The following is a 95,830-nucleotide window of genomic DNA, read 5'->3' as shown; positions in this document are numbered from 1 at the left end:
CGGGGGTGGCTGGGGTGGTGGGGGTGGGCAGCAGGGGCGGGACTGCTGGCGACCGTGCTCCCGTACGGGGGCGGCGCGTCGTACGGCGCCGGGTGGGCGTCCGCTGCGGCGTCGAGGTCGCCGGTCGTGTCGACGCGTCCGCCGTCGGGATCGACGGGCGGTGTGGTGTCGCCTTCGTCTTCGCCTTCGCCAGTCGTATCGATGCGGTCCTCGGCGGGATCGACGCGGTCCTCGGCCGGGTCGACGCGCCCGGCCGAACGGACGCCTGGGGCCGGGGCGCCGCCTGGGGCGGGATCGACCCCGGGGGCGGGGCCGACAGCTGTGGCCGGGGCGCGGTCCGCCTCGGCCCACGCCTCCGCTTCTGCTGGGCCGAGGTCCGCGGCGGGGTCGACGTACGCCGCCTCGTCGTACGGGCCCGTCTCGGCGTCGGTCTCCCCCTCCTCGTCTCCCTCCGCCGCCGGCCGCCGCGCCGGGAGCCGGGCCGGGGAGGGGCGGGTGCGGCCCGGGCGGAGCGAGCTGAGGGTCGGCGGGGAGGACGGCGAGGACCCCGTGGAGGAACCGGTGGAGGAGACCAGTGCCGGGGACGACCCGCAGGAGGCCGGACTCGTGCCCTCCGCCTCCGCTCGGGCCGTGGCCGCCGACGAGCGGCCCGTCGGCCGCATGCTGCGGATCCTGCCCCTCGGCAGCGGCCTGGTCCTCATCGGCCTCGGCCTGGGCCTCGCCTTCCTCGGCCTGCGGCTGCGGCGCGGCTGAGGAGACCGGCAGACCTACGGGGTGACCAGGAGGACCTTGCCGATGTGGCCGCTGTCCTCGATGACCCGGTGGGCGGTGGCCGCGTCGGTCATCGGGATCCGGCGGTCGACGACGGGCCGGACATGACCGGCGGAGAGCAGGGGCCAGACGTGCTCGCGCACGGCCGCGACGATCGCCGCCTTCTCGCCGAGGGGCCGCGCCCGCAGCGTCGTCGCGCTGATCGCGGCCCGCTTGGCGAGGAGCGCGCCGATGTTCAGCTCGCCCTTGACGCCTCCCTGCATGCCGATGATCGCGAGGCGCCCGTTGACGGCGAGGCTGTGGACGTTGCGCTCCAGGTACTTGGCGCCCATGTTGTCGAGGATGACATCCGCGCCGGCACCGTCCGTCGCCTGCTTCAGCTCGGCGACGAAGTCCTGCTCGCGGTAGTTGATCAGGACGTCCGCGCCCAGCTCGGCGCACCGCCGCAGCTTCTCCTCACTGCCCGCCGTCACGGCGACCTTCGCGCCGACGGCCTTCGCCAGCTGGATCGCCATGGTGCCGATGCCGCTGGAACCGCCGTGCACGAGGAGCGTCTCGCCGGGGCGCAGGTGGGCGATCATGAAGACGTTCGACCAGACCGTGCAGGTCACCTCGGGCAGCGCCGCGGCCTGCACGATGTCGATCCCCTTCGGGACGGGCAGCAGCTGGCCGGCCGGAACGGCGACCTTCTCGGCGTAACCGCCACCGGCCAGTAGGGCACACACCTCGTCACCGACGGCCCAGCCGGAGACCCCCGGGCCGAGCGCGGCGACACGGCCGGAGCACTCCAGGCCGGGGTAGGGCGACGTGCCCGGCGGCGGGTCGTAGAAGCCCTGCCGTTGCAGCAGGTCGGCACGGTTGACGGCGCTGGCCGCCACCTCGACCAGGACCTCGCCCTCGCCGGGTACGGGATCGGGGACCTCGTCCCACACCAGCGCCTCGGGACCACCAGGTTCGGGAATCGTGATCGCATGCATGGGAGGGACGCTACTCCTCGGTCCCGGGTCGCACTCGCGTACGTCATTGGACCGGTCCTTCGGGAAATCCCTGTGCGGGACCGATGAGTTTGCGCGACGGTGAAGGTCTCCCCATGCGTAACCCAAGTGCGTGGAAGGACTCCCCATGAGCCAGCACACCCCCGGCTTGGCCATCGAGACCGCGGGTCTGGTCAAGACGTTCGGCGAGACCAGGGCGGTGGACGGCGTCGACCTGGCCGTCCCGACCGGCACGGTCTACGGCGTCCTCGGCCCCAACGGCGCCGGCAAGACCACCACCGTGAAGATGCTCGCCACGCTTCTGCGGCCCGACGGCGGCGAAGCCCATGTCTTCGGCCACGACGTGGTGCGCGAGGCCGACGAGGTGCGCGGCCGGGTCAGTCTCACCGGCCAGTACGCGTCCGTGGACGAAGACCTCACCGGCACCGAGAACCTGGTGCTGCTGGGCCGGCTCCTCGGACACGCCAAGAGGGCCGCGCGGGAGCGCTCCGGGCAGCTGCTGGAGGCGTTCGGGCTCACCGACGCGGCCGGAAAACAGGTCAAGCACTACTCGGGCGGCATGCGGCGCCGCATCGACATCGCCGCGTCCATCCTCAGCACGCCCGACCTGCTCTTCCTCGACGAGCCGACGACCGGCCTCGACCCGCGCAGCCGCAACCAGGTGTGGGACATCGTGCGGGCGGTGGTCGCGCAGGGCACCACCGTGCTGCTGACCACGCAGTACCTGGACGAGGCCGACCAGCTGGCGTCGCGGATCGCCGTCATCGACCGCGGCAAGGTGATCGCCGAGGGCACGAAGGGCGAGCTGAAGGCGTCCGTCGGCGCCGGCACCGTCCATCTGCGGCTGCGGGACGCCGCCCAGCGGTCGGAGGCGGCCGAGGTGCTGCGCAGGATGCTGGACGCGCGTGTGCAGCCCGAACCGGACCCGGTGGCGCTCACGGCACGGCTTGCCGCGGCGGCGAGCGACACGGCCGCCGAGCAGGCCGCGCGGGCCCTCGGTGAGCTGGCCCGGGCGGGCATCACCGTCGACAACTTCTCGCTGGGGCAGCCCAGCCTGGACGAGGTGTTCCTCGCCCTCACCGGACACGACACCCACGAAGCGGCCGACGACGTGAAGAACGAGGTGGCGGCATGAGCACCGCGACGACCAACGACGCCCAGGAACTCGCCCCCGTCAGCGCCGACTCCCTCGCCGCGCTGCTCGTGTCGAAGGAACGGCCGCCGCGCCCGAGCGCCTGGTCGGCCTCGCTCACCTTCGGCTGGCGGGCCATCCTGAAGATCAAACACGTGCCGGAGCAGCTCTTCGACGTCACGGCGTTCCCGATCATGATGGTGTTGATGTACACGTACCTGTTCGGTGGCGCCCTGGCCGGGTCGCCGAAGGAGTACATCCAGTTCCTGCTGCCGGGCATCCTGGTGATGTCGGTCGTGATGATCACCATGTACACGGGTGTCTCGGTGAACACCGACATCGAGAAGGGCGTCTTCGACCGCTTCCGGTCACTGCCGATCTGGCGGCCGTCCACGATGGTCGGCTACCTCCTCGGTGACGCGCTGCGCTACACCATCGCCTCCGTGGTGATGCTGACCGTCGGCATGATCCTCGGCTACCGGCCGGACGGCGGGGTCGTCGGCGTGGCCGCCGGGATCGCCCTGCTGATCGTCTTCTCGTTCGCGTTCTCGTGGATCTGGACGATGTTCGGGCTGCTGCTGCGCACCGAGAAGTCGGTGATGGGCGTCAGCATGATGGTGATCTTCCCGCTGACCTTCCTGTCCAACGTGTTCGTCGACCCGAAGACCATGCCGGGCTGGCTCCAGGCGTTCGTCAACAACAGCCCGGTCACCCATCTGTCCTCCGCGGTGCGCGGGCTGATGGCGGGTGACTGGCCGACCGCCGAGATCGCCTGGTCGCTGGGGTGGGCGGGCCTGTTCGTGCTGGTTTTCGGGCCGGTGACGATGCGGCTGTACAACCGCAAGTAGGCGCCTGGCGCAAGTAGACCGTGGGTCAGAGGCGGGGTGCCGTCGGAGGCGGCGGCGGCACACGCACGATCGTGACCAACCGGTCCGTCAGCTCCAGGACACCGACGGCCGGGTCGTCGTAGGCGAGGACCCGGTGACCGCGGACGACGCTCACCACCAGGTCCTCCGTCTCACGCGGCGTGCGCCCCGCCTCGGCCTTGGTGACCGGGCGTTCGACGATGTCGAGGCCGCTGCCCTGATGCATCAGGTTCTCCATGACCCGGCCGGCCGCGGGGCTGAGCACCGACAGGCCCAGCAGCCGCCCGGCCGCTCCAGCGCTGGTCACGACCTCGTCGGCGCCGGACTGCCGCAGCAGCGGCGCGTTCTCCTCCTCCCGGACCGCGGCCACGATCTTCGCGCGGGGATTGAGCTGGCGGGCCGTCAGCGCCACCAGGACGGCCGTGTCGTCGCGCTCGGTCGCGATGATGATCCGTCCCGCCCGTTGCACCTCGGCCCGCCGCAGCACGTCACCGCGCGTCCCGTCCCCGAGCACGGCCTCGTACCCCTCGGCCTTCGCCGCGTCGACCATCTTCGAACCAGGGTCGATCACGACGACCTGTTCTTTCCGCAGGCCAGACGCACAGACGGTCCGAATCGCGGACCGCCCCTTCGTGCCGAAGCCGACGACGACAGTGTGGTCGCGCAAGGGGGACCTCCGGGATGCTGAGCGAAACCTGTGTGCGGGCACGTGTTGCTTGCTGACGGGTGAGAGCCCGCCCGCGACCATGGTGCCCATCGACCGGATCACCGCCACAGGGGGGCACGCGATGCGCGAACAGGAACGACAGCCCGAGCCGGGCAGGGCTTCTCTTCTGAGGTTGCTCTGGCGCCGCTCGCGCACCGAGGCCCGCGACGACGCCGAAGCGGGCCGCGCCATCACCATGCCACTGCAGAGCGGCCTCCCGCCGCTCCAGCAGGTGCTGCGCCGCCTCGCCATGGGCCTGCTCGTCCTCGCCCTCACCACATTGATCGTCTACGCCGACCACGAGGGCTACAACGACAATTCCGACGGCTCCCTCGACTTCCTCGACGCCGCCTACTACGCCACCGTCACCCTCTCCACCACCGGATACGGCGACATCACGCCCGTCAGCGACGCGGCCCGACTCGTCAACATCCTGGTCATCACCCCGCTGCGGGTGCTGTTCCTGATCATCCTGGTCGGCACGACCCTCGAAGTGCTCACCGAGCGCACCCGGCAACAGGTCCGTGTCCACCGCTGGCGCACCCGCACCCATGACCACGTCGTGGTCGTCGGATACGGCACGAAGGGCCGCCACGCCATCGAGACGCTCATCGGCCAGGGCATTCCCAAGGAACGCATCGTCGTGGTGGACTCCCAGAGCAAGGCCGCGCAGGCCGCCGGAGACGACGGGCTGGTGTCGGTGACCGGGGACGCCACCCGCTCCGAGACACTCCTCAAGGCCGAGGCCCAGCGCGCCTCCCGGGTGATCGTCGCCCCGCAGCGCGACGACACTTCCGCCCTGGTCACACTCACCGCCCGTCAGCTGAACCGGCGCGCCACGATCGTCGTCGCAGCCCGCGAGGACGAGAACGTGCCGCTGCTCAAGCAGAGCGGCGCGGACACCGTGATCACCAGCTCCAGCTCCGCCGGCCGTCTGCTCGGAGTCTCCATGGTCAGCCCGACCGTGGGCCGGACCCTGGAGGACCTCATGACCCTCGGCAGCGGGCTGGAGCTCATCGAACGCCCCATCACCGAGGACGAGGTGGGGAAGTCGCCACGCGCCTGCCCTGACCTGGTCCTGGCCGTCCTCCGAGGCAGGGACCTGCTGGAGTTCGCCGACCCCCGGCTGCAGAACCTCAAGCTGGGGGATCACGTCATCACGGTGAGCCGGGCCGCGACCAGCGAGCAGGTCTGAAAAGACCTGAGGACGTTTCACGTGAAACCGATGAGAGGAGCCATCCGGGTGTTTCACGTGAAACACGGCTCGGACGGCCCACTCTGGATGTTTCACGTGAAACAGGACTCGACCCCGGCAGCTGCCCACGGCAAGTCCAGCATCTCCGTCTCCTGACCCGACCGCGCACCACCCGGCGGTACGACGGCGAGGGCGTCCGCCGCCGCGATGCCCCGCAGCATCGCCGGGCCGTTGTAGTGCAGCGGCACGGCATGGTCACCCCGCAGGACGACGGGGACGAGCCGGGTGTCCTGCGGATGCCCGTGAATCGCGTCCCGCAGGGGCAGCGCGTACGGCTCCGGCGCAGGGCGGGCGGCGAGGGCTCGCAGCAGGGGCTCGGCCAGCGTCAGTAGTCCGGAGACGGCCGCGAGGGGGTTGCCGGGCAGCCCGACGAGGTGCTGGTCGTCCCTGATGCGGGCGAGGAGCATCGGGTGGCCGGGGCGCACCTTGACACCGTCGACGAGGAGGTCGGCCCCGATACGGCGCAGGACGGGGTGCACATGGTCGACCGGTCCGGCGGCCGTGCCGCCGGTGGTGACGATCAGGTCGGCCTCAGAGGTCGTCAGGGCCTGGTGCAGGGCCTCCGCGTCGTCACCGAGGCGGCGCAGGGCCACGACCTCGGCCCCCAGCGCCCGCAGCCAGGGGGGCAGCATCGGGCCGAGGGCGTCCCGGATCAGGCCGTCGTGGGGTCGGCCCTCGGTGAGCAGTTCGTCGCCCAGGACGAGCAGCTCGACCCGGGGCCGGGGGACGGCGGCCAGCGTGTCGTATCCGGCGGCCGCGGCGAGCCCGAGCACCGCCGGAGTCACCACGGCCCCGGTGGGCAGCAGGAGGTCGCCGCTGCGGCACTCCTGGCCGCGCGGCCGGATGTCCTGGCCGTGCTGGATCTCGCGGGTCGGATGCAGCCGGTTCTTCTCGTCGGTACGGCCGTGTTCGCTGCGCAGGACGGCCGTGGTGTCCGGGGGGATTCGGGCGCCGGTGGCGATCCGGACGGCCTCGCCGTCGATGAGGGGCGCGGGCTCGGCGTGCCCGGCGAGGACACCCTCGTCCCGTACGGCCCAGGGGCCTGGACCGGCGACCGCCCAGCCGTCCATCGCGGAGGTGTCGAAGGAGGGCAGGTCGGTGAGGGCGGTGAGAGGGGCGGCGAGGGTGAGCCCGAGGGCGTCGCCGAGGGTGACGGAGACGGGGGTGCGGCGGGTCGCGGAGCGTGCGGCGCGGGCGGCGATCGTCCGCGCCTCGGCCCACGGGGTGGCGTGGTGGCGGGCCTTGTGGGCGTGCGGGGGGTGGGCGTCGTGGTGCTCGCCGGGCGCGGGTGACGCGGCGGGCGCGGGGGAACCGCCGCCGGCCGGGCGGGTGGGGCCGTTGTCGTCCTTCACGAGGGCGAGCACCTCCTCGACGTCGAGGTCCTCGACGTCTTGGCCGTCCCGGATGCCGGGGGCGGTCATCCGGCGTCCGGGCGGGTGTCGGGGGTGGCGTCGGGGGCCACGTCGGGCTGCTGGGTGCCGGGGGCGCTGCCCGGGCCGGGCGCCGCGGTGCCGTCGGCTTCGGCGGCCCAGCGCGCCGCGAGGGCGACGGCCTTGCGGGTGGCCTCGGCGACGGCCTCGGGGCCGCCCTGGGCCCGGGCGGCCGCGTAGCCGACCAGGAAGGTGGTCAGCGGGGCCGCGGGCCGGGCCACTCCGTGGGCGGCGTCACGGGCGAGGTCGAGGAGGGCGCCGGTGTCGACGTCGAGGTCGATGCCCAGCTCGTCCTTGACTGCGGAAATCCATTCATCCAACACGTGGCCATGCTCCCTGATACGTGCCCTGGCGGTGGCGATGTCGTCCCAGGTGTCGCAGTCGAAGGACGCGACGGGGTCGGGGACGCGGGTGAGGTGGAGGCCGGCGGTCAGCCGGCGCAGGGGCAGCCCGGTGAGGCCGTCGGGTCCGGCGCCGAGCAGCGCCAGTCCATGGCGCAGGGCTGCGGTGCGGTACGCGGCGACGAGCGGCTGGTCGCGGCCGTCGGCGTCGGTGAGCAGCGCGCCGTCGGCTCCGCTGGTGCGCAGGGCGGTCAGCAGCCGCCGTACGGTGTCCGCCGCGAGGAAGGGCAGGTCGGCGGAGAGGACGAGGACGACGTCCTCGGTGGTGTGGGCGAGGCCGGCGCCGAGAGCGGCGAGGGGTCCCGCTCCGGGCGGGTCCTCGCGCGCCCACCGCACGGGCCGGGCGGTGGGCCGGGGATCGGCGACCACGACGGTCGTGCGGGCGTCGGCGCAGGCGCCCAGCACCCGGTCGAGCAGCGCTCGCCCGCCCACCCGGACGCCGGGCTTGTCGGCGCCGCCGAGCCGCCGGGCTCCGCCGCCGGCGAGCACGACGGCGTCATGGGCGCCGAAGCCGCTGCGGGCGGCGGCTTCGGCGGCCTGCCGGGGCTCGCTGCGGGCGGCTTCGGCGGCCTGCCCGGGCTCGTTCGAGGTCACCCCCCGAGTATGCGCGGCGCCCGCGTCACGGGGAACGCGGGAGCGGCCGCGCGATCACAGGGTGCGCAGCAGCACCGCCGGCTGTTCCACGCAGTCCGCGACGTCCCGCAGGAAGCCGCCCGCCGTGCCGCCGTCGCACACCCGGTGGTCGAAGGTGAGGGAGAGCTGCACGACCTGGCGCACCGCCAGCTCTCCCTCGTGCACCCACGGCTTGGGGACGATACGGCCGACACCGAGCATGGCGGCCTCGGGGTGGTTGATGATCGGCGTGGAGCCGTCGACGCCGAACACGCCGTAGTTGTTCAGAGTGAACGTCCCGCCGGTCAGGTCGCTCGGGGTGAGGGTGCCGGCGCGGGCCGCCTCGGTGAGCCGGGCGAACTCCGCGCAGAGGCCCTCGGTGTCCCGGGCGTGCGCGTCGCGGACGACGGGGACGACGAGCCCCCGCTCCGTCTGCGCGGCGAAGCCGAGGTGGACGTGGTCGAAGCGGACGACCTCCCGGGCCTCCTGGTCGACGGTGGAGTTCAGCTCCGGGAAGCGGGCCAGGGCCGCGGTGCAGATGCGGGCCAGCAGTGCGAGGACGGAGATCTTCGGTCCCCCGGCCGCGTTCATGGCCGCGCGGGCGCGCATCAGCTCCGTCGCGTCGGCGTCCACCCAGCAGGTCGCGTCGGGGATCTCGCGCCGGCTGCGGGAGAGCTTGTCGGCGACGGCGCCCCGGATGCCCTTGAGCGGGATGCGGGTGCCGGCGGAGGCGGGGGCGAGTGCGGGGGCCGGAGGCAGGGCCGCCTCCTGCGGGCCGGTGAGGGCGGCGGCGGGCGCCGGTGCCATGGCCTCCTGCGGCCGGGCGGGTGCGGGGGCGCGGCCCTGGGCGGCGGCGGCCCGCAGCGCGTACTCGACGTCGGCCCGCAGGATCAGCCCGTCGGGTCCGGAGCCGGTCAGCTCCCTGAGGTCGAGGCCGTTCTCGCGGGCGAGCCTGCGCACGAGGGGCGAGATGACGGGCACCGGCCCGTCCGCCACGTCGGTCGTGGAGGCCTGCCCGTTCGCCGTCGCGGGCGCCTGGGACACGGCGGGCGCCGGCCGTGCCGGGCGTACCCGGCGGCGGCGCGCGGGCGCCTCCGACGTGCCGTATCCGACGAGCACGTTGCCCGAGCCCTGGGTCTGCGCGCCGTCCTGGGCGGCATCCGTGGCCGGCGCGCCGACCGCGACCGTGATCAGCGGGGCGCCGACGGGCAGTTCCGTGCCCTCCTCGCCGAAGCGGGCGGTGACCACGCCGCCGTAGGGGCAGGGCACCTCGACCATCGCCTTCGCGGTCTCCACCTCGACGACCGGCTGGTCGACGGCGACCACATCGCCGACCTGGACCAGCCAGCGCACGATCTCCGCCTCGGTGAGCCCCTCCCCGAGGTCGGGCAGCTTGAACTCCAGCACCTGTGCCATCAGCTCTCGGCCTCCCACTGCAGACGCGCCACGGCGTCCAGGATGCGGTCGACGCCGGGCAGATGGTGGCGCTCCAGCATCGGCGGCGGGTAGGGGATGTCGAATCCGGCCACGCGCAGCACAGGTGCCTCCAGGTGGTGGAAGCAGCGCTCCGTGACACGGGCCGCGATCTCCCCGCCCGGGCCTGCGAAGGAGCCCGATTCGTGGACGACGACCGCGCGTCCGGTCCGCCGTACGGAGGCGGAGACCGTCTCGTCGTCGAACGGCACCAGGGAGCGCAGGTCGACGACTTCGAGGTCCCAGCCCTCGGCCCGTGCCGCCTCGGCGGCTTCGAGGCAGACGGGCACCGACGGCCCGTACGTGATGAGGGTGGCGCTCCGGCCCGAGCGCCGCACCACCGCGCGGCCGATGGGTTCAACGGTCTGTGGGTCCTCGGGGTTCCAGGCGTCCTTGGACCAGTACAGGCGCTTGGGTTCGAGGACGACGACCGGGTCGTCGGAGGCGATGGCGGCGCGCAGCAGGCCGTAGGCGTCGGCGACGGTGGCGGGCGTGACGACGTGCAGGCCGGGGGTGGCCATGTAGTACGCCTCGGAGGAGTCGCTGTGGTGCTCGACGCCGCCGATGCCGCCGCCGTAGGGGACGCGGATCGTGATCGGCAGGGGCATGCGGCCGCGGGTGCGGTTGCGCATGCGGGCCACATGGCTGACGAGCTGCTCGAACGCCGGGTAGGCGAAGGCGTCGAACTGCATCTCCACGACCGGGCGCAGGCCGTACATGGCCATGCCGACGGCCGTGCCGAGGATGCCGGCCTCGGCGAGCGGGGTGTCGGTGCAGCGGTCCTCGCCGAACTCCTTGGCGAGTCCGTCGGTGACCCGGAAGACGCCGCCGAGGGTGCCTACGTCCTCGCCCAGGACGTGCACGGACGGGTCCGCGGCCATCGCGTCGCGCAGCGCGCGTGTGAGGGCCTGCGCCATGGTGGCGGGCTTCACGGCGACGGTGGTCATCAGTGCGTCCCTTCCTTTTCCGCGTCCAGCTCGGCCCGCAGCTGGGCGCGCTGCTCGCGCAGTTGGGGCGTGGGTTCGGCGTAGACGTGGTCGAACAGGTCCATGGGGTCGAGCGTCGCGTCCTGGTTCATGCGGGCCCGCAGGTCGGCGGCGAGGGTCTCGGCGTCGTCCCGCGCGGCCTGCCGCGTCTCGTCGTCGAGCAGCCCGCGCGCGGTCATCTCGCGCTCCAGCAGCAGGATCGGGTCGTGCTCGCGCCAGGTCTCGACCTCGGCGTCGACGCGGTAGCGGGTCGCGTCGTCGGCGTTGGTGTGGGCCTCGACGCGGTAGGTGACGGCCTCCACGAGCGTCGGGCCGCCGCCCGCGCGCGCGTGCCGTACCGCCTCGCTCAGCACCTGGTGGACGGCCGCCGCGTCGTTGCCGTCGACCAGGCGGCCCGGCATGCCGTACCCGACGGCCTTGTGGGCCAGGGAGGGCGCGGCGGTCTGCTTGGCGAGCGGGACGGAGATCGCGAAGCCGTTGTTCTGGACGAGGAAGACGACCGGTGCCTGCCAGACGGCGGCGAAGTTCAGCGCCTCGTGGAAGTCGCCCTCGCTGGTGCCGCCGTCGCCGACCATGGCGAGCGCGACCACGTCGTCGCCCTTGAGACGCGCCGCGTGGGCGAGGCCGACGGCGTGCGGCAGCTGGGTGGCGAGAGGCGTGCACAGCGGGGCCACGCGGTGCTCGTACGGGTCGTAGCCGGTGTGCCAGTCGCCGCGCAGCAGGGTCAGCGCCTCGACGGGGTCCACTCCGCGCGCGACGACCGCGAGGGTGTCGCGATAGCTGGGGAAGAGCCAGTCGCGCTCCTCGAGCACCAGCGCGGCGGCGACCTCGCAGGCCTCCTGGCCGGTGCTGGAGGGGTAGACGGCCAGACGGCCCTGCTTGGTGAGGGCGGTGGCCTGCGCGTTGTAGCGGCGGCCACGCACCAGCTGGGCGTAGAGCCGGCGCAGCAGCTCGGGGTCGGCCTGCGCGGCGGCCTCGGTGCCGAGGACGCGGTACGGCTCCGCGTCGGGCAGCAGCGGCGCGGGGTCGGTTCGGGGCTGCCAGGCGGGCGGCGGTGTCGGCCGGTACGCGCCCCGCTGCTCCATGACCGTCATGACGGCACCTCCTCATGGGAGTGGCTACAGGAGACCCGCCGGCTGTGACGCGCCTCACCTACCGATTGTTCGGTCGTCGGCACATTTTGGCTACAGGCACCCTCAGGCTGTGGACAAACGGTTCTGCACAGCCTGTGATGGACGCAGGACGTCCACGGCGGAAAGGTGGGGGGACATGACGGCTGAACAAATGGCCGAAGGATCCGACGGCGACAGCCGGCTTCCCCCGCCCCGCCCCCTGGACGCCATCGATCAGGACATCCTCCAGATGCTCCAGGCGGACGGCCGGGCCTCGATACGGTCCGTCGCCGAACGGGTGCACGTCTCCCGCGCCAACGCCTACGCGCGGATCAACCGGCTGGTCGAGGACGGCGTCATCCGTGGCTTCGGCGCCCGCGTCGACCATGAGCGCGCGGGACACGGCACGTCCGCCTACATCACCCTGAAGATCGTGCAGAACTCCTGGCGGACGGTGCGCGAGCAGCTCAGACGGCTGCCCGGCGCCTCCCACATCGCCCTCGTCGGGGGCGATTTCGATGTCCTGCTCCTGGTGCACACCCCTGACAACAGGGCACTGCGCGAGCTGGTGCTCACCCGTCTCCAGGCGATCCCCGAGGTGCTCAGCACCCGCACCCTGCTGGTGTTCGAGGAGGAGGACCTGGAACCGCAGGGCTGAGGTCAGCTCTCGTAGCGCAGCCCGGTGAAGACCAGCCGCACCACGGCGTCCGCCACTTCCCGCTCGCCCATCCCCCGGCCGTCCGGGCGGTACCACTCGACGATCGAGTTGATCATCCCGAAGACCAGCCTGGTCGCCAGGCGCGGCTCCATGTCGCAGCGCAGGCTGCCGTCGGCGACGGCCGCCTTGAGCAGGGCGGCGACCCGGTGGTCGAAGTCCCGGCGCCGCTCCAGGGCCCACCGCTCGGTGTCGGTGTTGCCCCGCACGCGCAGCAGCAGCGTCACATAGGGCAGCTCGGCTATGAGCACCTCGACCATGCGCCGGACGACGTACTCCAGGCGGTCGGCGGGGTGGTCCGCGCGCGCGGGCTCCTCGTCGAGGATCCCGAACAGGCCGTCCAGCGCCCGGCTGACCGCGCGGCGCAGCAGCTCCTCCTTGCCGGCCACGTGGTGGTATATCGACGACTTGGAGATACCGGCCGCCTTGGACAGGTGCTCCATGGAGGTGCCGTCGTAGCCGCGCTCGTTGAAGACCTGCACGGCGACCGCCAGCAGCGTCTCCGGGGTGTAGGTGTCGCGCTTGGCGGTGGTCACGAGGCGCCCTCCCGCTTCTCGGTGGCGTAGGAGTGCTTGTAGAGCGCGAGGGACGGCGCGTAGCGGCCGGAGGGGTCTCGCTGGTGCAGGTCGTCCAGGAGCGCGCAGGCCCAGCTGCGGCCCAGGCGGCGGCTCCACTCGAAGGGCCCCAGGGGGTAGTTCACGCCGAGGCGCATCGCGGTGTCGATGTCCTCCTCGGTGGCCACGCCCTTGGCGACGGCGTCGTGCGCGAGGTCGACGATCCGCGCGACCGTACGGGCCACGATCATGCCGGGGACGTCACCGATGACGCTGACCTCCTTGCCGAGCGCCTGGAACAGACCGATGGCCTCGGACAGGGCCTGCGCGGAGGTTTCCTGGGAGGCGGAAAGAGCGATGCGGGTGGCCTTGCGGTAGTCCAGGGCGAGGTCGAAGTAGACGACGTCGCGGAACTCCACCGAGGTCTGCCCGTCGGCCAGCGCGAGCTGTCCGTCGCCGGGCAGCACCAGGCGGGTGCCGTGGTCCTCGTCCTCCTCGCGCACCTGGATGCCCGCCTCGCGGATCATCGCGATCAGCTCGGACGCGGGGCCCAGGTCGCCCTCGGCGACGACGTACGCGGGCGGCTGGTGCTTCTCCGCGGTGTGCGGTTCGGCGCGCTCGGCGCCTTCCCGGTAGTCGTACCAGCCCTGGCCGCTCTTGCGGCCCAGGCGCCCGGACTCGACCAGACGGCGCTGGGCGAGGGAGGGGGTGAAGCGCACGTCCTGGAAGAAGGACTGCCACACGGAGTGCGTGACCGACTCGTTGACGTCCTGCCCGATCAGGTCGGTCAGCTCGAACGCGCCCATCCGGAACCCGCCGGACTCGCGCAGGACCGCGTCGATGGTGGCGGGGTCGGCGCCCTGCGCCTCGTAGACCGCGAAGGCCTCGGCGTAGAAGGGCCGCGCGATGCGGTTGACGATGAAGCCGGGGGTGTCGGCGCAGGCGACCGGCGTCTTGCCCCAGGCGCGGGCGGTCTCGTACGCGCGCGTGGCCGAGCTGACGTCGGTGGCGAAGCCGGAGACGACCTCGACCAGCGGCAGCAGCGGCGCGGGGTTGAAGAAGTGCAGCCCCACGAAGCGGCCGGGGTTGCGCAGGGCGCCGCCGATGGCCGTCACCGACAGGGACGAGGTGTTGGTGGCGAGCAGACAGTCCTCGCCGACGACCTCCTCCACCTGGCGGAACAGTTCCTGCTTGACGTCCAGCCGCTCCAGGACGGCCTCGACCACCAGGGCACAGTCCGCGAGGTCGGCGAGGCTCTCCACGGGCACCAGGCGGGCCCGGGCGGCGTCCCGGTCGGCGCTGGTGAGGCGGTCCTTCTCGACGAGCCGGTCGAGGCGGGCGCCGATCGCGGCGGCCGCTTCCCCGGCGCGGCCGGCGACGACGTCGTACAGCCGCACCGGGTGGCCCGCGACCAGCGCGACCTGGGCGATGCCCTGGCCCATGGTGCCGGTGCCGACGACGGCCACGGGGCTGCTGAGGTCGAGTGCTGTCATGTGCGCGATCCTCCCGCACGGCGTTTTCCACAGATGCGGCGGACCCCCTTGTCCCGACCGATCGTTCGGTTACTCTAACTCTGAATGGCTGTTCCTGTCCCCGTTTCGCCCAGGTCAAGAGCTCGACGAAGAGTTCTCCAGACGAGGAGTTGGTCCCGCATGGCCGCCGAACTCACCGCGCCCGATCTGATCGCCAAGCACCGGCCCACCCTCGATCAGGCCCTGGAAGCGATCCGCACCCGCGCGTACTGGTCCCCGCACCCGGAACACCCCAAGGCGTACGGGGAGCACGGCAGCCTGGACGCGGCCGCGGGCAAGGCCGCCTTCGACGCCGTCCTCGGCACCCGCCTCGACCTCGGCCAGCCCGGCACCGACGACTGGGTGGGCGGCGAGGTCTCCCCGTACGGCATCGAGCTGGGCGTGACCTACCCGCACGCGGACGTGGACGTGCTGCTGCCCGCCATGAAGGCCGGACAGCGGGCCTGGCGCGACGCCGGCCCGGAGGTCCGCGCGGTGGTCTGCCTGGAGATCCTCAAGCGGATCAGCGACCGGACGCACGAGTTCGCGCACGCGGTCATGCACACCTCCGGCCAGGCCTTCATGATGGCGTTCCAGGCCGGCGGCCCGCACGCGCAGGACCGCGGCCTGGAAGCGGTGGCCTACGCGTACGCGGAGCAGGTCCGCACGCCCGGCACCGCCGAGTGGACCAAGCCCCAGGGCAAGCGCGACCCGCTCGCCCTCACCAAGAGCTTCACCCCGGTGCCGCGCGGTATCGCCCTGGTCATCGGCTGCAACACCTTCCCGACGTGGAACGGCTATCCGGGCCTGTTCGCCTCCCTGGCCACCGGCAACGCGGTCCTGGTCAAGCCCCACCCGCGCGCGGTGCTGCCGCTCGCGCTGACCGTGGGCGTCGCGCGCGAGGTGCTCGCCGCGGCCGGCTTCGACGCCGACCTGGTCGCGCTCGCCGCCGAGCGGCCCGGCGAGGGCATCGCCAAGACCCTGGCCACACGCCCCGAGATCAAGATCATCGACTACACCGGCTCGACCGCCTTCGGGGACTGGCTGGAGACCAACGCCCGCCAGGCGCAGGTCTACACGGAGAAGGCCGGCGTCAACACGGTGCTCGTCGAGTCCACCGGGAACTACAAGGGCATGCTCGCCAACCTGGCGTTCTCGCTGTCCCTGTACAGCGGCCAGATGTGCACCACCCCGCAGAACCTGCTGATCCCCCGCGACGGCATCCGCACCGACCAGGGCCCCAAGACGTACGACGAGGTCGTCGCCGACCTCGCGCGCGCGGTCGACGGCCTGCTCGGCGACGACGCGCGCGCGAACGCCCTGCTCGGCGCGATCGTCAACCCGGACGTCAAGGCCCGTCTGGAGGCCGCCGCCGGTCTGGGCGAGGTCGCGCTCGCCTCGCGGGAGGTCGCCAACCCGGAGTTCCCGGACGCGGTGGTGCGCACGCCCGTCATCGTGAAGCTGGACGGCGCCAAGCCGGAGGACGAGGCCGCGTACATGAGCGAGTGCTTCGGCCCGGTCTCCTTCGCCGTCGCCGTCGACTCGGCGGCGGACGCGATCGAGCTGCTGCGGCGCACGGTCCGTGAGAAGGGCGCGATGACGGTCGGCGCGTACACCACCGACGAGGAGGTCGAGCGGTCCGTCGAGGAGGTCTGCTTGGAGGAGTCCGCCCAGCTGTCCCTCAACCTCACCGGCGGGGTCTACGTCAACCAGACCGCCGCGTTCTCCGACTTCCACGGCTCGGGCGGCAACCCGGCGGCCAACGCGGCCCTCACGGACGGCGCGTTCGTCGCCAACCGCTTCCGGGTGGTGGAGGTCCGCCGGGAGGCGTAGTCCCGGCGCGGACCCGGCCCGGACGGCCGCGCTGCACCGGCGGGCGCGGTCCTGCCCGGACGACTGCCCTTTACCGGCAGGCGCGGTTCCTGGCTCGGACGGCCGCGCCTCACCGGGAGCCGCAGTCCTGCCCGGACGACTGCCCTTTACCGGAAGGCGCGGTTCCTGGCCGGACGGCCGCGCCTCACCGGAAGGCGCAGTGCCGGCTCAGGCGGATGCGCCCCCGCCGGCGCTCCAGTGGTACAGCGTCATGGCCACACTGGTCGCGAGGTTGTAGCTGGAGACCTGGGGGCGCATCGGCAGGGCGAGCAGATGGTCCGCCCGCGCGCGGAGGGCGTCGGACAGCCCGCTGCGCTCCGAGCCGAAGGCGAGGACGGCGTCGTCGGGGAGCTTCACACCCCGGATGTCCTCGCCCTCCGGGTCGAGCGCGAACACCGGCCCGGGCGGCAGCTCGGCGACGGTGAGCCGCTCCACGGCGGTCGCGAAGTGCAGCCCGGCCCCGCCGCGCACCACGGTCGGGTGCCAGGGGTCGAGCGTGCCCGTGGTGACCACCCCGGTCGCCCCGAAACCGGCGGCCAGCCGGATCACGGCCCCGGCGTTGCCGAGGTTGCGCGGCTCGTCGAGGACCACGACGGGCGCGGTGCGCGGGGTGTGCCCGAGCCGCTCGAGGTGCGCCGCGCGGGACGGCCGTACGGCCAGGGCGGCCACGGCTGTGGGGTGCGGACGCGGCACCAGCGCCGTGTACACCGACTCGGGCACCTCGGTCAGCAGTGCGTCCAGGGCCGCCCGTACGTCGGGGGCGAGTTCGTCGGCCAGGGCGAGCGCCGCCCGCCGGTCGGCGGTGACCGCCACCGGCACCTCTGCGCCGAAGCGCAGGGCGTGCTTGAGGGCGTGGAAGCCGTCGAGCAGCACCGAGGTGTCGGCGAGCCGGCGCCACAGGCCGAGCGGGTCGGGGTCGGTCATGCCGAGAAGCCTACGCGGCGCGGCTCGGCGTCCTCGGGCGTCGGTGGGGCGGACCGCTCGGGTCCGGAGCCGCCGCCCGGCGTCCGCATCGCCTCACGCGCGCGTGCCGCCCACGCACCCACCCGGCGCAGGAACGGCGTCGGCAGGAAGACCGCGTCCGTCGCGATCATCGCCAGCGAGAAGAACGGCAACCCGAGGACCACGGCGATCACCGCGTGCTCGGTCATCATCGCCACCAGCAGGACGTTCTTCACCCGCCGGTTGAACAGGGTGAACGGGAAGGCGACCTGCACGAGGACCGTCCCGTACGTCACCAGCATCACCATGGTGCCGCTGGCGGACAGCAGGTCGCCGAGGGCGGGCCACGGCGAGAAGTAGTCCAGGTGGAGGGGGTAGTAGACGGCGGTGCCGTCCTGCCAGCGCGAGCCCTGGATCTTGTACCAGCCGGCGGTCGCGTAGATCAGACAGGCCTCGGCCATGATCACGAGCAGGGCGCCGTTGTGCAGGATGTTCGCGACGACGTCCAGCAGGACGCGGGGCTGCGCCAATTCCGTCAGGCGTCCGACGGCCCACCACAGACCCTGCACGGCCCAGGCCGCCCAGAGCAGCGCGGGCACGCCCCACTCCCCGTCCATCCGGCCCGTCGCGGTCGCGGCGACCAGCACCCCTCCCAGCACCGCCCACAGGACGGGCCCCACACGGTCGGTGACCCGCTCCCCACGCGCGCATGCCTCGTCGGCGCGGCGCGCACGGCGCGCGTCCAGCGACCACACCCGCGCGCAGCGCGTGAACACCAGGTAGATGGACATCAGGTGCAGGACGTTGTCGCCGCCGTCCCCGACGAAGACGCTGCGGTTCTGCAGCGACAGCACCCCGACCATGAACAGCACCGACATGGTGCGGGTGCGCCAGCCCACCAGAAGCAGCGCGCTCGCCAGCACGGCCAGCGCGTACACGGCCTCGAACCAGAGTCGCCCGTCCGACCACATGACGACCGTGAAGGCGCCGTTGCCGTCGATGAGCTGCCGGGCCAGCTCCCAGCTCCAGGGGCCGTCGGGGCCGTAGAGCTCCGCGCGGTGCGGGAACTCGCGCAGCAGGAACAGCAGCCAGGTCAGGCTGAAGCCGATACGGATAACGGCGCTCTGGTACGGCCCGAGCGGCGAGCCGGTGACGCGCGCTATGGCGGTGGACACCGCCAGGGAGAAGCGGTTCACTTCACGCCCCCCTCGGCCTCGGCGGCCGGCACCGACCACCAGGGCAGCACGCGGTACGTCGGGTCGGTCGAGATCTTCTCGGTGCTCCACGGGGGCGGCGGCACGTTGGTGGTGCGGGAGCGGATCTGGATGCGTTCTATGACGCCGCCCGGCCCGGCCGCGCCGCCGCGGTCCAGGCGCAGCACCACGATCCGGCGCAGGTACGCCTCGGAGAGGGCGCTGCGCGGGCCCATCGAGCGGTTGTCGGTGTCGTGCGAGCCGACGTAGAAGTCCCAGGCGCGGCGCAGCTCGTTCTGCTGGGTGTGGCTCGGCACCAGGTTGCCGTCGATGTCACGGCCGTCCTGGGCGGACAGGTCGTACCAGCCGCTGCTCCGCGTGACGCCGCCCTCGGTGCGGAACTCCGCGCGCACCTGGACGGCGATGTTCTGCTGCAACGGGTTCGGCGCGAACAGCTTCCAGTTCTGTTCGAACTCGGGGTATATCCACTCGTCGATCGCCTCACCGTGCGACTTGGTGACGGTGTTCGACGGCGCGACGTGCAGGAACACCATCCCCAGGTGCACACAGACGGCGACCGCCACGATCGCGAGCGCCAGGGCGGCGCCGACCTGATAGCGCGGCGAGAGAGCGGCGACACCGGTCCGGACCGGTCCATGGCCGGCACCGGAGGGCCCGACCGCGGGGAGCACGCCCGGGTGGGCGCGGGATATCGCCTCGGCGGGAGGCCGAGCCACCTCGACACCGGAACCAGCCGACCCGGTTTGCGGACCGGCCGTCTCGGAACGAGGAGCAGCCGCCTCGACACCTGCCGGACCAGCCGACCCGGAAAGGGGAGCAGCCGCCTCGACACCTGCCGGACCAGCCGACCCCGCACCAGGACCAGCCGCCTCGACGCCCGGACCAGCCGACCCCGCACCGGCCCCGTCCATGTCTGTGAGAGGACCGCCCTCGGGGCTCTGCGCCGGCCGCGCCGTCTCCGGCTGTCGTGGCGGCTCCGGCTGCCACGCCGTCTCCGGTCGCCGTGGCGGCTCCGCCTCCCGTGGAGCGTCAGAGCCTCCGTCGTACGCGTCCATTCCGCCCCGTTCCCCGATTCCGGTCCGTCTTCCGACTGCTCGGCCTTCCGACTGCTCGGCCTTCCGACTGCTCGGCCGCGCCACGGCGACCCGGCCCGGCCGCGCACCACGCAGCCCCACCAGGCACCGCGCACCGCGCATCACGCACTTCGCACAACCGCGCCGCACGTCACACACCACGCGCCGCGAGGCGCACGCGCCGAACACCCTGTGCCCTACGCGCCACGCGTCCGGCACACCGCCGGACGGCCTTCGCACAGTCGTCGCACGGAACGGTACTCAGCCCCGCCCGCCCCGCGCAGCCCTCCCCCCGAGCGGGGCCCGCGCACACGGGCGTCCCACGGGGTCGGACGCGGGATCTCCACACGTTGTCCACAGGGAGGCCCGGAGGTTATCCACAGCGGTTGACACCTTACGACGGCCGTCTCACCATGGAATCGCACGGACCGAACGATCGGTCGGGAGAAGGCTCGGGCAGAGCCCAAGGTCGAGGGGGACCGCATGGCGACAGCAGCCGCGCACCAGCCGGCCGGCGCACAACGGCGGGCGGCGCCGGACGGCACCGGCACCGCCGCGCCGGTGGAGGACGCCTACCTGCGCGTCTTCGACGCCGCCGTGGCCGCCGACGAGCGCATCGAACCACGCGACTGGATGCCCGACGCCTACCGCGCCACCCTCGTCCGGCAGATAGCCCAGCACGCGCACTCCGAGATCATCGGCATGCAGCCGGAGGCGAACTGGATCACCCGCGCGCCCTCGCTGCGCCGCAAGGCCATCCTCATGGCGAAGGTCCAGGACGAGGCGGGACACGGGCTGTACCTCTACAGCGCGGCCGAAACCCTCGGCACCAGCCGCGACGAGCTGCTGGACAAGCTGCACACCGGCCGCCAGAAGTACTCCTCGATCTTCAACTACCCCACGCTGACCTGGGCCGACGTCGGCGCGATCGGCTGGCTGGTGGACGGCGCCGCGATCACCAACCAGGTGCCCCTGTGCCGTTGCTCCTACGGCCCCTACGCGCGCGCGATGGTCCGTATCTGCAAGGAGGAGTCCTTCCACCAGCGTCAGGGGTACGAGCTGCTGCTGGCCCTCAGCCGCGGCACCCCCGAGCAGCACGCGATGGCGCAGGACGCCGTGGACCGCTGGTGGTGGCCGTCGCTGATGATGTTCGGCCCGCCCGACGACGAGTCCGCGCACTCCGCGCAGTCGATGGCCTGGAAGATCAAGCGCCATTCCAACGACGAACTGCGCCAGCGCTTCGTCGACATCTGCGTCCCCCAGGCGGAATCGCTGGGCCTCACCCTCCCCGACCCGGACCTGCGGTGGAACGAGGAGCGGGGGCACTACGACTTCGGCCCGATCGACTGGTCCGAGTTCAAGGAAGTCCTCAAGGGCAACGGCCCGTGCAACGAGGAGCGCATCACCCAGCGCAGGCGGGCCCATGACGAGGGCGCCTGGGTACGGCAGGCCGCCGCGGCCTACGCGGCCAAACGCAGCGGTGCGGCAGGCACCAGCGGGACGGGAGCGGAGCAGGCATGACGAACACCGACTGGCCCCTGTGGGAGGTCTTCGTACGCTCCCGGCGCGGCCTCTCCCACACCCACGCCGGCAGCCTGCACGCACCGGACGCCGAGTTCGCCCTGCGCAACGCCCGCGACCTGTACACCCGGCGCGGCGAGGGTGTCTCGATCTGGGTCGTTCCGGCAGCGGCGATCACCGCTTCCTCCCCGGACGAGAAGGACCCGTTCTTCGAACCGGCCGCCGACAAGCCGTACCGGCACCCGACGTTCTACGACATCCCGGAGGGGGTGAAGCACCTGTGACGACGACCGTGCCCACGAAGACCGCCGCCCTCGCCCTCGGCGACGACGCCCTGGTGCTCTCCCACCGCCTGGGGGAGTGGATGGGCCACGCGCCCGTGCTGGAGGAGGAGGTCGCCCTCGCCAACATCGCCCTCGACCTGCTCGGCCAGGCCCGCGTCCTGCTGTCGATGGCCGGCGACGAGGACGACCTCGCCTATCTCCGCGAGGAACGCGCCTTCCGCAATGTGCAGCTGGTGGAACAGCCCAACGGCGACTTCGCCCACACCATCGTCCGGCAGCTGTACTTCTCCACCTACCAGCACCTGCTCTACGACCGGCTCGCGGCGACAGACGGCCCGTTCGCGGGCCTCGCCGCGAAGGCGGTCAAGGAGGTCGCCTACCACCGCGACCACGCCGAGCAGTGGACCCTGCGCCTCGGGGACGGCACCGAGGACAGCCACGAGCGGACGCGGGTCGCCGTCGACGCCCTGTGGCGGTTCACCGGCGAGATGTTCCAGCCGGTGGACGGCGTCGACGTCGACTGGGCGGAGCTGGAGACGGCCTGGCTGGAGCAGGTCTCGCAGGTGCTGCGCCGGGCCACGCTGACCGTGCCCGAGGGCCCGCGCTCAGGGGCGTGGTCGGCGGGCGCGGGCCGCCAGGGCCTGCACACCGAGCCCTTCGGACGGATGCTCGCCGAGATGCAGCACCTGCACCGCAGCCACCCGGGGGCGTCATGGTGACGCTCACCCCGCTGGAGGCGGAACTCCTCGCCGTCGCCGGCTCGGTACCCGACCCCGAGCTGCCCGTGCTCACGCTCCAGGAGCTCGGCGTACTGCGTGCCGTGCGGGTGCGCGACACCGCCGCCGACACCGTCGAGGTGGAACTGACCCCGACCTACACCGGCTGCCCGGCCCTGGAGGCGATGTCCCTGGACATCGAGCGGGTGCTGCACGAGCACGGGGTGCGCGAGGTCACCGTGCGGACGGTGCTCACCCCCGCCTGGTCGACGGACGACATCACGGACGAAGGACGCCGCAAGCTGCGGGAGTTCGGCATAGCGCCGCCGCGCGTACGGCAGGCGGCCGGACCGGTACCGGTGACGCTGGGCCCCACGCGCGCGCTGGGCGGGGCCCCGGACACGGACCCCGTCCCCTGCCCGCTCTGCGGCTCGGCCGACACCGAGCTGCTCAGCCGCTTCTCCTCCACCGCGTGCAAAGCGCTGCGCCGCTGCCTCGCCTGTCGTGAACCCTTCGACCACTTCAAGGAGTTGTGATGGCCCGCTTCCACCCGCTGCGCGTGGCCGCGGTGGACCGGCTCACCGACGACTCCGTCGCCCTCACCCTCGCCGTGCCCGCCGGACTGCGCGAGGAGTACCGGCACACCGCGGGTCAGCACCTCGCCCTGCGGCGCGTGGTCGACGGGACCGAGATCCGGCGCACGTACTCGATCTGCTCGCCCGCCCCCACCCCGGACGGCGAGGGTCCGCGCACCCTGCGGGTCGGGGTCCGGCTGGTCGACGGCGGGGCCTTCTCCACCTACGCGCTCAAGGAGATCGCCGTCGGCGACGAGCTGGAGGTGATGACCCCGGCGGGCCGGTTCACCCTCGATCCCGCTCCCGGCCTGTACGCGGCGATCGTCGGCGGCAGCGGGATCACTCCGGTGCTGTCGATCGTCTCCACGCTGCTCGCGCGTGAACCCGGGGCGCGGTTCTGTCTGATCCGCAGCGACCGGACGGCCGCCTCGACGATGTTCCTGGAGGAGGTCGCCGACCTCAAGGACCGGTATCCGCAGCGATTGCAGCTGGTCACCGTGCTCTCCCGGGAGGAGCAGCAGACCGGGCTGCCGTCCGGGCGGCTGGACCGGGAGCGGCTGAGAGAACTGCTGCCGGCGCTGCTGCCCGTGGCGGACGTGGCCGGATGGTTCCTGTGCGGGCCGCTCGGGCTGGTGCAGGGCGCGGAGCGGGCGCTTCGGGAGACAGGTGTCCCCCGCTCCCGGATCCACGAGGAGATCTTCCACGTCGACCTCACCCCGCCCCCGGCCACCACGAACGCGCCCGCGCACAGCACGGTGACGGCGCGCCTGGACGGCCGGGCCGGCAGCTGGCCCGTGCGGGACGGGGAGTCGCTGCTGGAGACGGTGCTGCGCAACCGTGCCGACGCCCCCTACGCCTGCAAGGGCGGGGTGTGCGGGACCTGCCGGGCCTTCCTGGTCTCCGGCGAGGTGCGGATGGACCGCAACTTCGCGCTGGAACCGGAGGAGACGGAGGCGGGCTATGTCCTCGCCTGCCAGTCGCATCCCCTGACGGAGGCGGTGGAGCTGGACTTCGACCGCTGAGCCACGCGGACACGACGGCCGCCGGCGGGGCCACCTCGACGCCGAAGAGCAGCCGGCCCTTCCCCCACCGTTCCCTTCTCCTAGAACCTGTTCTATCTTGACGCTCCGTCAGATCAGCTGACCGTCGGGAGGACAGGCCGTGGACTTCACCTTCACCGAGGAGCAGCAGGCGGCGGCCGAGGCCGCGCGAGGAGTCTTCGCCGACGTCGCGCCCGACGGGGTGCCCAGCCCCGCGCTCACCCGGGGCCCCGTCGCCGACGACCTCGACCGGGCGCTGTGGGCGAAACTCGCCGGGGCCGACCTGCTGAGCCTGCTGCTCGACGAGGAGTTCGGCGGGGCCGGCCTGGACGCCGTCGCGCTCTGTCTGGTCCTGCGGGAGTCGGCGCGCGCGCTGGCCAGGGTCCCCCTGCTGGAGAGCAGCGCCGCCGCGGCCGCCGTACAGGCCTACGGCGGGCCCGAGTTGCGGTCCGCGCTGCTCGCGCGGGCCGGCCGGGGCGAGGTCGTCCTGACCGTCGCCGCGCACGGCCGCACCGGCCACGACGCCGCAGAACTCGCGGTGACCGCCCGGCGGGACGGCGAGGTGTGGGTGCTGGACGGGGTGCAGACGGCGGTGCCGTGGGCCTACGAGGCCGACCTCGTCGTCGTTCCCGCGCGCACCGGCGACGACCACGGCGTCCTCGCCCTGGTCCCCCGCGGACACGCGGGAACCGCCCTCGCCGAGCAGGTCTCCACCACCGGTGAGCGACTCGGCGAACTGCGCCTGGAAGCGGCCCGGATCCCCGCCCGGGACGTCATCACCACCGACGGCGCGTGGGACTGGCTGCGCGGCCTGCTGGCCACCGGGACCTGCGCGCTCGCGCTCGGCCTGGGCGAACGCGTCCTGCGCATGACGAGCGACTACACCGGCAAGCGGGAACAGTTCGGGCACCCGATCGCGACGTTCCAGGCCGTCGCCGTGCAGGCCGCCGACCGCTACATCGACCTGCGCGCGATGGAGGTCACCCTGTGGCAGGCGGCCTGGCGCATCGCCTCCGGGGCCCCGGGCGCGCTGCCCGCCGCCGGCGACATCGCCGTGGCCAAGATCTGGGCGTCGGAGGGCGTACGGCGGATCGTGCAGACCGCGCAGCACCTGCACGGCGGCTTCGGTGCCGACGTCGACTACCCGCTGCACCGCTACCACGCCTGGGCCAAGCACCTGGAGCTGTCCCTCGGCCCGGCCGCGGCGCACGAGGAGGCCCTGGGCGACCTTCTGGCCGCCCATCCTCTGGCCTGAACCGCGGCTACACCACGAAGCCGGGCCGGCCCTCGTCGTCCACGACCGGACGGCCCACCGCCGCCCAGAACTGCATCCCGCCGTCGACGTTCACCGCGTCGATGCCCTGCTGGACCAGGTACATCGTGACCTGCGCCGAACGGCCGCCGGAACGGCAGATCACATGGACACGTCCGTCCTGCGGGGCCGCCTCGGTCAGCTCGCCGTAACGGGCGACGAACTCACTGATGGGGATGTGCAGCGCTCCTTCAGCGTGACCCGCCTGCCACTCGTCGTCCTCGCGGACGTCCAGCAGGAAGTCGCCGTCCTTCAGGTCGCCGACCTGAACCGTGGGCACACCAGCTCCAAAACTCATGTACCCGACGCTATCCCACCAGCTCCGCCAGTTCGGACTCCTTCTTCGCCACCTCGGCCAGGAGCTGGTCGGCGATCTCGTCCAGAAGACGGTCGGGATCGTCCGGGGCCAGCCGCAGCATCGCGCCGATCGCGCTCTCCTCCAGCTCCCGCGCGACCAGCGTCAGCATCTCCTTGCGCTCGGCGAGCCACTCCAGGCGGGCGTACAGCTCCTCGCTGGGGCTCGGACGCCGCTCGGCGGGCGCCGGCCCGGCCGCCCACTCCTGCGCCAGCTCCCGCAGCAGGCCCTCGTCGCCACGGGCGTAGGCGGCGTTGACGCGGGTGATGAACTCCTCGCGCCGCTGCCGCTCCTCGTCCTCCTGCGCCAGGTCGGGGTGGGCCTTGCGGGCCAGCTCACGGTAGAGCTTGCGGGCCTCGTCGCTGGGCCGCACCCGCTCCGGGGGCCGCACCGACTGGTCCGTGAGCATCGCCGCGGCCTCCGGGAACAGCCCGTTGTCGTCCATCCAGCCGTGGAAGAGCTCCTCGACCCCCGGCATCGGCAGCACCCGGGCCCGCGCCTCGGCCGCCTTGCGCCGGTCCTCGGGATCGCCGGTGCGGTCGGCTCTGGCCTCGGCAATCTGCGCCTCCAGCTCGTCGAGCCGGGCGTACATGGGGCCGAGTTTCTGGTGGTGGAGCCGGGAGAAGTTCTCGACCTCGACGCGGAAGGTCTCCACCGCGATCTCGAACTCGATCAACGCCTGCTCGGCGGCCCGCACGGCCTGCTCCAGCCGCTCCTCGGGCCGCGACTGCTCAGCTTCGGGGGTCGTCACCCGACCAGCGTAGGCCAAGGCCCGAGACACCGACCGCCTCCACCGGCCAGGACACCGACCGCCTCCACCGGACCACGGCCCAGGACACCGGAGCACAATGACCGCGATCACCGCGACCACCGGCGATCACCACGATCACCGCAAGCGGCGCCCTCGCAAGCCGCGTCTCACACTCCGGCCTCCGCCGCGATCCGCCCCGACCGCACCGCCGCCACCAGCTCGGCGTGGTCCGCCTCGGTGCGGTCGGCGTAGGCCACGGCGAAGGCCGCGATCGCCTCGTCGAGCTCCTCGTTCTTGCCGCAGTAGCCGGCGACCAGACGCGGGTCGGCGCTGTGCGAGTGGGCGCGGGCCAGGAGGGCGCCGGTCATCCGGCCGTAGTCGTCGATCTGGTCGGCGGCGAGGGCGGCCGGGTCCACGCTGCCCTTGCGGTTGCGGAACTGCCGGACCTGGAAGGGACGGCCCTCGACCGTCGTCCAGCCGAGCAGGATGTCGCTGACGACCTGCATCCGCTTCTGGCCGAGCACCACCCGGCGCCCCTCGTGGTCGACGTCGGCCGCGTCGAAGCCGGCGCTCAGCAGGTGCGGCACCAGGGCCGAGCCGCGCGCCTCCTTCACCTGGAGGACCAGCGGCTCACCGCGGTGGTCCAGCAGCAGCACGACGTACGACCGCAGGCCCACGCTGCCCGTGCCGACGATACGGAAGGCGACGTCGTGCACCGCGTGCCGGGACAGCAGCGGGTGACGGTCCTCCGACAGGGTGGTCAGGTACTGCTCGAGCGACGCGGCCACCGCCGCCGCCTCGGCGTCGGGCACCCGGCGCAGCACCGGCGGTGCGTCGACGAAGCGCCGGCCGCCCTCCGGCGTCGGCTCGGTCGAGCGGGCCGCGAACCGCCCGCTGGTGTTGGCGCGCGCCTTCTCCGAGACCCGCTCCAGCGTGCCCACCAGATCGTGGGCGTCGGTGTGGGAGACGAGTTCCTCGTCGGCGATCGCGTTCCACGCGTCCAGCACGGGGAGCCGGGCCAGCAGACGCATGGTGCGGCGGTAGGCGCCGGCCGCGCCGTGGGCCGCCTTGCGGCAGGTGTCCTCGTCCGCGCCGGCCTCCCGGCCCGCGAGCACCAGGGAGGCGGCGAGCCGCTTGAGGTCCCACTCCCAGGGACCCTCGACCGTCTCGTCGAAGTCGTTGAGGTCGATGACCAGGCCGCCGCGCGCGTCGCCGTACAGGCCGAAGTTGGCCGCGTGGGCGTCGCCGCAGATCTGGGCGCGGATCCGGGTCATGGGGGTGCGGGCGAGGTCGTAGGCCATGAGGCCGGCCGAGCCGCGCAGGAACGCGAAGGGCGTGGCCGCCATCCGGCCGACCCTTATCGGCGTGAGGTGCGCGATGCGGCCCTGGTTGGACTCCTCGACGGCCGTCACCGCGTCCGGGCGGGAGGCGTCCAGGTCGAGTACGGCGTGTGCCGCGCGCGGAACCCGGTCGCGCAGGGCCTTGCCCTCTTCCTTGGGGGCCCCGGCGACGGGCCACTCGGCGAATCCCCGCACCCTGGGCAGCCGGTGCGCCCCACTCCCAGAGGCCCCGACGCCGACCCCAGCCCCGACCCCGACTCCGGCCTCGGTCATGACGACCGCCTCCCCCGCACACGTCCGTACGTCCGTCCGTCGGCCCGACGAGCCGAACATCAACTCGTGCAGACCGTACAGCCGACGGCTGAAACGCGTCAGACCCTGTGGACAACTCGCCAACTGTGGACAACCGGCCGCCACTGACCGCCCGTGAGATACCTCACGCGACCCGCACCCGCCCCGGACACGCGAAAGCCCCCCAGGTCTGAGACCTGAGGGGCTTCCAGCTGGTGCGCGAGGGGGGAGTTGAACCCCCACGCCCTTGCGGGCACTGGAACCTGAATCCAGCGCGTCTGCCTATTCCGCCACCCGCGCATTGGGTGTGTCCTTGGGCTTGTGGGCTCTTCGGCCCGGCGCCTTCCGACACGCAGAACATTAGCACGCCCGCCAGGGTGCGTTCACATCACTTCTGCGGGGGCAGAGGTCACCGCGAGGGCCCCGGCAACCTCACGCGTCTCGGCGGTGACTGGTTCACGTATCAACCTCGTACCTATGGGGGCCGTCTCCCCGGAAGCCGGACGAGGTCCACGGTCAGGTGCGGGACACTGGTCCTCGGCCACCTCTACGATCCTGGGCAGAAGTCACGTGCGGAAGCAGGTGCGCATGAGGGCGTCGACACCCGTCGACGGGGCCGACAGGGGGAACCAGCCGATTCACCGGCGCGTGGATACGATCAGTAAGCAGTACCAGGTAGGCAGCACGACGCGGGACAGCAGGGCCAACGACGGAGGAGGTGCCCCATGGGAGTCCTGAAGAAATTCGAGCAGCGTCTCGAGGGTCTGGTCAACGGCACCTTCGCCAAGGTCTTCAAGTCCGAGGTCCAGCCCGTGGAGATCGCCGGCGCGCTCCAGCGGGAGTGCGACAACAACGCCACCATCTGGAACCGTGACCGCACGGTCGTCCCCAACGACTTCATCGTGGAGCTGAGCGCGCCGGACTTCGAGCGCCTCAGCCCCTACTCCGGCCAGCTCGGCGACGAGCTCGCCGGCATGGTGCGCGACTACGCCAAGCAGCAGCGCTACACCTTCATGGGGCCGATCAAGGTCAACCTGGAGAAGGCGGACGACCTCGACACCGGCCTGTACCGGGTGCGCAGCCGTACGCTCGCCTCCTCCAGCAGCCAGCAGGCCCCCGACCGCGCCCCGGCCGGCGGTCAGCGCCCCGGCGGCTACGGCTACCCGCCCGCGGGCGGCGCTCCCCCCATGCCCTCCACACCGCCCCCCGGCGCCGCGCCCGGCGGCTACGGCTACCCGCCCCCCGCCGGACAGCGTCCCGGCGCGGCCGGCGGCGGCCTGGCCGGCGCCCCGCAGCCCGGTGCGCGCACCCGCCACTGGATCGAGATCAACGGCACCCGCCACCAGATCTCCCGCGCCACGCTCGTGCTGGGCCGCTCCACCGAGGCCGACGTGCGGATCGACGACCCCGGCGTCTCCCGCCGGCACTGCGAGATCCGGACCGGTTCGCCCTCGACGATCCAGGATCTCGGTTCCACCAACGGCATCGTGGTGGACGGGCAGCACACCACCCGCGCTACGCTCCGCGACGGCTCGCGGATCGTCGTGGGCAGCACCACCGTTATCTATAGGCAAGCCGAAGGGTGAAGCGGGGGCAATGTCAGAGCTGACCCTCACGGTCATGCGGCTGGGTTTCCTGGCCGTGTTGTGGCTGTTCGTGATCGTGGCCGTGCAGGTCATCCGGAGCGACCTGTTCGGTACGCGCGTCACCCAGCGCGGCGCGCGCCGGGAGGCCGGCCGGGCGCAGCAGGCCCAGCGCCAGGCACCCCCGCAGCAGCGCCAGCAGCCCGCCGCCGCCGGCCGCAGGGGCCGTAACGCCCCCACGAAGCTGGTCGTGTCCGAGGGCACCCTCACCGGCACGACCGTCGCGCTCCAGGGCCAGACCATCACGCTGGGCCGCGCGCACGACAGCACGATCGTGCTGGACGACGACTACGCCTCCAGCCGCCATGCCAGGATCTACCCGGACCGCGACGGCCAGTGGATCGTCGAGGACCTGGGCTCCACCAACGGCACGTATCTCGACCGAACGCGGCTGACGACTCCCACACCGATCCCGCTGGGCGCGCCGATCCGCATCGGCAAGACCGTCATCGAGCTGCGGAAGTAGTGCTACATCATGAGTGAGCGCGAGCGGAGCGAGCACGCCACGGCGGCCGGCATCCAGGGCCCCGGCGCGCTCCCGACCGGAGGGTGGGCAGTGTGGCTCGACACGACCGGCTGTACCCGGGGCCGACGGGCGAGGTGGGCATGAGTCTGTCACTGCGCTTCGCCGCCGGATCGCACAAGGGCATGATCCGGGAGGGCAACGAGGACTCCGGGTACGCCGGTCCGCGCCTGCTCGCCATCGCCGACGGCATGGGCGGTGCCGCCGCCGGTGAGGTCGCCTCCTCCGAGGCGATCTCCACGATCGTCGCGCTCGACGACGACGTGCCCGGCTCCGACGTCCTCACCTCGCTCGGCGCCGCCGTCCAGCGCGCCAACGACCAGCTGCGCGCCATGGTCGAGGAGGACCCCCAGCTCGAGGGCATGGGAACGACGCTGACCGCGCTGCTGTGGACGGGCCAGCGGCTCGGCCTGGTGCACGTCGGCGACTCGCGCGCGTACCTGCTGCGGGACGGCGTGCTCACGCAGATCACGCAGGACCACACCTGGGTGCAGCGGCTCGTCGACGAGGGCCGCATCACCGAGGAGGAGGCCACCACCCACCCGCAGCGCTCGCTGCTGATGCGGGCGCTCGGCAGCGGTGAGCACGTCGAGCCCGACCTGTCGATCCGCGAGGTCCGGGCCGGCGACCGCTATCTGATCTGCTCCGACGGCCTCTCCGGCGTCGTCTCCCACCAGACGCTCGAGGACACCCTCGCCAGCTACCAGGGCCCGCAGGAGACCGTGCAGGAGCTGATCCAGCTCGCGCTGCGCGGCGGCGGCCCGGACAACATCACCGTCATCGTCGCGGACGTCCTCGACCTGGACACCGGTGACACCCTCGCCGGGCAGCTGTCCGACACGCCCGTCGTGGTCGGCGCCGTCGCGGAGAACCAGCACCAGCTGCACGACAACGGCATCATGCAGACCCCGGCCGGCCGCGCCTCCGGCCTCGGCCGCCAGGGCCGGCACGCCGCGGGCGGCGGCGGGGAGTTCGGCCCGCCCGGCTCCGGCGACGTCACCGGCTTCATCCCCACCGGCGGCTTCGGCGACTACACCGACGACGACTTCGTCAAGCCCCGCAAGAACCGCAGGTGGCTGAAGAGATCGCTGTACAGCGTCCTCGCGCTCGCCGTCATCGGCGGCGGTCTGTACGGCGGCTGGCGCTGGACGCAGACCCAGTACTACGTCGGCACCAAGGGCGAGCACCTCGCGCTGTACCGCGGCATCAGCCAGGACCTGGCCTGGGTGTCGCTGTCGAAGGTCGAGAAGGACCACCCCGAGATCGAACTCAAGTACCTCCCCGAGTACCAGCAGAAGCAGGTCGAGGCGACGATCCCCGCGGGCGACCTGTCCTCCGCCCGCAAGAAGATCGACGAACTGGCCGTACAGGCCTCCGCGTGCAAGAAGCAGGCCCAGGCGAGCGCCGCCGAGGGCCAGAACGCCAAGGCGCCCCAGGGTGAGGCCCGAGGCCTCACGGGAACCACCCGTACCTCCCTCACGTCCAAGGCAACGCCGACTCCGACCCCCACGGGCGAGTCGGTCTCCCCGTCCACGACTCCGTCCACGTCCGCGACCGCCACTCCCAACCCCGGCCCGACCCTCTCGGAGGAAGAGCAGAAGGTCGTCTCGCGGTGCGGTGAGCAGTAGACAAGCCGTGAGAGGCCCTGTCACACGATGAGCAGTACAACCAACACGCCGACGCACCACACGTCCACGATCGGGTCGATCGGCACCCCGAGCCGACGCAACACCGAGCTGGCGCTCCTGGTGTTCGCCGTCGTCATCCCGGTGTTCGCCTACGCCAACGTGGGCCTCGCCATCAACGAGCAGGTGCCGTCCGGCCTGCTCAGCTACGGCCTGGGACTCGGCCTGCTGGCCGGCGTCGCCCATCTCGTCGTCCGCAAGTTCGCGCCGTACGCCGACCCGCTGCTGCTGCCGCTGGCCACGCTGCTGAACGGACTGGGTCTCGTCGCCATCTGGCGTCTGGACCAGTCCGAGCTGCTCCAGTCGATCCAGCAGGCCGGGACGGCCGCGCCGCGCCAGCTGATGTACACGGCGATGGGCATCGCCTTCTTCATCGTGGTGCTGATCTTCCTCAAGGACCACCGCGTCCTTCAGCGCTACACCTACATCTCCATGGTCGGCGCGCTGTTCCTGCTGCTGCTGCCGCTGGTGCCGGGCCTCGGCCGGAACATCTACGGCGCCAAGATCTGGATCCAGGTCGGCAGCTTCTCCATCCAGCCCGGTGAGTTCGCCAAGATCGTCCTGGCGATCTTCTTCGCCGGCTACCTGATGGTGAAGCGGGACGCGCTCGCCCTCGCCAGCCGCCGCTTCATGGGCCTGTACCTGCCGCGCGGCCGCGACCTGGGCCCGATCCTCGTCGTCTGGGCGATCTCGATCCTGATCCTGGTCTTCGAGACCGACCTCGGTACGTCGCTGCTGTTCTTCGGAATGTTCGTCATCATGCTGTACGTCGCCACCGAGCGGACCAGCTGGATCGTGTTCGGTCTGCTGATGTCCGCCGTCGGCGCCGTCGGCGTGGCCAGCTTCGAACCGCACATCCAGCAGCGCGTCAACGCCTGGCTCGACCCGATGCGCGAGTACACGCTCTCCCGCGCGGGCGAGATCGGCCACTCCGAGCAGGCGATGCAGGCGCTGTGGGCGTTCGGCTCCGGCGGCACCCTCGGCACCGGCTGGGGCCAGGGTCACTCCGACCTGATCCGCTTCGCCGCCAACTCCGACTTCATCCTCGCCACCTTCGGCGAGGAGCTGGGCCTGGCCGGCGTCATGGCGCTGCTGCTGCTGTACGGCCTGATCGTGGAGCGCGGCGTGCGCACCGCCCTCGCCGCCCGCGACCCGTTCGGCAAGCTGCTCGCCATCGGCCTCTCCGGCGCGTTCGCCCTCCAGGTGTTCGTCGTGGCCGGCGGTGTGATGGGCCTCATCCCGCTGACCGGTATGACGATGCCGTTCCTGGCGTACGGCGGTTCCTCGGTGATCGCCAACTGGGCGCTGATCGGCATCCTGATCAGAATCAGCGACACCGCGCGCCGGCCGGCGCCCGCCCCCGCCTCCAACCCCGACGCCGAGATGACCCAGGTGGTCCGCCCGTCATGAACAAGCCCCTGCGCCGGATCGCGATCTTCTGCGGACTCCTGATCCTCACGCTGCTCATCCGCGACAACTGGCTCCAGTACGCCAAGGCCAACGACCTGGCCACGGACGACGAGAACCGTCGCGTCAACATCGAGCGGTACGCCACCCCGCGCGGCGACATCATCGTCGAGGGCAAGGCCATCACCGGCTCGGTGGAGAACACCAGCGGCGACTACAAGTACAAGCGCACCTGGACGGACGGCCCGATGTGGGCGCCGGTCACCGGCTACTCCTCGCAGGCGTTCGGCGCCAACCAGCTGGAGAAGCTCGAGGACGGCATCCTCACCGGCAACGACGACCGGCTCTTCTTCCGCAACACGCTCGACATGATCACGGGCAAGAAGAAGGAGGGCGGCAGCGTCGTCACCACCCTCAACGCCGCCGCGCAGAAGGCCGCGTACAAGGGCCTGGGCAGCAAGAAGGGCGCCGTCGCCGCGATCGAGCCGTCCACCGGCAAGATCCTGGCGCTGGTCTCCACCCCGTCGTACGACCCGTCGAAGTTCGCGGGCACCTCCTCCAAGGACGAAGACGCCTGGAAGGCCGTCCAGAAGGAGAACAACCCCGACAACCCGATGCTGAACCGGGCCCTGCGCGAGGCCTACCCGCCGGGCTCGACGTTCAAGGTCGTCACCGCGGCCGCCGCGCTGGAGAACGGCGTGGTCTCGGACATCGACGACGCCACGAAGACGCCGGACCCCTACCAGCTGCCGCAGACCAGGACCGACCTCAAGAACCAGCACGGTGAGTGCGAGAACGCCACACTGCGGTACGCGCTCATGGTGTCCTGCAACACCGTCTTCGCGAAGATGGCCGACACCGTCGGCAACGAGAAGATGATCGAGCAGGCGGCGAAGTTCGGCTACAACAACAAGGAGCTGGACACCCCGGTCCGCGCCGCCGAGAGCATCTACCCCGAGGACAACAGGCCGCAGAACGCCATGGACGGCATCGGGCAGGCCTCCAACCGCGCCACCCCGCTGCAGATGGCCATGGTGGCCTCGGCCATCGCCAACGACGGCAAGCTGATGAAGCCGTACATGGTCGACCAGCTCAAGGCCGCGAACCTCGACACCATCGAGACGACCGAGCCGCAGGAGCTGTCCCAGGCCGTCTCCTCGGAGACCGCGCAGAAGCTCCAGAAGATGATGGAGTCGGTCGTCAACGACCCGCAGGGCACCGGTGGGAAGGCCAAGGTCTCCGGCGCCACCGTCGGCGGCAAGACCGGTACCGCCCAGCACGGCCTGAACAACAGCGAGAAGCCGTACGCCTGGTTCATCTCCTACGCGAAGCTGTCCGACGGCAGCGCGCCGGTGGCCGTCGCCGTGGTCGTCGAGGACGGCGCGGCCAACCGGGACGACATTTCCGGTGGCGGCCTCGCCGGCCCGATCGCAAGGGACGTGATGAAGGCAGTCATCAACAGCAAGAAGTGACCCCGATCACGTCGCCTACGCATCGGTGCACGTTGCGATACCGGTCCTGTATCGGGTGACGCGCTCGGCCAGGTCACGACGCGCCGTCCGGGTACGGTATGCCCGGACGGCAGCCTTCGACCGCACACGTGTGCCGGTCGGGACCGACGGAGAGGGCTGGTAGGTAGCTATGGAAGAGCCGCGTCGCCTCGGCGGCCGGTACGAGCTGAGCCACGTGCTCGGCCGTGGTGGCATGGCCGAGGTCTACCTCGCGCATGACACGCGCCTGGGACGCACCGTGGCGGTGAAGACGCTGCGCGCCGACCTCGCGCGCGACCCTTCCTTCCAGGCCCGGTTCCGCCGGGAGGCCCAGTCGGCCGCCTCGCTCAACCATCCCGCGATCGTCGCGGTCTACGACACGGGCGAGGACTACATCGACGGGGTCTCGATCCCGTACATCGTCATGGAGTACGTCGACGGCTCCACACTCCGTGAGCTGCTGCACTCCGGCCGCAAGCTGCTGCCGGAGCGGGCCATGGAGATGACCATCGGCATCCTCCAGGGCCTGGAATACGCCCACCGCAACCAGATCGTCCACCGCGACATCAAGCCGGCGAACGTCATGCTGACGCGCAACGGCCAGGTCAAGGTGATGGACTTCGGCATCGCCCGCGCCATGGGTGACGCCGGCATGACGATGACGCAGACGGCCGCGGTGATCGGCACCGCCCAGTACCTGTCCCCGGAGCAGGCCAAGGGCGAGCAGGTCGACGCCCGGTCCGACCTGTACTCCACCGGCTGTCTCCTGTACGAGCTGCTGACCGTCCGCCCGCCGTTCGTCGGCGACTCCCCCGTGGCCGTGGCCTACCAGCACGTCCGTGAGGAGCCGCAGCCGCCCAGCGTCTTCGACCCCGAGATCACGCCCGAGATGGACGCGATCGTGTTGAAGGCCCTGGTCAAGGACCCCAACTACCGGTACCAGTCGGCCGACGAGATGCGTGCCGACATCGAGGCCTGCCTCGACGGCCAGCCGGTCGCGGCCACGGCGGCGATGGGCTCGGTCGGTTACGGCGGCTACCCGGACGACCAGCCGACGACGGCGCTGCGCGCCGACGCGGGCGCCACCACGATGCTGCCGCCCATGAGCCCGGACGACGGCGGCTACGGCTACGACGACCGCCCCGACCGGCGCCGCCAGAAGAAGAACAACACGTCGACGATCCTGCTGGTCGTGGCGGCCGTGCTGGTGCTCGTCGGCGCGATCCTCATCGGCAAGTGGGCCTTCAGCGGAAACACCGGCGACAAGCCGTTCGCGGCCCCGAACTTCGTCGGGCAGACCAAGGCCCGTGCCGAGACGATGGCCAAGAATGTCGAGCTGAAGCTGGTGTCCACGGCGAAACCCTGTGAGGACACGCCGAAGGACAGCGTCTGCTCCCAGACGCCGACGGCCGGCTCCAACGTCAAAAAGGGCGAAACGGTCACCATCGTCGTCTCGACCGGTGCGCCCAAGGTGGCGGTGCCCAGTGTCCTCGGCAAGAGCCTGGAGGACGCGAAGTCCGAGCTCGAGGGCGACAAGTACCAGCTGGTCGTCGAGACGAAGGAAGAGGTCTCCAGCGAGGAGCCGGGCACGGTCCTCGCCCAGAACCCGGAGCTCGGCACGGAGGTGGAGAAGGGCTCCCCGATCACCCTGACCATCGCCAAGGCGGAGGCGAAGGCCACCGTCCCCGACGTCCTCGGCAAGTCCTGTGACGACGCCAAGGCGCAGATGGAGCAGAGCGACCTGGTCGGCAACTGCACCGATGTCGAGACCCAGGACCCGAACCAGGTGGGCAAGGTCATCCAGACCACCCCGTCGGCGGGCCAGCAGATCACCAAGGGCTCGACGGTGCAGATCCAGATCGGCAAGGCGCCCGAGAACCAGCAGGTCCAGGTCCCGGGCAACCTCCAGGGCATGAGCCTGAAGGACGCCAAGAAGGCGCTCCAGGACACGGGCCTGAACGTGGGCAACATCCAGGGCAGCAGCGACGACAACGCCGTCGTCCTGACCTCCGACCCGGCTCCCGGCAGCACGGTGAACCGCGGGCAGACCGTCAACCTGATCACCGTCAACAACAACGGCGGGAACAACGGCGGCAACAACGGCGGAACCATCTTCTTCGGAGGGACCAGCGGTTAGCCGCCCGCGGTGACCGGCGGGTTGCCGCCCGTCGGCCCCCGCGGTGAGGGGCGGGCCTGCCGCCCGCCGCACGACGAAGCAGGGCCCTACCGGAGTTCACCGGTAGGGCCCTTGCTCGGTTCCACGGGTCAGCGCAGTTCCTTCGGCGGCGTGCGGTCCGCGTCCACCTTCTCCACGCGCTCCAGCTCGCCCCACACCACGTACCGGTAGCGGCTGGTGTAGACGGGCGTGCAGGTCGTCAGGGTGATGTACTTGCCGGCCTTCTTCTTGCCGGACTCCTTGGGGACGGCGCCGAGGACCTCCACGTTGAACTTCGAGGTCTCGGGAAGGATCGAGTACACCTTGTAGACGTACCAGTTGTCCCGCGTCTCGAAGACGATCGCGTCGCCCTGCTTCAGCTTGTCGATGTTGTGGAACTTCGCGCCGTGGCCGTCGCGGTGGGCGGCCAGGGAGAAGTTGCCGTTCTTGCCGCTCGTGGGGAGCGTGGCCTGGACGGGGTCGGTGTAGTAGCCGGCCACGCCGTCGTTGAGGATCTTCGACGAGGTGCCCTTCTCCACCAGGACCTCGCCGTTCTTCATGGCGGGCACGTGCAGGAAGCCGATGCCGTCCTTGGTGTCGAGGGCGCCCGGACCGGTGTCCTCCCTCGCCCAGGTGTCGCGGACCTTGTCACCCTGCTGGTCCGCCTCGCGGTCGGCGAGGACGTTGGTCCACCACAGGGAGTAGACGACGAACAGGCCGAGCACCAGCCCGGCCGTGATGAGGAGTTCACCGAAGACACTGATCACCAGGGCGATCCGGCCGCCCCCGCGGCGCCGGCGCGCGGGCGGGGACGCGGCTGGGGACGCGTCGGTGTGCTCTTCGTGCTGAGTGCCGTCGGTGGTCGCTGCCACGGTTCATCTGCCCCTACTCGACGAGCGCATCCGGCTTGCCCTTGCTGCGCGGCCGTTCCTCGACCATCTTGCCCCAGACGATCAACCGGTACTTGCTGGTGAACTCCGGCGTGCACGTCGTCAGCGTGATGTACCGGCCCGGCCCGGTGAACCCGGAGTCCGGCGGCACGGGGTCGAGGACACTGATGTTGCTCGGCGCGGTCACGGGCAGCATCGACGCCATCTTGTAGACGTAGTAGTCGTCCTGCGTCTCGACGACGATGTCGTCGCCGGGCTGGAGCCGGTTGATGTAGCGGAACGGTTCGCCGTGCGTGTTGCGGTGCCCCGCGAGGCCGAAGTTGCCGGTCTTGGCGTCGGGCATGGCCGTCTTCAGCTTGCCCTCGCCGTAGTGGCCGACCATGCCCTTGTCGAGGACCCGCTTGTTGCTGATGCCCTCGGCGATCGGCACGACCACGTCCAGCTTGGGGATGTGCAGGATGGCGAAGCCCTGGCCGGGCGAGAAGGTGCCCGGGTTGCGCTTGCCGTTCGCCCAGTCGTCCTGGAGGCTGCTGGCCTCCTGGTCCGCCTGCGCGTGCGCCCGGACGTTCGTCCACCACAACTGGTAGGTGACGAACAGCAGCATCAGCACACCCGTGGTGATGAACATCTCGCCGACCGCGCGGCTCGCGACCACCGCGGCGCCAGGCTTACGGGCCCGCGCCTGCCGTCGGGCCTCCACCCGGGACAGCGGCCGCTCCTCGGACCGCGCCGTTGTCTCGGGCTGTGCCGTCACCTCGGAGGCGCCGCCGTGGCGCCCGTGACGGCGCTTGGCGGCCTTTCTGCGGGCCGCACGGCCACCGGGTGTGCTCGGGGAGGCCGGAGAGGCTGGAGCGGCGCCAGAGGCGGATATGGACTCGCCGCCGAACACCGACTCCGGTGGCGGCGGGATCCGCAGCGCCACCGTCTCCTCGTCGATGGGAGGGTCGTACGGCGGACCGCCGTAGAGATCCTCGCGCTCGGGGCGCAGTGCCGTCACGCCGTGGCCCTGCCCACCACCGGGGCGAGCCCCGCCGACCTCGCGACCGCGTCCTGGTAGCCGCACTCCACGAGCCAGTTGGCCAGCATCCGGTGCCCGTGCTCGGTCAGCACCGACTCCGGGTGGAACTGCACGCCCTCGACCGGGAGTTCACGGTGGCGCAGACCCATGATGATGCCGTCCCGCGTCCGCGCGGTGACCACCAGCTCGGACGGGACGGTCCCCGGCTCGGCGGCCAGGGAGTGGTAGCGGGTCGCGGTGAACGGGGAGGGCAGGCCGGCGAAGACACCCTTGCCCTCGTGCTCGACCAGCGAGGTCTTGCCGTGCAGCAGCTCCGGCGCGCGGTCCACCACACCGCCGTACGCCACCTGCATCGACTGCATGCCCAGGCAGACACCGAAGACGGGCACGCCGGTCGTCGCGCAGTGGCGGACCATGTCGACGCAGACGCCCGCCTCCTCGGGGGTGCCCGGGCCCGGCGACAGCAGGACGCCGTCGAAACCGTCCTGCGCATGGGTCGTGGAGACCTCGTCGTTGCGCAGGACCTCGCACTCGGCGCCCAGCTGGTACAGGTACTGGACCAGGTTGAAGACGAAGCTGTCGTAGTTGTCGACGACGAGAATGCGTGCGCTCACTGGTTGTCCACCGTCACATCGTTGAAGGGAAGCAGCGGTTCGGCCCACGGAAAGACGTACTGGAACAGGACATAGACGACAGTCAGCACCAGCACGAGGGAGATCAGCGTCTTCAGCCACACGTTTCCCGGCAGATGCCGCCAGATCCAGCCGTACATGCCGTCCCTTCCGTCGCACCACGGCACCAGACTCTCGCCGTACGCCACCAGACTAACGGCGTAGAGCCCCCGGTTCGCCTGCGTCCACAGGCTGAGTGGAGTCCAGGTGCGCCCAGACGATCAGGCGGTGACTGTGGCCCCACTCGGGGTCGCACGTGGTCAGCGTCAGATAGCGTCCGGGACGCGTATACCCCGACTTACGTGGCACAGGGTCGATCACCTCGATGTCGGTGGGAACTGTTCTGTAAGGGCCTTTGTCGATGCGGTACGTGAACCAGGTGGTGCCGTCGTTGAGCACCACCGCGTCCCCGCGCCGCAGCTTCGGGAAGTCCTTGAACGGGTCGCCATGGGTGCGGCGGTGGCCGGCGACCGAGAAGTTGCCGGTCTGCCCGAGCCGCGCGGTGCCCGCGTAGTGGCCGAGGCCCTTCTTCAGGGTGCCGGTGGCGGTCCCTTCGAGCACCGGTTTGTTCCACGTGAAACCGAGCCGCGGGATGTACATGATCGCGAAGGGCTTCCCGCTGCGGTACGGCGCCGGAGGGGCGGGGCTCGCGGAGGCGCCGGCGGTGACCGCGGGCTGCCGCTCCCACTGGTCCTGGAGGAGGTCGATCTGGTCACCCATGAGGTGATCGGCCTGCACGCCGGTCCAGAAGAGCACGTAGACGACGAAGAGGACGATCACGGTGCCGACGGTGACGCACAGCTCGCTGACGGTCCGGACGATCACACGCACCGGCGGCTCCCGTAAGGCGCGGGCTTCTACTCCACTGGCTTCGCGTAGTGCAGGTCCACTGTGCCGGAGTAGCCGGGCAGAGTCACCGTGCCGTCCTCGGTGACTTTCCAGCCGAGCCCGTAGACGTTGACGTACACCATGTAGTTCTGGATCGCCGGGGAGTCGGCGAGGGCCTGCTGGAGCTTCTCCGGGTCCCCCACGGCCTGGATCTTGTACGGCGGGGAGTAGACGCGGCCCTGGAGGATCAGGGTGTTGCCCACGCAGCGCACGGCGCTGGTGGATATCAGCCGCTGGTCCATGACCTTGATGCCCTTCGCGCCGCCCTGCCAGAGCGCGTTCACCACGGCCTGGAGGTCCTGCTGGTGGATGACCAGGTAGTCGGGCTGCGGCTCGGGGTAGCCGGGGAGCTTGGCCGTGGCGTCGGGCGGGGCGTCGTTGAGCGTGACGGTGATCGCCCGGCCCTTGACTTCCTGGGTGCCCGCGTCCTTCTCCAGCCCGGCGAGTTTCTCGGCCTCGGCCGTGGTGCGGCCGTCGTCGGGCTGGGCCAGCGACTCGACCTGGTCGCGCAGGGCCGCGTTGGACTCGTCCAGCTCGCCGTTCTTCCGGCTGCGTTCATGGATCAGGTCGGACAGCTTCAGCAAGGACGCGTCCGTACGGAGGTCGGTGCCCTTGGCCGTGTTGAAGCTGGTGACGAAGAGGAGCCCCGCGAGGGCGAAGACACCCGCCGTGAGTACCCGCACCGGCCGGAGACGACGTCGAGGCGGAGGTGCGGAACCCGTTGAACCCGTCCCGGGGAAGTCGGCAGAATTGCTCAACGTACCCTTATCTCCTTCGGCGCCGTAGAAGCACTACGCTAACGGACGCCCGGGGGAGCGCTCAGTGTCCCCTTGTACGCTGCCCCGAGCCCGACCCAGTTCCCTGCGCGGCCACGCAGCGCATCGACAGGAGAGACCCTCGTGCCGAAGTCACGTATCCGCAAGAAGGCCGACTACACGCCGCCGTCGGCGAAGCAGGCGACCGCGATCAAGCTGAACAGCCGCGCCTGGGTCGCGCCGGTGATGCTGGCCATGTTCCTCATCGGGCTGGCCTGGATCGTCGTGTTCTACGTGACCGACGGATCACTGCCCATCGACAAGCTGGGCAACTGGAACATTGTGGTCGGTTTCGGCTTCATCGCCGCCGGATTCGGCGTCTCGACCCAGTGGAAGTAGCGGCCACCTCCCGGTGAACACAGCTCTGCCCAGGGCTATCCACTGAGTTATCCACAGCCGTTTTCCACAGTGGGGAAAAAGAACGACCATCTGTGGATAACCTGCCGGGTGTTGACGCCGGTGTGACAGAACCACCGGGCGTCGAAAACCTGTTCGCCCCCTGCCTGACCTGCGGAAACACAGGTCGGTGACAGGGGGCACAGCTGTTCCCGCACAGTGTGCACAGGATCGGGTACACGCTGTGGACAACGGGCGCTCAGGTGAGCTGGGCGGTCCTCAGGAGGGTCGTCACCACGACGGCCACGAGCACCAGCGCACAGGTGCCGAACTGCACCAGCGAGCGGCGGTCGCGGGGTGCGTGGACCATGCCGTAGCCGATCAGGACACCGGCGACCAGGCCGCCCACGTGGGCCTGCCAGGCGATGCCGCTCCAGCCGAAGGTGATGATCAGGTTGATCACCAGCAGGGCGATGATCGGCCGCATGTCGTAGCGCTGTCGGCGCACCAGGACGGCCATCGCACCGAAGAGGCCGAAGATGGCGCCCGAGGCGCCGAGCGAGGGCTGGTTGGGCTCGGCGATCAGATACGTCAGCGCGCTGCCGGCCAGCCCGGAGGCCACGTACAGCGCGAGGAAGCGCACGCGTCCCAGGGCCGCCTCCAGGGGGCCGCCGATCCACCAGAGGCTGAGCATGTTGGAGAGGATGTGGATGACGCTGCCGTGCAGGAACATCGAGGTCAGCATGCGGTACCACTGACCCTCGGCCACGCCCTGGAGCTCACCGAAGCCCAGCGCCGGCATGATCGCGCGGCCGATCAGGTCGAAGCGGTCGGTGAAGCTGTCGCCCATCGACATCTGGGCCAGGTACGCCGCCAGACAGAGGCCGATGAGGATCTTGGTGAGCAGCCGGGGGTCGTCCGTGAGCGTGCCGCCCGCGAGGGTGCGGGGCCGGGACGCCGACGGGGCGTGGCCGGTACCGGAGCCGCTGCGGACGCACTCCGGGCACTGGAAGCCGACCGAGGCGCTGACCATGCACTCCGGGCAGATGGGGCGCTCGCAGCGGGTGCAGCGCACGCCGGTCTCACGGTCGGCGTGGCGGTAGCAGGCGGGCAGGCCGTTGTGCGCGTCGTCCTGTCGACTGCCTGGCGCCTGGTCCATGGGGTCCCCCAACGTCGTCGTATGCAAGGCTTTGCCCCGCTCATCCTTACGGACGAGCGGGGCAATTGGTTCCCCTGGGGGAACCGTGCGTCCCGGATGACCGGCGCCGGTGCGGCCGGTACTAGCGCTTCTCGACGACGACCGACTCGATGACGACGTCCTTGAGCGGGCGGTCGGTACGCGGGTTGGTCTGGGTGCCCGCGATGGCGTCGACGACCTTCTGGCCGGCCTGGTCGACGACCTCGCCGAAGATGGTGTGCTTGCGGTTCAGCCAGGCGGTCGGGGAGACCGTGATGAAGAACTGCGAGCCGTTGGTGCCCGGACCCGCGTTGGCCATGGCCAGCAGGTAGGGCTTGTCGAAGCGCAGGTCCGGGTGGAACTCGTCCTCGAACTGGTAGCCGGGACCGCCGGTGCCGTTGCCCAGCGGGTCACCGCCCTGAATCATGAATCCGCTGATCACCCGGTGGAAGACCGTGCCGTCGTAGAGCTTCGCCGTGGTCTTCTCGCCCGTCTCCGGGTTGACCCACTCGCGCCCGCCGGTGGCGAGGTCGACGAAGTTCTTGACCGTCTTGGGGGCGTGGTCCGGGAAGAGCCGGACCTCGATGTCGCCGTGGTTGGTCTTCAGGGTGGCGTACAGCTGCTCGGCCACGATCTGCCTTCCGTTGTCTTTCCGTGACCCCCTGATCCTCGCACGACCCGCGCCGTACGTCGCCCGGCGGCCACCTCGGATGCCACAGAAATACACCCGTGTCGTCCTCCGGCGGGAGCGGGCCGGGCCGATCCGTGGCATTGTCGACGGCAAGCTCCCGTTGCCCCGTATTCATCCGCTCTTGTATCCCATCAAGACAACTCGGGACGTTCGGCACCCGTATGCCCGTCCGCGCATGCCCCGGCAGCCGTCGGCAGGCATGATCCGTAAAAGGGTGGAAAGTCGAAATACCGTACGCCACCGAGGAGGAGGAACCCGTGACCCGCATCGACAGCGTGCGCGCCGCGACCGGTTCGGCGAAGGACAGCGTGCTGCACGCCGCGGAAGTGGTGGCGCCCTACGCCGACACGGCCAAGGAGAAGGCCGCGCTCTATGCGCACGAGGCCCGCGTACGGCTCGCGCCCAAGGTGTCCCAGGCCGCCGGACAGGCCCGCGTCCAGTACGGCGCCCATGTCGCTCCTCGACTGGAGCAGGCCCGGGCACACGTCCCGCCCAAGGTCGACCTGGCCGCACATGAGGCGGCCGTCCGTACGCGCCTGGCCGCCCGGCAGGCAGCCGACTACTCCCGGCCCAGGATCGAACACGCCATGGCCGCGGCGCTACCCGTGAGGGACCAGGCCGCCGCCCGGGGCGCAGCCGCGATCGCCGCGCTGCGCGGCCAGGTGACCGCCAAGGAGATCAAGAAGCTGACGCGCAAGCACCGGCGGCGGGCGAAGGCGGGCAAGCTCGCCAAGTCCATGGCCATGCTGAGCGCCGTCGGCGCGGGCGCCTACGCGGCCTGGAAGTGGTGGGACAAGCAGGCCAACCCGGACTGGCTGGTCGAGCCGCCCGCCGCGACGGAGGTTCCCGCCGGTGGCGGGCTGACCTCGGTCGACGGCACCGGCCCGGCGGTCCTGGACCCGGAGGCCAAGGAGGCCGACGAGGAAGCGGCCAACAAGGAGGACCGCAGCTGAGTCCCACCGGGCTCTGTTTCACGTGAAACGTCCCCTGCTGTCTCGTCCGGCTTCGGCGGATGCCGGCGAGACCGCGGGGGACGTTTCGCTGCCGTCTGGAGCGACGTCGGGTGGGGCCACGTGCGGTCAGGGGCGGTGGGGTCCCGTGCGGTCAGGTCACCTGTGGTGGAGCGCTGTGCCGCCTCATCGTCTACGGCGCGGGACCCCGCCGCCGCGTCCCGTCGCGGTGCCGACCACCGCGAGGACGGAGAGCAGGACGAGCGCGCACGCGGGGCCGAGGACGGTCCAGGGGGCGAGTTCGACGTAGGGCTGGTTCTCCGAGAGCAGGCGGCCCCACTCGGGGGTGGGTGGCTGCTCGCCGAGGCCGAGGAAGCCGAGGGAGGCCAGGACCAGGACGGTGGTGGGCAGCCGCAGCAGGGCGTTGCGCACCAGGGAGGGCAGGACCGCGGGCAGCAGATGGTGGCGCAGGAGGTAGGACGGGCCGGCGCCGAAGGAGACCGAGGCGAGCATGTGCCCGCTGGCCCGTTCCTGGGCGAGCAGGGCTGCCGTCTGGGCGGCGTAGGGGGTCCAGCCGACGAGGCACACCGCACAGGCGGCGCCCCAGACGGACGGTCCGGTGACCGCGGTGGTGAGGAGCCCCGCGAGGACGGCCGGGAGCGTGGACCCGACTTCGGTGAGACCGGCGCTCACCCGCCCGGCCATGCCCAGCAGCAGTCCGGCGGCGGCGCTGACCGCCGTCACCAGGAGGGCGACACCGGCGGTGCGCAGGGCGCCGTGGCCGAGCCGGGCCAGCAGATCGCGGCCCAGCGCGTCGGTGCCCAGCGGGTGCGCGACCGACGGGGGCAGCAGCCGGGCGGCGGTGTCGACCTGGAGCGGATCGCGCAGCAGTCCCGCCACGACGGCCGTGAGCAGGACGGCGGCGCAGCAGGAGGCGATCCAGCGCAGGGAGCGCCGCCGGGGGAGGGTGGACGGGGGCGGGGCGGTGAGGGCGCCGTCGCGCAGGGCGGGGCCGAGGAGGGCGCGGCCCAGGGCCTGGAGGAGGAGCCCGGCGGTGACGCCGAGCAGGACGAGGACGAGCGTCACCGTCTGGAGCGGCGGCAGGTCCTGCGCCATGGCGGCGTCCAGGGCGAGCCGTCCGAGGCCTGGGATGTTGAAGATCTTCTCCACGGCGACGGCACCGCCGACCAGGGCCACGACGGTCGGCAGCAGCTGGGGGAGCACCGCGGGCAGGGTGCGGCGCAGCGCGGTGCGGGCGATGCGGCCGGGGGAGAACCCGAACGCGTGCCAGGTGCGTGCCCAGGGTTCCTGGAAGGCGCCGGGCAGCGACTGGTCGAGGAGGCCGCCGATCATCGCCCCCGAGGGCAAGCCGAGGGCGAGCGCGGGCAGCACCATCGACGACGGTCCTTCCCAGCCTTGGGACGGCAACCAGCCCAGCCACACCCCGCACACTGTGGCGAGCAGTGAGGCGAGCAGGAACTTGGGCAGTGCGGCGAGGACGGCGGCGGCGGTGCCCGCCCGGGCCCGCCGCAGCCGGCGCCGGGATCCGAGGTGGAGGGTGCGGGCGCAGACCAGCGCGGCGACCACGACCGTGACGGCCAGGGCGCCGAGCATCATGGTGAGCGAGACGGCGAACGCGGACGTCACCTGCGGCAGGACGGGTTCGCCCGACACCCAGGAGGTGCCCGCGTCCCCGCGCAGCAGACCGCCCAGCCACCGCGCGAGGTGCGCGAGGGGCCCGTCGTCCAGCCCGAGTTGCTCGCGCACGGCGGCGAGCTGGGCGGGGGTGGGGTCCTGGTCGGCGGAGCGGGCCCGCAGGACCGTCAGCGCGGGGTCGGTCCGCGACAGCCAGGGCAGCAGGGCCACGGCCGTGAGCAGGGCGGCCCCGGCGACGATGCGGCCGGCGCCGGCCCCCCACCGGGGCGGGTGGGGCCCGGCACCGAGCGACGTGGCGCTCATCGGCGGCTACTTCAGGTGTGTGTCGACGTCGACGAGGGAGCGCTCGCGGGGGTCGAGGAGGACGCCCTCGACCTCGGGGGCGATGCCCTGCACGACCTTCTCGTGGACCAGCGGCACGACGGCGTCGGTGCGCAGGATCTCCGCCTCGGCCGCCATGATCTTCCGCTGCCGCGCGGCCATGTCGCCTTCCTCGGCGGCGGACTTGATGGCCTGGTCGACCTTGGCGTCCTTCAGTCCCGCGATGTTGTAGACGCCCTTGCTGGTGTAGTCGCTGGCGAGGTAGGCGACGGCGTCACCGGTGTCGAGGAGCGTCACCCGGGAGAAGACGAGCGCGTCGTACTTGCCCGCGAGGAGGTCGGCCTCCATCTGCGTGTACTCGCGCACGTCCTGCTTCACCGTGAACCCGGCCTTCTCCAGCTGCTGCTGGAGGACGGTCGCGGCCTCAGGGAGTTCGGCGCGGTTGGTGTAGGTGGCCAGGCGCAGGGTCTTGTCCTTGGTCTTGGCTCGGACCTGCGCGGTGGTGGCGGCCTGGGCGCGGCCGGTGACCGCGACGCGCTTGCCGGCCGCCCAGGGGACGGCGGGCCCGAACAGGCCCTGCGCGGGGTCGGCGTAACCGCCGAAGACCGAGCCGACGAGGGCGGATCCGTCGACGGCCGCGCGGGCGGCGGCGCGCAGGGCGGGGTCGGTGAACAGGCCGGCGCGGGTGTTGAGGATCAGGCTGTCGGTGCGCACGGACGGCACCTCGTGACGGGTGCCGGCGTCGAGCAGAGCGGCCTGGGCGGTGGGGATCCACTCGGCGATGTCGACGTCGCCGCTGCGCAGGGCGTTGGCGCGGGCGGTGCCGTCGGCGATCCAGCTGACGTCGATGCCGGAGGCCTTGGCCTTGCCGCCCCAGTGATCGTCGAAGCGTTCGAGGGTGGCCTTGGTCTTGCCGGTGAGCTTGGTGATCTCGAAGGGGCCGGTGCCGGTGCCGATGGGGCTGACGGTGCCGTCCTTCGCGTACGCCTTGGGGGCGAGGACGCCGAGGGCGGGGCTGGCCAGGCGCAGCGGGAGGACCGGGTCGGAGTTCTGGGTGGTGATGGTGACGGTGTCGGCGTCGTCGGCCTTGGCGGTCAGGGTGACGTCACTGAGGACGCGGGGCTTGGTCTTCGCGGCGCCCGCGTGGTCGAGAGCGTTGACGACCGACTCGGCGGTGACCGGGGTGCCGTCCTGGAAGGTGGCCTTGCGCAGTTCGAAGGTCCAGGTCGTGGCGTTCTTCCGGGTCCAGGACTCGGCCAGCGCGGGCGCGGCGGCGCCGTCCTTGTTCAGGGCGGTGAGTCCTTCGGCCACGGAGAGCTTGCTCAGCACGGTGGCGTCGTTGCTGTACGGCGACAGCGCCTGGACCGGGGGCACCGCGAGCGCGACCCGGAGACGCCCGTCCGCTCCCCCCGCGCCGTCGGTGTCGGCGCCACCCTCGTCGGAGACGAAACAGCCGGCCAGCAGGGGGGTGAGGGCAAGCGCCGCTATGAGGCCTCGGGAGGTGGTACGCATGGTGGTCCTGTCGTGCGGGGGGACGGGCTTGCCCCGGGAGCACGGGGGCGAGGGCCAGGGCCGCGCCAGCATATAAGGCAAGCCTTACCCAACCCACAGCCAGGTAGGTGAGACCTCAACCAACGGACATCACCGGGTTCACCGCGCGGCCACCACCGGCCTCACCCCATGGACGCCATCCGCTCGCCCGTCCACGGGTCGACGCCCGTCCCCCGAAGGCGCCGGTACTCGCTGTCGTTGAGGTACCGCACGTGGTCCTTCCCCCACAACGCCAGGCCGCCCAGGGGGCATTCGGGGTAGTCCGCCCGCAGGACGCGCACCAGGAACGCGACGGCCCCGCAGTCGTGCCGGGTCCACAGCCTGTCGTCCCGGTTGAACAGCAGGACGGGCCAGGCGTCGGGGTCGTCGCCCGAGGTGTCCCAGCAGAGGATGTCCGCGTCGGCGTCCACGGCCCACGCGAGCAGGCGCGGGGACGTGCCCTCCAGCTCGGGCGACTTGCGCCCCACGGCCCAGGCGTCCTCGGCGTTCAGCGACTCGACGCGCATGCCGTCCGGTTCGGGCTGCCCCTCGCGCGGCTCGGGCTTCACGATGCTCAGGTAGTTCGCGGCCGCCCCCTCTCCGTACTCGTCGAGGAACCGCCGGTAGTCCGACGGGAAGGGCCTCCCCCAGGACGCGGTCATGCGCTCCCAGTCGACCACCGTGTCGCTCTCGGCCGTGGGGGGCATGAGCCGCCGCAGCGTCGCCAGTTCATTCATCGCGGTCACTTCTTCCTCCGTGAGATCCCGTCACGGCGTGGCTCCGATGGGAGCGGCGGCGCCGCTGCCGGGATCGACGAACAGTCCGAGGTTCTGCCCCTTGAGCGTATTCGGAATGTGCTGATTGATCTGGATTCAGGGTGTTCCATCCGGGTTGGTTCCATAGGCGTCACCTGGAAGCCGAACGGAACCGTGCGGTCGCCGACGTAACGCGGCGTCACGGCGTACTCGACCTGCGGCCCGTCAGGACGGCGGCCCCGACCTGCGCCTCGTAGCTGTACATGTGGTCGGTGCCACGTTGCTGATCGGGTTGCCTCCGACGCAGGCGTACTGGTTGCCGGAGAAGGGATCGCTGAAGTCCGGGATCAGGGCTCCGAGATCCGGGATCAGGGCTCAAAATCCGGGCCACGGCTCCGGGATCCGGGATCAGGGCTCCGAGGTCTCGGACTCGAGGGACGCCCGGGTCGCCCTGCCGTACACCCCCGACTCGTCCGGGAGGACGACACGGGTGAGCTGATAGGCCCGGACGGCGTACTCGACGCCGCGGTCGTACTCGCCGTCGGCTTCTGCGGCATAGAAGCCGACTTGGCCCAGCCGGAGCTGGAGTTCGGCGACCTCCGGCCCCTCGTCGCCCAAGCGGAGGACGGGGTCCTGCCCGGCCGGCGGCCCGCTCGGCGCGGGGGTCGCCGTGGCGGTGGCGCCGGCACTGGACGGCGGCCCGGTCGGAACGGGGGACTCCGACGCCGTGGCCGACTCGCTCTCGGCCGGACTCGCACCCGGCGAGGAAGCCGGGGCCTGGGAACGCTCCGGCGAAGGGCTCGTCGGGGCCGGGCCGGCCGACGAGGCGCTGCCGCGAGAGGCCTGCTCGGGCACGCCCGCCCGCACCCCTTCGGGTAAGGAGTCGTCCCGCGAGGGACTGTCGTAGAGGAAGACCCCGCCGACGATTCCCCCCACGATCAGGACGGCCCCACCGGCGGCCAGCCCGACGACCCACCCCGCTCGACGCCGCCCGGGCGGGGCGGTCGGCCCATCCACGGCGCTCGCGCCCGGTGGCGGCGCCGCCGGGGACGCGTACTCGGCCTGCGCCTGAGCCTCGCCCTGCATCTGAGCCCCGGCCTGCGTCTGAGCCTCGCCCTGCATCTGAGCCTCGCCCTGCATCTGGGCCTCGGCCTGCGCCTGAGCCTCACCCTGCACCTGGGCCTCGCCCTGCGCCTGAGCGCCGGCCTGCGCTTCAGCCGGAATCCCGGCCTCCTCCCGCCCTGCGAGCCCCTCGCCGCCCCCGGCGCCGTCGTCGCCCAGCTTGACGAACGGCCGTATACGCACCGGATCGAAGTCCTCCGCCGCGGCCGCCTGCACCGCGCGGTCGTCACGATGGGCCTCGGACGCGAGGCGGGCACAGGAGCAGCCCGGAGTGCCGTCCGCCGCCCTGGGAGCACCACATTCCGGGCATATCGCACCTGTCGGTTCACTCACGCCTGCGCCTCTCCCGCCGAGCAGTTCAGAGTTCAAACACATTTTCTCCATGGATTCACCAGGAGGTGACCGAATCCGGAAGCGCGACGTCCAGGCAATCGAAAAGCAGCCACCCGCCGTGCGGGAGGGAAGCGGGGAAGGCAGCCGGCCCTTCGGGGCATCGCGGCACGCAAAGAGCCCCTCCGGCCGCGTTTCCGCAGGTCGGAGGGGCTCTGCTGTGGAGCCTAGGGGAGTCGAACCCCTGACATCTGCCATGCAAAGACAGCGCTCTACCAACTGAGCTAAGGCCCCGGGAAGAGAAGCGTCCGGCCGGAACGACGTCGGACCGACGGGCGCCGCAGACCAGAGTACCGGGTCACCCCCCGTATCCCGCAAAAGGATTAGGGGTCCCCGCAGATGACCACTCTCCGTAAGATGCTCCGCGTGGTTCGCTACAGCGAACCGCGGTTTCTTGGGGAAGCGATGGGGAGACGCACATGGACGCCGCACAGCAGGAAGCCACCGCGAGAGCGCGGGAACTGCAGCGGAACTGGTACGGGGAGCCGCTGGGGGCGCTCTTCCGTAAGCTCATCGACGATCTTGGCCTGAACCAGGCTCGTCTCGCGGGGGTTCTGGGACTGTCGGCGCCGATGCTGTCGCAGCTGATGAGCGGTCAGCGGGCGAAGATCGGCAACCCGGCCGTGGTGCAGCGGGTGCAGCTGCTCCAGGAGCTGGCGGCCCAGGTCGCGGACGGCAGCGTCAGCGCGGCCGAGGCGACCGAGCGCATGGACGAGATCAAGAGGTCGCAGGGGGGATCGGTGCTCAACAACACCACGCAGACGACGAGCGGCTCGGGGGCGCCCACGGTCAAGCGGGTGGTCCGTGAGATCCAGTCGCTGCTGCGCTCGGTGGCCGCCGCCGGCGACATCATAGAAGCGGCCGACAGCCTCGCCCCGACCCATCCGGAGCTGGCGGAGTTCCTCCGGGTGTACGGCGCCGGCCGCACCTCCGACGCGGTCGCGCACTACCAGTCCCACCAGAGCTGATCCGAGGGCCCAGACACCGAAGGGGGTTCGGGGTCCGGGCCGGCGGCGACGCCTCGGGGGGCGCGCGGAGCGGGGGTGGTGCTCCGCGTCCGGGGCGGCGGACGCAAGCGGAATCGCGACGGGACACGGGGGTCGTATCGCTCATCGGGGGACAGCGGGGATAGCGGGGGCGGCGAGGGGGTAGCAGGAGGGAATCCGGAGGGGGAGGAGCGACGCACTGCCATGGGTGAGGTCTTCGCCGGACGGTACGAACTCGCGGACCCGGTCGGCCGGGGTGGGGTCGGCGCCGTCTGGCGTGCCTGGGACCACCGCCGGCGCCGCTATGTGGCCGCCAAGGTGCTCCAGCAGAGCGACGCCCACTCGCTGCTGCGCTTCGTCCGCGAGCAGGCCCTGCGGATCGACCACCCGCATGTCCTCGCCCCCGCCAGCTGGGCCGCCGACGACGACAAGGTCCTGTTCACCATGGACCTCGTCGCCGGCGGTTCCCTGGTCCACCTCGTCGGCGACTACGGCCCCCTGCCTCCCGCGTTCGTCTGCACGCTCCTCGACCAGCTGCTCTCCGGGCTCGCCGCAGTGCACGCGGAGGGTGTCGTGCACCGTGACATCAAACCCGCCAACGTGCTGCTGGAGGCCACCGGCACCACGCGCCCCCGGCTGCGGCTGTCCGACTTCGGCATCGCCATGCGGCTCGGCGAACCACGGCTGACCGAGACCAACCTCGTGGTGGGCACGCCCGGCTATCTCGCGCCCGAGCAGATCATGGGCGCCGACCCCGACTTCCCCGCCGACCTGTTCGCCGTCGGCCTGGTCGCGCTGTATCTCCTGGAGGGCGCCAAGCCGGACGCCAAAGCGCTCGTCCAGTACTTCACCGAACACGGCACACCCGGCGCTCCCCGGGGCATCCCGGAGCCGCTGTGGCAGGTCGTCGCCACACTGCTGCAACCCGATCCCCACGCCCGCTTCCGTACGGCCACGGGGGCGCGCAAGGCGCTGGCGGCCGCCGCCGAGCTGCTGCCCGAGCCAGGCCCGGACGACGAGCTGATCGAGATCTTCGACCAACTCGGGCCGCTGCCGCCGGGGTTCGGCCCCGAGGGGCCGTTGAAGCGGGCGCCGGGCATCACCGTCGGGACGGGGACCGGTACAGGGACGGCGACAGTCACCGGAACGGGGGCGGACCAGAGCACCCGGACCGGAGCCGGAACCGGAACCGGAACCGGCACCGGCACCGGCACCGGCAGCGGCATCCGAGCCGGCACCAGAATCGGTACGGACGCCGGTACGGGTACGGGACGCCTGCCCTCCGGGACAAGCGCGGGTCTCGTGCCGCCGCCTCCCGACCGAGAACCCGATGTCGGCCCCGGTTCACCGCGGCCCGTCCCCTCCATGTCGGACACCGGCAGTTTCCCCCTGCCGCCCCCACAGCCCACGGCGACACCGGTACCGGCGGCGGCCGCACCCGTGCCGGCCCCCACACCGCATCCCCCCGCCCACGCTCCGGCGCACGCTCCCGCTCCCGCCCCGGTTCTCCCCTACGAACCCGGCACCTTCGCCCTGGCCGCCTCCCGTGCCGCGGATCGCGTCGACACCTCCACGGCTTCGTACACCGCTCAGAGCACGCAGGTTCCCCCTCCCGCACCGGAGATCTCCGGCCGGCCCCGCCGGGCCCGTCGCACCCACCGCAGCCGCCGAGCCCCCCGCCCCGGCCCGCCGCTGAAGATCGCCGGTCCGCTGCTGCTGCTCGCGCTCGTCTGCTACGCCGTGGGGTTCTGGGCGTTGGCACGGATCTGAGCACCACGGGCGGACGCCGCCCGGCGCCGAGCGGTCACCGTCCATACGCCGAGCACCAGCAGCAGCGCGCTGCCGGTGCCGATGCCGCCCACCGCGACCGCCTTCATCGCGAGGTCATCACCCCCGTCGGAGGCGCCGTCACCGGCCGTGCCGCCCCCGGCCGCCGCGCCCTCGCCGCCGCTTCCGATCGCGTCCGGCGCGCCCACGTCGAAGAGGCCGCGCGGCTGCGACGCCCCCGCGTACCCCGGCCCCGGCCGCGCGGTACCGGTGACACGGACGCGCAGGACCAGCCCGTAGGGGCCGTCACCGAACCGTTCGGCCACCTCGGCGGAGAGGTGCACCACCAGGAAGTGGGCGCCGGCGAAGCGCAGACTCTTCTCCGGGTCGGTGGGGGCGTACCGATTGGTGTACGCGACCGGCGGCAGGGGAGCGAGGGAGGTCGACTTCTGCGTGCCGCCGTAGCCGATGCTCGTGGTGGCGACCTCGGCGCGCACCGGGTTGTACAGGGTCAGGTCGAGCGCCGGGACCACGAAGGCGGACACCCCACCGGCCCCACCGACCCCGGCGCTCCCGTCAGTCCCGCTGGTTCCGTCGGCTCCGCCCTCCGCCGCGCCGATGTCGGCGGTGGCGTACACCTGCTGCCCCCAGTCGACCGGCACCTTGTAGAAGAGGGTCTGGCCAGGGGTGATCTCGTCGCGCCAGACCCCCTGCCGCACGGCCGCAGCCCGGGCGAAGCCCGCGCCGCCCGGGCGGCGCACGGGCTCGCCCGCGACAGGCGCGGGGGTGGCGGAGTTCCACACCTCGGGCTGCCTCGTCGCGCCGCCGTCCTGCCGCACGAACGGTTCGGAGACCGGCGCGAGCTCCAGGTCCCAGGGCGTCCCGTCGTCACCGGCCGTGGCGGCCCGCTCGACCACGGCGTAGTAGGTACCGGCCTCCTGACACAGCCCCTTGCCGACCAGGATCTCCCGCGCGCCCCAGGCCGTGATCGGCCGTGCGCTCCCGGACGCCCCGACGGTCACGGAGTCGAAGGAACAGTTGGCGCCTGCGGCGCTCTGCACGGAGACGCTGATCCCGTCGCCCGCGGCCAGCAGGGCGTCCCGGCGGGGGACTGCCGTGACGGAGACGTACACGCTCGCCTCGGCGTCGAGTTCGAGGCGGTAGTACGCCTTCCCGCTGCCGTCGAGGGAGCTGCGGTACGTCTCACCGGGCTCCAGGCGGACGGCCCCGTTCGTACCGGAGGCGGCCCGGGCGCCGCGGGCGTCGTCGGCGAAGGCGTACGACGGTGCGTCCGCCGAGCCGGCGGCCAGGGCGACGGGCGCCCGGAGCACGGCCGTGACCAGGCAGAACACCACGCCCACGACGGTCGCCCATCCCACACGCCGACCCATCGCCCGCCCCCTCGCCCTAGCCCTAGCCCTTGCTCTCGCCCATGCCCTCGCTGCGGCCCCGCCACCGGGTCCTGGCCGGTCTCGGCCGGGCGACCGGACCCGGCCGTCGCTCATCCTGCCCCGTCGGCCTGTCCATCACCCGCGTATTGCTGACGACCGTCCGAAACAGCCACGCCCTCCGGCACGGACACGCCCTCCGCCCCTCGCCACGCCCTCCGGCAGAGGCACCGAGCCCCCGCCCAAGCCACACCCTCCGGCACAGGCACCGCCCAGCACACCGCCTCAGCACACCGCCCCCGGCGGCCCGCCGCCCCTACCCGCCAACCGCCACCCCCGCAACACGAAACCCCGACCGCGAAGGCGGCCGGGGTCTGATCAGTTCTCGGTATCGGTACTCACGAACCCGTGGGCACGGAGTCAGTCGCCTCCGTCCACAGATCCTGCTCGGCGCGATCCGCCTGGATCTGGCGGTACACGAGGAGCCCGCCGATGGCGGCCAGTGCGACCAGGAGAAGCTTCTTCACCGCGCGACCTCGTCTTTCCTTGACGTAGGGGACCTCTGGCGCCCGACTATACACACCGACCGATATCGATCGGTGACCTGCGTCGGCCGCTCAACTTCGGCCATCGACAGCGCAGTAGACGCCACGAACGGCCTGTTCCCGGAACCTGCCCGGTCCCCTCTCGTCCCCGCCCCTAACCCCTCGACCCGGGTTTTTCCACCTCCCCGCACCCATTCGAGTGGTGTTCATCGGAACATCCCCCTGACGCGAGCGTCGGTCCATCACATCTCAGCCCGTATACACATCATGAGCAAAGTACGCAAATCGCCCAACCCGAAAGTGAGGGGCATTGACCGACAATCGCGTCAAGACGCTGTGGACCACCATCGTCACCGCGTTCCTCGCGCTGTGCACGGCACTCGGACTGATCACGACGACGGCCCCGACGGCCGTGGCACGGACCGAGCCGGCACGCAACAGCGGCGAGAACGGCGGCACGGTTCCCCCGACCGCGTCGGAGATGTCCCCCTGGTCCCGGCTCAACGCCCGGTCCCTGCCCCCCACGATGAAGCAGCGCATCCGCGCCGAGGCGCACGGCAAGTCGCCCGGTTGCCGCCACCGCCGACTCCCCGACATCGAGTCGGCCGACCGCCCCACGGACCCCTGCGACGACCTCGACGAACCAGCGGACCCCGACGAACCGGCCGCCTCCGCGTCCCTGCCCCTCCAGCGCTGAAGCCCTCGGCCCGACCGGCGCCACTCCTCCCCCATGACCAGCACGTGACGGCGAACTCGCGTATCGCACGACGCAGGCCCGGCAACTCCCCCTCCGGAGCGACCGGGCCTTCGCCGTGTCCTGGGGACCCGACCGATTACGCCCACCCACCTGACCAGAACTGGCAGGCCCCTGACAGGAAAGACCACCTACGGTGGAGGGCGGGAGCGAGGTGGATCCCCCGCCGCACCGTTCGGCACCGGTCCCTCCCCTCGTGCGGACCGGTGACGAACGGTGCGGGCGGCGTCGACCCGTGCCGGACGGCACGGACCGAGGAATGACGTGGCTTCGCGGGGAAGCCGTCCGGGAGACGCGCGGGCGGCCCCGGCTGCGGCGCTTCCGCTTCGCGATCCTGCCAGCTACGGCTCACGACGAGGAGGTTTTGGCATCCGGTCGACGACTAAACCGCAGGTCAGCCATATAAGGTGAGTTTTCCGGTCCGGATTCCAGGTGCGGGGGGAAGTAAGGGGTGGAGACCTTGGGTTCCGACTCAGGGGCACGCACGGCCTTCGCGGAACGGCTCGCGCTGCTGTACAAGGAGGCCGGCAACCCTCCCCTCAAGCGCGTGGCCGAGGCGGTCGTCCGGCTCCAGCGGATCGACGAGCGCGGACGACCCGTACGGGTCTCCGCCCAGCGGATCAGCGACTGGCGCCGGGCGCGGAACGTGCCCGCCCAGTTCGCCGCCCTCGCCGCGGTGCTGCACGTCCTCATCCCCGACGCCCGGCGCCTGCGGCCCGCCCCGGTCTCCCCCGGCCTCTACGACCTCTCCCAGTGGCAGCGGCTGTGGGAGCGCGCGGTGGCCGACCCGGTCGCCGACACCGCCGCCCCTTCCGCGCCGGCGGAGGAACGCCCGCCGGGCGAGTCCCCGGCCGTCCACGGGGGCGTGTGCCCCTACCGCGGGCTGGCGTCGTACCGCCAGGAGGACGCCCGCTGGTTCTTCGGCCGCGAACGCAGCACCAAGGCCCTCGTCGCCCAGTTGCGAGAGACCGAGCGGACCGGCGGCCTGGTCATGCTCGTCGGCGCCTCGGGGGCGGGGAAGTCCTCCCTGCTGAGCGCCGGCCTGGTACCCGCCCTGCGCGGCGGAACGCCGGGGGAGGAGAGCGGTTCGGCGCCCCGGCGGGTACTCCAGCTCGTCCCGGGCAACGACCCCCTCGGGGAACTGTCCCGCCACATCCCCGGCCTCCCCACCGCCACCCCGGCCACCCCGGCCACCCCGGACGGAACGACAGCGGGGGGACCCACCGAAACCGACTTCGGGACCGCCGTACGACAGGCGATCACGACCTGGGCCTCCCCCTCCGCACCCACCGAGCCCGGCCCCCGCCCCGTCCTCATCGTCGACCAGTTCGAGGAGACGTTCACGCTCTGCGCCGACGAGGCGGACCGGCGGGCCTTCATCCAGCTGCTGCACGCCGCGTGCACGCCCACCGGCCCGGACGAGCAGGCCCCCGTGCTCGTCGTCCTCGGCATCCGGGCCGACTTCTACGAGCAGTGCCTCGGCTACCCCGAACTGGCCGACGCGCTGCAACACCGCCACATGGTGCTCGGCCCCCTGACCACCACGGAGCTGCGCGAGGCGGTGACCGGCCCGGCCAAGGCCGTCGGACTGGAACTCGAACCGGGCCTCGCGGAGCTGGTCGTGCGCGAGGTGAGCGCCGACGGCCCGCGCGGGGCGCACGACGCGGGCGTACTGCCGCTGCTCTCGCACGCCCTGCTCGCCACCTGGCAGCGGCGCAAGGCCGGCCGGCTGACCCTGGCCGGCTACCGCGCGGCGGGCGGCATCCAGGGAGCCGTGGCGGCGACCGCCGAACGCGCCTGGTCCAGCCTGGACCCGGCGGCCCGCACGGCCGCGCGGCTGCTCCTGCTCCGGCTGGTCCGGCTGGGCGAGGACACCCAGGCCACCCGCAGGCGCGGCACCCGCCGGCAGCTGGCGGCGGAGTCGAGCGACCCCGGCAAGACGGAGGAGTCGCTGGAGGCGCTGGTACGGGCCCGGCTGGTGACGCTCGACGCGGAGACCGTGGAGATCACCCACGAGGCACTGCTGCACGCCTGGCCCCGGCTGCGCGAGTGGATCGACGAGGACCGGCAGGACAACCTGCTGCGCCAGCGGCTGGAGGAGGACGGCAGGGCCTGGGAGGGCGCGCACCGCGACTCCTCGCTGCTCTACCGGGGCTCCCGGCTTGAGCAGGCCCACACCTGGGCCCAGTCGGCCGGCGACACCTTCCTGACCCGCAGCGCGGTGGAGTTCCTCGCCGCGTCGGTACGGCTGCGCAGGCGCACGGTGTGGATCGGCCGGGCGGCGGTGTCGGCGCTGGTCGTCCTCGCGCTGGTGGCCGTGGGTTCGGCGGTCGTCGCCTGGCAGCAGCGCAACGACGCGGTGTTCGAGCAGGTGGTCGCCGAGGCCGACCGCGTGCAGTCCACGGACCCGTCGCTGTCCGCCCAGATCGACCTGGTCGCCCACCGGCTGCGCCCCGACGACGAGGGCACGAACAACCGGCTGATCTCCATCGTCAACGCGCCGCTGGCCACCCCGCTGCTCGGCCACACCGGAGCCGTCTACCTCACCTCGTTCAGCCCGGACGGCAAGACCCTGGCCACCGCCAGCTACGACCGGACCATCCGCCTGTGGGACGTGTCCGACCCGTCCCACCCGAAACCCCTGGGCAAGCCCCTCACCGGCCCCACCAGCTGGGTGAGCAGCGCGGTCTTCAGCCCGGACGGCGCCACGCTCGCCGGTGCCGGCGACGACGGCACCGTACGCCTGTGGGACGTACGGGATCCCGCGCACCCGCGCCCGCTCGGCAGTCCCCTGTCCGGTCACGAGGGCACGATCTACCTGCTGGCGTTCAGCCCGGACGGCCGTACCCTGGCCTCCGCGGGCGAGGACCGCACCGTGCGCCTGTGGGACATGACCGACCCGCGCAGGCCGGCGGCGCTCGCCACCCTCACCGGCCACACCGCCGCCGTGCGCTGCGTGGCGTTCAGCCCCGGCGGCGGCACCCTGGCCGCCGGCGGCGACGACGGCACGATCAGGCTGTGGGACATGGCCGACCGCGACCGCCCGCGGTCGTCCGGGAAGGTCCTGACCGGGCACACGGACACGGTGCACTCGGTGGCCTTCAGCCCGGACGGCCGCACGCTCGCCAGCGGCAGCGCCGACGACACCGTCCGGCTGTGGAGCGTCTCCGACCCCGGGCACGCGGCCCGGCTCGGCTCCCCGCTCACCGGCCACACCGGTCCCGTGTGGTCGGTGGCCTTCAGCCCGGACGGCCGGATGCTCGCCGCCGCCAGCGCCGACAGCACGGCCAGTCTCTGGAACGTCAGCGACCCGGCCTACCCGTCACAGGTCGGTGAACCGCTCGCGGGCAGCAGCGGTGAGATGTACGCCCTCGGCTTCAGCCCCGACGGCCGGACGCTCGCCACCGGCAGCGGCGACAGCAAGGTCCGCCTGTGGTCCGTCCCGACGTCCGACATGATCGGCCGCAGCGGGGTGTTCCGCCCGGACGGGCGGGTGCTCGCCACGACCGCGCGGGACGGCCGGATCCGGCTGTGGAACGTCGAGAACCCCGAGCGCCCCGTGCTGACGGGCTCCCTCTACATGCCGGGGGACGGCAGCGAGCGCAACCTGGCGTTCTCCCCCGACGGCCGCACGCTCGCGGTCCTCACCCCCGACCGGACGGTCTACCTGTGGGACGTCCGCACCCCGGCCCGGCCGGTCTCCCACGGGCCGCCCCTCGCCCTGCGGACCCGTTTCATGGGCCCCGACGCGCTCTCCTTCAGCCCCGACGGCCGTACTCTCGCCACCGCCTACGACGTCCGCACCCTCCAGCTCTGGGACGTCAGCGACCTGTCCCACGTCACCCCGCTCGGCAGGCCGCTCACCGGCCACAAGGGCTACATCAACGCCCTCGCCTTCAGCCCGGACGGCGACACCCTCGCCAGCGGCAGCGCCGACGGCGCCATCCGGCTCTGGGACGTCACCGACCCCGGCCGGGCCACCCTGCGCGGCACGCCCCTCACCGGCCACCACGGCCCCGTCAACGCCCTCGCCTACAGCCCGGACGGCGACACCCTCGCCAGCGGCAGCGACGACGACACCGTCCGGCTGTGGAACGTCTCCGACCCCGACCGGGCCGGCGGCGGCGGCTCCCCGCTCACCGGCCACACCGAGGCGGTCGTGTCCCTGACGTTCAGCCAGGACGGCCACACCCTCGCCAGCGGCGGCAACGACAACACCGTCCGACTGTGGAAGGTCACCAGCCCCTCCGACGCCTCCCCCATCGGCCAGTCGATGAGCCCGAACGCCCGGACGGGCAACTTCCTGTCGTTCAGCCCGGAGAACCACATGCTCGGCGTCTCCAGCGGCACCGACACCGTCCGCCTGTGGAACCTCGACGTCGACGACGCCATCAGCCACATCTGCGCCACCACCCGCGGCGTCCTCACCCGCGAGAAGTGGCAGGAGTACCTGCCCCGCCTCTCCTACGACCCCCCGTGCGACCAGTGACGTTGCAGTGATCCCGATCACAACTGCCCATCCCACCCGAACAGTCACCTCCCACCGCACCAGCACCCTTGTTAGTGTTGGCCACAGCCCGGTCGCTGGCGTATCCCCCGTCGTCAGCGACCGGGTTTCCGCATCCCGCCCGTCTGGCCAAGCGGACACGGCCGGCCCGCGGAGCGAGCCTCTCAGAGGCGGCACAAGGGGGTGACCGATGGGTCAGGAAAAGCGGATGACGTGCTTCGTCGGGCCGGGCGGAGCGGCCCCGGACGCGGACCACAAGGCTGATGGTGTCAAAAAACCCCCGGACCGATGGTCCGGGGGTCTTCGCTGGTGGGGCTAACAGGATTTGAACCTGTGGCCTCATCCTTATCAGGGATGCGCTCTAACCAACTGAGCTATAGCCCCGCCGCGCTCTGCGGTGTGTGTCCCGCGCGCTGACTCCTGAAGATTAGCGCACGACGTGGGCAGTCCCAAAATCGATAGTCACGGGACGGCCCACGGACCGCGGAGAGCGATGCTCACTCGTCCTCGGCGAGCGTCAGCTCCACCCCGCCGACGAAGCCGGCGGAGAGGTTGTAGATGAACGCGCCGAGCGTCGCGAGGGCCGTCGCGAGGACGACGTCGATGACCGCGATGATCGACGTGAACATCAGGACGTGGGGGAGGGACAGGAAGGCCTGGAGGTCGAAGCCGTTCGACTCGTTGGAGCCCGTCGCCTCCGCGATCGTGCCGCCGACCGACGAGAAGACGCCCATGGCGTCCAGGACCATCCACAGCACGGCCGCCGCGACGATCGTGCAGATGCCGAGCGCGATGGAGAGCAGGAAGCTGACCTTCATCACCGACCACGGGTCGGCCTTCGCCACCCGCAGCCGCGCCTTGCGCACCCGGGGCGTGGTGCGGGCCCCGACCCCGGTGCGCGGACGGCGTAGGGCGTCACCCTGGTCCTGCGCCGAGTAGGCCTGCGGCGGGTGGTAGGGCCCGGCGGGCTGCTGGGCCTGACGCTCCCCGGGCAGCGGGGAGGCCGGCTGCTGGGCCTCGGCGCCGGTCCGGGGACGCTGCTGGGCGCCCGAAGCGGCCGGTTGCGCGCCGGCCTTCTTCTTCTGGGTCTGCGGACCTCGGGTGTCCGTCACGGTTCCCCCCTGGGATCCAGGCTTGTCAGGCGAGCGCGGATCGGTCGTCGACGGCTTGATCGCCTGGAGGTTGGTGGTGTGGGTGTCCATCACCTGCGCGGCCGCCGTGCCCGGCTCGCCGCCACGCGCGGTGGTCGGCCGCGCGTCCTTCGCCCCCGCGGCGGAGCCACGGCCGCCGTCGTCCTTTTCCTCACCGGCCGTGGTGCCGGTAGAAGGGCCGGAAGAGGTGCCGGCCGATGTACCGACCGAACCGGCGCCCGTGGCTCCGCTCACGATGACTCACTCCTCGTGCTACTCGGACGAGGGCGTCTCACCCTCGTCCGTGCCGGTGGTCGCGGCGTCCTCGACGGTCTCGTCCACGGCAACGTCGCCGTCGACCTCCTCCGCCTCGCGCCCCGCCTCGGCGTTACGTGCGATGCCGACAACGGCATCGCGCTTGCCCAAGTTGATCAGTTGGACGCCCATGGTGTCACGGCCCGTCTCCCTGATCTCATTGACTCGCGTACGAATCACACCGCCGCCGAGCGTGATGGCGAGGATCTCGTCGGTCTCCTCGACCACCAGCGCGCCGACGAGCGACCCGCGGTCCTCGACGATCTTGGCGGCCTTGATGCCGAGGCCGCCGCGACCCTGGACGCGGTACTCGTCGACGGCGGTCCGCTTCGCGTACCCACCGTCGGTGGCAGTGAACACGAACGTACCGGGTCGAACAACATTCATCGAGAGCAGCTCGTCCCCGGTACGGAAACTCATGCCCTTGACGCCCGAGGTCGCGCGCCCCATGGGGCGCAGTGTGTCGTCCGTGGCCGTGAACCTGATCGACTGTGCCTTCTTGCTGATCAGAAGCAGATCGTCGTCGGCGGAGACCAGTTCGGCTCCGATCAGTTCGTCGTCGGAACCGTCCTCCCGCTCCCGCAGGTTGATCGCGATGACACCGCCGGAACGGGGCGAATCGTAATCCTTCAGCGGCGTCTTCTTGACCAAACCGGCCTTGGTGGCCAGGACCAGGTAGGGCGCCGCCTCGTAGTCGCGGATCGCGAGGATCTCGGCGATCGCCTCGTCCGGCTGGAAGGCCAGCAGGTTCGCGACGTGCTGTCCACGCGCGTCACGTCCGGCGTCGGGCAGCTCGTACGCCTTCGCCCGGTACACCCGGCCCTTGTTGGTGAAGAACAGCAGCCAGTGGTGCGTGGTCGAGACGAAGAAGTGGTCGACGATGTCGTCTTCCTTCAGCTTCGCGCCGCGCACGCCCTTGCCGCCGCGCTTCTGGGCGCGGTAGTCGTCCGTCTTGGTGCGCTTGACGTAGCCGCCGCGCGTGACGGTGACGACGATGTCCTCCTCGGCGATCAGGTCCTCGATGGACATGTCGCCGTCGTAGGGCACCAGCATGGTCTTGCGGTCGTCGCCGTACTTCTCGACGATCGCGGCCAGTTCCTCGCTGACGATGCCGCGCTGACGGACCGGCGAGGCGAGGATCTGGTTGTACTCGTTGATCTTCGCCTGGAGTTCGTCGTGCTCCTGGACGATCTTCTGGCGCTCCAGGGCGGCGAGGCGCCGCAGCTGCATCTCGAGGATGGCGTTGGCCTGGATCTCGTCGATCTCCAGGAGCTCCATCAGGCCCCCGCGCGCGATCTCGACGGTCTCACTGCGCCGGATCAGCGCGATGACCTCGTCGATGGCGTCCAGGGCCTTCAGCAGGCCGCGCAGGATGTGCGCCCGCTCCTCCGCCTTGCGCAGCCGGAAGCGCGTACGGCGGACGATGACCTCGATCTGGTGCGTCACCCAGTGGCGGATGAACGCGTCCAGGGAAAGCGTGCGCGGCACGCCGTCGACCAACGCCAGCATGTTGGCGCCGAAGTTGGTCTGGAGGTCGGTGTGCTTGTAGAGGTTGTTCAGGACGACCTTGGCGACCGCGTCCCGCTTGAGGACGATGACGAGCCGCTGGCCGGTGCGGGAGCTGGTCTCGTCGCGGACGTCCGCGATGCCGCCGATCTTGCCGTCCTTCACCAGGTCGGCGATCTTCTGCGCGAGGTTGTCGGGGTTGACCTGGTACGGCAGTTCCGTCACCACCAGGCACTGGCGGTTCTGGATCTCCTCGACCTCGACGACGGCGCGCATGGTGATCGAGCCGCGGCCGGTGCGGTAGGCCTCCTCGATGCCCTTGCGGCCGACGACGAGCGCGCCGGTCGGGAAGTCCGGGCCCTTGATGCGCTCGATGAGGGCGTCGAGCAGCTCCTCGTGCGACGCCTCCGGGTTCTCCAGGTACCACTGGGCGCCGGCCGCGACCTCGCGCAGGTTGTGCGGCGGGATGTTGGTCGCCATGCCGACCGCGATACCGGCCGAGCCGTTGATCAGCAGGTTCGGGAAGCGGGCCGGCAGGACGGTCGGCTCCTGGGAGCGGCCGTCGTAGTTGTCCGTGAAGTCGACGGTCTCCTCGTCGATGTCACGGACCATCTCCATCGACAGCGGCGCCAGTTTGCACTCGGTGTACCGCATCGCCGCCGCCGGGTCGTTGCCCGGGGAGCCGAAGTTGCCGTTGGAGTCCACCAGCGGCATCCGCATCGACCACGGCTGGGCGAGACGGACCAGCGCGTCGTAGATGGAACTGTCGCCGTGCGGGTGGTAGTTGCCCATGACGTCGCCGACGACACGGGCGCACTTGTAGAAGCCGCGCTCGGGACGGTAGCCGCCGTCGTACATGGCGTACAGCACCCGGCGGTGGACGGGCTTGAGACCGTCCCGGACGTCCGGCAGCGCACGCGAGACGATGACGGACATCGCGTAGTCGAGGTACGAGCGCTGCATCTCCGTCTCGAGCCCGACGGGCTCGATGCGCATCGTCGTTTCGCCTTCTTCAGGCGTCACAGGCGTGTTCTCGTCGGCCATTGCTGGTGAGGATCCTTCCTGGTGCGGTCAGCTGAGACCGACTCAGATGTCGAGGAAGCGGACGTCCTTGGCGTTGCGCTGGATGAACTGGCGGCGGGCCTCGACGTCCTCGCCCATGAGGACCGAGAACAGGTCGTCGGCCTGGGCGGCGTCGTCGAGGGTGACCTGGCCGAGGACCCGGTGCTCCTGGTCCATCGTCGTCACGCGCAGCTCCTCGGCGTTCATCTCGCCGAGACCCTTGAAGCGCTGGATCGAGTCCTCGCGGACGCGCTTGCCGCGCTGCCGGCCCATCTCGATGAGCGCGTCACGCTCGCGGTCGGAGTAGGCGTACTCGATGTCGTCCCGGCCCCACTTGATCTTGTACAGGGGGGGACGGGAGAGGTACACGTGCCCGGCCTCGACCAGCGGCCGCATGAAGCGGAACAGGAAGGTCAGCAGCAGGGTGCTGATGTGCTGGCCGTCGACGTCGGCGTCCGCCATCAGGATGATCTTGTGGTAGCGGAGCTTCTCGATGTCGAAGTCCTCGTGGACTCCGGTACCGAAGGCGGAGATCAGCGCCTGGATCTCCTGGTTCTGCAGGATCTTGTCGATCCTGGCCTTCTCCACGTTGAGGATCTTGCCGCGGATCGGGAGGATCGCCTGGTACTCCGGGTTGCGGCCGGACTTGGCCGAACCGCCGGCGGAGTCACCCTCGACGATGAAGATCTCGCACTTGGTGGGGTCGTTCGACTGGCAGTCGGAGAGCTTGCCCGGCAGGGACGCCGACTCCAGCAGGCCCTTACGACGCGTCAGGTCACGCGCCTTGCGGGCCGCCACGCGCGCGGTGGCCGCCTGGATGCCCTTGCGGACGATGTCCGCCGCCTCGACCGGGTTGCGGTCCAGCCAGTCGTTGAGGTGCTCGTAGACCGCCTTCTGGACGAAGGTCTTGGCCTCCGTGTTGCCCAGCTTGGTCTTGGTCTGGCCCTCGAACTGCGGCTCGCTCAGCTTGACCGAGATGATCGCGGTCAGACCCTCGCGGATGTCGTCGCCCGTGAGGTTGTCGTCCTTCTCCCGCAGCAGCTTCTTGTCGCGCGCGTACTTGTTGATCAGGTTCGTCAGCGCCGCGCGGAAGCCCTCCTCGTGCGTACCGCCCTCGTGCGTGTGGATGATGTTGGCGAAGGAGTAGACACCCTCGGTGTAGCCGCCGTTCCACTGCATGGCGACCTCGAGGGACAGGCTCCGTTCCTTGTCCTCGGCCTCCAGGTCGATGACGGAGGGGTGCACCGCGTCTCCCTTGCGGGAGTTGAGGTACTTCACGAAGTCGACGATGCCGCCCTCGTAGTGGTACGTGACGGTCTTGACCTCGTCCTTCTCGTCCGCACCGGCCTCGTCGGCACCGGTCACGGCCTTCGCCGAATCGCGCTCGTCAGTGAGTTTGATCGTCAAACCCTTGTTGAGGAACGCCATCTCCTGGAAGCGCCGCGAGAGCGTCTCGAAGGAGTAGTCGGTGGTCTCGAAGATGTCGCCGTCGGCCCAGAAGGTGACCGAGGTGCCGGTCTCGTCCGTGGCCTCGTGCTTGGCGAGCGGGGCCGTCGGGACGCCCATCTTGTAGTCCTGCGTCCAGCGGTGGCCGTCGGTCCTCACCTCGACGGAGACCTTGCTGGACAGGGCGTTCACGACCGAGACACCCACGCCGTGCAGACCACCGGAGACCGCGTAGCCGCCGCCGCCGAACTTGCCGCCCGCGTGGAGCACGGTCAGCACGACCTCGACGGCCGGCTTGCCCTCGGACGGGACGATGCCCACCGGGATGCCTCGGCCGTTGTCGACGACGCGGACGCCGCCGTCGGCGAGGATCGTCACCTCGATCGTGTCCGCGTGCCCGGCCAGGGCCTCGTCGACCGAGTTGTCGACGACCTCGTACACGAGGTGGTGCAGACCACGCTCACCGGTGGAGCCGATGTACATACCGGGGCGCTTGCGGACCGCGTCCAGCCCCTCGAGGACGGTGATGGCGCTCGCGTCGTACGACGCCGTGACCTCGCCGTTCGAGGTGGTGGCGGCGTCGGTCGCGCCTGCGTCGGTGGACGGAATGTTCTCGTTGGGGTTGCCGGAATCGGCCACGAAGCGCCCTTTCTGGCACAGCACGAGCCAGGCTCCTGGGGATCCCCTCCGGGGAGGGTTGCCGGAGCGGCTGCGGCATGTTGCGTTGGTAAGCCTTGATCAACGTTGCTCAGCTTGTCCCGGGCGGTCCCCACGTTTGGGGCGGGATTGGCTCCAGTCTACCGGTAGCGCCGACACTGATGGGGGTTTGCCGGTACCTGAGTCCGGATGTGCCGCCCTCAACCGGTCTCCGACGGGTCCCCATATGCGGAGCGGGGCTCCAAGAGGCTCACGGAGGCACTCAGCGCTTCCGGGTGTCAACCCTTGGCTACCGTGGAGTCAGGTGCGAAAGCTCCTCCGCGCGCCGGGGTCGCGCGGGCGCTCAGAACGACGGCCGGAGCGGTACGAATGGACCGCTCCGGCCGGAAATACGTGACGCATGTCACCCGCGCGCGGGCCGCTCACCCATAGGTGTCACCGGGTCCCGAGCTGCCCGGGGCGCGCAGCGGGCCGTAGCGGCGGGCCGGGCCGCCGGGTCCCTGCACCCTGATCTGCCGCACCCGGCCGTGCCCGAGATCCTCGTTCAGCCGGGCCACGAGCGTCGGGGCGAGCAGCCGCAGGTTCGTCGCCCAGGCCGTGGAGTCGCAGCGCACGACCAGCACCCGCTCGTCCTCGTCGTAGCGCTCCGGCACACAGTGGTTGGCGACGTCCTCGCCGACGATCTGCGGCCAGCGGCCCATCACGCCGCCCACCGCGGCCGGCGCCTCCCAGCCGCGCTCGGTCAGCAGCCGGTTGATCGCGGCGCCGAGCGCCATCGGGTCACGGCCGTCCGCGCGCGCGCCGGAGCGCAGGCCGCCCCCGCGCCGGGCCTGCTTCTTCTGCTGCGCCACGTCCCCCCGCGCGCGTGCCTGTTCCCGCGCCGCCCTGAGCGCCACGCGCGCGAGGTCGACGCCGGACGGCTCGGGCGTCCGCCTCGGCTCCTGCTGTCCGGTCATACGCGCTCCACCGTCCCGTCCGCCACCGCGTACCGGGCGCCGGTCAGCACATCCGGTACGTCGTCGTCGACCGCGGCCGTCACCAGCACCTGCTCGCCGGGTGCCACCAGCTCCGCGAGCCGCTCACGGCGGCGGGCGTCCAGCTCCGCGAAGACGTCGTCGAGGACCAGCACCGGCTCGTTGCCCTCGGCCCGCAGCAGGTCGTAGGAGGCCAGGCGCAGCGCGAGCGCGTACGACCAGGACTCGCCGTGGGAGGCGTATCCCTTGGCGGGCAGCTGACCGAGTTTGAGCAGCACGTCGTCGCGGTGGGGGCCGACGAGGGTGACGCCCCGCTCGATCTCCTGCTTGCGGGTGTCGGCGAGGGCGGCCATCAGCTGGTCGTGGAGCTGCTCGCGCGCCTGTGCCTCGCCGGGGGCCGACGGCTTGTACTCCAGGGCGATGGGACCGCCGCCGGGGGCCAGCTGTTCGTACGCCTTGTCGGCGAGCGGCTGGAGCGCGGCGACCAGGTCGAGCCGCTGGGCGAGCAGCTCGGCGCCCACGCGCGCGAGGTGCTGGTCCCAGACGTCGAGGGTGGACAGGTCCAGGGAACGCCCGCCGTGGCGCCGGGCCAGCGCGGCCGATTTCAGCAGGGTGTTGCGCTGCTTGAGGACCCGGTCGTAGTCGGAGCGCACACCGGCCATGCGCGGGGAGCGGGCGGTGATCAGCTCGTCGAGGAAGCGCCGCCGCTCACCGGGGTCGCCCTTGACCAGCGCGAGGTCCTCGGGCGCGAACAGCACGGTCCGGACGATCCCCAGCACGTCCCGGGGCCTGCCCGGCGAGGACCGGTTGATACGGGCGCGGTTGGCCTTGCCCGGGTTCAGCTCCAGCTCGACCAGCTGCTGGCGCTCGCCCTGTCTGACCTGCGCCCGGATGATCGCGCGGTCGGCGCCCATGCGCACCAGGGGCGCGTCGGAGGAGACCCGGTGGCTGCCGAGGGTGGCGAGGTAGCCGACGGCCTCGACCAGGTTGGTCTTGCCCTGCCCGTTGGGGCCGACGAAAGCCGTGACGCCCGGGTCGAGCGGGACTTCGACCCGGGCGTAGGAGCGGAAGTCGGCCAGCGACAGATGCGTGACGTGCATGGTCGTTTCGCCGACCTCCCCGGACGTTCAGGTGGTGCTGGTGTGGTGCCTGGTTACTTCTTCTCGACCGCGTGGCCGCCGAACTGGTTGCGCAGCGCCGCGATCATCTTCATCTGAGGCGAGTCCTCCTGGCGGGAGGCAAACCGCGCGAACAGCGAGGCCGTGATCGCCGGCAGCGGCACGGCGTTGTCAATGGCCGCCTCGACGGTCCACCGGCCCTCGCCGGAGTCCTGGGCGAAGCCGCGCAGCCTGTCGAGGTGCTCGTCCTCGTCGAGGGCGTTGACGGCGAGGTCCAGCAGCCAGGACCGGATGACCGTCCCTTCCTGCCAGGAGCGGAAGACCTCGCGGACGTTCTCCACGGAGTCGACCTTCTCCAGCAGCTCCCAGCCCTCCGCGTAGGCCTGCATCATGGCGTACTCGATGCCGTTGTGGACCATCTTCGCGAAGTGGCCGGCGCCGACCTTGCCGGCGTGCACCGAGCCGAAGTCGCCCTCGGGCTTGAGGGCGTCGAAGATCGGCTGCACCTTGGCGACGTTCTCCGCGTCGCCGCCGTACATCAGCGCGTAGCCGTTCTCCAGGCCCCAGACGCCGCCGGAGACGCCGCAGTCGACGAAGCCGATGCCCTTGGCGGCCAGCTCCTCGGCGTGCTTCTCGTCGTCCGTCCAGCGGGAGTTGCCGCCGTCCACGACGACATCGCCCGGCTCCAGCAGCTCGGCGAGCTCGTCGATCGTCGACTGGGTGGCGGCGCCGGCGGGGACCATCACCCAGACGACGCGCGGGCCCTTGAGCTTGCCCACAAGCTCTTGCAGGCTGTGGACGTCCGCGAGGTCCGGGTTGCGGTCGTATCCGACGACGGTGTGGCCCGCGCGGCGGATCCGCTCGCGCATGTTGCCGCCCATCTTGCCGAGGCCGACGAGACCGAGCTCCATCAGTTGTTCCTTAGGTCGCTGTGTGGCGTGGGGGGGCACCTTCGTACCCATGTCCGAGCCTAAACCCGGACCGTCACGCACACCTGTGGGCATACGCGCTCAGACGCACACCCTCACCTGCGGGTTTCGCCCACAGGCCGGGGGATGTTCTCCACGGCCTGTGGACAACGTCCGACGATCAGCCGCTCAGGCGCACCGGCATGATCAGGTACTTGTAGGCCTCGTCCGCCTCCGCGTCCACCGCCGGCTTGCCGCTGAGCAGCGCGGGCTTGGTGGACGTCGTGAAGGACAGCTGGGCCACCGGGGAGTCGATGGCGCTCAGGCCGTCCAGCAGGAAGGTCGGGTTGAAGGCGATGGAGATGTCGTCGCCCTCGAGCTGAGCGTCGACCCTTTCCACAGCCTGTGCGTCGTCGCTGGAGCCGGCCTCCAGGATCAGCACGCCCTGCTCGAAGCTGAGCCGCACCGGGGTGTTGCGCTCGGCGACCAGCGCCACACGCTTGACGGCCTCCACGAAGGGGGCGGTCTCGATCACGGCGACGGAGTTGAACTCCGTCGGGAACAGCGTGCGGTACTTCGGGAGGTCGCCCTCCAGCAGACGCGTCGTGGTCCGGCGGCCGGCGCCCTCGAAACCGATCAGGCCCTCGCCCGAGCCCGAGCCGGACAGCGCCAGGGTGACACTGTCGCCGCTGGTCAGAGCCTTGGCGGTGTCCAGGAGGGTCTTGGCGGGCACCAGGGCGACCGCCGAGGCGTCCGGGTTCTCCGGCTTCCACAGGAACTCGCGGACCGCGAAGCGGTAGCGGTCGGTGGAGGCCAGGGTGACGGTGTCGCCCTCGATCTCGATGCGCACACCGGTCAGGACGGGCAGCGTGTCGTCACGGCCGGCGGCGATGGCGACCTGGGCGGCCGCGGAGGCGAAGACCTCACCCGGCACGGTGCCCGTGGCGTTCGGCATCTGCGGCAGCGACGGGTACTCCTCCACCGGCAGGGTGTGGAGAGTGAAGCGGGACGAGCCGCAGACCACCGTCGCCCGTACACCGTCTGTGGAAATCTCCACCGGGCGGTTGGGGAGGGCGCGGCAGATGTCCGCGAGCAGACGGCCGGAGACGAGGACCGTGCCCTCCTCCTCGACCTCGGCCTCCACCGACACGCGCGCGGAGACCTCGTAGTCGAAGCTGGAGAGGCTGAGGGCGCCGTCGTCGGCCTTCAGCAGCAGGCCGGCGAGGACAGGCGCCGGCGGACGGGCCGGGAGGCTGCGCGCCGCCCAGGCCACTGCCTCCGCGAGTACGTCGCGTTCCACCCGGATCTTCACTGTTGCCGCCTCCTGCTGTTGCCGGCGCTCTCGCCCTGCCTGGCCTTCGTCGTCTGTCTCGGTGTCGTCGGCCCCTGTGAGGGGAAGGACCACCGGGACCAGTCTGACGCACCGCACTGACAGTAGGTGCCCCTCGGGGTCAAGTCGTGACGAGGGGCAGCCGAGGGCCGAGGGGCGAGTTGTGCACAGGACCCCCTTCGAAACGGATTCCGGGCTCTCTCTAGTCGGGAGTAGTAGTAGGGCCTGTGGAAACCGTGGATAACTGTGTTTTCGCAGCTCAGAGGCGAAATTTTGTCCACCGGGCCTGTGGGCGGAGGCGGTGGACAACCAGGGTCGTCTGTGGAGAACAGAAAGTTCTGCACACCCCATGCACAGGGTGGGGCGAGTTCTCCCCAGCGCCGTCCCCAGCTTTACCCACGTTTCCCACAGCCCAACCCGGCAGCTTCGTGTGACGCCTTTCACTCGACGCGGTGAGGAGACGCGTCGGGTTGCCGAACAGTGGACAGCCATGTGGAGAAGCGGGCTCTCACTGGGGACAACCGGACCGATCCTGTGGGTTGCCCGTGGACAACTTCGTGCACAGGGTGTGGATCGCCGCGTTGTCCACACCCTGTGGAGATCCTTCGTCCACGAATCCACAACCGGGTGACCTGGTCTGATGGTCCTTCAACAGGCTCACCTGTGGACGCGATCTGGACAACTCCACAGTCCCCAGGTTGTGGACGGGAAAAACTCACCGAATCTGTGGAGAGTGGCCGTAACCCGGCCGCTAATCGAACAGGCGGTGACGGGGCGGGGGCGACGTGAGCGGGCCGCAGGCGAGTCGCGGGGAGGCGGCACGGCAGCGACAGAGCGGTCGGCGGTGCGTCGACAGGGCGGTCGGCGGTGCGTCGACCGTGCGTCGGCGGTAGTCGCGGCGGGGTTTCCGCGGATCGCCGGCGCCGCCTGGAGATGGCTCTGCCGTTGGTCGGCGGCGCTCGGAGGGCTCTCTGCCGTTGGTCGGCGGCGTCTGGAGGGTGCTCTGCCGTTCGCGGCGCGCATGGCAGAGACGCCGAGGAGCTCTCGGCGTCTCTACGCGGGGGCCACCGCCGTGGGGACGGCTCGTTCAGCCGGCCTCGTTCAGCCGGCCTTGATGCGGTTGGTCAGCTCCGTGACCTGGTTGTAGATGGAGCGCCGCTCGGCCATCAGGTTGCGGATCTTGCGGTCGGCGTGCATCACCGTCGTATGGTCACGGCCGCCGAACAGCGCGCCGATCTTCGGCAGCGACAGGTCGGTCAGCTCGCGGCACAGGTACATGGCGATCTGGCGGGCCGTGACGAGCGCGCGGCCACGCGACGTGCCGCACAGGTCCTCGACCGTGAGGCCGAAGTAGTCGGCAGTCGCGCTCATGATCGCCGTGGACGTGATTTCGGGTGCCGAGTCCTCGCCGCCGGGGATCAGGTCCTTCAGGACGATCTCCGTCAGGCCCAGATCCACCGGCTGCCGGTTGAGCGACGCGAACGCCGTCACCCGGATCAGCGCGCCCTCCAGCTCACGGATGTTCCGCGAGATCCGCGAGGCGATGAACTCCAGCACCTCGGGCGGAGCGTTCAGCTGCTCCTGCACCGCCTTCTTCCGCAGGATCGCGATGCGCGTCTCCAGCTCGGGCGGCTGGACGTCGGTGATCAGTCCCCACTCGAAACGGTTCCGCAGCCGGTCCTCCAGCGTCACCAGCTGCTTCGGCGGCCGGTCGGAGGACAGCACGATCTGCTTGTTCGCGTTGTGGAGCGTGTTGAAGGTGTGGAAGAACTCCTCCTGCGTCGACTCCTTGTCCGCCAGGAACTGGATGTCGTCGACCAGGAGGATGTCCATCTCCCGGTACCGCTTACGGAAGCTGTCGCCCTTGCCGTCACGGATGGAGTTGATGAACTCGTTGGTGAACTCCTCCGAGCTCACGTACCGCACGCGCGTGCCCGGGTAGAGGCTTCGCGCGTAGTGCCCGATCGCGTGCAGCAGGTGCGTCTTGCCGAGCCCCGACTCTCCGTAGATGAAAAGGGGGTTGTATGCCTTCGCCGGCGCCTCGGCGACGGCGACCGCCGCCGCGTGCGCGAAGCGGTTGGACGCGCCGATGACGAACGTGTCGAACAGGTATTTGGGGTTCAGTCGCGCGGTCGGCTCACCGGGACCGCCCGCCTGCGCGGACCCCGAGCCCGAAGGGCCGGGCGCGCCGGGCGCCCCGGGACCGGCCTGACCGGGGCCGACCGGGCCGCCGCGGTGCGGATGACCCCCGCCCGGCGGCTCCGGCAGCTCACGCCGCACCGCGTCCCGCTGGTCGTACTCGGGGCGCGACGGCTCGTAGCCGGAGGGGTCGTAGGACGGCCGCTCCATCGCCTGCGGGCGGTAGTCCTGCGGCGCCGATCCGTACGCGTCCTGACCAGGAGACCCGTAGGACTCCTGCGACGGCGACGCGTACGGGTCGCGCTCAGGGAAGCCCAGGCGCTGCTGCTGCCACCCGTACTCGTCCTGGGAGGGCCGAGGCCAGGCGCCCGGCTCGGGGCGCTGGTACTCGGCCGGGTAGGCGGGCCGGGCGGTGGGCAGCGGGTCGGGGCGGGCGCCGTGGTCGTCGGAAGGGCCCGGCGGCTGTTCGCCGCGGTGGCGGCCGTAGCTCTCGTACTGACCTTCGTAGGGACGGTCGTACGGGGTGTCGTAGCTGCTGTCGTACTGCCCCGCGTACTGGCCGGCCGGCCGCTCGGGCTCCTCGTAGCGCGGCTGCGCCGGGGCCGGCGGCGCGGGCGCAGCCGGGGACTCGCCCGCAGAGTCGTCGACGGTGATCGCGATACGGATCGGCCGGCCGCACTCCCGGCTCAGGGTCTCGCTGACGATCGGCGCGAGACGCCCCTCCAGCACGCCCTTCGCGAATTCGTTCGGTACGGCGAGCAGGGCCGTGTCGGCGACCAGCGCCAGCGGCTGGCAGCGGCGGATCCAGTGCTCGTCCTTCGCCTCGACGCCCTGCCCTCGGCCCTCACCGAGGAGCTGCTCCAGTACGCGTGGCCACACTGCGGCAAGATCGGCAGGTACGTCAGCCACAGGGCACGCTCTCTCACAGGTCCCTCGAAAGTGTGATCGTGGGACGGGTCGGGATGTCAGTCGGGTGGGGCGGGTCGGAGGAAAAGTGTTGGGGCGGGGACAAGGGAACGAATCGGAGTTCAGCCACGGTAGTCAGCGCGGCGGGTACGGTTCAAGTTGTTGTCCCCAGGCTGTGGACAGTGTCTCCCGCCCGCTGCTGGTTTGACCGGATGACGCAGCCCCGCGTACCGTAACCAGGTCGAGTTGTCGATGGCTGCTGCCGCCTGCCTCCGATGGGCACAGATCGCGTCAGGTGATCGGGAAGCGGTGCACTCGGGCGTTAACGCGAGCTACTCGTGGGCGCACGGTGACAGCCAGGCCGGCACCCCGCCACTACCGATCGATTTCTGGAGCCCCCGAGTGAGCAAGCGCACCTTCCAGCCGAACAACCGTCGTCGCGCGAAGACCCACGGCTTCCGGCTGCGTATGCGCACCCGTGCCGGCCGCGCGATTCTCGCGTCCCGCCGTAGCAAGGGTCGCGCCCGTCTGTCCGCCTGATCCCGGTCAGGTCATGCCGTCGTGCTGCCCACCGAGAACCGGCTGAGGCGGCGCGAGGACTTCGCGACCGCGGTACGAAGGGGCCGTCGGGCCGGACGCCCGACCCTCGTCGTCCACCTTCGAAGCGGTGCCACGGACCCGCACGCGCCTGGGGAGAGCGCTCCCCCGACGCGTGCGGGTTTCGTCGTGAGCAAGGCAGTGGGTGGTGCGGTCGTGCGCAACACGGTGAAGCGCAGACTGCGCCATCTGATGCGCGATCGAGTCGCTCTGCTTCCCCCCGGTAGCCTGGTAGTCGTACGGGCGCTGCCCGGTGCGGGCGACGCCGACCACGCACAGCTGGCCCAAGACCTGGATGCCGCCCTTCAACGGCTGTTGGGAGGGGGCGCGCGATGAAGTACCCGCTGCTGGCCCTGATCAAGCTCTACCAGTGGACGATCAGTCCGCTGCTCGGGCCGGTCTGCAAGTACTACCCCTCGTGCTCCCACTACGGCTACACGGCCATCGACCGGCACGGTGCGATCAAGGGAACGGCCCTGACGGCCTGGCGCATCCTGCGGTGCAACCCGTGGTCGCTGGGAGGCGTGGACCATGTCCCGCCGCGCAAGCGTCCGCGGTGGCACGAGATGCTGCGTGACGCATGGCGCGCACGCAAGGGCGGGCCCTCCGCCGCCGAAACGGCCACCGAGGAGAATTCTTCTTCGAGCCCGGCCGCAGAGACCCCGTCCCATGCCCAAGGAGCATGATTAGTGGACACGATTGCCAGCCTCTTCAGTTTCATCACAACACCCGTTTCCTGGGTCATCGTCCAGTTCCACAAGGTGTACGGCGCGCTCTTCGGCCCTGACACCGGGTGGGCCTGGGGCCTGTCCATCGTGTCCCTGGTGATCGTGATCCGGATCTGCCTGATCCCGCTCTTCGTGAAGCAGATCAAGGCGACGCGGGCCATGCAGACGCTCCAGCCCGAGATGAAGAAGATCCAGGAGCGCTACAAGAACGACCGGCAGCGTCAGTCCGAAGAGATGATGAAGCTGTACAAGGAGACGGGCACCAACCCGCTCTCCTCGTGCCTTCCCATCCTGGCGCAGTCACCGTTCTTCTTCGCCCTGTACCACGTGCTCAACAGCATCGCCAACGGTGACACCATCGGTGTGATCAACCAGAAGCTGCTGGAGAGCGCGCAGCAGGCGCACATCTTCGGTGCCCCCCTGGCCGCGACTTTCACGGACAGCGCCTCGGAGGCCGCGGCGCTCGACGCCTCGATCACCACTGTCCGCATCGTCACCGCGATCATGATCGTCCTGATGTCGCTGTCGCAGTTCTACACGCAGCGTCAGCTCATGACGAAGAACGTCGACACCACGGTGAAGACGCCGTTCATGCAGCAGCAGAAGATGTTGATGTACATCTTCCCGATCATGTTCGCCGTCTTCGGCATCAACTTCCCGGTCGGCGTCCTCGTCTACTGGCTCACCACCAACCTGTGGACCATGGGCCAGCAGATGTACGTCATCCACAACAACCCCACCCCGGGTTCCAAGGCCCAGGCGGCTTACCTGGAGCGCCTGCACAAGCGGGTCACGCACCACGGCAAGACCCGCGGCCGTGGTGAGAAGGCCATCGTCAAGGCCATCGTGACCAAGGGCCGTGACCGCAATGAGTACGAGCGCAAGTTCATCAACGGTCTGACCAAGGTGGGCCTCGTGGCCCAGGCCGACGGCTCCGTGATCAAGGGCGAGGCCCAGACCGTCACCGAGTCCGAGGACGGCGTGACGACCGCCACCGGCAGGCGCCAGCAGCCCAAGCGCCAGAGCAAGGCTCAGCGACAGTCCGGAGGCCCGAAGGCGGCCGGCGAGACCACCTCGCTGAGCAAGTCCGACGAGCCTGAGGACGCCAAGCCCGCCGCCGTCAAGAAGACCCCTGCCAAGCCCGGCACCGGTGGCCGCAGCAAGGCCCAGAGCGGGCAGCGCAAGGGCGGTCCGCAGCGCCCCAAGTCCCCGTCCAAGAAGTAAGAAGGAGCCCATCCCGTGACGGAAGGCACCACCTCCGCCGCCGCCGAGGGTGCAGACACCCTGACCCGCCTGGAGCAGGAAGGCGAGATCGCGGCGGACTACCTCGAGGGTCTGCTGGACATCGCCGACCTCGACGGCGACATCGACATGGACGTCGAGGCCGACCGTGCCTCTGTGTCGATCATCAGCGACACGGGCAGCCGCGACCTGCAGAAGCTGGTCGGCCGGGACGGCGAGGTGCTGGAGGCGCTCCAGGAGCTGACGCGTCTGGCCGTGCACCGGGAGACCGGCGACCGCAGCCGGCTGATGCTGGACATCGCGGGCTACCGCGCCAAGAAGCGCACCGAGCTCTCCGAGCTGGGTGCCAAGGCCGCAGCCGACGCGAAGAACAGCGGCGAGCCGGTGAAGCTCAAGCCGATGACCCCCTTCGAGCGCAAGGTCGTCCACGACGCGGTCAAGGCGGCCGGCCTGCGCAGCGAGTCCGAGGGCGAGGAGCCGCAGCGCTTCGTCGTCGTCCTCCCCAACTGATCGGTTCACACGTTCCTCCGGCCCCGTCTGTTGCGCAGGCGGGGCCGGTCTTTGTCAGCCTGTAGTTCTGGTGGTCAGCGCTGAACGCGCTGATGCGGTACGGAAGGACGGTCCCCGTGACGGAGGCAGCGGAGCTCCCCCCTGCGCCCGAGCAGGCACGCGAGGTATTCGGTGATCGCTTCGCTGATGCGGTCCGGTACGCCGAGCTCCTCGCCGAGACCGGCGTGCAGCGTGGGCTCATCGGTCCTCGGGAGGTGCCCCGCCTGTGGGAGCGGCACCTGCTGAACTGCGCGGTGCTCTCCGAGGCCGTCCCGGAAGAGGTGACCGTGTGCGATGTCGGCTCCGGTGCCGGTCTGCCCGGCATCCCTCTGGCGCTGGTGCGGGACGACCTCAAGATCACCCTTCTGGAGCCGCTGCTGCGGCGCACGAACTTCCTGACCGAGGTCGTCGAGCTTCTCGGCCTGGACCATGTGACCGTCGTGCGCGGACGCGCCGAAGAGGTCATGGGCAAGCTGCCCCCGGTCCATGTGGTGACCGCCCGGGCCGTTGCACCGCTGGACCGCCTGGCCACCTGGGGCATTCCGCTGCTGCGTCCTTACGGCGAGATGCTCGCCCTCAAGGGCGACACCGCCGAGGAAGAACTGAAGAGCGCGGCCACCGCCCTGAGCAAGCTCGGCGCAGTGAGTACGTCGATCCTCCACGTCGGTGAGGGCATCGTCGATCCGCTCTCCACAGTCGTGCGCGTCGAGGTCGGGGAGAGCCCCGGTGGTGTACGGTTCGCGGCCAAGCGGGCCAAGGCGGCCCGGACAGGGCGGGCCCGCCGCCGTCGCTGATCCGGCCGGAAGGCCGACCGTACTCCGCACAAGCTGCCCAACCTACGCAAGACGGAGTGTCGCGACAGTTCGGCCCCGGGTGCTGTGCATCGTGTTTCACGTGAAACGTCGCTCACTGCTGCACGGCATCATCAGTCGGGGCCGCGCTGCGGCCGCACCCCGCGGGCGAAAGCCGCTCGGTTCCCTCGCCAAGGGGGCGGAGTTGTCCACAGAGGTGGATTTCTCCACAGAACCCCAGGCCTCACTGGTTCATGACCCCGAAGACATGGCAGGCTCTGTTCATTGCGAGCTTGAAGTCGAGGAGAGTGAATCCTTGCGGTCCGACGCCAACATCGCGGGACCGATGACCGACCCGGTCCCCGGTCCCCGTACCGAGCCGTTGGGGGAGGATGTTTCACGTGAAACACCGCCCCCGATGGACGACACCCCGATCGGTCGTGCGGCCCAACTGGCGGTGGAGGCTCTGGGCCGCGCCGGCGAGGGTCTGCCACGTCCCGAGCAGACCCGCATCATCGTGGTCGCCAACCAGAAGGGCGGCGTAGGCAAGACGACGACGACCGTCAACCTTGCCGCATCCCTGGCCCTGCACGGCGGCCGTGTCCTGGTGATCGACCTTGACCCCCAGGGCAATGCGTCCACCGCTCTGGGGATCGACCACCACGCCGAAGTCCCGTCCATCTATGACGTGTTGGTGGAGAGCCGCCCGCTCGCGGAAGTGGTTCAGCCGGTTCCCGATGTCGAGGGCCTCTTCTGTGCCCCCGCCACCATCGATCTCGCCGGTGCGGAGATCGAGCTGGTCTCCCTCGTGGCACGCGAGAGCCGACTGCAGCGAGCCATCCAGGCCTACGAGCAGCCGCTGGACTACATCCTCATCGACTGCCCGCCCTCCCTCGGCCTGCTGACCGTCAACGCGCTGGTCGCTGGCCAGGAGGTCCTCATCCCGATCCAGTGCGAGTACTACGCACTGGAGGGCCTTGGGCAGCTGCTGCGCAACGTCGACCTGGTGCGGGGGCACCTCAACCCCGCCCTGCATGTGTCGACCATCCTGCTCACCATGTACGACGGCCGGACGCGCCTCGCGTCGCAGGTCGCGGAGGAGGTGCGCACCCACTTCGGTGACGAGGTGCTGCGGACGAGCATTCCCCGCTCGGTCCGTATCTCCGAGGCGCCGAGCTATGGGCAGACGGTGCTGACCTACGATCCTGGATCGAGCGGCGCCCTCTCCTATCTTGAGGCGGCCCGAGAGATCGCGCTGAAGGGCGTCGAGGTCAGCTATGACCCCACCCACGCCCACATCGGCGCACAGCACAACCCGAACATGGTGGAGGGGATCCAGTGAGTGAGCGACGGAGGGGGTTGGGCCGTGGCCTTGGCGCACTGATCCCTGCGGCCCCGACGGAGAAGACGCCGGCGTCGACTGCGGTGGGAAGCGTGGCTTCCACGTCACCGGCGGCCGTCCCGGTCCTGACAACCGACCGCGGTGTAGCCGCGGCGAAGGTGGCCACGCTGCCGCCTGTTTCACGTGAAACCGAGGACCTGTCGGCGAGCGGTGCCTCGGAAGTGCCCGCGCCACCCATGGGCGCCCACTTCGCCGAGATCCCCCTGGACGCCATCACGCCGAACCCACGCCAGCCGCGCGAGGTCTTCGACGAGGACGCGCTGCAGGAGCTGATCACCTCAATCAAGGAAGTCGGCCTTCTCCAGCCCGTCGTCGTACGGCAGCTCGGTCCCGGCCGCTATGAGCTGATCATGGGTGAGCGGCGCTGGCGGGCCTGCCGCGAGGCCGGCCTGGAGGCCATCCCGGCGATCGTGCGGGCGACGGAGGACGAGAAGCTCCTTCTGGACGCGCTCCTGGAGAACCTGCACCGGGCGCAGCTGAACCCGCTGGAAGAGGCCGCCGCCTACGACCAGTTGCTGAAGGACTTCAACTGCACGCACGACCAGTTGGCGGACCGCATCGGCCGGTCCCGGCCGCAGGTCTCCAACACCCTGCGTCTGCTGAAGCTTTCGCCGGCGGTGCAGCGGCGGGTCGCCGCCGGGGTTCTCTCGGCCGGCCACGCCCGGGCGCTGCTGTCCGTCGAGGACTCGGAGGAGCAGGACCGGCTGGCTCACCGGATCGTGGCCGAAGGGCTGTCGGTGCGGGCCGTCGAGGAGATCGTGACCCTCATGGGCTCGCGTCCGCAGACGACTCAGCGTGCCAAGGGCCCGCGTGCCGGTGGCCGGGTCTCACCGGCGCTGTCCGACCTCGCCACCCGGCTCTCGGACCGCTTCGAGACGCGAGTGAAGGTCGACCTGGGGCAGAAGAAGGGGAAGATCACCGTCGAGTTCGCCTCGATGGAGGACCTGGAGCGGATCCTCGACTCGCTCGCCCCAGGTGAGGGACCCGTTCTGCAGAAGGGTCTTATCGAGGGTGACTCGGCGGAGGTGGACGGCTGAGCCGCCCCGAGTCCAGGGCTGTTGAACGCAGCGGATCATGAGGGCGGGGCGTGTCCCGGGGTGTACCGGGACACGCCCCGCTCTTTGCTTTCAGGCGGTGTCGATGGAATCCCATCGTGGATACGATGCGTTGGGGTATGGCGCATCCACCAGGCACCTCTGAGGGGGAGGCGGGGGTCATGCGAACGATGAGCCGGACCGGACTGGTGAGCGTGGGACTGGGACTGGGCGCGGTCGGCGGCTTCGTCGGCAGTCTGCTCAGAGAACGTAATGCTCTGACAGCCGCTCGCGACGCTGCGGGCGAAGGAAGCGAGGAACAGCCTTCATGGGGCGTCGGCTCGTACCGCTCACGCTGGACAACCTTCAGGACCTTCCCCAGCGCTGCCGCTCGTGCGTCTTCTGGGAGCTGGACCCCGTCAGCAGTGAGGCCGCGGTAAGAGCGGGCACGGCCGCCATGGAGAAGGAGGCCTGGATCTCGGCGGTCCTGCTCGACTGGGGATCTTGCGGCCGGGTGGTCTATGTCGATGACGTCCCGGTGGGCTTCGTGCTGTACGCACCGCCCGCGTACGTCCCCCGCTCGACGGCGTTCCCCACGAGCCCGGTGTCACCCGACGCGGTGCAGTTGATGACCGCGTTCATCATGCCGGGCTACCAGGGCCAGGGACTCGGCCGGGTGATGGTCCAGACGGTCGCCAAGGATCTGCTGCGCCGAGGCTTCAAGGCGATCGAGGCGTTCGGGGACGCCCGCTGGAAGGAGCCGGCGTGTCTTCTCCCAGCCGACCATCTGCTGGCGGTGGGCTTCAAAACCGTTCGCCCGCATCCCACCCACCCTCGGTTGAGGCTGGAGCTGCGCACCACGCTTTCCTGGAAGGAAGACGTGGAGATGGCGCTCGACCGACTCCTGGGAGCCGTGCAGAAGGAGCCGGCGCTACGACCGCTGTGAGCCGCTCGGCGACAAACGAATGGGCCAGCCCTTCCGGGCTGACCCATTCGTGTTTCACGTGAAACGTCACTCGGCGATGAAGTCCTCGAGGTCGCGGACGATCGCGGCCTTCGGCTTGGCGCCAACGATGGTCTTGGCGACCTCACCGTTCTGGTAGACGTTCAGCGTCGGGATGGACATGACGCCGTACTTGGCGGCCGTACCCGGGTTCTCGTCGATGTTGAGCTTGACGACCTCGATCTTGTCGCCGTACTCGTTGGCGATCGCCTCGAGGGACGGAGCGATCTGGCGGCACGGACCGCACCAGGCAGCCCAGAAGTCCACCAGGACGGGCTTGTCGCTCTTGAGGACGTCCTGCTCGAAGGAGTCGTCGGTCACGTTCTTGAGGTCGGCCACGGCGGGCTCCTTTAACTGATGGGTGCGGTGGGGCGGGAGAGGGTCAGACGGCGGTCTTCTCGGGCTCCGCCTGCTCCTCGTCCGCGAGGGCGGCGAGGAAGCGCTCGGCGTCGAGAGCGGCGGAGCAGCCGGTGCCGGCGGCGGTGATCGCCTGGCGGTAGGTGTGGTCGACCACATCACCGGCGGCGAAGACACCGGTCACGTTCGTCCGGGTGGAGGGCGCGGCCACCTTCAGGTAGCCCTCCTCGTCCAGGTCGAGCTGGCCCTTGAAGAGCTCGGTGCGCGGGTCGTGGCCGATCGCGATGAACAGGCCGGTCACCGGCAGGTCGGAGAGCTCCCCGGTCTTGAGGTTGCGCAGCTTCAGACCGGCCAGCTTCGGGTCGCCCTGGATCTCGGCGACCTCGCTGTCCCAGATGAACTTGATCTTCGGGTCGGCGAAGGCGCGCTCCTGCATCGCCTTGGAGGCGCGCAGGGTGTCCCGGCGGTGGACGATCGTCACGGACTTGGCGAAGCGCGAGAGGAAGGTGGCCTCCTCCATGGCGGTGTCGCCGCCGCCGATCACAGCGATGTCCTGGTCCTTGAAGAAGAAGCCGTCACAGGTGGCGCACCACGAGACACCGCGGCCGGAGAGGGCGTCCTCGTTCGGCAGACCGAGCTTGCGGTGCTGCGAGCCGGTGGCGACGATGACGGCCTTGGCGCGGTGGACCGTGCCGGCGGTGTCCGTGACGGTCTTGATCTCGCCGGAGAGGTCGACGGAGACGATGTCGTCCGGGACGAGCTCGGCACCGAAGCGCTCGGCCTGGCCACGCATGTTGTCCATGAGCTCGGGGCCCATGATGCCGTCCTGGAAGCCGGGGAAGTTCTCCACCTCGGTCGTGTTCATCAGCGCGCCGCCCGCGGTGACGGCGCCTTCGAACACCAGCGGCTTCAGCGACGCGCGCGCGGTGTACAGCGCCGCCGTGTAGCCGGCGGGCCCGGATCCGATGATGATCACGTTACGGACGTCGCTCACGGCTTGATTCCTCGTCTCTGGTCTGCGTCGTTCGACCGGTGGGAGCTTCTCTGAACTCTCACCCCACCCAACGGATCCTAAGGGGCGTGCATTCCCGGTGTGTCAGGGCACACGGAGGGTGGACACCGTAGGGGATACCACGCGAGACGAGGACCAAGCCCGAGCCGTCAGCGACGGGTGTAGGAATCCTTGAGGAGGATCTTGGCGGGGCCGGCGGACGACTGCTTCACACAGGTCGCGTCCATGAGATAGACGGTGACCCGGGTGGTGTCGGAGCTGTCGGGCAGGACGACGAGCAGGGCGTCCTTGCCGTGGTACGTGCCCTCCTCGGTGGCGAGGGCCTCGGAGCTGCTGTCGATGCCCTTCTGGACGCACCCGGGGATCTCCTGGTGCCGGAAGATCTGAGGGCCGTCGTCAGCGGTCTTGCCTTCTATCCCGGGAGTGCTCGCGGAGTGGGAGTCCTGGGCCTTGGTGAGGAGATCCGCGACCTGCTGCTCCAGCTTGCTCTCGGAGAAGGTGTCCGCAGCGGTGGTGTGCCCCCCCTCCGCCGAGGTGCCCCCGCCGCCGGTCAGCGAGGTCACCAGGACCGAGCCCAGTCCCAGCGCGGCGGCGGCGAAGACGGTACCGAGTACGGCTGCCCTGCGACGCCCACCGCGTTTGCGTTCCTTGCGGCCGGGGCCGGTGGTGGCGGTGCGAGCCCGACCGGCGGGACGAGCCGGTGCGGTCGGTGTTTCACGTGAAACATGGGTGTCGGGGCTTGGCTCCGCCACGGATGCGGACACCATGTCGGGCTCGGCTGTGTCGGCGTCCTCGGTGCTCTCCGTTGTCGTGGCGTGCAGCAGGGCCTCGGCCGCGAGTGCGGCATCGATACGGCGGGCGACGTCGTCCGGCATGCGGGGCGGGCCGGGAGTGCTGCCCAGCAGCCCTCGGATCTCCTCCAGGGACGCGTGGACGTCCGCACACAGCTCGCATGTGTCGAGGTGCCGACGTACCTCGGCGCTCCGGGACGGGGGCAGCAGGCCCTCGGTGAGGTCGGAGATCTCCGTGACGTCCGGGTGCCCGGTCGTGTCCGTCGTCGATGTCACGCTCGCCCACCTCCGCCCTTCACAGCAGCTGAATCGCCGGTACCGGCGCCGTCCGGACCCTCATCAGGAGGCCCCGCTGCGGGTGGGACGGATGTCCCCTGCGTCCGGTTCCGTCCTGACCCACCCTCTCTCGCCTCCCCGGGTCTGCCCGGTCGTAGATGGGTGAGCAGAGGAAGGAGTCTGGCCCGGCCACGGGCGCACCGGCTCTTCACCGTCCCGCTCGGCACGTCGAGCACACGGGCTGCCTCGGCGACGGGATAGCCCTGCATGTCGACCAGGACGAGCGCGGCGCGCTGGTCCGGCGGGAGCGTCGCGAGCGCCTCGATGAGCTGGCGGTGCAGATCATTGCGCTCGGCCGGCGCCGAAGCCGACTCATGAGGCTCGAGCAGCTGCTCCAGGCGCTCGGTGTCGTTGACGGGCGAGGTCTTGCGGGAGGCCGCTTTGCGCGCCCGGTCCAGGCAGGCGTTCACGGTGATGCGATGCAGCCAGGTGGTGACGGCGGACTGGCCGCGAAAGGTGTGGGCGGCACGGTAGGCGGAGACCAGGGCGTCCTGGACGGCGTCGGCGGCCTCCTCACGATCGCCGAGCGTGCGCAGCGCCACCGCCCACAGCCGGTCGCGGTGGCGGCGAACGAGCTCACCGAAGGCGTCGGGGTCTCCCTCCACATGGCGGGCGAGGAGGTCCTGATCGCTCACCCCGTCGTATCCGGCGCCTTCCGCCATCGGACCTCCTCCCCCAGAGACAAGACGTCAGCCGGTGAACTTCACGTCGGTGATGGCCTGCTTGTAGCCGGGGTCGCTGTACTGGTCGCCGGGCGCGTGGGGCAGCGCAGTGAGCCACACGAGCACGTACTGCGTCTTCACCTTCTTGGTGACCTTCACCGTGGCGGTCGTTCCGGATGTCGTGACGGTACCGATCTTCTGCATGGACTTCAGGTCGCCTGGGGACGGCCTCAGTGAGTCCGACGCGTACAGATTCACGGTCGTGTGATCGCCGCCGTGGTACAGCCCTATGGCGGCGGTGGACACCGTCTGTGCCGAGCCGAGGTCGTAGACGATGCCGACGCCGGGCTTGTACGGCGCCAGCACCGGACCGTCCCTGAAGCTGGCGGTCCGCCAGTACGTCGAGCTGTCACCGTCGTATGTCTCGCCGACGTCCTCGGGGTGCTGGGCGCTGCCGCTCACGACGTACTCGACGGCATCCTGGATCTTCAGCTGCTTGGCGGGCCGAGGCTCCCCGGTGTTCTTGTCGCCCTCGTCCGTCGTCTGCGTCTGGTTGCTGTCGTCGGACTTGCCCTGCTCCATCAGGGCGTCCGCGAGCTGCCAGCTGCCCAGTCCGAGCGCCGCGATCAGCAGGGCCGAGACCGCCCACTTGAGGGCCCTGCCGGTACGGCTCTGCAGCGGGGGCGGCGGGGCCTGCACCGGCTGGGTGATGCCCGGGTGCGGCGCGGGACGGCCGTAGGTGCCCTGCTGGTAGGTGGTGCGCTGGTACTCCGGCGGCGCGGCGAACGCGGGCTCCGGCGGGCGGATGCGGGGCATCTCACCGATCGCCTTCACCAGCTCCTCCGGAGTGGTGCAGGCGGCCTCGTGCCGGGAGGCGGTCGCGCCGTCGTTGACCAGGGCACGCATGGTCAGCTCCGACAGGCCCCGGTGGACGCCGGCCCGAACCTGGTCGGGCGGGATCAGCCCGATGTCCTTGGGCAGCCCGGACAGGCCGTAGGCGTCGTTCTCGTACGGCCAGCGCTGGGTGAGAGCCGCGTACAGCAGGGCGCCGATCGCCTCGGTGTCGGTGCGCTGGGGCCGGTCGGAGGCGATGCCGCGCAGCGCCGCGTTCACGGCGAGACCGCGGATGCGCCACTGGCCGGTGGAGGTGCGCAGCACCGCGTTGGGGTTGAGCCGCAGGTGGGCGAGGCCCTCACGGTGGGCGGCGGCCATGGCCGAGGCGATCTGGCTGACCATCTGGTAGGCGTCGTGCGGCTCCAGCGGCCCGGAGGCGAGGAGCGTGGTCAGCTCGGTGGCGTCGGGCAGCCATTCGTGGACGACGTAGACGAGGTCGTTCTCCTCGACGGCGTCGAGGACCTGGACGAAGCGAGGATCGCCGAGCAGCGCCGAGGAACGGGCCGCAGCCAGTACGGAGCGGGCCCGGCTGTGGTCCGCGGGCAGGACATGGACGCCGACGGCGCGACGGAGTTTCTCGTCGACCGCGCGCCAGCTGCTGAAACCGTCCAGACGGGTGACGCAGTCTTCGAGGCGGTAGCGTCTGGCGAGCTTGTGGCCGCTGTGCAGTTCCGGCGCCGAGGCCTTCCCGGGACGCTCCGTCCCGCCACTCCCCTGTGCCTCGTCGCTGTCCGTGTCCCGCTCCCGGTTCTTGGCCACCCCGTCGGCCGTGGACTGGTCCGCCTGTGCGGTCAGCGGCTCGTCACCGCTGTTGTCTGCCACGTCGACGGCAGCCGTACTCCGTTCCGCCACCGTCGTTCCTGCCTCCCCATCCATCGCGCGCCGTCCGACCTCGTGCGCGCCGTCCGACGCCGAAACCAATTGTGCCCACAGTCCGCCGCTATGCACGACACGCGGCGGCGGACGATGGTTGTGCGCCTACCCTTATCCCCTCGCCTCAGCGGCCCAGGCGTCCGCGGACCATGCCGACGAGCGAGTTGAGCTCCTCGATGCGCATGCGGCGGGCCGCGACGAAGAAGATGCCGAGCAGAACGGCCCCGCCGGCCAGCAGCGCGGCGAGGGAGCCGAGGACGCCCTGGCCCAGGGTGTGGCCGATGCCGTAGCAGGCCGCGCCGCTGAGCGCGGCGGCCGGTACGGAGGCGATGCACAGCCGCGCGTACGTCCGCAGGACACGGGACCCGTCGAGGTCGCCGCCGAGCCGCTTGCGCAGCCGGTTCCAGGCGACGCCGACGCCGATCGCGTAGGCCAGGCCGTAGGAGGCGGCCATGCCGACGACGGCCCAGCGGGGGTCGAGCACGAAGAAGCAGACCGCCGAGGCGCCGGCGTTGACCGCGGCCACGATGACCGTGTTGTAGAAGGGCGTGCGGGTGTCCTCGTAGGCATAGAAGGCGCGCAGCACGACGTACTGCACGGAGTAGGGGATCAGACCGAGGCCGAAGGCCATCAGCATGAAGCCCATGTTCGTGGCCTCGCTGGTGCCGGACGAGCCGAAGATCAGGGTGCACATCGGGATGCCCAGGGCGAGGAACCCGAAAGCGATCGGCACGATCGCGACGGCCGTCGTGCGCAGGCCCTGGGAGATGTCGTCGCGGACCGCACCGCCGTCGCCCTCGGCCGCCGAGCGCGACAAGCGCGGCAGCAGGGCCGCCATCAGGGAGACGGTGATGATCGCCTGCGGCAGACCCCAGATCAGTTGGGCATTGGCGTAGGCCGCGAAGCCGGTACCGTCGACCGGCGAGTCCTTGCCGGCCGCGGTGGACAGCTGGGAGACGACGATCGCGCCGGCCTGGTTGGCGAGGACGAACAGGAAGGTCCACTTGGCGAGCGTGACGGCCTTGCCGAGCCCGTGGCCCTTCCAGTCGAACCGCAGCCGCATCCGGAAGCCGGTTTCGCGCAGATACGGGATCATCGCCAGGGCCTGGACGACCAGGCCGAGCAGGACACCGACGCCGAGGAGCTTCTGGCCCTCCGGCGGGATCGTCGTCACCTGCATGCCGGAGTCGGCGGCCGTGCCGTAGACCCAGATGAACATGCCCAGCGTCACGATGATGACGATGTTGTTCAGCACCGGCGTCCACATCATCGCGCCGAACTTGCCGCGCGCGTTGAGGATCTGCCCCATCACGACGTGGATGCCCATGAAGAAGATCGAGGGTAGGAAGTAACGGACGAAGGTGATGCCGACCTCGTTGGCGGCCGGGTCGCTGGCGACCGGGTCGGACAGGAGGCGGATCAGGACGGGTGCCGCGGCGATCGAGGCGACGGTGAGCAGGCCGAGCGTCACGACGACCAGAGTCAGCAGACGGTTGGCGTACGCCTCGCCGCCGTCCTCGTCCTCCTTCATGGCGCGGACCAGCTGCGGCACGAAGACGGAGTTGAGACCGCCGCCGACGGTGAGGATGTAGATCATCGTCGGGAGCTGGTAGGCGACCTGGAAGGTGTCACCGAGGAGGCCGACGCCGAGCGCGGAGACGATCAGCGCCGAGCGGATGAAGCCGGTGAGGCGGGAGACCATCGTGCCCGCCGCCATCACAGCGCTGGACTTCAGCAGGCCTGCGGCGCGACCGCCCTTCTTCGGAGCCGCAGCCGCAGCCGGAGCCGCGACCGGTGCCGGCTCGGGTTCCGCGGCCGGCTTGGCGCCGAGGTCCATGGTCTGGTCCGCCTGGTAGCGCGGTGCCGGGCCCTGAGCCCCGGGGGCCGCCGCCGGGTTCGGCACGGACGGCTGGTCCATGGGCGCGCGGGCGCCGCCCTGCTGCTGGTCCCGGAAGAGGTGGGCGAAGGCGTCGCGCTCCTGCCGCTCCTCGCCGGACTGCGTCACCAGGTCGTCCACGCCCACGAACTGGGTCGTGCGGGGATCGTCGCCGTACGGCAGGTACTGGCTGGGGCCCTCCGGCTCGGGCGCCGGGGTCTGGGCCCACACACTCGGGTCGGGTGCGTACGGGGACTGCGGCGGCTGGCCGTAGAGCGGCTGCTGCGGTGCGTAGGTGCCGGGAGGGGGCGGGGGGTGCGCGGCGCGGTCGTAGAGCGCCTCGGCGACCGGGTCCTGTGCGGTGAGGTCCTGAGCCTGGTAGGGGTCCTGGTCGTAGGCGTCCTGGAGGTACATGTCCGCGGGGTGCTGCGGCGGTACCTGGCCGTGCTCGGGCGGCGGGCCCTCGGGGTAGCCCGAGCTGCCCGCGGCCTGGCCGCGGTCACCGTCGTACGGCGCGTTCATGGTTACCCCACCTCATCGTCCCGGGCCCACCGGCCACGACATCCTCAACGGTCCACTCTCTCACCCGTCCCCGAAGGGTCGGTGCTTTCCGCTGCGGTGTCCGGTGTCCCGTCACTCGCCTGCTGCGGGTCGCCTGCCCCGGACCGGGCGACGGACTCTTCGAGGATCCCGCCCTTGGCGGGCTCGGGGTTCCCGGTGCCCTCGGCGGCCTGGTCCGCCTCGTCGAGGACGTCCTCCTCGGCCTCGCGGGCCGCGGCGCGCTTGCGCTGGGTGTACATGCGGAAGCCTGCCAGCACCAGCAGCAGGACACCGCCGCCGATGACCAGCATCACGGTGGGCGTGATCTCGGTGACCTTCACGTCGAAGGTGACCGGAGTGCCGTACGCCCGGCCGTCCTGGGTGAACAGCTGGGCGACCACCGTCGTCTGGCCGTTGACGTTGGCGGACGTGGTGAACTTCACCGTCGTGCTGTGCCCGCCGGAGACCGCGATGGGCTCCTCGTAGTAGCTCTTGCCGCGGATCTCCAGACGGGTCGGGTTGGTCGAGGTGAGCCGCAGCACCAGCCGCTCCACGCCCTGCACCAGGTTGTTCTGCACGGTCACGGGGATCGTGGCGCTGCGCCCGGAGAGCTTGGTGTCCGACTTCCGGATCAGCTTGACCTGGGCGGCGATGGTGTCGAGGTAGGCCCGCACGCCCTGGCGGAAGCTACCCGCCGCGGCGGCCCGGCCCCGCCACGACGTGGACATCTCACGGTTCAGGGCCCGCCCGAAGGGGGTCACCACCCGCGACTCGTCGCTGAGGATCTCCTTGAAGTTGTCGAGCCGGTCCTGCGTGCCCGCCAACTGCTCGAAGGCCGACTTCGGCAGCTCCCGCTTGCGCAGGGCCGACGGGTACTTGGTCCGCGCCGGCACCTCGGTGCTGGCCGCCGGGTCGGGCTTGGCCGTGGCGGCCGCCGTGAGCTGCTGGGGTTGCGACCAGGTGCTGTTCTGCAGAGCGGTGATCGCCTCCGCCATCGCCTGGGCCTGGCTCGCGGTGGGCATGCGCTGCGGGGCGACGACGATGCTGCGCTGCTTGTCCGTCTGCTGCGTCAGCGACAGGCTCTGCGCCAGGAACTCCTGGACGGCGAGCGTGGCCGTGGAGGCCTTCGTCAGATCGCCGTGGAACGCCGTCGACAGCCGCGCGTCCGCGACCACCGCGGTGGTACCGCCGCCGATGGGGCGGGCGGCCGAGGGCGTGTACGACAGGCTGGCGGCCTCCTCCAGGCTGTCGCTGCGCGCGATCACTTTGTCGGCGCCGGCGGAGGTGGCGACCTTCACGACCGACGGGTCGACCGCGCCCTCCACGGGCCAGGCGAAGTCGGTGTTCGGCGTTACGTGGAGCACGGTCTCCACGGTGGTGGCGGCGACGTCGGAGGCCGCCTTGAACTGGCTGAGGGAGCCGCTGACGCCGGTGCCGTTGTGGGCCAGGGAGGCCACGTCCGGGTCGGCGAAGGGCAGGGCGACGACTTCCTTGCCCTGGACGGCCTGCTGGAGCTCGGAGAGCCACCGCTTGGCGACCGCTTGGTGGCTGCCGGCCGTGGTTTCGCCGTTGCTGCTGACGTTGTAGCGGCCGGCCATGGCGTCGACGGACGCCAGCAGGTCCGGGTCGATCACCCAGGTGACGTCGAGGGTTTTGCCCAGGCTGAGGAGTTGGTCGAGGCGGCCGCCGGGGGAGAGCTCACGGGCGAGCTCGTCGTTGAGGAACACCGGTGTCTGCTGCTCGTTGGAGCCGGTCTCCGCGGTCATGTGGACGGTGGAGATCAGCGGCCACAGGACGGTCGTCCGCGTCCTGGTGTCCGCCTCGTCGGGCTGCCAGGGCAGCAACGTGCGCTGGATGCCCAGCATCTGGTCCCACGGCTTCGCGGCCGTCTCGCCCGAGAGGGAGACAGCCAGGGGGTAGACACCGTCGTCCCCGAGGTCGAGCTCGTCGACCGGTACGGAGATGCTGAACTGCTGGGCCACGCCCGGGGTGAGCTTCGCGAACTTGGCGACGTACTTGCCGCCCACCTCGGTTCCGGTGGGGCCCGACAGCTCGTCGGCCTGCGCGGCGGCCCTGTCGATCGCAGAGCGCGTGGCCAGCGCGTCGCCCACCCGCACATCGACCTGTGCGTCGGTGACTGCCTGCTTGCCCTTGTTCGTCACCGTGCCGGACACGGTCAGCGTGTCTCCCTCGGTGGGGACGCTGGGGCTGAGCGAGTCGACGGAGACGGCCACCGTGCCGCTGTCCGAGGCCTCCTTGACGGAGGCCGGCGTCTCGGCATGCGCCGCGGAGGCGGGCAGCTGGAGCAGACCGGCCAGCAGAGGCGCCCCCGCGAGCAGTGCTCCGGTGCGCCGCAGCCACCGGCGGGCAGGTGAGGGAGTCATCCCCGGGAAGTCTGCCGCCTCGGCCACGCGTTCGTCCGTCCCTCGTCGTCGTCAGTGGTCGTCGGAATGTGCGTCCACGCATGGTAACGATGCGCGCTGAGGGTAAGTGCCGCGGACCGCTCCACAAGATCAAGGAAGATGACCGGGCCGCCCTCTATGTACACGTATAGAGAGGAGAGCCCGCGTACGTCACGAGCGCTGATCTTGGGCGGCTATCGGGGGAGGTGTCCGCCCGTTTAATGGAGGCGCCCGGCGCTCCCCGGGCCACGTACCCTCTTCTGTTGTGCCGAACGCCAACGAAGACAATCTCAGTGCCCTGAGCCAGGTGCAGCACCGCGCGGTGAGTGAACTGCTGCGGGTCGCTCCTGTCGCCGACGACCTCGCCCTCCGCTTCCAGGAGGCCGGGTTCTCACTTGCCCTGGTCGGCGGCTCGGTCCGGGACGCGCTGCTCGGCCGGCTCGGCAATGACCTGGACTTCACCACCGACGCCCGTCCCGAGGACGTGCTGAAGATCGTCCGGCCATGGGCGGACGCCGTGTGGGACGTCGGCATCGCCTTCGGCACCGTCGGGGCGCAGAAGGACTCCCACGTCGGCGACGCCGTCCGACGCTTCCAGATCGAGATCACCACCTACCGCTCCGAGGCCTACGACCGGACCTCCCGCAAGCCCGAGGTGTCGTACGGCGACTCCATCGAGCACGACCTCGTCCGGCGTGACTTCACCGTGAACGCGATGGCCGTGGCACTCCCGGAGAAGGAGTTCATCGACCCGCACGGCGGTCTCGGCGATCTCGCGGCGCGTGTCCTGCGTACCCCGGGCACGCCCGAGGAGTCCTTCTCCGACGACCCGCTGCGGATGATGCGTGCCGCCCGCTTCGCCGCCCAGCTCGACTTCGAGGTAGCCCCCGAGGTCGTCACCGCCATGACGGAGATGGCCGACCGTATCGAGATCGTCTCCGCCGAGCGGGTCCGGGACGAGCTGAACAAGCTGATCCTCTCCGACCACCCGCGCAAGGGTCTGGCGCTGCTGGTCGACACCGGCCTCGCCGACCATGTCCTGCCCGAGCTTCCGGCGCTCCGCCTGGAGAGTGACGAGCACCACCGGCACAAGGACGTCTATGAGCACACGCTGATCGTGCTGGAGCAGGCGATGGCATTGGAGGAGAACGGTCCCGACCTCACCCTCCGCCTGGCCGCGCTGCTGCACGACATCGGCAAGCCCCGCACGCGTCGCTTCGAGAAGGACGGCAGGGTCTCGTTCCACCACCACGAGGTGGTCGGGGCGAAGATGACGAAGAAGCGCATGACGGCGTTGAAGTACTCCAACGATCTGGTGAAGGACGTCTCACGCCTGGTCGAACTGCATCTGCGCTTCCACGGGTACGGCACCGGCGAGTGGACGGACTCCGCCGTCCGTCGTTATGTGCGGGATGGGGGGCCGCTTCTCGAGCGGCTCCACAAGCTCACCCGCTCCGACTGCACGACGCGGAACAAGCGCAAGGCGGCCGCGCTCTCCCGTGCGTACGACGGGCTGGAGGAGCGCATCGCCCAGCTGAAGGAACAGGAGGAGCTGGACGCGATCCGACCCGACCTCGACGGCAACCAGATCATGGAGATCCTGGGTGTCGCTCCGGGGCCGGCCGTCGGCAAGGCGTACAAGCATCTGCTGGAACTGCGGCTGGAGAACGGGCCGATGGAGTACGACGCTGCGGTGGCCGCGCTCAAGGAATGGTGGGCCGAGCAGAGCTGAGGCCGTGATGGGGTCATGTTTCACGTGAAACATGACCCCGCCCGGATACGCCGAGGGGCGATGTTTCACGTGAAACATCGCCCCTCTCCACAACTGCCTTACTTCTTCGCGTAGTCCTTCAGGCAGAGCAGGAAGTCACTGCTGTCACCGGTCTCGGTGTACGAGTACTGGAAGTCCTTGGCCTTCTCCTCGCACTTGCTCTCCGCCGTGAGCGCGGAGTAGGTGCCCTCGATCTTGGCCAGCACCACGTACTGCGCGTCGGCCGAGCTGCAGTCGACGACCTCGAGGTCGGGGTTGTTGTCGTCGGTGCTGCCGCGGTGCATGCAGTCGCCGACCGCCGCGGTTTTGGCGTCGTCACGGCTGGCTATGAAGCCGCCGATGGCCACACCGAGAACCGCGATGACGATGACGACGTTCTTGATCACCTTGAAGCTGACCTTGCGCCGGGGCGGCGCGGGGGGAACCGCGCCGAAGGGGGCGGCGCCGGGCTGGGGGTAGCCGGGCTGACCGGGCTGCTGCGGGTAGCCGCCCTGCGGCGGGTACGGGGCCTGGCCCTGGGGCTGGCCGTAGGGCTGCTGGCCCGGCTGCGCGAACGGGTTCTGGCCCTGGGGCGGCGGAGTCGTCACTTGGGGGTCCCCCTAAGAACATAGGTGTGTGACGCGAATAAGACGCGAGATAAGACGCACGTAAGCTACCGGTCCCCACTGACAGTCCCGTAGCCGAGGGGGAGTCTGTGTCATTGATGTGACACTTACTGGCGAACAAAGCGGGCCATAGTCCCCGCAATCACTCCGTAGATAACGGCAACCGTGACCACCAGGGCCGCTGAACGGCCGTCCGGTGGGAGCATCGCAGCGGCCACCGCGGCGGCGCCGACGAAGGCGACGTTGAAGAGTACGTCGTAGAGGGAAAAGATCCGGCCGCGGAAGCCATCCTCGACGGAGGACTGGACGATGGTGTCGGTGGCGATCTTCGTGCCCTGGGTGACGAGCCCAAGCACGAACGCGGCGACCAGCGCGGAGGTCTGGGCGAACGGGAGCATCAGGGCGAGCTCCAGCACGGAGCCCGCCGCCGCGCAGGCGAGGATCCAGCGGGACGGGCCCAGGCGCCCTACCGCGGACGGGGTCACCACCGCCGCCACGAAGAACCCGATGCCGGCGATGCCCACGGCCAGGCCCAGCAACGCCAGTCCCTCGTCCGCGTTCGAGGACCAGGCGTACCGACAGAGCATCAGCACCATGACGGTCAGGGCGCCGTAGCAGAACCGCATCAGCGAGATCGCGCCGAGCGCCCGGGCGGCTTCCCTGCGCTGCGGCTCGGCCAGATGGCGCACGCCGGCCGCGAGGCCGCGGGCGGTGCCCCGCAGCGCGCTCGCCAGCCGAGGAGGGATCAACTCCCGCTCCGGGCCGAGCAGATCCACCGCCATGCGCAGCGACATGAGGGCGGCGCACAGGTACAGCACCGAGCCCAGCAGCACCACGGCGGCGTCGGAGTCCGACGCCACCAGCCGGACGACGAAGGCGAGACCGCCACCGGCCGTCGCGGCGAGCGTCCCGGCGGTCGGGGAGAGGGAGTTGGCGATCACCAGGCGCTCGGCGTCGACCACCCGGGGCAGCGCGGCCGACAGCCCCGCGAGGACGAAGCGGTTGACGGCGGTGACGCACAGCGCGGACACGTAGAACAGCCAGTCGGGGACATGACTGACCATCAGCACGGCGGTCGCCCCCGCGAGCAGGGCGCGGAGCAGATTGCCGTAGAGGAAGACCTGGCGGCGGCGCCAGCGGTCCAGCAGGACACCGGCGAAGGGGCCGACCAGGGAGTAGGGCAGCAGCAGCACGGCCATCGCGGAGGCGATCGCGGTGGCCGAGGTCTGCTTCTCCGGGGAGAACACGACGTACGTGGCGAGCGCGACCTGGTAGACGCCGTCGGCGCACTGCGAGAGGAGTCGCACGGCGAGCAGGCGCCGGAAGTTGCCGAAGCGCAGCAGGACGCGCAGATCACGGACGACGGCCATGGGGCACAGCCTCACATACGGAGAGGTCCCCGGGTCATGCGACCCGGGGACCGTCTACGGCCCTGGCAGGAGCTATGTGGTGAGCCTCAGCGCTCGACTTCGCCCTTGATGAACTTCTCCACGTTCTCGCGGGCCTCGTCGTCGAAGTACTGGACCGGCGGGGACTTCATGAAGTAGCTCGACGCGGAGAGGATCGGACCGCCGATGCCGCGGTCCTTGGCGATCTTCGCGGCGCGCAGGGCGTCGATGATGACACCCGCGGAGTTCGGGGAGTCCCAGACCTCGAGCTTGTACTCCAGGTTCAGCGGGACGTCACCGAAGGCGCGGCCCTCGAGGCGGACGTACGCCCACTTGCGGTCGTCGAGCCAGGCGACGTAGTCGGACGGGCCGATGTGGACGTTCTTCTCGCCGAGATCCCGGTCGGGGATCTGGGAGGTGACGGCCTGCGTCTTGGAGATCTTCTTGGACTCCAGGCGGTCACGCTCGAGCATGTTCTTGAAGTCCATGTTGCCGCCGACGTTCAGCTGCATCGTGCGGTCCAGGATGACACCGCGGTCCTCGAACAGCTTCGCCATGACGCGGTGCGTGATGGTGGCGCCGACCTGCGACTTGATGTCGTCACCGACGATCGGGACGCCCGCCTCGGTGAACTTGTCCGCCCACTCCTTGGTGCCGGCGATGAAGACCGGGAGAGCGTTGACGAAGGCGACCTTGGCGTCGATGGCGCACTGGGCGTAGAACTTCGCCGCGTCCTCGGAGCCGACGGGCAGGTAGCAGACGAGGACGTCGACCTGCTTGTCCTTGAGGACCTGGACGACGTCGACGGGCTCCTCGGCGGACTCCTCGATGGTCTCGCGGTAGTACTTGCCGAGGCCGTCGAGGGTGTGGCCGCGCTGGACGGTGACACCGGTGGTGGGCACGTCACAAATCTTGATGGTGTTGTTCTCGGACGCGCCGATCGCGTCCGCGAGGTCGAGACCGACCTTCTTCGCGTCCACGTCGAACGCGGCGACGAACTCGACGTCGCGGACGTGGTATTCGCCGAACTGCACGTGCATCAGGCCCGGGACCTTGGACGCCGGGTCGGCGTCCTTGTAGTACTCCACGCCCTGCACCAGCGACGCGGCGCAGTTGCCCACGCCGACGATGGCTACGCGAACCGAACCCATTCCGGTTGCTCCCTGTGTGTACGAGTGAGGCCCTGGGTGGGCGCTCACGTGGTGGTGTCGTCGGGCGTATCCGTACCGGGGTCGTCCCCGGTACGGGGCAGGCCGCCCGCCGTTCCAGTAGTGGTGTCCTGCTGAGCGGGCCCCCCGGACGCGGAACCCCTCAGATCCCGTCCGGCCCGCTCGCTCTCGATGAGCTCGTTCAGCCAGCGCACTTCGCGCTCCACGGACTCCATCCCGTGGCGCTGGAGCTCGAGGGTGTAGTCGTCGAGGCGCTCCCGGGTACGCGCCAGAGAGGCGCGCATCTTCTCCAGCCGCTCCTCCAGCCGGCTGCGGCGGCCTTCCAGGACGCGCATGCGCACATCACGGGAGGTCTGTCCGAAGAAGGCGAAGCGAGCGGCGAAGTGCTCGTCCTCGTACGCGTCGGGTCCCGTCTGGGAGAGCAGCTCCTCGAAGTGCTCCTTACCTTCCGC

At 70.9% G+C, this 95,830-nt stretch carries 80 protein-coding genes, 3 tRNA genes and 2 pseudogenes (1 of these 85 only partly in view); 33 read left to right on the top strand and 52 right to left on the bottom strand.

Translation table 11 applies throughout. The annotated features are described in order from the left end of the window. Both ALMP_RS26910 and ALMP_RS26905 read right to left on the bottom strand, forming a co-directional pair. Positions 1-662: pseudogene (locus ALMP_RS26910) on the bottom strand (hypothetical protein); the annotation flags it as partial. A 105-nt stretch (positions 663-767) separates the two neighbouring features. Further along, the gene (locus tag ALMP_RS26905; RefSeq protein ID WP_264932887.1) at positions 768-1,748 is read right to left on the bottom strand and encodes an NAD(P)H-quinone oxidoreductase; all 981 of its coding nucleotides are present in this window, start codon (positions 1,746-1,748) and stop codon (positions 768-770) included. 145 nt (positions 1,749-1,893) lie between these two features. Between ALMP_RS26905 and ALMP_RS26900 the strand changes: the two genes are divergently transcribed. Both ALMP_RS26900 and ALMP_RS26895 read left to right on the top strand, forming a co-directional pair. Then, on the top strand, positions 1,894-2,901 hold the full coding sequence (locus ALMP_RS26900) for an ATP-binding cassette domain-containing protein (RefSeq protein ID WP_264932885.1): 1,008 nt from the start codon (positions 1,894-1,896) through the stop codon (positions 2,899-2,901). Continuing rightward, entirely contained in the window at positions 2,898-3,746 is an 849-nt protein-coding gene (locus tag ALMP_RS26895) for an ABC transporter permease (RefSeq protein WP_264932883.1), read from the top strand. The genes ALMP_RS26900 and ALMP_RS26895 overlap by 4 nt, the downstream gene beginning before the upstream one ends. Positions 3,747-3,771: 25 nt before the next feature. Here the strand turns inward: ALMP_RS26895 and ALMP_RS26890 are convergent. Beyond that, positions 3,772-4,440, bottom strand: a pseudogene (locus ALMP_RS26890) (potassium channel family protein); the annotation flags it as partial. A 112-nt stretch (positions 4,441-4,552) separates the two neighbouring features. Between ALMP_RS26890 and ALMP_RS26885 the strand changes: the two are divergent. Then, on the top strand, positions 4,553-5,665 hold the full coding sequence (locus tag ALMP_RS26885; protein ID WP_264932881.1) for a TrkA family potassium uptake protein: 1,113 nt from the start codon (positions 4,553-4,555) through the stop codon (positions 5,663-5,665). Between the two features lie 92 nt (positions 5,666-5,757). Here ALMP_RS26885 and ALMP_RS26880 read toward each other — a convergent pair whose 3' ends face one another. The 5 genes from ALMP_RS26880 to pdhA form a co-directional block, all read right to left on the bottom strand. Continuing rightward, positions 5,758-7,146 (bottom strand): molybdopterin molybdotransferase MoeA, encoded by a 1,389-nt coding sequence (locus tag ALMP_RS26880; RefSeq protein ID WP_264932880.1) that lies wholly within the window; start codon positions 7,144-7,146, stop codon positions 5,758-5,760. Then, positions 7,143-8,045, bottom strand: a complete 903-nt coding sequence (locus ALMP_RS26875) for an NTP transferase domain-containing protein (protein WP_264932906.1) — start codon at positions 8,043-8,045, stop codon at positions 7,143-7,145. The genes ALMP_RS26880 and ALMP_RS26875 overlap by 4 nt, the downstream gene beginning before the upstream one ends. Positions 8,046-8,204: 159 nt before the next feature. Next, positions 8,205-9,584 (bottom strand): dihydrolipoamide acetyltransferase family protein, encoded by a 1,380-nt coding sequence (locus tag ALMP_RS26870; protein ID WP_264932878.1) that lies wholly within the window; start codon positions 9,582-9,584, stop codon positions 8,205-8,207. After that, the gene (locus tag ALMP_RS26865; RefSeq protein ID WP_264932877.1) at positions 9,584-10,588 is read right to left on the bottom strand and encodes an alpha-ketoacid dehydrogenase subunit beta; all 1,005 of its coding nucleotides are present in this window, start codon (positions 10,586-10,588) and stop codon (positions 9,584-9,586) included. Before ALMP_RS26865 ends, ALMP_RS26870 begins: the two co-directional genes overlap by 1 nt. Then, the gene (gene pdhA, locus ALMP_RS26860) at positions 10,588-11,721 is read right to left on the bottom strand and encodes a pyruvate dehydrogenase (acetyl-transferring) E1 component subunit alpha (protein ID WP_264932875.1); all 1,134 of its coding nucleotides are present in this window, start codon (positions 11,719-11,721) and stop codon (positions 10,588-10,590) included. The genes ALMP_RS26865 and pdhA overlap by 1 nt, the downstream gene beginning before the upstream one ends. A 190-nt stretch (positions 11,722-11,911) precedes the next feature. Between pdhA and ALMP_RS26855 the strand changes: the two genes are divergently transcribed. Further along, the gene (locus tag ALMP_RS26855) at positions 11,912-12,397 is read left to right on the top strand and encodes an Lrp/AsnC family transcriptional regulator (RefSeq protein WP_264932905.1); all 486 of its coding nucleotides are present in this window, start codon (positions 11,912-11,914) and stop codon (positions 12,395-12,397) included. Between the two features lie 2 nt (positions 12,398-12,399). Here the strand turns inward: ALMP_RS26855 and ALMP_RS26850 are convergent, their stop codons facing one another. After that, positions 12,400-12,990, bottom strand: a complete 591-nt coding sequence (locus ALMP_RS26850) for a TetR/AcrR family transcriptional regulator (protein WP_264932872.1) — start codon at positions 12,988-12,990, stop codon at positions 12,400-12,402. Further along, positions 12,987-14,501, bottom strand: coding sequence for a 3-hydroxyacyl-CoA dehydrogenase (locus ALMP_RS26845; RefSeq protein WP_264932870.1), 1,515 nt, complete (start codon positions 14,499-14,501; stop codon positions 12,987-12,989). Before ALMP_RS26845 ends, ALMP_RS26850 begins: the two co-directional genes overlap by 4 nt. Before the next feature lie 159 nt (positions 14,502-14,660). Between ALMP_RS26845 and paaN the strand changes: the two genes are divergently transcribed. Next, entirely contained in the window at positions 14,661-16,352 is a 1,692-nt protein-coding gene (gene paaN / locus ALMP_RS26840) for a phenylacetic acid degradation protein PaaN (RefSeq protein ID WP_264932868.1), read from the top strand. Between the two features lie 207 nt (positions 16,353-16,559). Here paaN and ALMP_RS26835 read toward each other — a convergent pair whose 3' ends face one another. Genes ALMP_RS26835 through ALMP_RS26825 form a run of 3 tightly spaced genes read right to left on the bottom strand, consistent with a single transcriptional unit; the run spans position 16,560 to position 19,263 of the window. Continuing rightward, positions 16,560-17,315, bottom strand: coding sequence for an RNA methyltransferase (locus tag ALMP_RS26835; protein WP_264932867.1), 756 nt, complete (start codon positions 17,313-17,315; stop codon positions 16,560-16,562). Beyond that, positions 17,312-18,529: an HTTM domain-containing protein gene (locus ALMP_RS26830; RefSeq protein ID WP_264932866.1), complete on the bottom strand. Its 1,218-nt coding sequence runs from the start codon at positions 18,527-18,529 to the stop codon at positions 17,312-17,314. Before ALMP_RS26830 ends, ALMP_RS26835 begins: the two co-directional genes overlap by 4 nt. Then, positions 18,526-19,263, bottom strand: a complete 738-nt coding sequence (locus tag ALMP_RS26825; protein WP_375803538.1) for a DUF5819 family protein — start codon at positions 19,261-19,263, stop codon at positions 18,526-18,528. Before ALMP_RS26825 ends, ALMP_RS26830 begins: the two co-directional genes overlap by 4 nt. An 840-nt stretch (positions 19,264-20,103) precedes the next feature. Here ALMP_RS26825 and paaA point away from each other — a divergent pair. From paaA to ALMP_RS26795, 6 genes are all read left to right on the top strand, one after another. Further along, positions 20,104-21,141, top strand: coding sequence for a 1,2-phenylacetyl-CoA epoxidase subunit PaaA (gene paaA, locus ALMP_RS26820; protein ID WP_264932862.1), 1,038 nt, complete (start codon positions 20,104-20,106; stop codon positions 21,139-21,141). Next, a complete protein-coding gene (paaB, locus tag ALMP_RS26815) occupies positions 21,138-21,425 on the top strand; it encodes a 1,2-phenylacetyl-CoA epoxidase subunit PaaB (protein WP_264932860.1) in 288 nt (95 codons plus the stop codon). The genes paaA and paaB overlap by 4 nt, the downstream gene beginning before the upstream one ends. Next, positions 21,422-22,144 carry a 1,2-phenylacetyl-CoA epoxidase subunit PaaC gene (gene paaC / locus ALMP_RS26810; protein ID WP_264932859.1) on the top strand — a complete coding sequence of 241 codons (723 nt, stop codon included), beginning with the start codon at positions 21,422-21,424 and terminating at the stop codon, positions 22,142-22,144. The genes paaB and paaC overlap by 4 nt, the downstream gene beginning before the upstream one ends. Continuing rightward, complete coding sequence (gene paaD / locus ALMP_RS26805) at positions 22,138-22,677, top strand: 1,2-phenylacetyl-CoA epoxidase subunit PaaD (RefSeq protein WP_264932857.1); 540 nt, start codon at positions 22,138-22,140, stop codon at positions 22,675-22,677. Before paaC ends, paaD begins: the two co-directional genes overlap by 7 nt. Beyond that, positions 22,677-23,738 (top strand): 2Fe-2S iron-sulfur cluster-binding protein, encoded by a 1,062-nt coding sequence (locus ALMP_RS26800; protein WP_264932856.1) that lies wholly within the window; start codon positions 22,677-22,679, stop codon positions 23,736-23,738. Before paaD ends, ALMP_RS26800 begins: the two co-directional genes overlap by 1 nt. Before the next feature lie 139 nt (positions 23,739-23,877). After that, the gene (locus tag ALMP_RS26795; RefSeq protein WP_264932854.1) at positions 23,878-25,011 is read left to right on the top strand and encodes an acyl-CoA dehydrogenase family protein; all 1,134 of its coding nucleotides are present in this window, start codon (positions 23,878-23,880) and stop codon (positions 25,009-25,011) included. A gap of 7 nt (positions 25,012-25,018) precedes the next feature. On the opposite strand, the gene ALMP_RS26790 is transcribed toward ALMP_RS26795, so the two are convergent. The 4 genes from ALMP_RS26790 to ALMP_RS26775 all read right to left on the bottom strand — a co-directional run bounded on the left by ALMP_RS26790 (position 25,019) and on the right by ALMP_RS26775 (position 28,105). Further along, a complete protein-coding gene (locus ALMP_RS26790) occupies positions 25,019-25,348 on the bottom strand; it encodes a rhodanese-like domain-containing protein (RefSeq protein WP_264932904.1) in 330 nt (109 codons plus the stop codon). A 28-nt stretch (positions 25,349-25,376) separates the two neighbouring features. Beyond that, positions 25,377-26,174 carry a hypothetical protein gene (locus tag ALMP_RS26785; RefSeq protein WP_264932853.1) on the bottom strand — a complete coding sequence of 266 codons (798 nt, stop codon included), beginning with the start codon at positions 26,172-26,174 and terminating at the stop codon, positions 25,377-25,379. A 167-nt stretch (positions 26,175-26,341) separates the two neighbouring features. Then, positions 26,342-27,787: a DUF2252 domain-containing protein gene (locus tag ALMP_RS26780; RefSeq protein ID WP_264932852.1), complete on the bottom strand. Its 1,446-nt coding sequence runs from the start codon at positions 27,785-27,787 to the stop codon at positions 26,342-26,344. A gap of 231 nt (positions 27,788-28,018) precedes the next feature. Next, positions 28,019-28,105, bottom strand: a tRNA-Leu gene (locus ALMP_RS26775). Between the two features lie 425 nt (positions 28,106-28,530). Here ALMP_RS26775 and ALMP_RS26770 point away from each other — a divergent pair. From ALMP_RS26770 to pknB, 6 genes are all read left to right on the top strand, one after another. Next, positions 28,531-29,391: a DUF3662 and FHA domain-containing protein gene (locus ALMP_RS26770; protein ID WP_264932851.1), complete on the top strand. Its 861-nt coding sequence runs from the start codon at positions 28,531-28,533 to the stop codon at positions 29,389-29,391. A gap of 10 nt (positions 29,392-29,401) precedes the next feature. Then, complete coding sequence (locus ALMP_RS26765) at positions 29,402-29,914, top strand: FHA domain-containing protein (protein WP_264932850.1); 513 nt, start codon at positions 29,402-29,404, stop codon at positions 29,912-29,914. A gap of 92 nt (positions 29,915-30,006) precedes the next feature. Beyond that, complete coding sequence (locus ALMP_RS26760) at positions 30,007-31,599, top strand: Stp1/IreP family PP2C-type Ser/Thr phosphatase (RefSeq protein ID WP_264932849.1); 1,593 nt, start codon at positions 30,007-30,009, stop codon at positions 31,597-31,599. Positions 31,600-31,626: 27 nt separating this feature from the next. Beyond that, positions 31,627-33,066, top strand: a complete 1,440-nt coding sequence (locus ALMP_RS26755; RefSeq protein WP_264932848.1) for an FtsW/RodA/SpoVE family cell cycle protein — start codon at positions 31,627-31,629, stop codon at positions 33,064-33,066. Next, complete coding sequence (locus ALMP_RS26750; protein WP_264932847.1) at positions 33,063-34,535, top strand: penicillin-binding protein 2; 1,473 nt, start codon at positions 33,063-33,065, stop codon at positions 34,533-34,535. Before ALMP_RS26755 ends, ALMP_RS26750 begins: the two co-directional genes overlap by 4 nt. Before the next feature lie 169 nt (positions 34,536-34,704). Then, the gene (pknB, locus tag ALMP_RS26745) at positions 34,705-36,690 is read left to right on the top strand and encodes a Stk1 family PASTA domain-containing Ser/Thr kinase (protein WP_264932845.1); all 1,986 of its coding nucleotides are present in this window, start codon (positions 34,705-34,707) and stop codon (positions 36,688-36,690) included. A gap of 128 nt (positions 36,691-36,818) precedes the next feature. On the opposite strand, the gene ALMP_RS26740 is transcribed toward pknB, so the two are convergent. The 6 genes from ALMP_RS26740 to ALMP_RS26715 are packed head-to-tail and all read right to left on the bottom strand — an operon-like array spanning position 36,819 to position 40,933. After that, a complete protein-coding gene (locus ALMP_RS26740) occupies positions 36,819-37,580 on the bottom strand; it encodes a class E sortase (protein ID WP_264932844.1) in 762 nt (253 codons plus the stop codon). 13 nt (positions 37,581-37,593) lie between these two features. Continuing rightward, positions 37,594-38,595 (bottom strand): class E sortase, encoded by a 1,002-nt coding sequence (locus ALMP_RS26735; protein ID WP_264932843.1) that lies wholly within the window; start codon positions 38,593-38,595, stop codon positions 37,594-37,596. After that, positions 38,592-39,230, bottom strand: a complete 639-nt coding sequence (locus ALMP_RS26730; protein WP_264932842.1) for an aminodeoxychorismate/anthranilate synthase component II — start codon at positions 39,228-39,230, stop codon at positions 38,592-38,594. The genes ALMP_RS26735 and ALMP_RS26730 overlap by 4 nt, the downstream gene beginning before the upstream one ends. Continuing rightward, on the bottom strand, positions 39,227-39,436 hold the full coding sequence (locus tag ALMP_RS26725; RefSeq protein WP_264932908.1) for a hypothetical protein: 210 nt from the start codon (positions 39,434-39,436) through the stop codon (positions 39,227-39,229). The genes ALMP_RS26730 and ALMP_RS26725 overlap by 4 nt, the downstream gene beginning before the upstream one ends. Positions 39,437-39,440: 4 nt before the next feature. After that, positions 39,441-40,118: a class E sortase gene (locus ALMP_RS26720; protein WP_264932841.1), complete on the bottom strand. Its 678-nt coding sequence runs from the start codon at positions 40,116-40,118 to the stop codon at positions 39,441-39,443. A gap of 26 nt (positions 40,119-40,144) precedes the next feature. Continuing rightward, positions 40,145-40,933 (bottom strand): DUF881 domain-containing protein, encoded by a 789-nt coding sequence (locus ALMP_RS26715; RefSeq protein ID WP_264932840.1) that lies wholly within the window; start codon positions 40,931-40,933, stop codon positions 40,145-40,147. A 141-nt stretch (positions 40,934-41,074) separates the two neighbouring features. On the opposite strand from ALMP_RS26715, the gene crgA reads away from it, so the two are divergent. Next, positions 41,075-41,329 (top strand): cell division protein CrgA, encoded by a 255-nt coding sequence (crgA, locus tag ALMP_RS26710; RefSeq protein ID WP_264932839.1) that lies wholly within the window; start codon positions 41,075-41,077, stop codon positions 41,327-41,329. 256 nt (positions 41,330-41,585) lie between these two features. On the opposite strand, the gene ALMP_RS26705 is transcribed toward crgA, so the two are convergent. Next, the gene (locus ALMP_RS26705; protein ID WP_264932838.1) at positions 41,586-42,485 is read right to left on the bottom strand and encodes a rhomboid family intramembrane serine protease; all 900 of its coding nucleotides are present in this window, start codon (positions 42,483-42,485) and stop codon (positions 41,586-41,588) included. A 121-nt stretch (positions 42,486-42,606) separates the two neighbouring features. Beyond that, the gene (locus ALMP_RS26700) at positions 42,607-43,134 is read right to left on the bottom strand and encodes a peptidylprolyl isomerase (RefSeq protein WP_264932837.1); all 528 of its coding nucleotides are present in this window, start codon (positions 43,132-43,134) and stop codon (positions 42,607-42,609) included. Positions 43,135-43,451: 317 nt separating this feature from the next. Between ALMP_RS26700 and ALMP_RS26695 the strand changes: the two genes are divergently transcribed. Beyond that, positions 43,452-44,147 (top strand): DUF5324 family protein, encoded by a 696-nt coding sequence (locus tag ALMP_RS26695; protein WP_264932836.1) that lies wholly within the window; start codon positions 43,452-43,454, stop codon positions 44,145-44,147. 183 nt (positions 44,148-44,330) lie between these two features. On the opposite strand, the gene ALMP_RS26690 is transcribed toward ALMP_RS26695, so the two are convergent. The 5 genes from ALMP_RS26690 to ALMP_RS26670 all read right to left on the bottom strand — a co-directional run bounded on the left by ALMP_RS26690 (position 44,331) and on the right by ALMP_RS26670 (position 50,152). Continuing rightward, positions 44,331-46,103 carry an ABC transporter permease subunit gene (locus ALMP_RS26690; protein WP_264932835.1) on the bottom strand — a complete coding sequence of 591 codons (1,773 nt, stop codon included), beginning with the start codon at positions 46,101-46,103 and terminating at the stop codon, positions 44,331-44,333. A 6-nt stretch (positions 46,104-46,109) separates the two neighbouring features. Next, positions 46,110-47,633, bottom strand: coding sequence for an ABC transporter substrate-binding protein (locus tag ALMP_RS26685; protein WP_264932833.1), 1,524 nt, complete (start codon positions 47,631-47,633; stop codon positions 46,110-46,112). A gap of 161 nt (positions 47,634-47,794) precedes the next feature. Beyond that, positions 47,795-48,397, bottom strand: a complete 603-nt coding sequence (locus ALMP_RS26680) for an SMI1/KNR4 family protein (RefSeq protein ID WP_264932831.1) — start codon at positions 48,395-48,397, stop codon at positions 47,795-47,797. Positions 48,398-48,814: 417 nt separating this feature from the next. Further along, positions 48,815-49,711, bottom strand: a complete 897-nt coding sequence (locus ALMP_RS26675) for a peptidoglycan-binding protein (protein ID WP_375803537.1) — start codon at positions 49,709-49,711, stop codon at positions 48,815-48,817. A 368-nt stretch (positions 49,712-50,079) separates the two neighbouring features. Beyond that, positions 50,080-50,152: transfer RNA gene (locus tag ALMP_RS26670), tRNA-Ala, on the bottom strand. 185 nt (positions 50,153-50,337) lie between these two features. On the opposite strand from ALMP_RS26670, the gene ALMP_RS26665 reads away from it, so the two are divergent. After that, positions 50,338-50,886 (top strand): DNA-binding protein, encoded by a 549-nt coding sequence (locus ALMP_RS26665; protein WP_264932827.1) that lies wholly within the window; start codon positions 50,338-50,340, stop codon positions 50,884-50,886. 222 nt (positions 50,887-51,108) lie between these two features. Further along, positions 51,109-52,674 (top strand): serine/threonine-protein kinase, encoded by a 1,566-nt coding sequence (locus ALMP_RS26660; protein ID WP_264932825.1) that lies wholly within the window; start codon positions 51,109-51,111, stop codon positions 52,672-52,674. Here the strand turns inward: ALMP_RS26660 and ALMP_RS26655 are convergent. Together ALMP_RS26655 and ALMP_RS26650 are read right to left on the bottom strand one after the other, a co-directional pair. Next, positions 52,638-54,062, bottom strand: a complete 1,425-nt coding sequence (locus ALMP_RS26655) for a hypothetical protein (protein ID WP_264932824.1) — start codon at positions 54,060-54,062, stop codon at positions 52,638-52,640. The two genes, ALMP_RS26660 and ALMP_RS26655, sit on opposite strands and share 37 nt — an antisense overlap. A 395-nt stretch (positions 54,063-54,457) precedes the next feature. Continuing rightward, positions 54,458-54,586, bottom strand: a complete 129-nt coding sequence (locus ALMP_RS26650) for a DLW-39 family protein (RefSeq protein WP_003999697.1) — start codon at positions 54,584-54,586, stop codon at positions 54,458-54,460. A 328-nt stretch (positions 54,587-54,914) separates the two neighbouring features. Between ALMP_RS26650 and ALMP_RS26645 the strand changes: the two genes are divergently transcribed. Next, on the top strand, positions 54,915-55,301 hold the full coding sequence (locus ALMP_RS26645) for a DUF6344 domain-containing protein (protein ID WP_264932804.1): 387 nt from the start codon (positions 54,915-54,917) through the stop codon (positions 55,299-55,301). 508 nt (positions 55,302-55,809) lie between these two features. Beyond that, positions 55,810-59,847 (top strand): WD40 repeat domain-containing protein, encoded by a 4,038-nt coding sequence (locus tag ALMP_RS26640; protein WP_264932803.1) that lies wholly within the window; start codon positions 55,810-55,812, stop codon positions 59,845-59,847. 325 nt (positions 59,848-60,172) lie between these two features. Here ALMP_RS26640 and ALMP_RS26635 read toward each other — a convergent pair. The 9 genes from ALMP_RS26635 to dnaA all read right to left on the bottom strand — a co-directional run bounded on the left by ALMP_RS26635 (position 60,173) and on the right by dnaA (position 73,359). After that, positions 60,173-60,249 (bottom strand) — tRNA-Ile (locus ALMP_RS26635). Between the two features lie 113 nt (positions 60,250-60,362). Then, positions 60,363-61,250, bottom strand: coding sequence for a DUF3566 domain-containing protein (locus ALMP_RS26630; protein WP_264932802.1), 888 nt, complete (start codon positions 61,248-61,250; stop codon positions 60,363-60,365). 18 nt (positions 61,251-61,268) lie between these two features. Beyond that, positions 61,269-63,860, bottom strand: a complete 2,592-nt coding sequence (gene gyrA, locus ALMP_RS26625; RefSeq protein WP_264932800.1) for a DNA gyrase subunit A — start codon at positions 63,858-63,860, stop codon at positions 61,269-61,271. 42 nt (positions 63,861-63,902) lie between these two features. Next, on the bottom strand, positions 63,903-65,963 hold the full coding sequence (gene gyrB, locus ALMP_RS26620) for a DNA topoisomerase (ATP-hydrolyzing) subunit B (protein WP_264932798.1): 2,061 nt from the start codon (positions 65,961-65,963) through the stop codon (positions 63,903-63,905). A gap of 440 nt (positions 65,964-66,403) precedes the next feature. Next, positions 66,404-66,937, bottom strand: a complete 534-nt coding sequence (locus tag ALMP_RS26615) for a DUF721 domain-containing protein (RefSeq protein WP_264932796.1) — start codon at positions 66,935-66,937, stop codon at positions 66,404-66,406. Continuing rightward, on the bottom strand, positions 66,934-68,055 hold the full coding sequence (recF, locus tag ALMP_RS26610) for a DNA replication/repair protein RecF (protein WP_264932794.1): 1,122 nt from the start codon (positions 68,053-68,055) through the stop codon (positions 66,934-66,936). Before recF ends, ALMP_RS26615 begins: the two co-directional genes overlap by 4 nt. Positions 68,056-68,108: 53 nt before the next feature. Then, a complete protein-coding gene (gnd, locus tag ALMP_RS26605; RefSeq protein ID WP_264932792.1) occupies positions 68,109-68,984 on the bottom strand; it encodes a phosphogluconate dehydrogenase (NAD(+)-dependent, decarboxylating) in 876 nt (291 codons plus the stop codon). A 178-nt stretch (positions 68,985-69,162) separates the two neighbouring features. After that, positions 69,163-70,293 (bottom strand): DNA polymerase III subunit beta, encoded by a 1,131-nt coding sequence (gene dnaN, locus ALMP_RS26600; protein WP_264932790.1) that lies wholly within the window; start codon positions 70,291-70,293, stop codon positions 69,163-69,165. Between the two features lie 1,119 nt (positions 70,294-71,412). Next, a complete protein-coding gene (gene dnaA, locus ALMP_RS26595) occupies positions 71,413-73,359 on the bottom strand; it encodes a chromosomal replication initiator protein DnaA (RefSeq protein WP_264932788.1) in 1,947 nt (648 codons plus the stop codon). Between the two features lie 399 nt (positions 73,360-73,758). On the opposite strand from dnaA, the gene rpmH reads away from it, so the two are divergent. The 9 genes from rpmH (at position 73,759) to ALMP_RS26550 (ending at position 80,645) form a co-directional block, all read left to right on the top strand. Beyond that, positions 73,759-73,896: a 50S ribosomal protein L34 gene (gene rpmH / locus ALMP_RS26590; RefSeq protein ID WP_003956500.1), complete on the top strand. Its 138-nt coding sequence runs from the start codon at positions 73,759-73,761 to the stop codon at positions 73,894-73,896. 21 nt (positions 73,897-73,917) lie between these two features. Beyond that, positions 73,918-74,289, top strand: a complete 372-nt coding sequence (rnpA, locus tag ALMP_RS26585; protein WP_264932766.1) for a ribonuclease P protein component — start codon at positions 73,918-73,920, stop codon at positions 74,287-74,289. Further along, positions 74,286-74,639, top strand: a complete 354-nt coding sequence (gene yidD / locus ALMP_RS26580; protein WP_264932764.1) for a membrane protein insertion efficiency factor YidD — start codon at positions 74,286-74,288, stop codon at positions 74,637-74,639. Before rnpA ends, yidD begins: the two co-directional genes overlap by 4 nt. A 3-nt stretch (positions 74,640-74,642) precedes the next feature. Beyond that, entirely contained in the window at positions 74,643-75,905 is a 1,263-nt protein-coding gene (gene yidC, locus ALMP_RS26575; protein ID WP_264932762.1) for a membrane protein insertase YidC, read from the top strand. 15 nt (positions 75,906-75,920) lie between these two features. Then, a complete protein-coding gene (locus ALMP_RS26570) occupies positions 75,921-76,433 on the top strand; it encodes a R3H domain-containing nucleic acid-binding protein (protein WP_264932761.1) in 513 nt (170 codons plus the stop codon). A gap of 116 nt (positions 76,434-76,549) precedes the next feature. Further along, entirely contained in the window at positions 76,550-77,266 is a 717-nt protein-coding gene (gene rsmG / locus ALMP_RS26565) for a 16S rRNA (guanine(527)-N(7))-methyltransferase RsmG (RefSeq protein ID WP_264932760.1), read from the top strand. 265 nt (positions 77,267-77,531) lie between these two features. Further along, on the top strand, positions 77,532-78,605 hold the full coding sequence (locus tag ALMP_RS26560) for an AAA family ATPase (RefSeq protein WP_309299543.1): 1,074 nt from the start codon (positions 77,532-77,534) through the stop codon (positions 78,603-78,605). Continuing rightward, entirely contained in the window at positions 78,602-79,702 is a 1,101-nt protein-coding gene (locus tag ALMP_RS26555; protein ID WP_264932758.1) for a ParB/RepB/Spo0J family partition protein, read from the top strand. The genes ALMP_RS26560 and ALMP_RS26555 overlap by 4 nt, the downstream gene beginning before the upstream one ends. 325 nt (positions 79,703-80,027) lie before the next feature. Further along, a complete protein-coding gene (locus ALMP_RS26550; RefSeq protein WP_264932756.1) occupies positions 80,028-80,645 on the top strand; it encodes a GNAT family N-acetyltransferase in 618 nt (205 codons plus the stop codon). A 66-nt stretch (positions 80,646-80,711) separates the two neighbouring features. Here the strand turns inward: ALMP_RS26550 and trxA are convergent, their stop codons facing one another. From trxA to ALMP_RS26515, 7 genes are all read right to left on the bottom strand, one after another. Then, complete coding sequence (gene trxA / locus ALMP_RS26545; RefSeq protein ID WP_189931557.1) at positions 80,712-81,041, bottom strand: thioredoxin; 330 nt, start codon at positions 81,039-81,041, stop codon at positions 80,712-80,714. Positions 81,042-81,084: 43 nt separating this feature from the next. Next, entirely contained in the window at positions 81,085-82,053 is a 969-nt protein-coding gene (gene trxB, locus ALMP_RS26540; protein WP_264932752.1) for a thioredoxin-disulfide reductase, read from the bottom strand. Positions 82,054-82,220: 167 nt separating this feature from the next. After that, a complete protein-coding gene (locus ALMP_RS26535; protein ID WP_264932750.1) occupies positions 82,221-83,138 on the bottom strand; it encodes an anti-sigma factor in 918 nt (305 codons plus the stop codon). Next, positions 83,135-83,860: an RNA polymerase sigma factor SigM gene (gene sigM, locus ALMP_RS26530; protein ID WP_264932749.1), complete on the bottom strand. Its 726-nt coding sequence runs from the start codon at positions 83,858-83,860 to the stop codon at positions 83,135-83,137. The genes ALMP_RS26535 and sigM overlap by 4 nt, the downstream gene beginning before the upstream one ends. A 27-nt stretch (positions 83,861-83,887) precedes the next feature. Further along, the gene (locus tag ALMP_RS26525; protein WP_264932748.1) at positions 83,888-85,606 is read right to left on the bottom strand and encodes a protein kinase family protein; all 1,719 of its coding nucleotides are present in this window, start codon (positions 85,604-85,606) and stop codon (positions 83,888-83,890) included. A 145-nt stretch (positions 85,607-85,751) separates the two neighbouring features. After that, positions 85,752-88,025, bottom strand: a complete 2,274-nt coding sequence (gene murJ / locus ALMP_RS26520; protein ID WP_264932747.1) for a murein biosynthesis integral membrane protein MurJ — start codon at positions 88,023-88,025, stop codon at positions 85,752-85,754. Between the two features lie 44 nt (positions 88,026-88,069). Beyond that, positions 88,070-90,454: a DUF6049 family protein gene (locus ALMP_RS26515; RefSeq protein WP_264932746.1), complete on the bottom strand. Its 2,385-nt coding sequence runs from the start codon at positions 90,452-90,454 to the stop codon at positions 88,070-88,072. 256 nt (positions 90,455-90,710) lie between these two features. Between ALMP_RS26515 and ALMP_RS26510 the strand changes: the two genes are divergently transcribed. Next, positions 90,711-92,177, top strand: a complete 1,467-nt coding sequence (locus ALMP_RS26510) for a CCA tRNA nucleotidyltransferase (protein ID WP_264932744.1) — start codon at positions 90,711-90,713, stop codon at positions 92,175-92,177. 98 nt (positions 92,178-92,275) lie between these two features. On the opposite strand, the gene ALMP_RS26505 is transcribed toward ALMP_RS26510, so the two are convergent. The 4 genes from ALMP_RS26505 to ALMP_RS26490 all read right to left on the bottom strand — a co-directional run. Continuing rightward, on the bottom strand, positions 92,276-92,803 hold the full coding sequence (locus ALMP_RS26505) for a hypothetical protein (RefSeq protein WP_264932742.1): 528 nt from the start codon (positions 92,801-92,803) through the stop codon (positions 92,276-92,278). A gap of 125 nt (positions 92,804-92,928) precedes the next feature. Then, positions 92,929-94,191, bottom strand: coding sequence for an MFS transporter (locus ALMP_RS26500; RefSeq protein ID WP_264932740.1), 1,263 nt, complete (start codon positions 94,189-94,191; stop codon positions 92,929-92,931). 86 nt (positions 94,192-94,277) lie between these two features. Then, positions 94,278-95,360, bottom strand: a complete 1,083-nt coding sequence (locus ALMP_RS26495; protein ID WP_264932737.1) for an inositol-3-phosphate synthase — start codon at positions 95,358-95,360, stop codon at positions 94,278-94,280. Between the two features lie 44 nt (positions 95,361-95,404). Then, positions 95,405-95,830, bottom strand: the 3' portion of a protein-coding gene (locus tag ALMP_RS26490) for a PadR family transcriptional regulator (protein WP_264932734.1). It continues 258 nt past the right edge of the window; 426 of the gene's 684 nt are visible here — the last part of the coding sequence; its start codon lies beyond the right edge, outside the window — the gene reads right to left on this strand; its stop codon occupies positions 95,405-95,407.

This window comes from Streptomyces sp. A012304, assembly GCF_026008495.1.
GTDB lineage: Bacteria > Actinomycetota > Actinomycetes > Streptomycetales > Streptomycetaceae > Streptomyces.
This window is presented reverse-complemented; position numbering and strand designations above follow the sequence as displayed.

Coding starts and splice junctions, on each gene's coding strand:
- ALMP_RS26905 (WP_264932887.1), bottom strand. CDS start 1,748: ATGCATGCGATCACGATTCCCGAACCTGGTGGTCCCGAGGCGCTGGTG.
- ALMP_RS26900 (WP_264932885.1), top strand. CDS start 1,894: ATGAGCCAGCACACCCCCGGCTTGGCCATCGAGACCGCGGGTCTGGTC.
- ALMP_RS26895 (WP_264932883.1), top strand. CDS start 2,898: ATGAGCACCGCGACGACCAACGACGCCCAGGAACTCGCCCCCGTCAGC.
- ALMP_RS26885 (WP_264932881.1), top strand. CDS start 4,553: ATGCGCGAACAGGAACGACAGCCCGAGCCGGGCAGGGCTTCTCTTCTG.
- ALMP_RS26880 (WP_264932880.1), bottom strand. CDS start 7,146: ATGACCGCCCCCGGCATCCGGGACGGCCAAGACGTCGAGGACCTCGAC.
- ALMP_RS26870 (WP_264932878.1), bottom strand. CDS start 9,584: ATGGCACAGGTGCTGGAGTTCAAGCTGCCCGACCTCGGGGAGGGGCTC.
- ALMP_RS26865 (WP_264932877.1), bottom strand. CDS start 10,588: ATGACCACCGTCGCCGTGAAGCCCGCCACCATGGCGCAGGCCCTCACA.
- pdhA (WP_264932875.1), bottom strand. CDS start 11,721: ATGACGGTCATGGAGCAGCGGGGCGCGTACCGGCCGACACCGCCGCCC.
- ALMP_RS26855 (WP_264932905.1), top strand. CDS start 11,912: ATGGCCGAAGGATCCGACGGCGACAGCCGGCTTCCCCCGCCCCGCCCC.
- ALMP_RS26845 (WP_264932870.1), bottom strand. CDS start 14,501: ATGACAGCACTCGACCTCAGCAGCCCCGTGGCCGTCGTCGGCACCGGC.
- paaN (WP_264932868.1), top strand. CDS start 14,661: ATGGCCGCCGAACTCACCGCGCCCGATCTGATCGCCAAGCACCGGCCC.
- ALMP_RS26835 (WP_264932867.1), bottom strand. CDS start 17,315: ATGACCGACCCCGACCCGCTCGGCCTGTGGCGCCGGCTCGCCGACACC.
- paaA (WP_264932862.1), top strand. CDS start 20,104: ATGGCGACAGCAGCCGCGCACCAGCCGGCCGGCGCACAACGGCGGGCG.
- paaB (WP_264932860.1), top strand. CDS start 21,138: ATGACGAACACCGACTGGCCCCTGTGGGAGGTCTTCGTACGCTCCCGG.
- paaD (WP_264932857.1), top strand. CDS start 22,138: ATGGTGACGCTCACCCCGCTGGAGGCGGAACTCCTCGCCGTCGCCGGC.
- ALMP_RS26800 (WP_264932856.1), top strand. CDS start 22,677: ATGGCCCGCTTCCACCCGCTGCGCGTGGCCGCGGTGGACCGGCTCACC.
- ALMP_RS26780 (WP_264932852.1), bottom strand. CDS start 27,787: ATGACCGAGGCCGGAGTCGGGGTCGGGGCTGGGGTCGGCGTCGGGGCC.
- ALMP_RS26770 (WP_264932851.1), top strand. CDS start 28,531: ATGGGAGTCCTGAAGAAATTCGAGCAGCGTCTCGAGGGTCTGGTCAAC.
- ALMP_RS26765 (WP_264932850.1), top strand. CDS start 29,402: ATGTCAGAGCTGACCCTCACGGTCATGCGGCTGGGTTTCCTGGCCGTG.
- ALMP_RS26755 (WP_264932848.1), top strand. CDS start 31,627: ATGAGCAGTACAACCAACACGCCGACGCACCACACGTCCACGATCGGG.
- ALMP_RS26750 (WP_264932847.1), top strand. CDS start 33,063: ATGAACAAGCCCCTGCGCCGGATCGCGATCTTCTGCGGACTCCTGATC.
- pknB (WP_264932845.1), top strand. CDS start 34,705: ATGGAAGAGCCGCGTCGCCTCGGCGGCCGGTACGAGCTGAGCCACGTG.
- ALMP_RS26705 (WP_264932838.1), bottom strand. CDS start 42,485: ATGGACCAGGCGCCAGGCAGTCGACAGGACGACGCGCACAACGGCCTG.
- ALMP_RS26690 (WP_264932835.1), bottom strand. CDS start 46,103: ATGAGCGCCACGTCGCTCGGTGCCGGGCCCCACCCGCCCCGGTGGGGG.
- ALMP_RS26685 (WP_264932833.1), bottom strand. CDS start 47,633: ATGCGTACCACCTCCCGAGGCCTCATAGCGGCGCTTGCCCTCACCCCC.
- ALMP_RS26665 (WP_264932827.1), top strand. CDS start 50,338: ATGGACGCCGCACAGCAGGAAGCCACCGCGAGAGCGCGGGAACTGCAG.
- ALMP_RS26660 (WP_264932825.1), top strand. CDS start 51,109: ATGGGTGAGGTCTTCGCCGGACGGTACGAACTCGCGGACCCGGTCGGC.
- ALMP_RS26655 (WP_264932824.1), bottom strand. CDS start 54,062: ATGGGTCGGCGTGTGGGATGGGCGACCGTCGTGGGCGTGGTGTTCTGC.
- gyrA (WP_264932800.1), bottom strand. CDS start 63,860: ATGGCCGACGAGAACACGCCTGTGACGCCTGAAGAAGGCGAAACGACG.
- ALMP_RS26615 (WP_264932796.1), bottom strand. CDS start 66,937: ATGACCGGACAGCAGGAGCCGAGGCGGACGCCCGAGCCGTCCGGCGTC.
- recF (WP_264932794.1), bottom strand. CDS start 68,055: ATGCACGTCACGCATCTGTCGCTGGCCGACTTCCGCTCCTACGCCCGG.
- gnd (WP_264932792.1), bottom strand. CDS start 68,984: ATGGAGCTCGGTCTCGTCGGCCTCGGCAAGATGGGCGGCAACATGCGC.
- yidD (WP_264932764.1), top strand. CDS start 74,286: ATGAAGTACCCGCTGCTGGCCCTGATCAAGCTCTACCAGTGGACGATC.
- ALMP_RS26560 (WP_309299543.1), top strand. CDS start 77,532: ATGGCAGGCTCTGTTCATTGCGAGCTTGAAGTCGAGGAGAGTGAATCC.
- ALMP_RS26550 (WP_264932756.1), top strand. CDS start 80,028: ATGGGGCGTCGGCTCGTACCGCTCACGCTGGACAACCTTCAGGACCTT.
- sigM (WP_264932749.1), bottom strand. CDS start 83,860: ATGGCGGAAGGCGCCGGATACGACGGGGTGAGCGATCAGGACCTCCTC.
- murJ (WP_264932747.1), bottom strand. CDS start 88,025: ATGAACGCGCCGTACGACGGTGACCGCGGCCAGGCCGCGGGCAGCTCG.
- ALMP_RS26500 (WP_264932740.1), bottom strand. CDS start 94,191: ATGGCCGTCGTCCGTGATCTGCGCGTCCTGCTGCGCTTCGGCAACTTC.
- ALMP_RS26495 (WP_264932737.1), bottom strand. CDS start 95,360: ATGGGTTCGGTTCGCGTAGCCATCGTCGGCGTGGGCAACTGCGCCGCG.